General features: G+C 65.7%; 91 protein-coding genes, 4 tRNA genes, 4 rRNA genes, 1 pseudogene and 1 riboswitch (2 of these 101 running past the window's edge). Of the genes and pseudogenes, 48 read left to right on the top strand and 52 right to left on the bottom strand.

Annotated features, from left to right (window positions below; all coding sequences use genetic code 11):
• The 7 genes from CV_RS07950 to CV_RS07915 all read right to left on the bottom strand — a co-directional run.
• Nucleotides 1-2,439: the beginning of a PAS domain S-box protein gene (locus CV_RS07950; protein ID WP_080508952.1), read on the bottom strand. 2,778 nt of this gene lie to the left of the window's left edge; 2,439 of the gene's 5,217 nt are visible here — the first part of the coding sequence; the start codon lies at nt 2,437-2,439; its stop codon lies beyond the left edge, outside the window.
• 103 nt (nt 2,440-2,542) lie between these two features.
• On the bottom strand, nt 2,543-4,993 hold the full coding sequence (locus CV_RS07940; protein ID WP_011135172.1) for a GGDEF/EAL domain-containing response regulator: 2,451 nt from the start codon (nt 4,991-4,993) through the stop codon (nt 2,543-2,545).
• Nucleotides 4,994-5,272: 279 nt separating this feature from the next.
• Nucleotides 5,273-5,671: a hypothetical protein gene (locus CV_RS07935; protein WP_043595821.1), complete on the bottom strand. Its 399-nt coding sequence runs from the start codon at nt 5,669-5,671 to the stop codon at nt 5,273-5,275.
• Nucleotides 5,672-5,814: 143 nt separating this feature from the next.
• Nucleotides 5,815-7,326 (bottom strand): tyrosinase family protein, encoded by a 1,512-nt coding sequence (locus tag CV_RS07930; protein WP_011135170.1) that lies wholly within the window; start codon nt 7,324-7,326, stop codon nt 5,815-5,817.
• A gap of 360 nt (nt 7,327-7,686) precedes the next feature.
• Nucleotides 7,687-7,777: transfer RNA gene (locus tag CV_RS07925), tRNA-Ser, on the bottom strand.
• Nucleotides 7,778-7,830: 53 nt separating this feature from the next.
• A tRNA-Ser gene (locus tag CV_RS07920) sits at nt 7,831-7,921 on the bottom strand.
• Nucleotides 7,922-7,980: 59 nt separating this feature from the next.
• Nucleotides 7,981-9,108: a GNAT family N-acetyltransferase gene (locus tag CV_RS07915; RefSeq protein WP_011135169.1), complete on the bottom strand. Its 1,128-nt coding sequence runs from the start codon at nt 9,106-9,108 to the stop codon at nt 7,981-7,983.
• Between the two features lie 68 nt (nt 9,109-9,176).
• Between CV_RS07915 and CV_RS07910 the strand changes: the two genes are divergently transcribed.
• The 3 genes from CV_RS07910 to lolA all read left to right on the top strand — a co-directional run bounded on the left by CV_RS07910 (nt 9,177) and on the right by lolA (nt 12,753).
• Nucleotides 9,177-10,769: an NAD+ synthase gene (locus CV_RS07910; RefSeq protein ID WP_011135168.1), complete on the top strand. Its 1,593-nt coding sequence runs from the start codon at nt 9,177-9,179 to the stop codon at nt 10,767-10,769.
• Between the two features lie 110 nt (nt 10,770-10,879).
• Complete coding sequence (locus CV_RS07905) at nt 10,880-12,031, top strand: hypothetical protein (protein ID WP_011135167.1); 1,152 nt, start codon at nt 10,880-10,882, stop codon at nt 12,029-12,031.
• 101 nt (nt 12,032-12,132) lie between these two features.
• Nucleotides 12,133-12,753 (top strand): outer membrane lipoprotein chaperone LolA, encoded by a 621-nt coding sequence (lolA, locus tag CV_RS07900; RefSeq protein ID WP_011135166.1) that lies wholly within the window; start codon nt 12,133-12,135, stop codon nt 12,751-12,753.
• Between the two features lie 52 nt (nt 12,754-12,805).
• Here the strand turns inward: lolA and CV_RS07895 are convergent, their stop codons facing one another.
• From CV_RS07895 to hrcA, 6 genes are all read right to left on the bottom strand, one after another.
• On the bottom strand, nt 12,806-13,606 hold the full coding sequence (locus CV_RS07895; protein ID WP_011135165.1) for a class I SAM-dependent methyltransferase: 801 nt from the start codon (nt 13,604-13,606) through the stop codon (nt 12,806-12,808).
• Nucleotides 13,607-13,875: 269 nt separating this feature from the next.
• Nucleotides 13,876-14,472, bottom strand: coding sequence for a recombination mediator RecR (gene recR, locus CV_RS07890; RefSeq protein ID WP_011135164.1), 597 nt, complete (start codon nt 14,470-14,472; stop codon nt 13,876-13,878).
• A 127-nt stretch (nt 14,473-14,599) separates the two neighbouring features.
• Nucleotides 14,600-14,938 (bottom strand): YbaB/EbfC family nucleoid-associated protein, encoded by a 339-nt coding sequence (locus CV_RS07885; protein WP_043595814.1) that lies wholly within the window; start codon nt 14,936-14,938, stop codon nt 14,600-14,602.
• A 5-nt stretch (nt 14,939-14,943) separates the two neighbouring features.
• Nucleotides 14,944-16,863 carry a DNA polymerase III subunit gamma/tau gene (gene dnaX, locus CV_RS07880; RefSeq protein ID WP_011135162.1) on the bottom strand — a complete coding sequence of 640 codons (1,920 nt, stop codon included), beginning with the start codon at nt 16,861-16,863 and terminating at the stop codon, nt 14,944-14,946.
• Between the two features lie 96 nt (nt 16,864-16,959).
• A complete protein-coding gene (gene mltB / locus CV_RS07875) occupies nt 16,960-18,000 on the bottom strand; it encodes a lytic murein transglycosylase B (RefSeq protein WP_011135161.1) in 1,041 nt (346 codons plus the stop codon).
• A gap of 31 nt (nt 18,001-18,031) precedes the next feature.
• Nucleotides 18,032-19,054, bottom strand: coding sequence for a heat-inducible transcriptional repressor HrcA (gene hrcA / locus CV_RS07870; RefSeq protein ID WP_043595811.1), 1,023 nt, complete (start codon nt 19,052-19,054; stop codon nt 18,032-18,034).
• 156 nt (nt 19,055-19,210) lie between these two features.
• Here hrcA and recA point away from each other — a divergent pair, with 156 nt between their 5' ends.
• From recA to CV_RS07840, 6 genes are all read left to right on the top strand, one after another.
• Nucleotides 19,211-20,263, top strand: coding sequence for a recombinase RecA (recA, locus tag CV_RS07865; protein WP_011135159.1), 1,053 nt, complete (start codon nt 19,211-19,213; stop codon nt 20,261-20,263).
• Nucleotides 20,263-20,721, top strand: coding sequence for a recombination regulator RecX (gene recX, locus CV_RS07860; protein ID WP_011135158.1), 459 nt, complete (start codon nt 20,263-20,265; stop codon nt 20,719-20,721). The genes recA and recX overlap by 1 nt, the downstream gene beginning before the upstream one ends.
• A 3-nt stretch (nt 20,722-20,724) precedes the next feature.
• Nucleotides 20,725-21,183, top strand: a complete 459-nt coding sequence (locus CV_RS07855; protein WP_011135157.1) for an SRPBCC domain-containing protein — start codon at nt 20,725-20,727, stop codon at nt 21,181-21,183.
• A gap of 64 nt (nt 21,184-21,247) precedes the next feature.
• On the top strand, nt 21,248-23,881 hold the full coding sequence (gene alaS, locus CV_RS07850; RefSeq protein ID WP_011135156.1) for an alanine--tRNA ligase: 2,634 nt from the start codon (nt 21,248-21,250) through the stop codon (nt 23,879-23,881).
• Nucleotides 23,882-23,995: 114 nt separating this feature from the next.
• On the top strand, nt 23,996-24,478 hold the full coding sequence (locus tag CV_RS07845) for a GNAT family N-acetyltransferase (RefSeq protein WP_011135155.1): 483 nt from the start codon (nt 23,996-23,998) through the stop codon (nt 24,476-24,478).
• 213 nt (nt 24,479-24,691) lie between these two features.
• Complete coding sequence (locus CV_RS07840; RefSeq protein WP_043595809.1) at nt 24,692-25,441, top strand: substrate-binding periplasmic protein; 750 nt, start codon at nt 24,692-24,694, stop codon at nt 25,439-25,441.
• A gap of 154 nt (nt 25,442-25,595) precedes the next feature.
• On the opposite strand, the gene CV_RS07835 is transcribed toward CV_RS07840, so the two are convergent.
• Nucleotides 25,596-26,363 carry a sulfite exporter TauE/SafE family protein gene (locus CV_RS07835; RefSeq protein ID WP_011135153.1) on the bottom strand — a complete coding sequence of 256 codons (768 nt, stop codon included), beginning with the start codon at nt 26,361-26,363 and terminating at the stop codon, nt 25,596-25,598.
• A 349-nt stretch (nt 26,364-26,712) separates the two neighbouring features.
• On the opposite strand from CV_RS07835, the gene CV_RS07830 reads away from it, so the two are divergent.
• The 11 genes from CV_RS07830 to CV_RS22110 all read left to right on the top strand — a co-directional run bounded on the left by CV_RS07830 (nt 26,713) and on the right by CV_RS22110 (nt 39,263).
• Nucleotides 26,713-26,901 (top strand): hypothetical protein, encoded by a 189-nt coding sequence (locus CV_RS07830; RefSeq protein WP_011135152.1) that lies wholly within the window; start codon nt 26,713-26,715, stop codon nt 26,899-26,901.
• 422 nt (nt 26,902-27,323) lie between these two features.
• Nucleotides 27,324-27,413 carry a K(+)-transporting ATPase subunit F gene (gene kdpF / locus CV_RS22820; RefSeq protein WP_021476355.1) on the top strand — a complete coding sequence of 30 codons (90 nt, stop codon included), beginning with the start codon at nt 27,324-27,326 and terminating at the stop codon, nt 27,411-27,413.
• Between the two features lie 2 nt (nt 27,414-27,415).
• Entirely contained in the window at nt 27,416-29,224 is a 1,809-nt protein-coding gene (gene kdpA / locus CV_RS07825; protein ID WP_011135151.1) for a potassium-transporting ATPase subunit KdpA, read from the top strand.
• Nucleotides 29,225-29,338: 114 nt separating this feature from the next.
• Nucleotides 29,339-31,366: a potassium-transporting ATPase subunit KdpB gene (kdpB, locus tag CV_RS07820; protein WP_230632134.1), complete on the top strand. Its 2,028-nt coding sequence runs from the start codon at nt 29,339-29,341 to the stop codon at nt 31,364-31,366.
• Nucleotides 31,367-31,435: 69 nt separating this feature from the next.
• Nucleotides 31,436-32,014: a potassium-transporting ATPase subunit KdpC gene (gene kdpC / locus CV_RS07815; RefSeq protein ID WP_043595807.1), complete on the top strand. Its 579-nt coding sequence runs from the start codon at nt 31,436-31,438 to the stop codon at nt 32,012-32,014.
• A 6-nt stretch (nt 32,015-32,020) separates the two neighbouring features.
• On the top strand, nt 32,021-34,708 hold the full coding sequence (locus tag CV_RS07810) for a DUF4118 domain-containing protein (RefSeq protein WP_011135148.1): 2,688 nt from the start codon (nt 32,021-32,023) through the stop codon (nt 34,706-34,708).
• 20 nt (nt 34,709-34,728) lie between these two features.
• Nucleotides 34,729-35,463 (top strand): two-component system response regulator KdpE, encoded by a 735-nt coding sequence (kdpE, locus tag CV_RS07805; protein WP_011135147.1) that lies wholly within the window; start codon nt 34,729-34,731, stop codon nt 35,461-35,463.
• A 280-nt stretch (nt 35,464-35,743) separates the two neighbouring features.
• On the top strand, nt 35,744-36,043 hold the full coding sequence (locus tag CV_RS07800) for a hypothetical protein (protein ID WP_011135146.1): 300 nt from the start codon (nt 35,744-35,746) through the stop codon (nt 36,041-36,043).
• Between the two features lie 148 nt (nt 36,044-36,191).
• On the top strand, nt 36,192-37,589 hold the full coding sequence (locus CV_RS07795) for an MATE family efflux transporter (RefSeq protein ID WP_011135145.1): 1,398 nt from the start codon (nt 36,192-36,194) through the stop codon (nt 37,587-37,589).
• Entirely contained in the window at nt 37,586-38,611 is a 1,026-nt protein-coding gene (murB, locus tag CV_RS07790) for a UDP-N-acetylmuramate dehydrogenase (RefSeq protein ID WP_011135144.1), read from the top strand. The genes CV_RS07795 and murB overlap by 4 nt, the downstream gene beginning before the upstream one ends.
• Before the next feature lie 43 nt (nt 38,612-38,654).
• On the top strand, nt 38,655-39,263 hold the full coding sequence (locus CV_RS22110; RefSeq protein WP_011135143.1) for an HAD family hydrolase: 609 nt from the start codon (nt 38,655-38,657) through the stop codon (nt 39,261-39,263).
• On the opposite strand, the gene CV_RS07780 is transcribed toward CV_RS22110, so the two are convergent.
• Entirely contained in the window at nt 39,258-39,644 is a 387-nt protein-coding gene (locus CV_RS07780) for an MAPEG family protein (RefSeq protein ID WP_011135142.1), read from the bottom strand. The two genes, CV_RS22110 and CV_RS07780, sit on opposite strands and share 6 nt — an antisense overlap.
• A 66-nt stretch (nt 39,645-39,710) precedes the next feature.
• The gene (locus tag CV_RS07775) at nt 39,711-40,385 is read right to left on the bottom strand and encodes an energy-coupling factor ABC transporter permease (protein ID WP_043595804.1); all 675 of its coding nucleotides are present in this window, start codon (nt 40,383-40,385) and stop codon (nt 39,711-39,713) included.
• A gap of 128 nt (nt 40,386-40,513) precedes the next feature.
• Between CV_RS07775 and nadC the strand changes: the two genes are divergently transcribed.
• Nucleotides 40,514-41,353, top strand: coding sequence for a carboxylating nicotinate-nucleotide diphosphorylase (gene nadC / locus CV_RS07770; RefSeq protein ID WP_011135140.1), 840 nt, complete (start codon nt 40,514-40,516; stop codon nt 41,351-41,353).
• An 82-nt stretch (nt 41,354-41,435) separates the two neighbouring features.
• Nucleotides 41,436-43,307, top strand: a complete 1,872-nt coding sequence (locus CV_RS22105; RefSeq protein ID WP_158303305.1) for a sensor domain-containing diguanylate cyclase — start codon at nt 41,436-41,438, stop codon at nt 43,305-43,307.
• Nucleotides 43,308-43,428: 121 nt separating this feature from the next.
• On the opposite strand, the gene CV_RS07760 is transcribed toward CV_RS22105, so the two are convergent.
• The 3 genes from CV_RS07760 to trxA all read right to left on the bottom strand — a co-directional run bounded on the left by CV_RS07760 (nt 43,429) and on the right by trxA (nt 45,861).
• Entirely contained in the window at nt 43,429-44,040 is a 612-nt protein-coding gene (locus tag CV_RS07760) for a CoA pyrophosphatase (protein WP_011135138.1), read from the bottom strand.
• A 112-nt stretch (nt 44,041-44,152) separates the two neighbouring features.
• Nucleotides 44,153-45,409, bottom strand: coding sequence for a transcription termination factor Rho (gene rho, locus CV_RS07755; protein WP_011135137.1), 1,257 nt, complete (start codon nt 45,407-45,409; stop codon nt 44,153-44,155).
• A 125-nt stretch (nt 45,410-45,534) separates the two neighbouring features.
• Nucleotides 45,535-45,861: a thioredoxin TrxA gene (gene trxA, locus CV_RS07750; protein WP_011135136.1), complete on the bottom strand. Its 327-nt coding sequence runs from the start codon at nt 45,859-45,861 to the stop codon at nt 45,535-45,537.
• A 201-nt stretch (nt 45,862-46,062) separates the two neighbouring features.
• On the opposite strand from trxA, the gene fabI reads away from it, so the two are divergent.
• A complete protein-coding gene (fabI, locus tag CV_RS07745; protein ID WP_011135135.1) occupies nt 46,063-46,851 on the top strand; it encodes an enoyl-ACP reductase FabI in 789 nt (262 codons plus the stop codon).
• A gap of 54 nt (nt 46,852-46,905) precedes the next feature.
• Here fabI and CV_RS07740 read toward each other — a convergent pair whose 3' ends face one another.
• The 4 genes from CV_RS07740 to CV_RS07725 form a co-directional block, all read right to left on the bottom strand.
• Nucleotides 46,906-48,624, bottom strand: coding sequence for a diguanylate cyclase domain-containing protein (locus CV_RS07740; protein WP_043595801.1), 1,719 nt, complete (start codon nt 48,622-48,624; stop codon nt 46,906-46,908).
• A gap of 240 nt (nt 48,625-48,864) precedes the next feature.
• The gene (locus tag CV_RS07735; protein ID WP_052278787.1) at nt 48,865-51,255 is read right to left on the bottom strand and encodes a response regulator; all 2,391 of its coding nucleotides are present in this window, start codon (nt 51,253-51,255) and stop codon (nt 48,865-48,867) included.
• Nucleotides 51,252-52,949 carry a chemotaxis protein CheB gene (locus CV_RS22100; protein WP_147296182.1) on the bottom strand — a complete coding sequence of 566 codons (1,698 nt, stop codon included), beginning with the start codon at nt 52,947-52,949 and terminating at the stop codon, nt 51,252-51,254. The genes CV_RS07735 and CV_RS22100 overlap by 4 nt, the downstream gene beginning before the upstream one ends.
• Nucleotides 52,946-56,605 (bottom strand): response regulator, encoded by a 3,660-nt coding sequence (locus CV_RS07725; protein ID WP_147296181.1) that lies wholly within the window; start codon nt 56,603-56,605, stop codon nt 52,946-52,948. The genes CV_RS22100 and CV_RS07725 overlap by 4 nt, the downstream gene beginning before the upstream one ends.
• A gap of 116 nt (nt 56,606-56,721) precedes the next feature.
• On the opposite strand from CV_RS07725, the gene CV_RS07720 reads away from it, so the two are divergent.
• Complete coding sequence (locus CV_RS07720) at nt 56,722-58,860, top strand: putative bifunctional diguanylate cyclase/phosphodiesterase (RefSeq protein ID WP_011135130.1); 2,139 nt, start codon at nt 56,722-56,724, stop codon at nt 58,858-58,860.
• Nucleotides 58,861-58,923: 63 nt separating this feature from the next.
• Entirely contained in the window at nt 58,924-59,673 is a 750-nt protein-coding gene (locus tag CV_RS07715) for a 3'(2'),5'-bisphosphate nucleotidase CysQ (RefSeq protein WP_011135129.1), read from the top strand.
• Between the two features lie 96 nt (nt 59,674-59,769).
• Here the strand turns inward: CV_RS07715 and CV_RS07710 are convergent, their stop codons facing one another.
• Nucleotides 59,770-61,242, bottom strand: a complete 1,473-nt coding sequence (locus CV_RS07710; protein ID WP_011135128.1) for a cobyric acid synthase — start codon at nt 61,240-61,242, stop codon at nt 59,770-59,772.
• Nucleotides 61,243-61,375: 133 nt separating this feature from the next.
• On the opposite strand from CV_RS07710, the gene cbiB reads away from it, so the two are divergent.
• The 21 genes and pseudogenes from cbiB (at nt 61,376) to bluB (ending at nt 86,094) form a co-directional block, all read left to right on the top strand.
• Entirely contained in the window at nt 61,376-62,314 is a 939-nt protein-coding gene (cbiB, locus tag CV_RS07705; RefSeq protein ID WP_011135127.1) for an adenosylcobinamide-phosphate synthase CbiB, read from the top strand.
• Nucleotides 62,307-63,293 carry a threonine-phosphate decarboxylase CobD gene (gene cobD, locus CV_RS07700; RefSeq protein ID WP_011135126.1) on the top strand — a complete coding sequence of 329 codons (987 nt, stop codon included), beginning with the start codon at nt 62,307-62,309 and terminating at the stop codon, nt 63,291-63,293. Before cbiB ends, cobD begins: the two co-directional genes overlap by 8 nt.
• A gap of 42 nt (nt 63,294-63,335) precedes the next feature.
• Nucleotides 63,336-63,521: riboswitch (cobalamin riboswitch) on the top strand.
• 107 nt (nt 63,522-63,628) lie between these two features.
• Nucleotides 63,629-64,675: a HoxN/HupN/NixA family nickel/cobalt transporter gene (locus tag CV_RS07695; RefSeq protein WP_043595795.1), complete on the top strand. Its 1,047-nt coding sequence runs from the start codon at nt 63,629-63,631 to the stop codon at nt 64,673-64,675.
• Nucleotides 64,672-65,001, top strand: coding sequence for a (2Fe-2S) ferredoxin domain-containing protein (locus CV_RS07690; protein WP_011135124.1), 330 nt, complete (start codon nt 64,672-64,674; stop codon nt 64,999-65,001). The genes CV_RS07695 and CV_RS07690 overlap by 4 nt, the downstream gene beginning before the upstream one ends.
• Nucleotides 64,998-69,098 (top strand): cobaltochelatase subunit CobN, encoded by a 4,101-nt coding sequence (locus CV_RS07685; RefSeq protein WP_011135123.1) that lies wholly within the window; start codon nt 64,998-65,000, stop codon nt 69,096-69,098. The genes CV_RS07690 and CV_RS07685 overlap by 4 nt, the downstream gene beginning before the upstream one ends.
• Nucleotides 69,095-71,002: a putative cobaltochelatase gene (locus CV_RS07680; protein ID WP_011135122.1), complete on the top strand. Its 1,908-nt coding sequence runs from the start codon at nt 69,095-69,097 to the stop codon at nt 71,000-71,002. Before CV_RS07685 ends, CV_RS07680 begins: the two co-directional genes overlap by 4 nt.
• A gap of 1 nt (nt 71,003) precedes the next feature.
• Nucleotides 71,004-71,840 (top strand): uroporphyrinogen-III C-methyltransferase, encoded by an 837-nt coding sequence (gene cobA, locus CV_RS07675; protein ID WP_011135121.1) that lies wholly within the window; start codon nt 71,004-71,006, stop codon nt 71,838-71,840.
• Between the two features lie 81 nt (nt 71,841-71,921).
• Complete coding sequence (locus CV_RS07670) at nt 71,922-72,623, top strand: cobalt-precorrin-7 (C(5))-methyltransferase (protein WP_011135120.1); 702 nt, start codon at nt 71,922-71,924, stop codon at nt 72,621-72,623.
• Nucleotides 72,620-74,185, top strand: a complete 1,566-nt coding sequence (locus tag CV_RS07665; RefSeq protein ID WP_011135119.1) for a precorrin-8X methylmutase — start codon at nt 72,620-72,622, stop codon at nt 74,183-74,185. Before CV_RS07670 ends, CV_RS07665 begins: the two co-directional genes overlap by 4 nt.
• Nucleotides 74,182-75,315 carry a cobalt-precorrin-5B (C(1))-methyltransferase CbiD gene (gene cbiD, locus CV_RS07660; RefSeq protein WP_011135118.1) on the top strand — a complete coding sequence of 378 codons (1,134 nt, stop codon included), beginning with the start codon at nt 74,182-74,184 and terminating at the stop codon, nt 75,313-75,315. The genes CV_RS07665 and cbiD overlap by 4 nt, the downstream gene beginning before the upstream one ends.
• Nucleotides 75,312-76,040: a precorrin-2 C(20)-methyltransferase gene (gene cobI, locus CV_RS07655; RefSeq protein ID WP_011135117.1), complete on the top strand. Its 729-nt coding sequence runs from the start codon at nt 75,312-75,314 to the stop codon at nt 76,038-76,040. The genes cbiD and cobI overlap by 4 nt, the downstream gene beginning before the upstream one ends.
• A complete protein-coding gene (gene cobM / locus CV_RS07650) occupies nt 76,037-76,840 on the top strand; it encodes a precorrin-4 C(11)-methyltransferase (RefSeq protein ID WP_011135116.1) in 804 nt (267 codons plus the stop codon). The genes cobI and cobM overlap by 4 nt, the downstream gene beginning before the upstream one ends.
• A complete protein-coding gene (locus tag CV_RS07645; protein ID WP_011135115.1) occupies nt 76,837-77,589 on the top strand; it encodes a cobalamin biosynthesis protein in 753 nt (250 codons plus the stop codon). The genes cobM and CV_RS07645 overlap by 4 nt, the downstream gene beginning before the upstream one ends.
• Nucleotides 77,590-78,103: 514 nt before the next feature.
• Nucleotides 78,104-79,648, top strand: a complete 1,545-nt coding sequence (gene cobJ, locus CV_RS07640) for a precorrin-3B C(17)-methyltransferase (RefSeq protein ID WP_011135114.1) — start codon at nt 78,104-78,106, stop codon at nt 79,646-79,648.
• A complete protein-coding gene (locus CV_RS07635) occupies nt 79,645-80,751 on the top strand; it encodes a CobW family GTP-binding protein (RefSeq protein WP_011135113.1) in 1,107 nt (368 codons plus the stop codon). Before cobJ ends, CV_RS07635 begins: the two co-directional genes overlap by 4 nt.
• A gap of 3 nt (nt 80,752-80,754) precedes the next feature.
• Nucleotides 80,755-81,288, top strand: a pseudogene (locus tag CV_RS07630) (ABC transporter ATP-binding protein); the annotation flags it as partial.
• A gap of 254 nt (nt 81,289-81,542) precedes the next feature.
• On the top strand, nt 81,543-82,511 hold the full coding sequence (locus CV_RS07625; RefSeq protein ID WP_217870818.1) for an ABC transporter substrate-binding protein: 969 nt from the start codon (nt 81,543-81,545) through the stop codon (nt 82,509-82,511).
• Nucleotides 82,508-83,530 carry a FecCD family ABC transporter permease gene (locus CV_RS07620; protein ID WP_217870821.1) on the top strand — a complete coding sequence of 341 codons (1,023 nt, stop codon included), beginning with the start codon at nt 82,508-82,510 and terminating at the stop codon, nt 83,528-83,530. The genes CV_RS07625 and CV_RS07620 overlap by 4 nt, the downstream gene beginning before the upstream one ends.
• A 31-nt stretch (nt 83,531-83,561) precedes the next feature.
• Nucleotides 83,562-84,164: a cob(I)yrinic acid a,c-diamide adenosyltransferase gene (gene cobO / locus CV_RS07615; RefSeq protein WP_011135109.1), complete on the top strand. Its 603-nt coding sequence runs from the start codon at nt 83,562-83,564 to the stop codon at nt 84,162-84,164.
• Nucleotides 84,164-85,456: a cobyrinate a,c-diamide synthase gene (locus tag CV_RS07610; protein WP_011135108.1), complete on the top strand. Its 1,293-nt coding sequence runs from the start codon at nt 84,164-84,166 to the stop codon at nt 85,454-85,456. Before cobO ends, CV_RS07610 begins: the two co-directional genes overlap by 1 nt.
• Nucleotides 85,453-86,094, top strand: a complete 642-nt coding sequence (bluB, locus tag CV_RS07605; protein ID WP_011135107.1) for a 5,6-dimethylbenzimidazole synthase — start codon at nt 85,453-85,455, stop codon at nt 86,092-86,094. The genes CV_RS07610 and bluB overlap by 4 nt, the downstream gene beginning before the upstream one ends.
• A 7-nt stretch (nt 86,095-86,101) precedes the next feature.
• Here the strand turns inward: bluB and CV_RS07600 are convergent, their stop codons facing one another.
• The 16 genes from CV_RS07600 to putA form a co-directional block, all read right to left on the bottom strand.
• Nucleotides 86,102-86,524 (bottom strand): VOC family protein, encoded by a 423-nt coding sequence (locus CV_RS07600; RefSeq protein ID WP_011135106.1) that lies wholly within the window; start codon nt 86,522-86,524, stop codon nt 86,102-86,104.
• A gap of 12 nt (nt 86,525-86,536) precedes the next feature.
• Complete coding sequence (locus tag CV_RS07595) at nt 86,537-87,319, bottom strand: enoyl-CoA hydratase/isomerase family protein (protein ID WP_011135105.1); 783 nt, start codon at nt 87,317-87,319, stop codon at nt 86,537-86,539.
• A 111-nt stretch (nt 87,320-87,430) separates the two neighbouring features.
• Nucleotides 87,431-87,808: a hypothetical protein gene (locus tag CV_RS07590; protein ID WP_043595790.1), complete on the bottom strand. Its 378-nt coding sequence runs from the start codon at nt 87,806-87,808 to the stop codon at nt 87,431-87,433.
• A 94-nt stretch (nt 87,809-87,902) separates the two neighbouring features.
• Nucleotides 87,903-88,256 (bottom strand): DUF4180 domain-containing protein, encoded by a 354-nt coding sequence (locus CV_RS07585; protein ID WP_011135103.1) that lies wholly within the window; start codon nt 88,254-88,256, stop codon nt 87,903-87,905.
• An 18-nt stretch (nt 88,257-88,274) separates the two neighbouring features.
• Nucleotides 88,275-88,703, bottom strand: a complete 429-nt coding sequence (locus tag CV_RS07580) for a hypothetical protein (protein ID WP_043595789.1) — start codon at nt 88,701-88,703, stop codon at nt 88,275-88,277.
• Between the two features lie 289 nt (nt 88,704-88,992).
• The gene (locus tag CV_RS07575) at nt 88,993-89,322 is read right to left on the bottom strand and encodes a DUF1289 domain-containing protein (protein WP_099427778.1); all 330 of its coding nucleotides are present in this window, start codon (nt 89,320-89,322) and stop codon (nt 88,993-88,995) included.
• A 116-nt stretch (nt 89,323-89,438) separates the two neighbouring features.
• Nucleotides 89,439-89,852, bottom strand: a complete 414-nt coding sequence (locus CV_RS07570) for a DUF3995 domain-containing protein (RefSeq protein WP_011135100.1) — start codon at nt 89,850-89,852, stop codon at nt 89,439-89,441.
• A 12-nt stretch (nt 89,853-89,864) separates the two neighbouring features.
• Entirely contained in the window at nt 89,865-90,203 is a 339-nt protein-coding gene (gene fdxA, locus CV_RS07565; protein ID WP_011135099.1) for a ferredoxin FdxA, read from the bottom strand.
• A 42-nt stretch (nt 90,204-90,245) separates the two neighbouring features.
• Entirely contained in the window at nt 90,246-90,992 is a 747-nt protein-coding gene (gene fabG, locus CV_RS07560) for a 3-oxoacyl-ACP reductase FabG (RefSeq protein ID WP_011135098.1), read from the bottom strand.
• Nucleotides 90,993-91,016: 24 nt separating this feature from the next.
• Nucleotides 91,017-92,552 (bottom strand): phytoene desaturase family protein, encoded by a 1,536-nt coding sequence (locus tag CV_RS07555; RefSeq protein ID WP_011135097.1) that lies wholly within the window; start codon nt 92,550-92,552, stop codon nt 91,017-91,019.
• A complete protein-coding gene (locus CV_RS07550) occupies nt 92,549-93,451 on the bottom strand; it encodes a diiron oxygenase (RefSeq protein WP_011135096.1) in 903 nt (300 codons plus the stop codon). Before CV_RS07550 ends, CV_RS07555 begins: the two co-directional genes overlap by 4 nt.
• 13 nt (nt 93,452-93,464) lie before the next feature.
• A complete protein-coding gene (locus CV_RS07545; RefSeq protein ID WP_011135095.1) occupies nt 93,465-93,734 on the bottom strand; it encodes an acyl carrier protein in 270 nt (89 codons plus the stop codon).
• 28 nt (nt 93,735-93,762) lie between these two features.
• Nucleotides 93,763-94,560, bottom strand: a complete 798-nt coding sequence (locus tag CV_RS22095) for a MaoC family dehydratase (protein ID WP_011135094.1) — start codon at nt 94,558-94,560, stop codon at nt 93,763-93,765.
• Complete coding sequence (locus CV_RS07535; RefSeq protein ID WP_011135093.1) at nt 94,560-95,810, bottom strand: beta-ketoacyl-[acyl-carrier-protein] synthase family protein; 1,251 nt, start codon at nt 95,808-95,810, stop codon at nt 94,560-94,562. Before CV_RS07535 ends, CV_RS22095 begins: the two co-directional genes overlap by 1 nt.
• Before the next feature lie 490 nt (nt 95,811-96,300).
• Complete coding sequence (locus tag CV_RS07530; protein ID WP_011135091.1) at nt 96,301-97,524, bottom strand: branched-chain amino acid ABC transporter substrate-binding protein; 1,224 nt, start codon at nt 97,522-97,524, stop codon at nt 96,301-96,303.
• A 131-nt stretch (nt 97,525-97,655) separates the two neighbouring features.
• Nucleotides 97,656-101,249 (bottom strand): trifunctional transcriptional regulator/proline dehydrogenase/L-glutamate gamma-semialdehyde dehydrogenase, encoded by a 3,594-nt coding sequence (putA, locus tag CV_RS07525; RefSeq protein ID WP_011135090.1) that lies wholly within the window; start codon nt 101,247-101,249, stop codon nt 97,656-97,658.
• 67 nt (nt 101,250-101,316) lie between these two features.
• On the opposite strand from putA, the gene CV_RS23450 reads away from it, so the two are divergent.
• Nucleotides 101,317-101,514, top strand: coding sequence for a hypothetical protein (locus CV_RS23450; protein WP_147296180.1), 198 nt, complete (start codon nt 101,317-101,319; stop codon nt 101,512-101,514).
• A gap of 154 nt (nt 101,515-101,668) precedes the next feature.
• Here CV_RS23450 and rrf (CV_RS07520) read toward each other — a convergent pair.
• From rrf (CV_RS07520) to CV_RS07465, 12 genes are all read right to left on the bottom strand, one after another.
• Nucleotides 101,669-101,783, bottom strand: a 5S ribosomal RNA gene (gene rrf / locus CV_RS07520).
• A gap of 89 nt (nt 101,784-101,872) precedes the next feature.
• Nucleotides 101,873-101,987, bottom strand: a 5S ribosomal RNA gene (rrf, locus tag CV_RS07515).
• Nucleotides 101,988-102,111: 124 nt separating this feature from the next.
• Nucleotides 102,112-105,000, bottom strand: a 23S ribosomal RNA gene (locus tag CV_RS07510).
• 253 nt (nt 105,001-105,253) lie between these two features.
• Nucleotides 105,254-105,329, bottom strand: a tRNA-Ala gene (locus CV_RS07505).
• Nucleotides 105,330-105,415: 86 nt separating this feature from the next.
• Nucleotides 105,416-105,492: transfer RNA gene (locus CV_RS07500), tRNA-Ile, on the bottom strand.
• A gap of 182 nt (nt 105,493-105,674) precedes the next feature.
• Nucleotides 105,675-107,210 (bottom strand): 16S ribosomal RNA (locus CV_RS07495).
• Together the 16S, 23S and 5S rRNA genes with 2 tRNA genes alongside form the textbook arrangement of a ribosomal RNA operon.
• Nucleotides 107,211-107,649: 439 nt before the next feature.
• Nucleotides 107,650-109,962: a Tex family protein gene (locus CV_RS07490; protein WP_011135089.1), complete on the bottom strand. Its 2,313-nt coding sequence runs from the start codon at nt 109,960-109,962 to the stop codon at nt 107,650-107,652.
• Nucleotides 109,963-110,021: 59 nt separating this feature from the next.
• Nucleotides 110,022-110,378: an STAS/SEC14 domain-containing protein gene (locus tag CV_RS07485; protein ID WP_011135088.1), complete on the bottom strand. Its 357-nt coding sequence runs from the start codon at nt 110,376-110,378 to the stop codon at nt 110,022-110,024.
• A 48-nt stretch (nt 110,379-110,426) separates the two neighbouring features.
• Nucleotides 110,427-111,275 (bottom strand): DMT family transporter, encoded by an 849-nt coding sequence (locus CV_RS07480; protein ID WP_011135087.1) that lies wholly within the window; start codon nt 111,273-111,275, stop codon nt 110,427-110,429.
• Between the two features lie 21 nt (nt 111,276-111,296).
• A complete protein-coding gene (locus CV_RS07475) occupies nt 111,297-112,148 on the bottom strand; it encodes a DMT family transporter (protein ID WP_043595786.1) in 852 nt (283 codons plus the stop codon).
• Nucleotides 112,133-112,657, bottom strand: coding sequence for a hypothetical protein (locus CV_RS07470; RefSeq protein ID WP_011135085.1), 525 nt, complete (start codon nt 112,655-112,657; stop codon nt 112,133-112,135). Before CV_RS07470 ends, CV_RS07475 begins: the two co-directional genes overlap by 16 nt.
• Nucleotides 112,658-112,733: 76 nt before the next feature.
• Nucleotides 112,734-113,843, bottom strand: a complete 1,110-nt coding sequence (locus CV_RS07465) for an aromatic ring-hydroxylating oxygenase subunit alpha (RefSeq protein ID WP_043595784.1) — start codon at nt 113,841-113,843, stop codon at nt 112,734-112,736.
• A gap of 621 nt (nt 113,844-114,464) precedes the next feature.
• Between CV_RS07465 and CV_RS07460 the strand changes: the two genes are divergently transcribed.
• A protein-coding gene (locus CV_RS07460; protein ID WP_011135083.1) for an acetate kinase crosses the window boundary here: on the top strand, nt 114,465-115,343 show its 5' portion. It continues 315 nt past the right edge of the window; 879 of the gene's 1,194 nt are visible here — the first part of the coding sequence; it begins with the start codon at nt 114,465-114,467; the stop codon falls past the right edge of the window.

The following is a 115,343-nucleotide window of genomic DNA, read 5'->3' as shown; positions in this document are numbered from 1 at the left end:
GCGCAACCCCTCCACCTGGCGCTCATAACGCTGGCTCAAGGCCTCGCCATGCTCGCGCAACTCCTCCGGCAGATGGAAATGGGTCAGCATCGCCCGCCCCACCATCTCGTTCTCGCTGTAGCCGAGCATGCGCTGCGCGCCGCTGTTGAACAGCGAAACCACGCCATGGACGTCGGCGGCGATGATGGCCACTTCCGACGCCGCGCGCAGCACATTGCTCAACATGCCATGCACGCGGGCGAGCTCGGCGTCGGCCAACTTCCGCTCAGTGATGTCGATGCGCAGCGCGATATAGCGCTCGATGCGGCCGCTGTCCCCGGCATGGGGCACGATCACGGTGTCGAACCAACGCTGCCTGCCCTCCCGGGTCTGGTTGCAGACCTCGCCGCGCCACACGCGGCCCGAGGCTATGGTGCGCCACAGCGACTGCCAGAACATCGCCGGATGGACGCCAGCGCTCAATTTGCGGTGATCCCAGCCCAGCAATTCCTTGCGCTCGTAGCCGTGAACCTGGCAGAACAGATCGTTGGCCTCCAGTATCCGTCCGTCGGTATCGGTGGCGGTGTACAGCAGCTGCTGGTTGATAGTGTCCAGCAGCAACTCGCGCTCCTTCAGCGCCGAAGTCAGCCGGCTGCGGCTCTCCACTTGCTCGGAAATGTCCTGGACGATGGCGTAGAAGCCCCGGACCTCGTCGTTGACGAGGTCGGGCAGATACGTCGTCAGCGAATGGCGCACCACGCCGTCCTGTCCGCAAATCTGCCGCTCGAAAACCTGAGGTTCGCCGCCAAGCACCGCCTCGATATGCGGCAGGTTGGCCTGGTAGAGCGGCTCTCCCAGCAAATCGCGCATCCGCATGCCCGGCAAGGCCCCTGGATCGATGCCGAACCAGGTACGGTACGCGTGATTGGCCACGCGATTGATCTGGTCGCAATCCCAATAGCCGATGATGAACGGCACGGCGTCCAGCACCGTCTGCAGCGTGCGCCAGGCCTGATCCAGTTCCGCCGTGCGGTCGGCCACCCTTTGCTCGAGATTTTCGCTCAGCACCTGCAGTTCGGCCTTGATCCGCTTCTGCTCGCTGAGGTCCCTCAGCACCTTGGACGCGCCCACCACCCGCCCGGCCTCGTCCAGCACCGGCGAGATCGATACCGACACGATCAGCAAGCTCCCGTCCTTGCGCATGCGTACCGTTTCGAAGTGCTCTATGCGCTCGCCGCGGGCGATCCGGCGCAGGATGTCCACCTCCTCTCCGCGCCTGTCCTCCGGCACGATCAGCTTCGCCAGCGGCTGCCCCACAGCCTCGTCGGCCCGATAGCCGAACAGCCGCTCCGCGCTGAGATTCCAGCTGGTGACCACGCCGTCCAGGGTCTTGCTGATGATGGCGTCCACCGAGCCCTCGACGATGGCCGCCAGCCGGCTCTGCGCCGCCAGCAGCTCTCGCCGCCGCTGGCGATTGCGCCCCACCACCAGCGCCAGCAGAGCGGACAGGACGCTCGCCGCCAAGCCTGACGACGCCACCAGCGCGGCGCTTGGCAGCTTCAGGCTGTCGGCGAAGGCCGGTCCGGCGCGCAAGGACAGCCTCCAGTCCCGGCCGAACAGCGGCTGCAGCTCCGAGGCCGCGGCGATGGGCTGGGCCGGATTCGACCCGCCCTGAAAGAAAACCGCCTTCCTGCCGTCCGTCACGTCGGCCAATTCCACGGCGACGCCCGGGAGGTCGGCCATCAGCCCCGCCATCGCATCCTGCGCCCGGATGGGCGCGAAAACCCAGCCGAAGCCCGCCCGCAGCCTGCCCTCCTCGCTGGCCGGCGTCGCGCCGCCGGCGTACACCGGCAACAACAGCAGAAAGGCTTGCGCCTTGTCTTCCGGATGCGGCATCAGGGCGATGGGTTCGCTCAGCCGGGCTTGCCCGCTGCGCAGCGCGGCCTCTGCCGCCGCCCGCCTGCTGGGCTCGGACGCGATATCGACTCCGATGACGAAACGATTGCCCGGTTCCGGCTCGAAATAGACGATGACCGCGCGCTCGCCCTCATGCGGACGCAGCTGGCGAATGGAGAAGCCAGGCTCGCCATCCCGGCGCTCCTGTCGCACGAATTCCGCCACCCGCTGCGGCGGCACCCTGCGCGCATAGCCGAATCCAAGCAAGCCGGGGAATTCGACCGCAGCGTTCAAGCTCTGGGTATAGACCCGGAAACGCTGGCGGTTGATGCCGTGCTCGCCGTTGCTGGCGATCGCGCCCCGCGCGCCGCCCAAGCCATTTTGGTAGCGCCGGATGCGGGCGGCCACCTCCACGCCCAGTTGCCGCGCCTCGCGCCGCAGCTCGGCATCGACGCGTTCGCGGTTGTCGCGAGAGACTTTCCAGCCCAGCGACAGGCTCAGGACGGCGCCCAGCAGCAGAACCAGCAGCGCGGTGGCCGACGCGGGCAATAGCGGTTTTTTCATCCAGGCGGACGAATCGCAATGTTCACTCAAGGCATGCCCCCAGCTTCATCGTCAAAACGCGACCGGACCGGTCTGGCCGGTCCGGATCTCGGGAAGAACGCCGTCAGGCGAAACGCCTGTCGATTTCGGCGGCCGGCTCCGGCCTGCCGTAGAGGAAACCCTGCATGATGCGGCAACCCAGCCGGAGCAGCTCCCGGGCCTGCTCCTCGCGCTCCACGCCCTCCGCCACCAGGCGCAGGCCCATGCCCTGCGCCATGCTGGCGATGGCCGCGACGATGGCGGCGCTGTGCCTATCGTCAAGCATGTCGTGAATGAAGCTCTGGTCTATCTTCAGCACATCCAGCGGAAACAGCTTCAAATAGGACAGGCTGGAATAGCCGGTGCCGAAATCGTCGATGGCGATGGAGACGCCCAGGCTCTTCAGCTCCGCCAGCACGCTCATGGTCCGCTCGACGTCCTGCGCCAGCACGCCTTCGGTGATTTCCAGCTCCAACAGCTCGGTCGGCAGGCCGGTTTCCTTCAATACCCGCCTCACCGCATCGCAGAAGTCGGACTCCATCACCTGCACCGCCGACACGTTGACCGCTATCCTCAGCCGCCGGCCGGCATCCAGCCAGCGCTTGCCGTCCAGGCAGGCCTGCCGCAGCACGAACAGCCCCAGCGGCACGATCAGCCCGGTTTCCTCCGCCAGCGGGATGAAATGCGACGGCGACACGATTTCATCCTTGTCGTTGCGCCAGCGCAGCAGCGCCTCCAGGCCGACCACGCCGCCGCCGCCCGCGTCCACCTTGGGCTGGTAGTAAACCAGGAAACCGCCCTGTTCCGCGCCCATGCGGATATGCCGCTCCAGCGCCTGCCGCGTCAGCAGCGCCTCCTCGATTTCGGACGAGAAGAAACGGTAGCGGTTGCGGCCTTCCTGCTTCGCGCGGTACATCGCAGCGTCGGCGTGCCGGTACAGCTCTTCCTGGTTCTTGCTGTCGTCCGGGTAAATCCCGACGCCTATGCTGCCGGACAGATCGTAGCGGTTGCCATCCAGCAGATAGGGCTCGGAAATGGCTTTCAGCATCTTGTCGGCCATCGCGCCGGCCTGCTCAATGCCGCCCAGCCCAGGCACCAGGATGATGAATTCGTCGCCGCCCTGCCGGCTGACGGTGTCGCAGGGGCGGAGCGCGGCCTGCAGCCGGCGCGCCACCCGCTGCAGCAGCTGGTCGCCGACCGAATGTCCCATCGAGTCGTTGATCACCTTGAAATGGTCTATGTCCAGGATGTACAGCCCCAGCCGGTCGCCGCTATGGGCGGCCTGCTGCAGCGCCTGCTGCGTGCGGTCCTGCAGCAGCATCCGGTTGGGCAGATTGGTCAGCGCGTCGTGGTGGGCCAGGTGGGTCATTTTCACCGCCATGGCCCTGGCCTCGCTAACGTCGTGGAACACGATGATGGCGCCGGTCAGCTTGCCGGCGTGGTCCAGGATGGGCGAGGCCGAATCCTCCAGCTCCAGCAACTGGCCGTCCCTGCGCTGCAGCGCGCAGTTCATCGCCATGCCGACCGACCGCTGCTCCGACAGCACCAGCCGGATCGGGTTGAACATCGCGTGGCCCTGGGAGCTCTCCCTGAGCGGCATGATTTTTTCCACCGGCTCGCCCAATGCCTCCCTGGATTGCCAGCCGGTCATGTCCTCGGCGATCGGATTCAGGAAGGTGATGTTGCCGTTGGCGTCGGTGGCGATCACCGCGTCGCCGATCGAATTCAGCGTGATGCGGATCCGCTCCTTCTCGTCGCGCAGCGCCTGCTCGGCCCGCTTGCGCTCGGTGACGTCGGTGATCAGCATCAGGAAGCCGGGCTGCCCTTCCTCGTCAGGACGGAACACTAGCGACACCTGGCCATACAGCAGTCCACCCTCGCGCCGAACGAAGCCCAGATCGAACGACGGGCAGTTGCCGCGCATCACGTCCTTCAGGTGCTCCTCGATCGCGGCATAGTTGGTTTCGCCCAGCACCTTGCGCACGTGCATGCCGCGCATGGTGGCGGCGGAGACGCCGAACCAGTGTCCGGCGATGTCGTTGCAGAACTGGCAGCACAGCCCGCCGCTCCAATGCGCGACGAAGGCCGGCAGATGCTGCAGCACGTCGGCAAGGTCCTTCTTGGCCAAGGCCAATTGCCTGGTCTTCAGCTGCAAGGCGAGATGGGTCTGGATCCGGGCGCGCGCCACCGGCACGTTCAGCGGCTTGTGCAGAAAGTCGACGCCGCCCATGTTCAGCGCCTGCAGCTCGTGTTCGCGCTGATCGTGGGAGGTGACGAAGATCACCGGGATGTCGCGCAGCCGGGGAGACGCCTTGATCGCCTTGCACACCTCGTAGCCGTCCATGCCCGGCATTTCGATGTCGAGCAGGATCACATCCGGCGCGTTTTTCTGGGCGATCTCCAGCGCCGCCTTGCCGCTGGTGGCGAAGCGCACCTCTCCCAGGCCCCTTACCGCCTCTCTAATCACGTGGATATTACTTGCCACATCGTCGACGATCAGGATGCTCGCCTGCTCGCGTCGCAAGTCGTTGAACATCGGGCTTCCTTGTGACGACGGCAGCAAGATGCGAGCGTCGGCGCCCCCGCATCCGGCATGCCGGCTTGCTGGTCAAATTTGCCGCTGTATTCCATCCATTGTAGTTATGCAATGAGGCTAAGGTTAGGAGAAAGTCCAGCGCGCGCCGGTACTTTCGGCAGCCGGCATGCGCAAAGCCTTGCCTCGCGCCCGGGCGAAGCCGCGGTACGCACTATTACGGAAGAGGACTCGCCCGGGTTGAAAAGGAAACCAAGCCGCGCCGCGCGCATGGCCGACAGATCACTCGCGCCATATCTCCACGCTGCCGATGGCCGCCTTGCCCGCGCTCCCCGCCCCGCCCTCTGGCTGCAGCAACAGCACGACGGCGCATGGCCTTTGCCGGGTCATCAGAAGCCTGGGCGCCAGTTCGAAACTGGCGTCCCGCCGGACCTCGGGTCCGATGCCGTAGAAATTGATCTCGCCGACCCGCTCCCCAGCCGCGCGGGCGCCTCGGCCAATCAGCAGCACGCGATAGCCGGGATGCGCTCCGCTGTCCGCCCGCAAGCCCCTGAGGTACAGGGTGACGCGCGCGCTTTTCCCATCGCAAGCCCGCGCATCCAGCGGGATCGCGATGCGCACGGGATCCGCGCCGAGCTCCACGCCGCGTCCGCCCCCATCGTACTTTCCCAGCAAACGCATACCGGCCGCGTCTCCCTGCGATGGTCCGGACAAGACGAGCGCAAGCGCGGCGCAAGCGGAACGCATTCTCGGCCCCATTCGCCACGCCCTCCCCGGCGGCCAGCGGCGGCGCGGTCCGGCCAAACCGCCCGCGCCGCGCGATGTCACGGCGCCACCAGCGCTATCTTGTCTATCGTGGGCATCGCCTCATCGTTGCCGGAGGGCTCCGAGGGCACCAGCGTGACCTTGGGCTCGCCCCCGCCGTTTTTCTGCAGCCAGGCGCGCGTCTCCGCCCGCAGCAGGAAGCTGAACGCCTTTTTGTCCGGATGGTTGCCTGCATCCTCGCCGTCATGCTGATGGGTGCCGGCGGCGCTGAAGAAGTTGATCTGCCCCACGAAGCCCGGTCCCTGCGTATCGGCGGCCGGCGCGTCGCCGGCATGGACATAGACATTGTAAACGCCGTTGACGGCGCCATGGGCGGACAGGCCTTCGAAGCGCAGGAACAGGTTGGACTGTTTGCCGAGCCTGCCCAGGCGGCTCGACAGCATCTCGACCCGCGGCGCCGACGCGGCTGTCGACTTCGCGTCGCCCAGATCGACGGTGACCGGCGCGTTACCCAACCTCACCACGCCCGCGGCTTCGCTCGCGAAGCTCTCCAGCTTCAAGGCCAGCGGCGCCTTGAGCGGCGCCAGCTTGAGCGGGAACGGCAGGCTGCCCGGCGGCCGCGAGACATAGCTGGAATAGGCATCCCTGGGAAGCGACAGGAAGTTCTTGACCGTCGCGACCACCGCGGTGCCGGTCGGCGACGCGAAGACGAACTGCTGGTTGAGGAAGGGCGCATCGGCAGGGTTCTTGCCGCCGGCCAGGTTCCAGCTGGCCCAGATCCGGTCGATATTGCAATGGTGGATCCAGAAGATGGGATCGTTCGCCGCCCACGGCACCTGGGCCATGCCCTGGCTGTTGCCGACGTCGACGTGCAGCGCGCCATGCGGATTCATGTCGGTGTTGGCGCAGAACCCCGCGTCGCCGGCCGAGCCGGAATACAGATTGGACTTCATGCAGTCCAGGGTCAGCTTGCTTCTCCCCTCGGTGACGTTCTTGCCGGCATTGGTGCCTGGCCAGCGGGTCTCGCGGTACAACGGCCCCCAGACCGGGTCGCCGGGACGCCGGAACTCGATCGGCAGCACCTGCTGGCTGGGGTCGGTATAGTCCCAGTACGGCAGCGTGAAATCATGCCTGCCCGACACCTGGCGGATGATGTCTTCGAAATAGGTGATGAACATCCGGTGCCAGGGCAGGAAGAAATCCTCGCGCTGCCCCGAACTGTGGGCCTGACAGGTATTCCACATCTTTTCGGCCAAAGTGCGGTTGGCCGACGGCGAAGGGTAGACCCGGTTCAGTTCCTGCTGCTTGGTCCGGTCGCCCCGCACGAAATGGGTGTACCACTGGAATATCCAGTTCAGCGGATTGCCTTCCGGATATTGGGCGGGATCCATCATTTTCCTGACCGCGCCGGCGTAGATCTCCAGCATCGCCTTGCCTTGCGGGCTGGCGACATTGTAGCGGGTGCCCCGGCTCAGGCGCAGCAACCGGGCCAGCGAGGGTTCGGACAGGGCGAGGCTGCCGAAGACGATGGCCCCGCCCTTCAGCAATTGACGACGATTCAAATCGGACATGTTTCCTCCCGGATGCGGATCATGGTGATGAATCCGTTCCCGCGCGCTTGGCCGTGTTGCCGCTTGGCCGCGGCGGAATGGTGGATGCGATTGCTAAAGATGTCGCCAGGCGAAATGAAGGCCGCGGCGGATATGCCGGTCGTATTTATTCAACATGGCACTATCCTGATTAGATTCTTCCGCATCGGTCCGCAATCCGGAGCAACACTTACAACAGCTCCAAGCATTGCCTGCCAAACCGGGTAAAACCGCCTGACACGTCGCAATATCGGAAAAACAGAAAGTCGAGGCGGAAAATAGGACGCCGGTTTTCTTGCGGCGGAGAAGCGAAAAGCCCCGACGGATCGGGGCTTTTCAATTTGGCGGAGAGGGGGGGATTCGAACCCCCGTTAGGCTATTAACCTAAACACGCTTTCCAGGCGTGCGACTTAAACCACTCATCCACCTCTCCGGAGGTGTCTTGCTGGATTGTCGAAACCGCCAGGGCGATTCCGTAATGAATTCTGGCGGAGAGGGGGGGATTCGAACCCCCGTCAGGCTATTAACCTGAACACGCTTTCCAGGCGTGCGACTTAAACCACTCATCCACCTCTCCAGAACCCTGGATCGAGACGCCGGGCGTTTCGTTCACAGAGGCTGCGCAGTATATAAGCCCTATTCTTCGCGCGCAAGTGTTTTATAAGCCGAATGGGAAAATAACTGATCGACATAATCAGCCACGCCATCTCGCTCCCGCCGCAGCCAATCCGCGATGGCGGAACGGAACCTGGGATCCGCGATATAGTGGGCGGAAACCGTGCGCGCCGGCTCGAAACCGCGGGCCTGCTTGTGCTCGCCCTGGGCCCCGCCTTCGAAGACGCTCAGCCCTCGGCTGATCGCATACTCCAGCCCCTGGTAATAGCACAGCTCGAAGTGCAGGCAAGGCACCTCTTCCAGCGCGCCCCAATAGCGGCCATACAACGCGTCGCCATCCCGGATGCACAGGCTGGCGGCGATATCCCGCCCCTCCCGGCTGGCGACGAACATCAGGCAATGCCCGGACAGGCGCTCGCCTATCCGCCGGAAGAAATCCAGGTTCAGATAGGGCGATGAATGGCGCTCCAGATAGGTTTGCCGATAACAACGGAAAAACAGCTGCCAATCGGCGTCCAGGATCGCGCCGCCCTCCAGCGCCCGCACCGCCACGCCCGCCTCCGCCACCTTGCGCCGCTCCTGGCGTATTTTCTTGCGCTTGTCGCGGCTCAGCGCGGCGAGGAAATCATCGAAATCGGCATAGGCCTGGTTGCGCCAGTGGAACTGCACGCCTTCGCGCAGCAACCAGCCGGCCTCCTCCAATCGCGCAGCCTCTTCCGCCGTGGGAAACAGCACGTGGGCGGACGACAGGCCGTTATCGTCCACCAGCTGCCGCAAACCGGCGATCAGACGCGCTTGCGCGTCCGCGCCGCCCAGCAGCCGGCGGCCGGTCACCGGCGTGAACGGCGACGCCACCACCAGCTTCGGGTAGTAATCCAGTCCGGCGCGGGCATAGGCCTCGGCCCAGGACCAGTCGAACACGTACTCGCCGCGGTTGTGCCGCTTCAGATAGGCCGGCGCCAATCCGGCCGCCTGCCCGTCGCGCTCCAGCGCCAGCGGCAGGGGCAGCCAGCCGGTGGCGCCGCCGACGCAGCCGGTCTCCTCCAGCGCCGCCAGCCATTCGCGGCCGACGAACACGCCCGCCCCGCCTGCCGCCGGCCACGCCGCTTGCGCGATGGCGGCCACGCCGTCATACAGTTGCAGCTGCAATGCTTTTCCTTTCCGAGAGCCTGTTCAGGTAAAATTGAACGATCAAGAATCATCGGTGCCCTCTCAAGATGCGTATCGCTCTCGCCCAGTTCAACCCCGTGGTCGGCGACATCGTCGGCAATGCCCAAAAAATCGTCGACCTCGCCAACGCGGCCCTGGCCCAGGGCGCGGACATCCTGCTGACGCCGGAGCTGGCGCTGACCGGCTACAGTCCGGAAGACCTGCTGCTGCGCGACAGCTTCTACCGCGAAGTGGCGCGCGGCCTGGACATCATCGAGCAGCTGGACGGCATCACCGTCATCGTCGGCCATCCGGCCAGGATAGGCAACGAGCGCTTCAACGCCGCCACCGTGCTGCGCGACGGCAACCGGCTGGGCCAGTATCACAAGATGCTGCTGCCCAATTATGAAGTGTTCGACGAATGCCGCTACTTCACGCCGGGCGCCGCGCCGCTGGTGTTCGAGCAGAACGGCGTCAAGGTGGGCGTGCTGATCTGCGAGGACGCCTGGCAGCTGGAGCCGGCGGCCGAAGCCGCCGACGCCGGCGCCGAGCTGCTGCTGAGCCTGAACGCCTCGCCGTTCCACCGCGACAAGATCGAGACCCGCCACCAAGTGATGCGCTACCGCGTGGAGGAGACCGGCCTGCCGCTGGCCTACGCCAACCTCGTCGGCGGCCAGGACGAACTGGTGTTCGACGGCGGCTCTTTCGCCTTGGACAAGGCCGGCAACGTGGCGGCACAGGCGGCGGCCTACGACGACGAGCTGCTGCTGGTGGATTTCGCCTACGGCGACTTCCAGCCCGGCCGGCAAGCCGCGCTGCCCGGAGCGCAGGAAAGCGTCTACCGCGCGCTGGTGGTCGGCGTGCGCGACTACATAGGCAAGAACGGCTTCCCCGGCGCGCTCTTGGGCCTGTCCGGCGGGATAGACTCGGCGCTGACGCTGGCTGTGGCGGTGGACGCGCTGGGCGCCGACAAGGTGCACGCCGTGATGATGCCGTCGCGCTACACCGCCGACATTTCGGTGACCGACAGCCGCGACATGATCGGCCGCCTGGGCGTCAAGTACGACGAGATCGAGATCTGGCCGATGTACGAAAGCTTCATGGCCGCGCTGGCCCCGTCGTTCGCCGGCCTGGAGATGGACACCACCGAGGAGAACCTGCAGGCGCGCATCCGCGGCACGCTCTTGATGGCGCTGTCCAACAAGAGCGGCAAGCTGGTGCTGACCACCGGCAACAAATCCGAGATGACCACCGGCTACTGCACGCTGTACGGCGACATGGCCGGCGGCTTCGCGGTGCTGAAGGACGTGGCCAAGACCCTGGTGTTCGAGCTCTGCCGCTGGCGCAACACCGTGTCCGACATCATTCCGGAGCGCATCATCACCCGGCCGCCATCGGCCGAGCTGCGGCCAGACCAGAAGGATCAGGACAGCCTGCCGCCTTACGAGGTGCTGGATGCCATCATGGCGCGTTACGTCGAGGACAACCAGTCGGCCGCCGACATCATCGCCGCGGGCTTTGCCGAAGCCGACGTCAACCGCGTGGTGCGGCTGCTGAAAATCAACGAATACAAGCGCCGCCAGGCGCCGGTGGGCCCGCGCGTCACCCAGCGCGGCTTCGGCAAGGACTGGCGCTACCCGATCACCAACAAGTTCAGCTGAGCCCTGCCCGGGCGGCCGCCGGCCGTCCCGCGGGGACAAGCCAAAGCCATGGCCATCCCGGCTGCGATATAATCCCGGCATACCCAGACGATCGGCCAAGATCGCGCACCATGGACATTCACAGGACCTTGAAACCGATGATCCGCATGAAACTGGCGGCCGCTGCCGCCCTCTCCTCCCTCGCCCTGCTCACCGGCTGCGCCACCCCGCTGGCAGGCAAGGCGCCCGACGAAGCCGCCCGCAAGGTGATGCTGCAGAACTGGAAAAACGCCAGCTACAACTTCGACGCCCAGATCGGCTTCGACAAGCTGGTCTTCACCGATGGCGACTCCAAGCTGTCCCAGCCCGATATCGCCGACACCATAGACCAGGTCGGCCGCTCGGTCCGCGTCAATGTCAGCGGCGCGGTCGACGCGCCCGGCGGCCGGATGGAAGCCATCCCCGAGCTGCGCTTCGAGCGCCGCAACCTGCTGGCCAGCATTAAGATGCCGCTGCAGTTCCACGCCCAGGACATGTCGCTATTGCTGGACCCGTCCGCCGTAGACCTGTTCCTGCCCTCGCTGCGCAAACAGTCTGGCAAATTCATCCGCGCCAGGCTGCCGGCCGACATGGCCGCCAGGATTCCGCTGAAGGAAATGTACCAGGCGATGCCCAAGATCATCGACGACGCGTACGCGCAGGTGGACAAGCAGGCCTTCAGCCTCCAGCCGCTGGACGCCTATGCCGGCGAAGTCGGCGCGCATTACAAGCTGCGCATGGAGCTGAGCCGCCAGCAGGAGCAGAAGCTGACCCTGCAGATGCTGGACGGCCTGGCCAAGGTGGCGCGCGAGCAGGCCAAGCAGCCTGACGACAAATCCGGCGCCGAGGCGATGATCCGCCTGGTGCAGGGCCTGATCAAGCTCGAGCCGACCAGCGGCGAAAAGAGCCGCACGGTCAGCGACCTCTACGCCAGCCGCGGCGGCGATCTGCTGGCCCTGCGCCAGAAGATCCACATCGAAGCGCCCGAGTTCAGCGGCGACGCCTACGTCAACGTGCGCTACAGCCACTACGGCAAGCCGCAGTTCGTCTACCAGCTCAGCGAAAGCGACATCGTCGATTTCGACAAGCTGGAACTGCCCGACTGGCTGAAGGACACCGACAAGCTGCTGCCCGGCGATCACGCCGAAGCTCCGGCGCCTGCCGCGGCCGCGGAACCGCAGGCGCAGCCGTCCCAGCCCCAGGCCAAGACCAAGAAAAAGCGCAAGACCCGCCGCGCGCAATAATCGCCAACACATTCGCCGGCCCGGCGATGAACCGGGCCGGCGCCGTTCCGGTCCTATCCTTTTTCATTCCGGTCCGCACCGCCCGCAAGGACATTGACGCCATGAAACCGCTTTTCCCCATGCTGACCGCCGCCGCCATCGCCGCTGGCCTGGCCGCCCCGGCTCAAGCCTCCGCCGTCGCCCAGCTCAAGGCCTTCGTGTCCGGCAGCAAGACCCTGTCGGCAGATTTCAACCAGACCGTGACCAACAAGGGCAAGCGCGAAGAGGCCAGCGGCCGGCTGGAGATCGCCCGCCCGGGGAAATTCCGCTGGGAATACACCAAACCCTACGCCCAACTGATCGTCGGCGACGGCAAGACGCTGTGGATCTACGACCAGGACCTCGCCCAGGTAACCCGCAAGGCCCAGGGCGCCGCGCTGGGCTCCAGCCCGGCCGCGCTGCTGGCCGGCAACAATGAAATCGAGCGCAGCTACAAGCTGAACGAGGCCGGCAAGCAGGGCGACCTGGAATGGCTGGCCGCCAGCCCGAAAAAGCAGGACAACACCTTCAGCGCCATCCGCATGGGCTTCAAGAACAATGTGCTGGTGGAAATGCAGCTGACCGACAGCTTCGGCAACGACACCCGCATCGTGTTCAGCCAGCAGCGGCAGAACGCCGCGCTGCCGCCCGCCCGCTTCGCCTTCGCTCCGCCCAAGGGCGTGGACGTGGTCAGCGGCGACTGATCTTGTTTTTCGCTTGAAGAAGCCCGCCGCAAACGGCGGGCTTTTTTGCGCCTCAGGCCGGTTTGAGCGCCCAGGTGGCGATGAAGGCGGGCAGATAGCGGTCGATCAGGAAACGCGGCCGCGGCTGCCAGTCTTCATGAAAACCGGCGATCAGGAAGCCGGCCGCCGCCTGCCCGCCGATCAGCTCGGTCAGGCTGTGGCCGAACACCAGCGCCTCGCCCCTCTCCCGCTTGGCCTCCAGCTCGGCCTCGGACAGGTGCGCGGGATCGGCGTACGGTATGGAAAAGCGCGGCCGGATCAGGCCTTGCTCCATCAGCGCCGGATCGCGGTCGGCGACGAACGCCGCCGGATTGTAGAAACTGGCCAGCAGCCGGCCGCCGGGGCGCAGCGCGCGGAAGCACTCGCGCCATACCGGCGCCACGTCCGGCACGTACAGGTTGGAGATGGGGTGGAACACGCAGTCGAAACTCGCGTCGGCGAAGCGCGACAGGTCGCGCATATCGCCCTGCTCCAATCTCAATTCCAGGCCTTCGCGCTCGGCCACTACGCGGTCGCGCGCCAGTTGTTCCGCCGACGCGTCCAGCACCGTCACCCGCGCGCCGGCGGCGGCGAGCAGCGGCGCCTGCTGGCCGCCGCCACTGGCCAGGCACAGGATATCCAGCCCGCGCGCGTCGTCGAGCCAGCCTGCCGGCAACGGCTTCGGCGTCAGTCTGGCCAGCACGCGGCCCTGCCGGGCCTCGGCGATCTCTGCGGCATCCACCGGCCGCGACCACTCGCAGTCGGCGCGCGCCTGACGGTCCCAGGCGGCCTGGTTGTAATGGAAAACATCGTGTTGTTGTACGGCATCGGGCATCTTGTCCTCCGTTGAGGGAAGGGAACAGCAATGCCGACGCGCGCTGCGCGCAAACCGTCCATGCCAGGCTCACGCGGCACGGGAAGACGGTTGGGAACGGATTGTCGAAAACAAGCAATGCGCACGCTCGCACGCGCCGGACGGCGGAACGAATCGGGGATGCGGGGGCATCCGGGCATCACTTGTTCATTTCGACAGGGCTCCTGAGGATGAAATCGGGGTAGGAAGGACCGATTCTAGCGAAGCGGCCATGACAAGACAATGCCGGACTACACGCCGCGGCGCTCGTACACCGCCTGCGCCAGCGTGCCCAGGTCGACGTATTCCAGCTCGCCGCCCACCGGCATGCCGCGCGCGATGCGCGTCACCGTCAGGCCGCGCTCCTTGAACAACTCGCTGAGCATGTGGGACGTCACCTCGCCCTCGGCGGTGAAGTTGGTGGCGATCACGATCTCGCTCACCTGCCCGTCCAGCGCCCGCGCCAACAGCTTGTCCAGGTGCAGGTCCTTGGGCCCGATGTTGTCCAGCGGCGAAATCCGCCCCATCAGCACGAAATACAGGCCGTCGAAGCACTTGGCCTGCTCCAGCATCATCAGGTCGGCCGGCATTTCGACGATGCACAGCTGGTCCCGGCGGCGCGTCTCGTCGGCGCAGATGGCGCACAGCTCCGCCTCGCTGAAGGTGTTGCAGCGCTGGCAATGCGTGAGCTGGGTCAATGCCCGATCCAGCGCGCGCGCCAGCTTGTCGGCGCCCTGCTTGTCGCGCTGCAGCAGGTGGAAAGCCATCCGCTGCGCGGTTTTCGGCCCCACGCCCGGCAACACTTTCAACGCGGAGATCAACTGCTCCAGCGCGGGAGGATTCTTCATCGACACGGCATCAACCTGCAGGCAAAACGGCGTCCCGGGACGCGGATGGGAAACTCGGCGCAGCGCCGCGGCATGGGATGCGGGCCGCTGTCGCGCCGAAGAAAAGGCCCGTCGCCGGGCCCTGGGATCAGAACGGGAACTTCATCCCGGCCGGCAGGTTCAGGCCGTTGGTGAAGCCGGACATCCGCTCCTGGGTGGTGGCCTCGACCTTGCGCACCGCGTCGTTGAAGGCGGCGGCGATCAGGTCCTCCAGCATTTCCTTGTCTTCCTTGGCGTCTTCCAGCACGCTGTCGTCGATGGCGACGCGCTTGACGTCGTGGGAGCAGGTCATGGTGACCTTGACCATGCCGGCGCCGGACTGGCCTTCCACTTCCACCTTGGCCAGCTCTTCCTGGGCCTTCTTCATGTTTTCCTGCATTTGCTGGGCCTGTTTCATCAGGCCGGCGATACCAGCTTTACCGAACATCGCGGTCACTCCTGTACGGGTTGAATGGTCTCGATGAGCAGCGTGGCGCCGAATTCGCGTACCATCTGCTGCACCACCGGATCGTTTTGCATGCACTCGCGGGCGACGGCCAGCTGCTCCTGGCGCAGCCTGGCATCGGTCATCGCCGGGGTTTCCATCCCCAGCTCCTCCACCGTCACCGCGAGGTCCACCGGATGGCCGAAGCGTTCGGCCAGCGCGGCTTTGAGTTTTTCCTGGTAGTCGCGTCCGCTCATGTGGCGGAAGCTCTCCGGCACGGCCAGTTCCAGGCGGTCCTGGCTCCAGCGCTTCAGCACGGCGTTGTGCGCCAGCATCCGCGCCGCGCCGAGCTTGGCGCCCAGGTCGGCGACCAGCCGCTGCCAGTCGCCGTCGAAGCTATAGCTGGACGGCTCGTCCTCCAGCGGCGGTTGCTGCATGTAGGCCGGCATCGCGTCGTCGTCGGACCAGGGCGCTTCGACGATCTCTTCCTCGTCGCGCTCGTCCTCGTCATCCTGCGCAGCCGGCTCGGACACCGGCGCGGCCAGCGCCGGAGCCGGCTGCGGGCTCGGCGCGGGCTTTGACGGTTCCGACACAGCCGAAACCACGGCGGACGGCAGTGGCGCGGGCTCGGGTTCCGGCTCGGCGGCCGGGGACGGTTCCGCCGCGCGGGGCTTGCCTTGCGCTTGCGCGCCGAGGCCCGCGGCCTGCAACGCGCGCGCGGCCGGCGACATGCCCCGCTCCGCCGGCACCGAGACGCTGGCGACGGCGGCCGCCGATGCGGCCACGGGCCGCGGCTGGACCGCCGCGGCCGGGCGCGCGGGCGCGGCGGTCTGCGCCGGCGCGTTGGCCGGATGGAAGGCCAGCATGCGCAGCAGGGTCATATTGAAGCCGGCGTGTTCATCCGGCGCCAAGGCCAGGTCCTTGCGGCCGTGGATGGCGATCTGGTAGTACAGCTGCACGTCCTGCGGCGCGATGGCGTCGGCCAGCGCGAACAGCGTGTCGCGCTCGGGCTCGTCGGCCGCCAGCGCCGCCGGCACCGTCTGCGCCAATGCCAGCTGCTGCAGCAGCACCGCCAGTTCGGACAGCGCGGAATCGAAGCTGACGCCGCGCTCGGCCAGCCTGTCGGCCTCGGCCATCAGCGCCGGGCCGTCGGACGCGGCCAGCGCCTGCAGCAGGGTGAACAGGTAGCGGCGGTCCACCGCGCCCAGCATCGCGCGCACGCCGTCTTCCTTGACCTCGCCCAGGCCGTAGGCGATGGCTTGGTCCAGCAGCGACTGCGCGTCGCGCATCGAGCCGGACGCCGCGCGGCCCAGCAAGGCCAGCGCCGGCGCCTCGTAATGGATGCCTTCGATGTCCAGCATGTGGGCCAGGTGGCTGGACACCTGCTGCGGCGTCATGTTGCGCAAGGAAAACTGCAGGCAGCGGGACAGCACCGTCACCGGAACCTTCTGCGGATCGGTGGTGGCCAGGATGAACTTGACGTGGCCGGGCGGCTCTTCCAGCGTCTTCAGCATCGCGTTGAACGCGCTCTTCGACAGCATGTGCACTTCGTCGATGATGTAGACCTTGAAGCGGCCCATCGTAGGCGCGTACTGGGCGTTTTCCAGCACTTCGCGGATGTTGTCGATGCCGGTGTTGGACGCGGCGTCGATCTCCAAGAGGTCGACGAAGCGGCCGCTGTCGATCTGGCGGCAGGCCTGGCATTCGCCGCAGGGCTCGGCCGTGGTGCCGGTCTCGCAGTTCAGGCTTTTGGCCAGAATGCGGGCGATGGTGGTCTTGCCGACGCCCCGGGTGCCGGTCAGCAGGTAGGCGTGGTGAAGCCGCTGCTCTTTCAGGGCGTTGGAGAGGGCGCGCACCACGTGCTCCTGGCCGACCAGGTCGGCGAAGCGTTTGGGGCGCCACTTGCGGGCAAGGACTTGATAGCTCATGGGGGCGGATTTTAACGGGAATTGCCGCGCAAGGCGACAGGTTTCACCGGCGCGGCCGCGCGGGCGGCGCCGGTGGCCGGTTGCGCGGGCCCGGCCTTACTGCGCGACGGACGCCGGGTCCGGCCGCTGCGCCAGCGTCGCGTAGTAGCGCGCGCGCAGCTGATCGGCGATTTCCTGCACCGCCTTGGCGTACAGCGTGCTGCGGTTGTAGCGGGTGATCGCGTAGAAGTTGTTCAGGCCCAGCCAGTATTCGGTGACGCCGGGCGCGGTCTCCAGCGAGAACAGCACCGCCGGCACGTCGTCGGCCAGCTGCGCCTGCGGCGCCACGCCCAGCTTGCGCAGCTCGCCCACCGTGTAGTGCAAGTTGAATTTGTCGGCCAGCAGCTTGTCGACCTGGGCGCCTGGCGCCACGCTGGCCGGCGCCACCACGTCGTCGCCGTGCCGCCAGCCGTGCAGCTGGAAATAATGGGCGACGCTGCCGATGGCGTCATGCGGGTTGTTCCAGATGTCGCGGTGGCCGCTGCCGTCAAAGTCCACCGCCCACTTGCGGTAGCTGGACGGCATGAACTGCGGCAGGCCCATCGCGCCGGCGTAGGACCCCTTCAGCGTCAGCGGGTCCTTGCCCTCCTCCTTCGCCAGCAGCAGGAACTGGGTCAGTTCGCCGCGGAAGTACGCGGCGCGGCGCGGGTAGTCGAAGCCGATGGTGGACAAGGAATCCACCAGGCGGAAGCTGCCGGTGTTGCGGCCGTAATGGGTTTCCACGCCCAGAATGGCGACGATCACCTCCGGCGCCACGCCGTACTGGCGCTCGGCGCGGGACAGCGCGTCGGCGTTGGCCTGCCAGAACGCGGTTCCGTCCGCGATCAGCTTGTCGTTGACGGTGGACGCGCGGAACTGGTACCACGGCCGCGAGGTGGACGGCTTGTCCAGGATGCGGATGATGTTGGGCTTCAGCTCGACATTGGCGAACACCGCCTCCAGTTCGGGGCGATTGAACTGGCCGCTCGCCACCTGCTCGTCGATGTAGCGCTGCACATCGGGGCGAGACAGGAAGGCGGCGTCAGCCTGGGCTGGCGGGGCGGTGAGGGCCGCGCCGGCCAGGGCGGCGGCGATGGCCAGTTTCAACATCGATTTCATGATTCTGCTTTCTTTTGGGTATGGCTCGGATTCATTCACGGAAGGACAGCGCGTTGCTGACCAGGCGGGCGGTGATGTCGACGATGGGGATCACCCGCTCGTAGGCCATGCGCGTGGGGCCGACCACGCCGAGCGTGCCGACCACTTGGCCGTTGATGCAGTAGGGCGCGGTCACCACCGAGCATTCGTCCAGCGTCATGACTCCAGACTCCTCGCCGATGAAAATGTTCACGCCCTGCGCCTCCCTGCCCTGCGCCAGCAGCTTCAAGAGCTCGGTCTTGCGCTCGAACACGCCGAACAGCTCCCGCAGCCGCGACAGGTCGTCGGACAGGTCGTGCACCTGCAGCAGGCGCGAGCCGCCGCTGACCACCACGTCCTCGCTGCGCTTGGCCAGCGTCTGCTGGCCAAGCTTCACCGCGGCGGCCATCAGCTCGGCGATGTCTCCCTGCAGCTGCTTGAGCTCGCTCTCCACCCGCTGCGCGACGGCGCTCAGCCCTTGGCCGGCGTAATGCTGGTTGATGAAATTGCCGGCCTCGATCAACTCGCTCGGCGTGTAATCGCGCTCCGTCACCAGCAAATGGTTCTGCACGTCGCCGTCCAGCGTCACCAGTATCATCAGCACCCGCCGTTCGGACAGGCGCAGAAATTCGATCTGGCGGAAAGCGACGTCGCTGCGCTGCGGCGTCAGCACCACGCCGGCGAAACTGGTCAGCTCGGAGAGCAGCGACGACGCCGCCTGCACGATGCGCTGCGGGCTGTCCGGCTGCAGATTGGCCTCCAGTTCGTGGCGCGACAGCTCGTCCAGCGGCCGTATCGTCAGCAGCCGGTCGACGAACAACCGGTAGCCGCGCGCAGTGGGCACCCGGCCCGCCGAGGTGTGCGGCGAGGCGATCAGGCCCATGTTTTCCAGATCGGCCAGCACGTTGCGCACCGTGGCCGACGACAGCTCCACGCCGGGCAGCAGCGACAGGGTCTTGGAGGCGACCGGCTGACCGTCGGCGATGTACCGTTCGATCAGCGCCTTCAGCAAATGTTGGGCGCGTTCGTTCATCATGTCCCCATTGTACACATCCTGCACCGCGCCAAAAGGGGCCGTGGCGCGGCTTTACGACCATGGCACGAAAACCGCGGCCCCAAGCTGCTGTTGGCCCAGCTTTTTTCTGCGATAATCGCCCCCATCATTGGTCCGACTACCCCATTTGGAGACAGCATGGCTTCCGAAGACAAGAGCAAGGCGCTGGCCGCTGCCCTGGCCCAGATTGAAAAGCAATTTGGCAAGGGCTCGATCATGCGCATGAGCGACAACCAGATCACCGAAAACCTGCAAGTGATCTCCACCGGCTCGCTGACCCTGGACCTGGCGCTGGGCGTCGGCGGCCTGCCGCGCGGCCGCGTGGTCGAAATCTACGGCCCGGAGTCGTCGGGTAAAACCACCTTGTGTCTGCAGGCCGTGGCCGAGGCGCAAAAACTGGGCGGCACCTGCGCCTACATCGACGCCGAAAACGCGCTGGACCCGGTTTACGCGCAGAAGCTGGGCGTCAACGTCGAAGACCTGCTGATCTCGCAGCCGGACACCGGCGAGCAGGCGCTGGAAATCTGCGACATGCTGGTTCGCTCCAGCGGCGTGGACGTGATCGTGGTCGACTCCGTCGCCGCGCTGGTGCCCAAGGCTGAAATCGAGGGCGAGATGGGCGACAGCCACGTCGGCCTGCAGGCCCGCCTGATGAGCCAGGCGCTGCGCAAGCTGACCGGCAACATCAAGCGCACCAACACCCTGGTGATCTTCATCAACCAGATCCGCATGAAGATCGGCGTGATGTTCGGCAACCCGGAAACCACCACCGGCGGCAACGCGCTGAAGTTCTACGCCTCCGTGCGCCTGGACATCCGCCGCACCGGCGGCATCAAGAAGGGCGACGAAGTGATCGGCAACGACACTCGCGTCAAAGTGGTGAAGAACAAGGTGTCCCCGCCGTTCCGCCAGGCCGATTTCGAAATCCTGTACGGCGAGGGCATCTCGCGCCAGGGCGAAATCATCGAGCTGGGCGTCAAGCACGGCTTCATCGACAAGTCCGGCGCCTGGTACGCGTACAACGGCCAGAAGATCGGCCAGGGCAAGGACAACACCCGCGAATGGCTGAAAGCCAACCCGGCCATCGCCGACGAGATCGAGCGCAAGATCCGCGAAGCGGTGGGCGTGAAGATCGAAATCAACGAAAACCAGGGCGACGAAGAGTTCGCCGACGACGCCTTCGACGCCTGATGGCGGCGGAAGGCAAAAGCCTGAAGGCGCGGGCCGCCGAACTGCTGTCCCGCCGGGAATACACCCGGCAGGAACTGGTTCGGCGGCTCGCGCCTTTTGCCGACAGCGAGGACGAGCTCAACGCGGCGCTGGACGAGCTGGCCGCCTCGAACTGGCAGTCGGACGACCGCTTCGCCCGCCAGTTCGCCAGCAGCAAGGGAACAAAGTTCGGCAGCCGCCGCCTGGCGCAGGAAATGCGCCAGCGCGGCGTGGACAGCGACACCATACGCGAGGCGCTGTCCGGCCAGGACGACCTCGCCAGCGCGCGCGAGCAGTGGCGCAAGAAATTCGGCCGCCTGCCGGCCGACGCCGCGGAGAAAGCCAGGCAGTACCGTTTCCTGGCGCAGCGCGGCTTTCCGGCCGACGTGATCCGCCAGGTGCTGGCGGGCGGCGCGGACGACGACTTCTACGAGGACTGAGCCATGGCCACGCGCAGCATCGCCACCCAGATCGACATCGCCGCCAGCCCGGAGCGGGTGTGGCGGGTGCTGACAGACTGGCGGCGCTACCCGGAGTGGAACCCGTTCATCGTCGGCCTGCACGGCCGCCACGAAGCGGGCGCGCGGCTGGTGGCCACCCTCCGCCCGCCCGGCGGCCGCCACCTGACCTTCCGGCCGCGGCTGACGGCGTTCGATGCCGGCGCGCTGCTGGCCTGGCGCGGCGAACTGCTCGTTTCCGGCCTGCTGGACGGCGAGCACCGCTTCCGGCTGGAAGCGCTGGATGACGGCGGCACCCGCCTGCATCACGGCGAAGATTTCTCGGGCATTCTGCTGCCGCTGATCGGCGGCGGGCGGCTGGAACGCGTCCGCCAAGGCTTCCTGCAAATGAACCAGGCCTTGAAGCAGCGCTGCGAAGCGCTTGCCAGCCAGGCCCCGGCTTGACACAATCGATGGATTCGTCCTGGCACGGCGCCCGGACCAGATTTTGAAAATTGACCGAAAAATCATGAAAACCTCTGAAATTCGCAAGAAATTCCTGGATTTCTTCGCCTCCAAAGGCCACCAGGTAGTTCCCTCCAGCAGCCTGATCCCCGGCAACGACCCGACGCTGATGTTCACCGTCGCCGGCATGGTGCAATTCAAGGACGTGTTCCTGGGCTTCGAGAAGCGCGACTACACCCGCGCCACCACCAGCCAGAAATGCCTGCGCGCGGGCGGCAAGCACAACGACCTGGAAAACGTCGGCTACACCGCGCGCCACCATACCTTCTTCGAAATGCTGGGCAACTTCAGCTTCGGCGACTACTTCAAGCGCGACGCCATCACCTTCGCCTGGGAATTCCTCACCGGCGAGCAATGGCTGGCGCTGCCGAAGGACAAGCTGATGGTGACGGTGTACGCCACCGACGATGAAGCCTACGACATCTGGCACCAGACCGTCGGCCTGCCGGCCGACAAGATCGTCCGCATCGGCGACAACAAGGGCGCGCCGTACGCGTCCGACAACTTCTGGACCATGGGCGACACCGGCCCTTGCGGCCCGTGCACCGAGATCTTCTTCGACCACGGCCCGTCCGTCGCCGGCGGCCCTCCGGGCAGCCCGGACGAAGACGGCGACCGCTTCATGGAGATCTGGAACAACGTCTTCATGCAGTTCAACCGCGACGAAGCCGGCACGCTGCACCCGCTGCCCAAGCCATCCGTCGACACCGGCATGGGCCTGGAGCGCCTGTCCACCGTGCTGCAGCACGTGAAGTCCAACTACGAAACCGACGCGCTGGCCTGTCTGGTGCGCGCAGCCGCCCGCGAAACCGGCGTCGAATACAGCCAGGACGTGCCGTCGCTGAAAGTGATCGCCGACCACATCCGCGCCTGCTCCTTCATGGTCGCCGACGGCATTCTGCCGTCCAACGAGGGCCGCGGCTACGTGCTGCGCCGCATCGCCCGCCGCGCGATCCGCCACGGCTACAAGCTGGGCCAGAAGGGCCTGTTCTTCCACAAGATCGTCGCCGACCTGGTCGCCGAGATGGGCGAAGCCTATCCGGAGCTGCGCGAGAAGCAGGCCCATATCGAGGACGCGCTGCGCGCCGAGGAAATCAAGTTCGCCGAAACGCTGGAAATCGGCATGGGCCTGGTGGACTCCGCGCTGGAAGGCGGCAAGACGGCGCTGGACGGCGACACCATCTTCAAGCTGTACGACACCTTCGGCTTCCCGGTGGACCTGACCGCCGACATCTGCCGCGAGCGCGGCATCCACGCCGACCTGGAAGGCTTCGAGCGCGCGATGGAGGCCCAGCGCGAGCGCGGCCGCGCCGGCTCCAACTTCAAGATGAGCGGCAAGATCGCCTACGACGGCGAAGACACCCGTTTCCACGGCTACGACAAGTCCAGCGTCGAGGCCAAAGTGCTGGCGCTGTACAAGGGCACCGATCCGGTCGACAGCCTGTCCGCCGGCGACGAAGGCATCGTGGTGCTGGATGGCACCGCCTTCTACGCCGAGGGCGGCGGCCAGGTGGGCGACGTCGGCGAAATCTCCGCCGCCGGCGGCATCGCCGCGCTGTTCGACGTGGCCGACACCCAGAAGATTCAGGGCGCGGCCTTCGGCCACAAGGGCAAGCTCGCCCGCGGCGCGCTGAAAGTGGGCGACGCCGTCACCGCCACCATCGACCTGCACCAGCGCCAGGCCAGCGCCCGCAACCACTCGGCCACCCACCTGCTGCACGCGGCATTGCGCCATGTGCTGGGCGGCCACGTGGTGCAGAAGGGTTCGCTGGTGAACCCGGAACGCACCCGCTTCGACTTCGCCCACGGCGAAGCCGTCACCGCCGCGCAGATCGCCGAGCTGGAGCGCGTGGTCAACCACGTGATCGCCGCCAACTACGAGGTCAAGGCCGAGCTGATGAGCATGGAAGCGGCGCAGAAGTCCGGCGCGATGATGCTGTTCGGCGAAAAATACGGCGACGAGGTCCGCGTGCTGACCATGGGCGACTTCTCCGCCGAACTGTGCGGCGGCACCCACGTCAAGCGCACCGGCGACATCGGCCTGTTCAAGATCGTCGCCGAAGGCGGCGTGGCCGCCGGCGTGCGCCGCATCGAAGCGGTCACCGGCGAAGGCGCGCTGGCCTACATCCAGGCCCAGGACGCGCTGATCAAGGAAGCCGCCGCCGCGCTGAAAGCGCAGACCAGCGACGAAGTGCTGGCCAAGATCGCCGCGCTGCAGGACAGCGCCAAGGCGCTGGAGAAGGAGCTGGCCAAGCTGAAGGGACAACTGGCCTCTTCCGCCGGCGACAGCCTGGCCGACGCCGCCGCCGACATCAACGGCGTCAAGGTGCTGGCCGCCGAGCTGCCGGGCGCCGACAACACCGCGCTGCGCGAGACGCTGGACAAGCTGAAGGACAAGCTGGGCTCCGCGGCCATCGTGCTGGCCGCCAAGGGCGACGGCAAAGTGGCGCTGGTGGCCGGCGTCACCGCCGACCTGACCGGCAAGCTGAAAGCCGGCGAACTGGTCAACTTCGTCGCCCAGCAAGTAGGCGGCAAGGGCGGCGGCCGCCCCGACATGGCCCAGGCCGGCGGCACCCAGCCGGAAAACCTGGACGCCGCGCTGAACGGCGTGCAAGCCTGGGTGGCCGGCAAGCTGTAAACCGTCCCCTCGTGTTGCGCAGAACAAACGGCCGCATGGATTCCATGTGGCCGTTTTTCATATCTTCATAATTTTTCATTACACTCGACGGCGGCCCATCCTCAGGAGCACGCCATGAGCGACACCGCATTTCGCCTCGCCGGCTGGGACGACCTCCCCGCCATCCGCCTGTTGCTGCAACAGGCCTTCGGCCCGCTGCAAACGATGCTGCCCAGCCGCCCCACCGCGCTGGACGAAACCGTCGCCAGCCTGACCGGCCACCTGGCCAGCGGCAGCCAGATCTTCGTCGCCGAACGGCAAGGACAGCCGGTGGCCTGCCTGCTGGTGCTGCCGCCCGACGACGGCTGCGCCGAAGTCAAGCGCGTCTGCACCCATCCGGACTGGCAAGGCTACGGCCTCGGATCGGCGTTGATGAGCCACGCGGAACATCAGCTCAGCCGCCAGGGCGTGCGGAAACTGAAGCTGTCCACCCGGCGGCGCCTGCCCGACAACCTGCGCTTCTACCAGCGGCTGGGTTACAGCCAGAGCGCGATCCAGCCCTATCCGGCCGGCGTCGACGATGAGCGCATCGAGCTGAGCAAGACGCTGGCCGCATGAGCAGGCTGTAATACAACAGATAATCCAAACCAACAGAATCTGTAAGTTTGTTTCAAGTCAAAGCAAGCAGAATCAAGAATTACTAATATAACGATGCTTCTTATGGCTTCTCCTTTGTTGTTTGCTTCGATGCCCCGGTTCCACCGGGGCTCTTTTTTTATCCGCCGCGCTTATAGTGGGAAAAGAAAGCATGCCAACGCACCGGTGAAACCCATGCGCGCCCGCCTCATTGCCCTGCTGCTCGCACTCGCCTCCCCCATCATCCGCGCCGAAGCGCCGCCTCCCGACCTGCTGGCGCTGACCGAAACCCTTCCCCCGCTCAGCTACGAGGAGGACGGCGCCCGCAAAGGCTTCGCCAATGAATTGCTGCAGATGATGTTGCACGACAGCGGCTTGCGCGCGGCGGTGGAAATCAAACCCTGGAGCCGGGCGCTGCGCGAAGCCCAGCAAACGCCCAACACCCTGCTCTACCTGACGGTCAGGACGCCGGAGCGGGAGGCGTGGTTCAAATGGGTGGGCCCAGCGCTGCCGCTGCCCATCGAGCTGTTTCGGCTGAGCGGCCCCAACGCCGTCCCCTTCTTTGCGCTGGAAGACCTCAGCCGGGCCAGGGTGGCGGTGGCGCGGGACACGCCGGGACAGAAGATGCTGGAAGACCTGGGCTTGTCCGACAGGGACGCGCTGGTGCTAACCAACGACGAAGCCCAATCCGCCAAGCTGCTGTACGCGCGCCGGGTGCAGTTCAGCGTCGGCGTCGCCCTGTTCCAACGCTACGCGGCGCGCAAGCAGGGACTGGATCCCGAACGGCTGGAATCGGTGCGCGTGCTGGACGACCATACCCGGTTCTACTTCGCGTTGCAGAAGGACAGCAAGCCGGAATACGCCGCCCGGCTGCAGGCGGCGCTGGACAGAATCAAGCAGGATGGCCGCTATGCCGCGCTGCTGAAACGCTACAACCATCCATAGGGAACAAAGCGGCAAAGAAAGCGCGGCGCCGCCCCTCTCCAAACGCCAGCGCCGCTGGCAAAGCCCCTAGCCAAGGCGCGCCGACGCAGACAGCGCAATCTCACCGCCAGAAGGCGCGGGGCGGAGTCCGGGCTTTTGTCAGCGGCGCGAAAAGCTAAAGCACCAGCTTGCCGCCAACCAAGGCCAGCATCACCGCCAGCGCCGGCCGCAGCCAGTGGTCGGACAGACGGCCGGCCAGGCGGCTGCCCAGCCAGATGCCCGGCAGCGAGCCGCTGAGCAGCTTCAGCAGCAACATCCAGTCGAGATGGCCCATGCCGGCGTGGCCCAGGCCCGCCACCAGCGTCAGCGGCACCGCGTGGGCGATCTCGGTGCCGACCAGCCGGGAAGTCGGCAAGGTCGGGTACAACATGAACAGGGCCAGCGTGCCCAGGGCGCCGGCGCCGATGGAGCTCAGCGTCACCAATACGCCCAGCATCACGCCGACCAGCGCCGTCGGCCACCAGCGACCGTCTGCGCCCAGCTTCGCCGCATGATGGCCGCCGACTTTCAGCAGCCAGGGCTTGAACAGGATGGCGAAAGCCGTCAGCAGCAGCGCCAGTCCCAGCACGAAACGGAACAGTGCGTCCATCACCTGGGCCGGCACATGCAGCCAGGACAGCAGGCCCAGCGTCAGCAGCGCCGCGGGCACGCTGCCCAACGACAAATGCCAGGTAATGCGCCAGTCTATGTGGCGCTGCCGATGGTGGACCACCACGCCGCCGGCCTTGGTCACCGCGGCATACAGCAGGTCGGTGCCGACTGCGGTTGCCGGCGAAATGCCGAACCACAGCAGAATGGGCGTCATCAGCGAGCCGCCGCCCACGCCGGTCAAGCCGACGATGAAACCGACGGCCAACCCCGCCACCGTATATCCCAAATCCATGGGAACCCCCATTCATGCTGCAAGATGTCCTTGATGCTACGCGCTTTGCTTATAACAATTTAGACCTATTAGCTACAACAATATGAGTATTAAACCTAAAACCATGCTTGCATGCAGGCTTCATCGCATCGTCAAGCCCATGTAACAAGACCCGACTATGTTTTGATATGAACAAAACGACAAGGAACGCCACAACCCCTTCCCGATTTACACCCAAGTGCTTTACAAACCTGACAAATCGCGTCAACTTGATACCGTCAGGGCGCAGCCTGACCGCTTGCGACACCCAACAGCACGCCAGCCGCCAGGCCCCCTGAGAAGCCCACGTTTCGAGATCGAAAGGTGCAGGATGATTTCTCGTATCCCCCTGAGCGTTCGCAGAAAACAAGCCCGTGACCAGCATGAAAGCTTTCTCTACGCGGTAGCCAAGCCGCAGCTGAGCGATGAGGAGCGATCTCGCCAGCAGAAAGTCCGCCAGCGCGCGCACGACCGCGACGATGCCCGCTTCCTGGCCGACCGCTGCGACGATTTGTTCTGATCGCCACCTCCCCTTCGCCAGGGGCCTCGCGGGCCCCGCGACAGCCTATCTCTCGCCCAAGGCTGACTCCTCTTTGTTTTTTCTTTACATCCCCTCTCCCGCCCGAACGACCCGTTGATGACCAACAGGCAAGGCGACCAAACTTGCCAAGGCCTTGGCGTTTAACCTAAAGAAAATTCAAAAAAATCGCCAAACCTGTAATTAATCGATCAAAAAATTACCGATAAAGATAATTTTTATATTTTCTTTATGCCTGCCCGCGCGCTTTTATCAGGTTTTTGACGCCGGTTTGATTACCTTCCACATCGCACATTACGCATGGAGATTTTCGTTATGGATCTGCTCTACCTGGGCCTGGTCGCGCTGTTCGGCGCGCTGACCTGGCTCCTGATCGCAGCCTGCGACCGCTTGGGAGGCAAGCAATGACCGCCTGGTACCTGATCAGCGCCCTGCTGGCGCTGGGACTGTTCGTCTATCTGATCTACGCATTGGTCAAACCGGAGAATTTCTAATCATGAGCACACCCGCCATGCTGCAACTAGGGCTGTTCTTGGTTGTGCTGATCGCGCTGGCCTGGCCGCTGGGCGCCTACATGACGCGCGTCATGCAGGGGGAGAACATCGGCCCGGCGCGCTGGTGCGCGCCGCTGGAACGCGGCTTTTACCGCCTCGCCGGCATCAAGCAGGAGGAGGAGATGGGCTGGCGCGGCTACGCGGTGGCGCTGATCCTGTTCAACGTGCTGGGCGTGGCCGCCGTCTACGCGCTGCAACGGCTGCAAGGCATGCTGCCGTTCAATCCGCAGGCGATGGCCGCGGTATCGCCCGACTCCTCGTTCAACACCGCCATTTCCTTCGTCACCAATACCAACTGGCAAGGCTATGGCGGCGAAACCACGATGAGCTACCTGACCCAGATGCTGGGTCTGACGGTGCAGAACTTCGTGTCCGCCGCCACCGGCGCCGCGGTGGTGATCGCGCTGATCCGCGGCTTCGCCCGCCACAGCAGTGCCAAGATCGGCAATTTCTGGGTCGACGTCACCCGGATGACGCTGTACGTGCTGCTGCCGCTGGCTGTGGTATTCGCGCTGGTTTTCACCCAGCAGGGCGCCATCCAGAACCTGTCCGCCTACCAGGACGTCCATACCGTCGAAACCGTCAAATACCAGCAGCCCAAGCAGGACGCCAAGGGCAACCCGGTGCTGGGCAAGGACGGCAAACCCGTCATGGAGGACAAGACCAGCCAGACGCAAACCCTGCCCATGGGCCCGGTGGCCTCGCAGGAAGCAATCAAGATGCTGGGCACCAACGGCGGCGGCTTCTTCAACGCCAACTCCGCCCACCCGTTTGAGAACCCGACCCCGCTGGCCAACTTCCTGCAGGACATCGCGATCTTCCTGATCCCGGCCGCGCTGTGCTTCTTGTTCGGCCGCATGGTCGGCGACCGCCGCCAAGGCTGGGCCATCCTCGCCGCGATGACCATCATGTTCGCCACCGCGGTGGTGGTGGAAACCCGCGCCGAGCAGGCCGGCGTGCCGCAATACAGCTCGCTGGGCATAGACCAGCGCGCCAGCCAGCTGCAATCCGGCGGCAATATGGAAGGCAAGGAAGCCCGCTTCGGCATCATCGACACCTCGCTGTTCGTCGCCGTGACCACCTCCGCCTCCTGCGGCGCGGTCAACGCGATGCACGACTCGCTGACGCCGATCGGCGGCCTGGTGCCGATGTTCCTGATGCAGTTGGGCGAAGTGGTGTTCGGCGGCGTCGGCTCCGGCCTGTACGGCATGCTGATCTTCGCCATCCTGGCGGTGTTCATCGCCGGCCTGATGGTGGGTCGCACGCCGGAATACCTGGGCAAGAAGATCGAAACCTACGAGATGAAGATGACCGCGATCACCATCCTGGTGACGCCGACCCTGGTGCTGGCGCTGACCGCGATCGCCGTCAGCCTGGCCGCCGGCAAGGCCGGCATCGCCAATCCGGCCGCGCACGGCTTCAGCGAGATCCTGTACGCGTTCACCTCGGCCGCCAACAACAACGGCAGCGCCTTCGCCGGCCTGTCCGCCAACACGCCGTTCTACAACATCATGACCGGCCTCGCGATGTTCTTCGGCCGCTTCTTCATGATCGTGCCCATCCTGGCCATCGCCGGCTCGCTGGCCGCCAAGAAGCGCCTGGCCGTCACCGGCGGCACCCTGCCCACCCACGGCCCGCTGTTCGTGACGCTGCTGATCGGCACCGTGCTGCTGGTGGGCGCCCTCAACTATGTTCCGGCCCTGGCGCTGGGGCCGGTGGTCGAGCACCTGCAAATGCTCGCCGCCCGCTAAGCCCGTCAGTCAAGGAAATTCGATATGAACGACAACAATCATTCCAAACCGCTGGCGGCGGCCCCCGACGCCGGCCACAAGAGCGCGAGCAAGTCGCTGCTCGATCCGGCGCTGATGAAGCCCGCCATCGTCGACTCGTTCAGGAAGCTGTCGCCGCGCACCCAGTGGCGCAATCCGGTGATGTTCGTGGTGTACGCAGGCAGCATCCTGACCACCGCGCTGTGGATCCAGTCGCTGGGCGGCCACGGAGAGGCCCCGTCCGGCTTCATCCTGGCCGTGGCGCTGTGGCTGTGGTTCACCGTGCTGTTCGCCAACTTCGCCGAGGCGCTGGCCGAGGGCCGCAGCAAGGCCCAGGCCGCCAGCCTGCGCTCCGCCAAGAAGAACGTGGTGGCCAAGAAGCTGGCCGGCGGCAATCACGGCGCCGCCAAGAGCATCGTCGACGGCGCCACCTTGCGCAAAGGGGACTTCGTGCTGGTGGAGGCCGGCGACGTGATCCCGGTGGACGGCGACGTGGTGGAAGGCGTGGCCTCGGTCGACGAATCCGCGATCACCGGCGAATCCGCGCCGGTGATCCGCGAGTCCGGCGGCGACTTCTCCTCCGTCACCGGCGGCACCCGCGTGCTGTCCGACTGGATCGTGGTCAAGATCACCGCCAACCCGGGCGAAACCTTCCTCGACCGCATGATCGCGATGGTGGAAGGCGCCAAGCGCCAGAAGACGCCGAACGAGATCGCGCTGACCATCCTCTTGGTGGCGCTGACCATCGTGTTCCTGATCGTCACCGTGACCCTGCTGCCGTTTTCGCTGTTCAGCGTGGACGCGGCCAAAGCCGGCACGCCGATCAGCATCACCACCCTGGTGGCGCTGCTGGTCTGCCTGATTCCGACCACCATCGGCGGCCTCTTGTCCGCCATCGGCGTGGCCGGCATGAGCCGGATGATGGGCGCCAACGTGATCGCCACCTCCGGCCGCGCGGTGGAAGCCGCCGGAGACGTCGACGTGCTGCTGCTGGACAAGACCGGCACCATCACGCTGGGCAACCGCCAGGCATCGGCTTTCATCCCGGCCCCGGGCGTATCGGAGAAAGACCTGGCCGACGCCGCCCAGCTGGCGTCCTTGGCCGACGAAACGCCGGAAGGCCGCAGCGTGGTGGTGCTGGCCAAGCAGAAATTCAACCTGCGCGAACGCCAGCTGGCCAGCCACGAGGCCGTGTTCATCCCGTTCACCGCGCAGACCCGGATGTCCGGCATCGACTACGACGGCCGCCAGATCCGCAAGGGCGCCATCGACGCCATCCGCCGCCACATCGCGGAACAAGGCGGCCAGTTCCCGGACGCGCTGGCGAAAAGCGCCGAGGACGTGGCGCGCCGCGGCTCCACCCCGCTGCTGGTGGCCGAAGGCGACCGCGCGCTGGGCGTGATCGAGCTGAAGGACATCGTCAAGGGCGGCATCAAGGAACGTTTCGCCGAGCTGCGCCAGATGGGCATCAAGACGGTGATGATCACCGGCGACAACCCGCTCACCGCCGCCGCCATCGCCGCCGAGGCCGGCGTGGACGACTACCTGGCCGAAGCCACGCCGGAAGCCAAGCTCAAGCTGATCCGCAGCCACCAGGCCGAAGGCAAGCTGGTGGCGATGACCGGCGACGGCACCAACGACGCGCCGGCGCTGGCCCAGGCCGACGTGGCGGTGGCGATGAACACCGGCACCCAGGCGGCCAAGGAAGCCGGCAATATGGTGGATCTAGACTCCAATCCCACCAAGCTGATCGAGATCGTCGAAATCGGCAAGCAGATGCTGATGACGCGGGGCTCGCTGACCACCTTCTCCATCGCCAACGATGTGGCCAAGTACTTCGCCATCATCCCGGCGGCGTTCGCCAGCACCTATCCGCAGCTGAACGCGCTGAACGTGATGGGCCTGAACAGCCCGGCCTCGGCCATCATGTCGGCGGTGATCTTCAACGCCGTCATCATCGTGGCGCTGATTCCGCTGGCGCTGAAAGGCGTGAAATACCATGCCAGAAGCGCGGCCGAGCTGCTGCGCGGCAACCTGCTGGTCTACGGCCTGGGCGGCCTGTTGGTGCCCTTCGCCGGCATCAAGCTGATCGACATGCTGCTGGGCGCGATGGGCCTGGTGTAAGCGGCGGGCCAGGCCTCCGGAACGACGGTGGCCTGGCGGCGCGGCGTCAAAAGATTGGAAAGGATTATCATGAAAGTCATTCGTCCCCTGCTGGTGGTATTCGGCGGCCTGTCGCTGATCACCGGCCTCGCCTACCCGCTCGTCACCACCGGCATCGCCCAGGCGGCGTTCCCGGCCCAGGCCAACGGCAGCCTGATCGAGAAAGACGGCAAGGTGGTGGGCTCGCGCCTGATCGGCCAGAATTTCGCCGGCGAGCAATACTTCTGGGGCCGCCCGTCGGCCACCAGCCCGATGCCGTACAACGCCGGCAACTCCGGCGGCTCCAACCTGGGTCCGACCAATCCGGCGCAGCTGGCCGCGGTGAAAGGCAATGTGGAAGCCATCCGCAAGGCGCACCCGACCCAGACCGGCCCGGTGCCGGTGGACTTGGTGACCGCGTCCGCCAGCGGCCTGGACCCGGAAATCTCGGTGGCCTCCGCCTATTACCAGGTTGACCGCGTCGCGGCCGCGCGTAAACTGCCGGCAGACGCGGTGCGCAAGCTGGTCGACGGCCGCATCGTCGGCGAAACCTTCGGCCTCTTGGGCGAGCCGCGCGTCAACGTGCTGGAGCTGAACCTGGCGCTGGACGAACTCTCGAAGAAAGCCTAAACCCGCATGACCGATCAGCGCCCCGACCCGGATGCCCTGCTGGACGAACTGAAACGCGAAGCGCTGGAAGCGCAGCGCGGACGCCTGAAGATATTCTTCGGCGCCTGCGCCGGCGTCGGCAAGACCTACGCCATGCTGGCCGCAGCGCGCGTCAAGCGCCAGGAAGGCGTGCGGGTGCTGGTCGGCGTGGTGGAAACCCACGGCCGCAAGGAAACCGCCGAGCAGCTGGAGGGGCTGGACATCCTGCCCCTCAGCCGCATCGAGTACAAGGGCCGCGCCTTGTCGGAATTCGACATCGACGCGGCGCTGGCCGCCAAACCCCAGCTGATCCTGATCGACGAGTTCGCCCACTCCAACGCCCCCGGCTCGCGCCATCCCAAGCGCTGGCAGGACGTGGAGGAGCTGCTGGCCGCCGGCATCGACGTATACACGACGCTGAACGTGCAGCATTTGGAGAGCCTTAACGATGTGGTCGGCCAGATCACCGGCATCATCGTCAGGGAAACGCTGCCGGACCATGTGTTCGACATGGCCGATGAAGTCTCGCTGGTGGACCTGCCGCCGGACGAGCTGCTGTCCCGCCTCGCAGCCGGCAAGGTCTACCTGCCGCACCAGGCCGAGCGCGCGGTCAAGAACTTTTTCCGCAAGGGCAATCTGCTGGCGCTGCGCGAACTGGCGCTCAGGCGCACCGCCGACCGGGTCGACGCCCAGATGCGCGCCTACCGCGCCGACCAGTCGATCAAGCCGGTGTGGCACGCGCGCGAGCGGCTGCTGGTCTGCGTCGGCCCAGGCCCAGGCACCGAGAAGCTGGTGCGCAGCGCCAAGCGCCTGGCCGCCAACCTGGACGCCGATTGGATCGCCGTCTACGTGGAAACGCCGCGCTTGCAGCGGCTGCCCGAAGAGCAGCGCGCGCGGATTCTGAAAGGGCTGAAGCTGGCGCAGGAGCTGGGCGCGGAAACCACGGTGCTGGGCGGCAGCTCGCTGGCCGCCACCCTGCTCGCCTACGCCCGCACCCGCAACGTGTCCAAGCTGGTGGTCGGCAAGTCCAACCGCGGCTGGGCCGCGCGCCTGTGGGAAGGCTCGCTGGTCGGCGAACTCAGCCGCCTGTCCGGCGACGTCGATGTCTACGTGGTCGCGCACGAACTGGAAGAAGAAGCCGACCAGCGGGGCAAGCGCGTGCCCAGCCTGCTGTTCAGCGATAGCGAGTCCGGCCACGCCGCCCGCGGCTACCTGGCCGCCGCCGCCATCTGCTTCGCCACCACCGAGCTCAACCACCTGCTGGTGCCCTACTTCGCGCTGTCCAACGTGATCATGGTGCACCTGCTGGCGGTGGTGCTGATCGCCACCCGCTACGGCCGCGGGCCGGGCGTGCTGGCATCCTTCCTGTCGGTCGCGGCCTTCGACTTTTTCTTCGTGCCGCCGCAGCTGTCGTTCGCGGTATCCGACACCCAGTACCTGCTCACCTTCGGCGTGATGCTGGTGGTGGCGCTGATCATCAGCCAGCTGACCGCCCGCTTCCGCTTCGAGGCCACCATCGCCACCTACCGCGAGCGCCGCACCCGCGCGCTGTACGACCTGGGCCGCGAGCTGGCCAGCGCGCTGACCGCGTCGCAGATCATCGAAACCGCGGTCGGCCGGCTGGAGCCGCTGTTCCGCGCCAAGGTGATGCTGTTCATCCCCAATAGCGAGGACCGGCTGCGCGCCGCCACCGAAACCGGCAACGACGCCGACGCCGGGGTCGCGCAGTGGGTGTTCGACAACCAGCAGCCCGCCGGCCTCGGCACCAATACGCTGCCGTCCAACGCCGCGCTTTACGTGCCGCTGAAGGCCCCGATGCGCGTGCGCGGCGTGATCGCGCTGCTGCCGGAGGACGCGGTTCACCCTTTCCTGCCGGAACAGCAGCGGCTGCTGGAGACCTGCGCCGCGCAGATCGCGCTGGCGCTGGAGCGAGTGCATTACGTGGAGGTGGCGCAGGACGCCATCGTGGCGATGGAGTCAGAGCGTCTCCGCAACAGCGTGCTGTCGGTGGTGTCGCACGACCTGCGCACGCCGCTGACCACCATGCTGGGCCTGGCCAATATGCTGAACGCCCCCACCCTGCCGCCCGGCCGGCAAAGCGAGATCGCCCAGTCCATACAGGACGAGGCGATACGGATGACCAAGCTGGTGACCAACCTGCTGGACATGGCCAAGCTGCAGTCGGGCGTCAAGCTGAACAAGGAATGGCAGCTGCTGGACGAAGTGGTTGGCAGCGCGGTGCGCGCCTGCGAGCACAGCCTGCGCCATCACAAGCTGGAGCTCAAGCTCAGCCGCGATCTGCCGGTGCTGGAATACGACGCGGTGCTGATAGAGCGGGTGCTGGTCAACCTGCTGGAAAACGCCGGCAAATACACGCCGGCCGGCTCCCGCATCGAACTGGCCGCCCGGCACGATGGCGACAAGGTGCGCATCACCGTCACCGACGACGGCCCCGGCCTGCCCGCCAGCATGGAGCACAGGGCCTTCGACAAGTTCACGCGCGGCGCGCCGGAATCGACCACGCCCGGCGTCGGGCTGGGCCTGGCCATCTGCCGCGCCATCATCGAAAACCATGGCGGAACGATAGAAGCCGGCAACGCGCAGCCGCACGGCGCCCGCTTCTCCTTCACGCTGCCGGCCGGCTCTCCGCCCGAGCTGCCGCCGGAAGACGCCTGAAACCACAAGAGCGACAAGACATGAACGACGCCCCCATTTCCGTAGTGATCATCGAGGACGAGAAGCCGATCCGCCGCTTCCTGTCCGCCGCGCTGGAAGAGGAAAAACTCACCGTCTACGAAGCGGAAACCGGCAAGCAGGGACAGATCGAGGTGGCCACCCGCAAGCCCGATCTGGTCATCCTGGACCTGGGGCTTCCGGACATGAACGGCATAGACGTGATCAAGAGCCTGCGCGAATGGACCGACATCCCCATCCTGGTGCTGTCGGCGCGCACTCAGGAGACCGAAAAGGTAGCGGCGCTGGACGCCGGCGCCGACGACTACCTGACCAAGCCCTTCGGCGTGGCCGAATGCCTGGCGCGGATCCGGGTGCTGCTGCGCCGGCGCATCCACGGCAGCGCCGCGCCGCAGCAAACCTTCCAGTTCGGCGACATCCGCGTCGACCTGGTCAACCGCCTGGTGCACAAGGGCGACGCGCCGGTGCATCTGACGCCGATCGAATACCGGCTGCTGTCCACGCTGATCCGCAACGCCGGCAAGGTGATCACCCACCGCGAACTGCTGCTCGCGGTCTGGGGCCCGTCCTTCTCCGAACACAACCAGTACCTGCGCGTCTACATGGGCCATTTGCGGCAGAAGCTGGAAGACAACCCCGCGATGCCGCGCCACATCGTCACCGAAACCGGCGTCGGCTACCGACTGATCGAAAACGCGCCGGAACAGCCGGCCCGCGATGCCGCGGCCCAGGGTTGACAGCCCGCTGCCATCGGCATAGTCTAATGTTCATGCGCCGATTTGACACAGCTTGCGGGCGCTCGATAAATGCCAGCTAAAGCGTATCCGGATCAACCCGCTTGCGCTTAATGGCCAGCGGGTTTTTTCATGCTGGCCGGCATGCTCTCCCGCAAGCGGTTCCGGATCGGTTCAGGCGCCGAGTTAATGACAACTTGCAGGGCGCCGAAAAATCCTGCTAAAGCGTCGCCGGCCGTCCGGGCCCGGCACGCGCAGCGCGACCGAACCTGGGAGAGCCAAAATGTACGACTGCCTGCAAGACAGCTATACCGATTTCTCTTTTGCGATTTTTGATGCCGTGGGAAGACCTCGCCCCCTGTGTGGCAGCCTGAGCGCCACACCGCTGCCGTCCGGCGACGACAGCGCCCTGCACGACCTTGCCGCCTTCGCCCGCGACCAGGGCTATGACATAGACCGATGCGAACAGCAACTGACCGTCCGCGACATCAGCCTGGCCGACGCGCTGGCGATCAACACCCGCTTCGGCGGCGCGCTGATCATCAGCTGCGATTTGCGCCGTGACCCGCCGGTGCGCTTCTGATCGCCGCGGCCGCAGCCTGCTCCAGGCCGCGGCAAGCCTGCGGCCCGGAATGAGAATCCGACGGCGAAAGCTGGCCGGTCCACATGCAGACAGTATTCCGGCCGGACCGCTATAATGGACAGTTTCTGCCCCGAATCCGCAGGACCGCATGCTGTTTGAACTCAATCGCGCCTCGCGCGCCGAAATCCTGGCCGAGGCGCGCCAGATCGCCGGCCTGGCGCTGCCCATGATGGTCGCCCAGATCGCCCAGGTGGCCACCAGCTTCGTCGACACCGTGATGGCCGGCCGCGTCGGCACCGACGACCTCGCCGCGGTGTCGCTCGGCGCCAGCGTGTTCATCACCGTTTACGTGACGCTGATGGGCGTGGTCGCCGCGCTCAACCCCATCCTGTCCCACCACCTGGGCTCGCGCGACCGTCGCGCCTTCAGCCGCGACGCGGCCCAGGGCCTGTGGTTCGGCCTGATGCTCGGCGCGCTGGGCGCCGGCTTGATGCTGCTGCTGGAGGCGCCGCTGCGCCATTGGCTGCACCTGCCGCCCGACGTCACCGACAAGGTGATGCTGTTCATCACCGGCGCGGCCATCGGCATGCCGGCGGCGATGGCGCATCGCGCGCTGCACGCCTACGCGTCCAGCCTGGGCCATCCCAAGGCCATCATGGTGGTCAGCCTGCTGGCGCTGGCGCTGAACATCCCGCTCAACTACATCCTGATCCACGGCCTGTTCGGCATGCCCAGAATGGGCGGCGCCGGCTGCGGCTGGGCCACCGGCATCGTGTTCTGGTTCAACTGCCTGGCGCTGCTAACCTATGTCAGCTGGCATCGCCATTTCCGCGACAGCCGCATCCTGGCGGGGCTGGCCGCGCCCGACTGGCGCCGTTTCCTCGCCTTCCTGAAGCTGGGCGTGCCCATCGGCCTGTCCTTCTTCGTCGAAGTCAGCCTGTTCTCCTTCATCGCGCTGCTGATCGCCGAGCTGGGCACGGTGGTCGTGGCCACGCACCAGTCGGTGCTGAATTTCTCCAGCCTGATCTACATGCTGCCGCAAAGCGTGGCCACCGCGCTGTCGGTGCGCGTCGGCCACCATGCCGGCGCCGGCGACTACCGGGCCGCCCGCTTCATCTCGGGCGTCGGCATGCTGATGGGCCTGGCGATGGCCGGCGGCGCGATGGCGCTGGTGCTGCTGCTGCGCGAACCCATCATGTGGATGTACAGCGCCGATCCCCGGGTGATCGCGATGGGCACCACGCTGCTGCTGTTCGCCGCCGTCTACCAGCTGACCGACGCCGCCCAGACCATCGCCTCCGGCGCGCTGCGCGGCTACAAGCTGACCGCCGTGCCGATGCTGATCCACATCACCTCGTTCTGGGTGGCGGGGCTGGGGCTGGGCATGCTGCTGGGGCTGACCGACTGGATCGTGCCCCGGATGGGCATCTACGGCTTCTGGACCGCGCTGGTGATCAGCCTGACCGTGGCCGGCCTGCTTCTGACTTACTATCTGGCCCGCGCCAGCCGCAAGCGGCTGCACCGCGACCAAGGAATCCTGCTATGACCCTGCAGTTTCGCGCGGACGTCGATCTGCGCCCCTACAACACCTTCGGCATGGCCGTGCGCGCCGCGCATTTCTGCCAGCTGGACGATGCCGCCGACCTGCCGGCCCTGCTCGCGCATCCGCTGTATCGGCAAGGCCCGGTGCTGTGGCTGGGCGGCGGCAGCAACCTGCTGCTGACCCGCGATTACCCCGGCCTGGTGGTCAAGGTGGCGCTGGCCGGCATCCGCCTGCTGCGCGAGGACGGCGACGACATGATCGTCGAGGCCGCGGCCGGCGAAAACTGGCACGGTTTCGTCCAGCACGCGCTGGCCCAGGGTTGGTACGGCCTGGAAAACCTCAGCCTGATCCCCGGCACTGTCGGGGCGAGCCCGGTGCAGAACATCGGCGCCTACGGCGTCGAGGTCAAGGACCGCCTGCTGGAGGTGGTGTGCGCGCAGCTGGACCGGAACGGCGAGGCCGCGACGCTGTCGAACGCCGAGTGCCGCTTCGGCTACCGCGACAGCGTGTTCAAGCACGAGGCGGCCGGCCGTCTGCTGGTGACAGCGGTCCGCTTTCGGCTGTCGCGCCGCGCGGAGCTTCGCACCGGCTACGGCGACATCCAGCAGCAGCTGCAAGCCGACGGCGTGGATCGGCCGACGCCGCTGGACGTGAGCCGCGCCGTGGTCGCCATCCGCCAGAGCAAGCTGCCCGATCCCGCCGTGCTGGGCAACGCCGGCAGCTTCTTCAAGAATCCGGTCGTCCCCGCGGAACAGGCCGCCGCGCTGCTGGAACGCCATCCGCAGCTGCCGCGCTACCCCGCCGCCGACGGCAAGGTCAAGCTGGCCGCCGGCTGGCTGATAGACCAATGCGGACTCAAGGGTTACCGCGACGGCGACGCCGGCGTGCACGACAGACAGGCGCTGGTGCTGGTCAACCACGGCCGCGCCACCGGCGAACAGATGCGCGCGCTGGCGCGCAAGGTGCAGCAGACCGTGAAAGAGAAATTCGGCGTGGAGCTGGAACCGGAACCGCTGATCCTGTAAGCGCCCCAGCCCGCCCCCGCAACGCAATGTCTTTGGAGAGCAAATGAGCAAGAAACCGGAAGTCCTGGTATTCGATCTGGGCGGCGTATTGGTGGACTGGAACGGCATCGACCCGCTGGTGCGGCTGTCCGGCGGCAGGCTGGAGCGCGAACAGGCGCGCCTGTTCTGGATCGACAGCCCCTGGGTGGCCAAGCTGGACCTGGGCGAATGCGAGCCGCGGGAATTCGCCGCCGCGATGAGCGACACGCTGCAGCTGGGCGTGGACGCCGACGCGATGCTCCAGCAACTGTCCGACTGGCTGGCCGGCGCCTATCCCGGAGCAGGCGAGCTGCTGGCCGAGCTGTCCCGCGCCTTCCCGCTCGCCGCGCTCAGCAACAACAACGCGCTGCATTGGGACAAGATAGACCGCGAATTCGGCCTGTTGCCGCACTTCCGGCACGCGTTCGCCTCCCACCTGCTGCATCTGCGCAAGCCGGACGCCGCCATCTACCGGCACGTCCAGCAGACTCTGGGCGTCGCGCCGGAAGCCATCGCCTTCTTCGACGACAACATCGAATGCGTGGAAGCCGCGCGCGAACAAGGCTGGCAGGCCTTCCACACCGCCGGCCTGCCCCAGGTCCGCGCCGCGCTGCAGGCGCAGGGCTGGCTATAAGGCGATCACGCCGCCGGCGCGCAGGAACAGGTACAGCACCGCCAGCAGGCCGACCAGCCAGGCCAGCGAGCGCAGCGCCGCCTTGTCCGCCACGTACAGCAAGCCATGCGCGACGCGCGCCAGCGCGAACACGCCGGCGGCGGCGTTCATCTCGGCCACCGGCACCTTCATCCACCAGGCGGCCGCCACAGCCGCCAGATAGGTGGGCAAGGCCTCCCAGGCGTTCTGCTGCGCCCAGTTGGCGCGCTGGCGATAGCCGTCCAGCCTGGCGGCCCACTCCCGCGGGCGATGGTTGTCGTAACGCGCGCCGGCCTTGGCCGCGCCGGCCCAGATCAGCGGCAACAGCGCCGCCAGCAACAGACTCCACAAAACGAAGGGCATCGCCTCCTCCTTTATCAGACCGATGAAACCATCGCCATTCCGCATGGCCGGGCGCGCCGACGGCGCTCAACTCGGCCCCGGCTTGCCGCCGAGATAGCGCCCGTCGTCGAAAGTCGATACCCAGCGGGGCTTGTACACGGTGAGCACCGCCAACAGCAGGCCGGTGGTGAACGCCTCCGACCACGACAGCAGAAAATAGTAGGGCAAGGCCTCTCCCAGCAAGCCGTCCCAGGGATAGGCGCCGGCAGCGCCCAGCGCCAGCACGCCGCACAGGGCCGCCGCCAGCAGGCTGGCCCCGCCGGCCAGAAAGCCGTTGACGAAGACATAGATGAAGAAATGGGCGGGCAAGCGCCGCCGCGCCAGTTCCAGCATGCCGGCCGTCACAGCCACCGCCGGCAGCGGCGTCAACAGCCAGTTCAATCCCAGCGCCGACCAGTCCGCGTGCCCGGCCGCCGCCAGCGCCAGCTGCGCCACAGCCAGCGCCAGCAAGGCCAGCCATGGCCCCATCATCAGCGTCAGCAGCGCCGCGCCCAGCAGATGGAAGGATAGTCCGGGCTGCAGCCCGCCGCGCAGCAGCCACAGCGCCAGATCCAGCACGCAGGCGCCCATCCAGGCGTTCAGCGCCGCCGGATCGAGCGCGCGCCATCGCACGCGAAGCGCCGCCAAGGCCAGCAAGGCCGCCGCCAGCGCGCATCCCAGCCACAGCGCCCAGCCGGGGAACAACGATGCGGATAAATCCATGACATTGAAATTGCGATCCCAGGGGGCTCCAGCATAGCAGATGACATCCCATCCCTCGCATTTTCGGCGCAGACCGCGCGCCAACTTCACCGCCTGCCGTTACAATACGTTTTTGGATGGAGACCCGTATGCCCCTGCCTGCCCCCCACCTGATCGCCCAGCAAGTCGCCCTGGCCCTGGCCGAAGACATCGGCCCCTGCGACCGCACCGCCCAACTGATAGCCGCCGACAAGGCGGGCTCCGCCCGCGTGATCGCGCGCGAAGACGCCGTGATCTGCGGCCAGGCCTGGTTCGATGAGTGCTTCCGCCAGGTGGACGCGCGCTGCCGGGTGGAATGGCTGGCCGCGGAAGGCGAGAAAGTGGCCGCGGGCCGCGAACTGTGCCGGATCAGCGGTCCGGCCCGCGCGCTGCTCACCGCCGAGCGCAGCGCGCTCAACTTCCTGCAGCTCTTATCGGGCGTGGCCAGCGAAACCCGCCGCTACGTCGACGCGGTCGCCGGTCACCGCGCCCGCATCCTGGACACCCGCAAAACCCTGCCCGGCCTGCGCCTGGCGCAGAAATACGCGGTCACCGCCGGCGGCGGCGACAACCAGCGCATCGGCCTGTTCGACGGCATCCTGATCAAGGAAAACCACATCATGGCGGCCGGCGGCGTCGCCCAGGCGATGGAGCAGGCGCTGGCCGACTTGCCGCCGGGCGTCACGCTGCAGATCGAGGTGGAAAACCTAGCGCAGCTGGAGGAAGCGCTGAACCACGGCGCCCGGCTGGTGCTGCTGGACAATATGTCGCTGGACGACATGCGCCGCGCGGTGGAAATCTGCGCCGGCCGCGCCGAGCTGGAAGCCTCCGGCGGCGTCGATCTGGACAGCGTGCGCGCCATCGCCGCCACCGGCGTGGACCGCATCTCCGTAGGCAAGCTGACCAAGGATGTTCGCGCGCTGGATCTGTCCATGCGCTTCACCCTGTAACTTGCTACGCAGCCGCGGAGAGAGCTGTCATACTGAAGGCATGCCTACTATAAGAAAAGCATAGCCCTCACCATCCATGGACATGACTCCGCGCAGATTCGGCTCCCGTTCCGCCCGCCATGCCAAGTGGGGCGCCGCGCTATTGCTGCTGGTCACCCTGGCCCTGCTGGCGGTGGACCTGTCCACCAGCTACCGCCAGCTGGAAACCGAGGCCGGCCGCCAGGCCAGCGGCCTCAGCCAGCTGCTGGCGGAAAGACTGAGCTCGGGCATACACGAGGCCGGACTGATCCTGCAGAGCAGCAACCAGATTCCGGAAGTCCAGCGCCTGCTGCGCTACGGTTCCCTGGATACCGACGCGCGCCAGAACCTGGCGCAGAAGCTGCAGCAGCAACTGCAGCTGGCGCCCTACCTCAGCCGCATCGAAATCGTGGACACCGCCTGCCAGACCGTGTTCAGCAGCAAGCGCGATGGCGCCCCCCATCCGCATCACAACGAATTCTGCCGCTGGCTGCACCGGGTCGATCCCAAGGAAAGCAACTACACCACGGTGATACACAGCCCCACCGAGGGCGGCATCGTGCTGGCCAACAAGCTGTACGACAGCGAGGGCAACCTGATCGGCATGGCTACCGGCCTGATCAAGCACAACTTCATCCAGGACGAGGTCAGCCGGCTGACGGTGGGCGAGCACGGCGAGATCCTGGTACTGGACCAGCGCCAGCTGACGGTGACGCGCTGGCCTCAATCCAGCCGCAACGATCCGCAAAGCTACCGGTCGCTGCAGCCGCGCGAAATCCTGTCCCACGACCCGGGGCAGATGCTTTTCGACGCGCCGTCAAGCTTCGACGGCGGCGAGCGGCTGTACAGCATGCGCCAGACCGGCAGCTACCCGTTCCAGGTCGCCGTCGGCTTGTCGCGGCGCGACTTCACCCGCTATGTCCGGGACAAGGCCTGGCTCGCCATCCCCGGCTGGCTGTTCGTCGCGGCGCTGACCCTGCTGGCGCTGCGCAAACACCTGTCCAACCTGCGCCAGCACCAGCAGCTGCTGCAAGGCAACGAGCGCATACGCGACAGCGAAGAACAGGCCAGGCTAATCCTGGACACCGCGCCGCTGGCGCTGCTGCTGGTCAACCCCCAGACCGCCCGCATCCGCCACGCCAACTCGCTGGCGCGGGAAATGCTGGGCCTGCCGCCGCGCGATCCGGAACAGGCCGCCGGCAGCGAGCTGAACCTGCCGCTGAAGCTGCAGCCGGTGGAGCAATGGCTGAGCGAAGGCGAAGAGGTGCTGCAACAGGAAGTGGAGCTGGAGCTGGAGGACAAGAGCAGGCTGTGGGCGATCGTGTCGCTGCGCCGGCTAGGGCACGACAGCCAGCCGTCGGCGCTGATCGCGCTGTACGACATCTCCGGCCGCAAGCTGCTGGAACAGCAACTGCACGAAAGCAACCAGCAGCTGGCCGAAATGGCGGTCACCGACCCGCTGACCCGGCTATACAACCGCCGCCACGCCGACATGGTGCTGCGCGACGAAATCAGCCGCTGCGAGCGCTACGGCCAGACCATGGCCATCGCGGTGTTCGACATCGACCATTTCAAGCGCTTCAACGACCAATACGGCCACCAGGCCGGCGACGACGTGCTGGTGGCGGTCGCCAACGCGCTGCGCGACACCACCCGCAATACCGACATCAACGCGCGCATCGGCGGCGAGGAGTTCATGGTGATCTTCCCCTACACGCGGCTGCGCGATGCCCACAAGGTGATGAGCCGGCTGCAGATGGCGCTGACCCACACCACCTTCCCCTTCGTCGAACAGCGCATCACCTTCAGCGGCGGCGTCACCGACTGGCGGCCGGGAGACAGCCCGGCGCTGATGATGTCCCGCGCCGACAAGCTGTTGTACGACGCCAAGCAGGCGGGCCGCAACGTGGTGCTGTCGGATCAGGAAGAAGCGTGAGAGGACAGGTTAGCCGCCCCAGGCGCCAGGCCGCGCGGCGGCATCCCAGCCAAGCCTCCCCGCCATCGCCTTGCCGCGGCTTTGCGCCGATGCGCGACGTCGCCCCTGGCGACGCCAGGCGCTAGACGGACGCGCCGCCCAGCGCGTCCGCCAGCATCCACATCATCGCCGCGGTCGCACCCCAGATCGTGTGTCGGTCCCATTGCAGCGACAGGTACTGTCCGGCCACCCCGTCGCGCACGTAGTCATGGCGGCTGTAAGCCTGCCTGTCCAGCAGCAGGGGCAGCGGCACTTCGAACACCTCGGCCACCTCGTCCGGCGCCGGCGCCAGCGCCAGCGGCGGATTCAGCAAGCCCACCACCGGCGTCACCACGTAGCCGGTCACCGTCACGTAGTCCGGCAGATTGCCCAGCACCCATACCGACGATTCGGGCAAGCCGGTTTCCTCGCGCGCCTCGCGCAGCGCCGCCGCCTGGGCGGAAGCGTCGCCGCTCTCCAGCTTGCCGCCGGGAAAGCTGACCTGGCCGGGATGGCTGGACAGGTGCTCGGTGCGGCGGGTGAACAGCACGGTGGCCCCGTCCGCATGCCATACCAGCGGGACCAGCACCGCGGCCGGCTTCAAGCCCGGCGACGCCGCCCGGTAAGGCAGATCGGCCACCCTGCCGGTGAAATCATAGGACTGCAGCCGCCCGGCGATCAGCGCGGCGGCCTTGTCTGCCTCCATAGACCACATAATCGTTATCCTTTTGCCTCCCGGCATCCGCTCTTCCCGGCGGACCTCCCTCCAATGTACCAAAAAAAATGCCAGACCGGCATGGTCTGGCATCTTGGCGGGCGGTTGCCGCTCAGCGGCGCATCGAGTCGAAGAAAGCCTGGTTCGACTTGGTGGCCTTGATCTTGTCCTGCAGGAATTCCATCGCCTCCAGGTCGTCCATCGGGTACAGCAGCTTGCGCAGCACCCAGATGCGCTGCAACTGGTCCTGGGGAACCAGCAGCTCCTCGCGGCGGGTGCCGGAACGGTTGATGTTCAGCGCCGGGAAGATGCGCTTCTCGGCCATGCGGCGGTCCAGGTGGATTTCGCTGTTGCCGGTGCCCTTGAATTCTTCATAGATCACATCGTCCATGCGGCTGCCGGTGTCGATCAGCGCGGTGGCGACGATAGTCAGGCTGCCGCCCTCTTCCACATTGCGCGCGGCGCCGAAGAAACGCTTCGGACGCTGCAGCGCGTTGGCGTCCACGCCGCCGGTCAGCACCTTGCCGGACGCCGGCACCACGGTGTTGTAGGCGCGGGCCAGGCGAGTGATGGAATCCAGCAGGATCACCACGTCCTTCTTGTGCTCGACCAGACGCTTGGCCTTCTCGATCACCATCTCGGCCACTTGCACGTGGCGGGTGGCCGGCTCGTCGAAGGTGGAGGACACCACTTCGCCGCGCACCGAGCGTTGCATTTCCGTCACTTCTTCCGGACGCTCGTCGATCAGCAGCACGATCAGCACCGCCTCCGGGTGGTTGGCGGTGATCGCGTGGGCGATGTGCTGCAGCATCACGGTCTTGCCGGACTTCGGCGGAGCGACCAGCAGCGCGCGCTGGCCCTTGCCGATCGGCGAGATCAGATCGATGATGCGGCCGGTGATGTTTTCCTCGGCGCGGATCTCGCGCTCCAGCTTGAACTGCTCGGTCGGGAACAGCGGCGTCAGGTTCTCGAACAGGATCTTGTGCTTGGAGTTTTCCGGCGCCTCGCCGTTGACCTTGTCCACCTTCACCAGCGCGAAGTAGCGCTCGCCGTCCTTCGGCGTGCGGATCTCGCCCTCGATCGAATCGCCGGTATGCAGGTTGAAGCGGCGGATCTGCGACGGGCTGACGTAGATGTCGTCGGGACCGGCCAGATAGGAGGTATCCGGACTGCGCAGGAAACCGAAGCCGTCCGGCAACACTTCCAGCGTACCCTCGCCGAAAATGCTCTCGCCTTTCTTGGCCTGGTTCTTCAAAAGCGCAAAGATCAGGTCCTGCTTGCGCAACCGGTTGGCGCCGTCGATCTCGTTGGAAATGGCCATTTCAACGAGTTCGGATACGTGGAGATGTTTGAGATCAGATAAGTGCATAGCGGTCGTGAGGTCGACTCGGTAGTATTCGGGCGGAACGCCGTCGAGGGTGTGGAAGCGTAAGAAAACGGGCGGCTTGCTATATGCCACCCGTCATGAAAGATTGTGCGTGGAGGATAGACGCTTTACAGTTGGCTGTCAATGAAGGCGGTCAGCTGGCTCTTGGACAGCGCGCCCACCTTGGTGGCGGCGACCTGGCCGTCCTTGAACAGCATCAGGGTTGGAATGCCGCGGATGCCGAACTTGGGCGGAGTCTGCTCGTTCTGGTCGATGTTCAGCTTGGCGATTTTCAGCTTGCCGTCGTATTCCTTGGCCACTTCGTCCAGGATCGGGGCGATCATCTTGCACGGGCCGCACCATTCGGCCCAGTAATCGACCAATACCGGGCGGTCGGCCTTCAGGACTTCGTTTTCGAAAGAATCGTCGGTTACGTGCAGGATCAGATCGCTCATGGCTTCCTCGTCGAGATTTAGTGTGCTTAATTCGGGATGGTAGCAAGCGATGGAGCGGGCGGCAACCTGCGGCACGAAGTTCCGTTCCCCCTCCGCCCAAGGGGTTATCCTTGCTGAAACGGGCAGTTAGCGCAGACGACGCTGCTGCAAATCGCCGGCATTCGGTATAATGACCGGCTGTTTACATGAGAAGGACACCAAATGGGCTTTCTGCAAGGCAAGAAAATCCTGATCACCGGCATGATCTCCAATCGCTCCATCGCCTACGGCATCGCTCAGGCCTGTCATCGCGAAGGCGCCGAGCTGGCCTTCACTTACGTGGTGGACAAGCTGGAGGAACGCGTCCGTGAAATGGCGGCCGACTTCGGCTCCCAGCTGGTCTACCGCTGCGACGTGCAGAACGACGACGAGATCAACCAGCTGTTCGTCGACCTCGCCAAGGAATGGGACGGTCTGGACGGCCTGGTGCACTCGATCGGCTTCGCCCCGCGCGAAGCGCTGGAAGGCGACTTCCTGGATTCTCTGAGCCGCGAAGCGTTCCAGATCGCCCACGACGTGTCGTCCTACAGCTTCCCGGCGCTGGCCAAGGCCGCGCGCCCGATGATGCAGGGCCGCAAGGCCGCGCTGCTGACCCTGTCCTACCTGGGCGCGGTCCGCGCGATCCCGAACTACAACGTGATGGGCCTGGCCAAGGCCAGCCTGGAGGCGTCGGTGCGCTTCATGGCCGCCAGCCTGGGCAAGGAAGGCATCCGCGTCAACGGCATCTCCGCCGGTCCGATCAAGACCCTGGCCGCCTCCGGCATCTCCGGCTTCTCCAAGCTGCTGAACATGGCGTCCAGCCAGGCTTGCCTGCGCCGCAACGTGACCACCGAGGAAGTCGGCAACGCCGCCGCCTTCATGCTGTCGGACCTGTCGTCCGGCATCACCGGCGAGATCACCTACGTCGACGCCGGCTACAGCGTCAACGCGCTGAACGTGCCGGAAGAATAAGCGCTTTCGCGCGACCCAAGGCAGACGGCGCGGTTTTCCCGCGCCGTTTTTCATTCACGCGCCGCAATCGGCGCCGGCCAGCGTCCGCAAACCGCCGCCGTCGTGCAGCCACACCTGGCCGCCGCCCTCCGACTTGGCCCGGTACATCGCCCGGTCCGCCAGCTGGATCAGCCGTTCGGCGTCTTCTGCCGACTCCGGATAGACCGCCGCCCCCAGGCTCGCCGACACCCGCAGCCAGCGTCCGCCGCCCCAGCGCTCGGCGCGCGCAGCCTCCCGCAGCTCCCGCAAACGCGCGGCCAGGACCGCATCGTCGGCGACGCCGGGCAGCAATACCGCGAACTCGTCGCCGCCCCAGCGCGCGGCCAGTTCGCCGGGACGGCAGCCCGCCTGCAGCCGCCGCGCCACTTCCCGCAGCACTTGGTCTCCCGCCTCGTGGCCCAGCAGATCGTTCACCTGCTTGAAGCCGTTCAGGTCCAGGAAGAGGATCGCCAACCGCCCGCCGGCCGGCTCGTTCTGCAGATGCCAGCGCAGCCGCTCGCCGAACAGGGCGCGGTTGGCGAGACCGGTCAGGCCATCGAAAAAGGCCAGCGCGTGCAGTCTGCGCTCGGACTCCTTCATGCCGCTGATATCGCTGACCACCCACACGGACAACAGCCTGCCGTCCTCGTCCCGCAGCCTGGTCGCGGAAGCCAGCACCGGCAGCGGCGCCGCGCCGCGCCGCGCGAGCAACAGTTCGCCCTGCCAGGCGCCGGACGCGTCCAGCAACTCGCGCAAGGCTTCCCGCTCCAGCCGCGCTTCCACCCCCGGGGCCATGAACAGGCCGCTCAATTGGGACGGGTCCGCCATGGTCAGTCCGCCCATCCTCGCCAGCGCCGGATTGACGTACAGCCAGTCCAATCCTTCGTCAGCGATGGCGATGCCTTCCGAGCAATGCTCGACGGCCAACTGGGACAGCTGCAGTTGCCGCTTCAGTTGCTTGTGCTCGGTCATGTCTATCACCGTGCCCCATAGATGGTCGACCTGCCCGGAAGCCTGCCGCTGGATGTGGTTGCGCTCCAGCAACTCCCTGACCTGTCCGTCCGGCCTGACGATGCGGTACTCGACGTCGAACGGTCGATCGCCCAGGACATGCCGATCCAGCTCCCGCCTCACCCTGGCGCGGTCGTCCGGATGCACGCGCTGGAAATACGCGTCTTCGGTGGCGTCGAAGGTGGCGGAATCGGTGCCGAAAATATCATGGACCGCCTGGCTCCACTCCAGTCTGCCGCTCTCCATGTGCAGCACCCAGGAACCGATGCCGGCATCGCTCTCGGCGGTATGGAGCAGCTTCTCCGCCAGATAGTATTTCGGCTGGTCCGGATACAATTCCTGGGGCCGCCTCAAAGACAGCAGCACCGCCCTATCCTCGGACAATGCCCGGGCGGTGATCAGCCATTCGCACGCCTCTCCGTCGACCCCTCTCCAGACGTGCAAGCCCAGGCTGCCGCAGGCCTGGCTGCCTTCGGCGGCGAACAAGGCTTTCCAGGCTGGCGTGGCGAGGGGGTCGCCCGCGGGCAGCCATTGGCTCAGCGGCGAGTTTGTCAGATGGCTCGCGTCTCCCCCCGCCAACTCGGCCGCCCGCTGGTTCGCGCACAGGATGCGGCCGGTCTTGCCCACCACCAGCACCGCGTCCGGATACTGCTCAAACCAACGCAGGTAGCGCCCGCGACGACGCGCCTCCCACCCCGCCCAAGCGGCGGCGGCGCAGGCGCCGAACAGGCCAATCGCAAACAAGGCAGGCAATTCCCAAGCTCCCCGCAAAAACGGAAAGTGTAACGGATAGGAATAATCTTATATTCGTCAAAATGACAAATTAAAATTTATGTTTAATATGAGGCAATCATTTAAAAGAATAAACATGGCGCTTTTCCACCCCCTTCAAGCCGCGCCGCCGCACATCCCATGCGGGACAGGAGAACGAGTACGGCCGCCCTGCCGCGCCAGGCCTGTTGCAACTTCGCCCACCCGCCACCGTCAGGCCAGGCCGCTGCCCTCGTCCACCGCCTTCAGCGCCGCCATCGAACAGCCGAAAGCCTGATCCAGCTCCGGCAACAGGTTCGCGGCGCCGGCCAGATCCTCGCCCTTGCCCAGCCGCTCCAGCTCCATGCACAGCGAAGCCAAGGGCTGCGCGCCCACGCTGCCGGCGCAGTTTTTCAGCGCATGGGCCGCGCGGAACAGCGCCGGGCCGTCGACGGCGTCGATGGCCTCGCGAATGCCGGCCAACAGCATCGGTCCCTCGCTCATCCACGCCGCCAGCATGCGCGGCAGCAGATCCTGCTGAATGGCGCGGATCGCGTCCAGCGCCCCGGCGTCCACCCATTCTCCGTCGTCTCGCGCCGCGATTCCGGCCGGCTCCGCGCTCGCTTCCGCCTCCTCCCCCGGCGACAGCCAGCGCGACAGCACCGCTCCCAGTTCATTCTGCGTGAAGGGTTTGGACAGGTAATCGTCCATGCCGGCCTGCAGGCAGCGCTCCCGCTCGCCCAGTCCCGCATTGGCGGTCAGCGCGACGATGGTCAGGCGCGCGCCGCCGGGCCGCTCGCGCGCCCGGATCGCGCCGGTGGCCTGCCAGCCGTCCATCACTGGCATTTCGCAATCCATCAGCGCCAGGTCGAAGCCCCCGGCCTCGCACAAGCGCAGCGCTTCCTCGCCATTGCGCGCCAGTTCCACCTCGCACCCCAGGTTTCTCAACATCGCTGTCGCCAGCTCCTGGTTGACCAGGTTGTCCTCCACCAACAGCACCCGGCCTGAGAGCCTCGGCTGGTCGTGTCCGTCCGGCGCAGGCTCCACCTTGGCGGCGGCGGAGCCCAGTTGCAGAAGCGCGTTGTACAGATCAGACCGGCGGATCGGCTTGGTCAGCACCTGCCGCGCCAGCCGCGAGGCGCCGGTCAGCTTCTGAAAATCGTCGGCGGCGGAGCTGAGAATGATGGCGGGCGGCGCGGCTTCGCCCAGGCGTTCCCTCGCCTCGCCCAGGAACATCAGGCCATCCATCTCCGGCATCATCATGTCGGAGATGATCAGATCCACTTCGTTTCCCGCCGTCAGCCAGTCCAGCGCCTCCCGCGGCCGGTGAAAGGCGGCGACGCGGCAATGCCAGGACGCCAGCTGCTGTTCCAGTATCTCCAGATTGGTGACATTGTCGTCCAGCACCAGCACCCTCATGCGCGCCACATCCTCCGCAGGCGGGCACAGCTGGCTGTCCGACGCGCGCGGCAGCGTCAGCGTGAAGTGGAATTCCGAACCTGAGCCGGGTTCGCTTTCCAGTTCGATCCGCCCGCCCATCATGCCGACCAGCCGCTGCGAAATCACCAGGCCCAGGCCGGTGCCGCCAAAGCGCCGAGTGGTCGAACTGTCCGCTTGGGAGAATGGCTTGAACAGCCTTTTCTGCTGATCGGGCGCGATGCCGATGCCGGTATCCTTGACGCTGATCCGGCAGGTCACGCCGGCGTCCGACTCGCCCGCCCGGTCGACCTTCGCCAAAACATGGCCGGACTCGGTGAATTTGATCGCGTTGCCCACCAGGTTGGTCAATACCTGGCCCAGGCGCTTGCCGTCGCCCACCACCTCCACCGGCATCAGCGGCAGCGCGCACATCAGCTCCAGCCCTTTGCCGTAGGCCACCGGCGCCAGGCGCTCGACGATTTCCTCGACCAGCAGATTGAGGCAAAACGGCTGCCGGTCCAGCTCGAACTTGCCGGCTTCTATCTTGGAGAAGTCCAGGATGTCGCTGATGATGGCCAGCAAATCCTCGCCGGAACGATGGACCACGCTAACGTAATGGCGCTGCCGATCGTCCAGCCGGGTTCTTTGCAGCAGGTCGGTCATGCCGATCACGCCGTTGAGCGGCGTGCGGATTTCGTGGCTCATCACCGCTAGAAACTCGCTCTTGGCCCGGTTGGCGGCCTCGGCGGCGTCGCGCGCCTCGGTCAGCTGGACATTGGCCTGCTGCAGCGCCTGGCTGCGCGCTTCCAGCGCCGTCTCGCGCTCGTGCAGCTTCTGGTAAAGCCGGACGCGGTTGAGCAGCAGGTTGTCGTCCAGCGGCTTCATCAGGTAATCCACCGCGCCCAGGCCGTAGCCGCGGCCGATGAATTCGTCGGCCTTGAAGATGGCGGTGACGAAAACGATGGGAATCCCGCGCGTGCGCTCGGTCATCTGCAGATGGCCGGCGGTCTCGAAGCCGTCCATGCCCGGCATCTGCACGTCGAGCAGGATCAGGTTGACCTCCCGCTCCAGCGTGATCAGCAGGGCTTCCTCGCCCGACCCGGCCTCCAGCACCTCGCAGTCGTCCAGCCGGCTCAGCAGGGCCTGCAGGGTGACGCGGTTGTTGATGTTGTCGTCCACTACCAGGATGACGAATTTCCGGCTCATGATCCGACGCTCCGGCCAAGGCGGTAAATGTGGCTGCCGCTGCGGTAGAGCTCGAACCCGGCCTCCAGCGCCGCCCGATGCAAGCCGTCCTGCGGCCCCAGCACCAGGAAACCCTCGGCGTGCAGCGACTGCGCGAAACGCCGCAGCACCTGCCGCTGCAGCTCGCCGTCGAAATAGATCAGCACGTTGCGGCAGACGATGAGCTGGAACTCGTTGAAGATGCCTTCGTCGGTCAGCGAGTGGCGATAGAACAGGATGCGCTGGCGCAAATGGTCGTCCACCCGCAGAAAACGCCCGTTGCGGGACAGGTAGGCGTCGAACAGCCGCGTGCCGCCGCCCGCCAGGTAGTTGGCGCGGTTTTCCTCCAGCGCCTGGGCGGGAAACAGCGCGCTGCTGCCTTGCGCCAGCGAATAAGGATTGAAGTCGGTGGCGAACAGATGGCTGCGGTCCAGCAGGCCCAGCTCGTCCAGCACGATGGCCAGCGAATACGCCTCCTCTCCGCTGGAGCAGCCGGCGGACCACAGCTTGATCAGCGGAAAACTGGACAGATAGGGCAGGATCTCGTCCCGCAGCAGCTTCAACTGCTCCGGGTGGCGGAAAAAACTGGTCACCCCCACCGGCAGTTCGACGCACAGCCGCTCGAACAGCCCGACATCGGTCAGCACCGCGCGTTGGAAATCGGCGAAGCGCCCCAGGTTGAACTGGCCCATCAGGTTGTGGATGCGGCGTTTCAGACTGTCCCGCTGGTAATTGCGGAAATCGTAGCCGTAGTGGCAGACCAGCGCGGACAGGAAGCGCTCCAGCAGTTCTCCGTCCGGCTGGGCGTCCGGCCCGGCGGCCGCCGCCGCCGCGACGCTGGCGATGGCGGACAGCTTCATCACATAGTCGTAATGCCCGGCCTTGCGCGCGGCGTCCGGCATCACTCGCGCCGGCGCGCATTCTCCGCCATCCTGGACGATCACGCAGGCGCCGGCGGCGCGCAGCGCGGCGCAGCCGTCCGCGCCATCCTGGCCGAAACCGCACAGCAGCGCCGCCAGCGTTTCCGCGCCGTACTCGCCGGCCAGCGACTCGAACAGCACATCGATGGACGGCCGCGCGAACTGTATCTGGCGGTCGCGCGTCAGGTAGACGTAACCGTGCCCCACCCGCATGTGGTGGCCGGGCGGCGCCACATAGATCGTTCCCGGCCGCACAGGCGCCATATTCTGCGGCATCTCCACCGCGTAGTCCGTCCTCGACTTCAGCAACTGATCAAGCAGGTTGATCTGGCTTTCCTGCACGTGCTGGGCGACGAACACCGCCATGTCGGACAGCGGCAGGCATTCGATGATGCGCAGGATGCAGTCCAGGCTCTGCGCAGAGCCGGCCAGCGCCAGCGCGCGCGGCCACGGTCTGGCCTCGGAAGGCGGCTGGCTCGACACCAGCCTGGCCGGCAGGTTCAGCCGCATCAGGCCGTGCGCCAGCAAGGCGTGGTAGGCGTGGATCTTCAGCTTGCCGCCCCGGTCCAGGCGGTCGGCGATCGCGCACAACAGCTCCGCGCCCAACAGATCGGCGTCGTAAAAGCTCAGGTCCAGCGCCTGCTCCGCCGGTCCTTGCAGCAACTCCAGCATGGCGGCGCGGTCCTCCGGCGCGTCCAGCCTCCCCAGTATCGCGACCCGGCACTGCCCGGATCGCCGCTGAACGGCGACGCTCACCGGCCCCGGCCCTCGCACCAATGCGCGACCCTGGCCACCAGCAGATCGTAGTCGACCGGCTTGGACAGGTAGTCGTCGGCGCCGGTGGCCAGGATTTTCTCGCGCTCGGCCGGCAAGGCCTTGGCCGTGATCGCCACCACCGGGATATCCTTCCAGGCCGGGTTGGCCCGGATGGCGGCGATGGCCTGGTAGCCGTCCATTTCCGGCATCATGATGTCCATCAACACCAGGTCCACGCTTTGATGCTGCAGGAACTCCAGCGCGCGCCGGCCGTTGACCGCGCTGTTGAGCTTGGCGCCGTGCCGCTCCAGCGCGGCGGTGATCACGAACAGATTGCGGGGATCGTCGTCCACCACCAGCACGCGCCGGCCATCCAGCAGCTTGCTCCCGGACGCCGCCGCCGGCGCCTTGCGTTCGGCCCGCTGCCTGGGCACGTCCCGCAGAAAGCGCTCCACGTTTTCCAGCAGCCGCTGCCCCGCCTGCGGCGTCTTGACGATCACGCAGTCGGAATAGGCGCGCAGCGCCGCCTCGTCCTCCTCGCCCGGCTTGCCGCTGGCGTAGAACACCAGCGATATCTCGGGATCGACCCCGCGCAAGGCCTCGGCGACGGCCACGCTGTCCGCGATCGCCGCCTTGCCCAAGTCCAGCACCGCCAGCTGGCAGCGGTGCCGCTCCAGCAGCGCCTGCCAGTCCGTGTCGGGCGCCGCCGCCACGATATCGCCGCCGATGCCGCCCACCAGCTTGGCCACTTCGTCGCGGCCTATGCCGCCGCGCTCGACCACCACGATGCCGCCGCCCCGGCCGCCCACCGCCTTGACCAGCTCGGCCTCCGCCGCCGCCAGCAGCTGGTCGCTGGCGGGCTTGCGCAGGAAGCCGATGGCGCCCTGATGCAGCAAGGCCTCGTCGCGATCGCGCGCCGACACGATGTAGACGGGGATGTCCGCCAGCGCCGGCCGGGTCTTGATTTCGTGCAGCACCTGGGCGCCGTCCATGTCGGGCAGGCCCAGGTCCAGCAGGATGCCGGCCGGCCCGTGCGCGGCGGCCAGGGCCAGGCCTTCGCCCCCGCTTTGCGCCAGCAGCGTCTTGTAGCCCAGCCGCCGGTTCATCGCCACCAGCATCCGCCCCAGCGCCGGGTCGTCGTCTATCAGCAGGATGGCCCTGTCCCCCGGCTGCAGCGCGTTCCTGTCGTCTTCCACCTCCAACGCGGCATGTTCGACGGCCCTCTCCTCCGCCTTGCCGCGCTCAGGCAGCCAGACGATGAACTCGCTGCCCTCGCCCGGCGCGCTTTCCAGCTCGATGGTGCCGCCCAGCATCTGAGCGAAGCGCAGGCTGATGGTGAGGCCCAGGCCGGTGCCGCCGAACTCGCGCGAGGTGGAGCCGTCCGCTTGCTGGAAGGCCTCGAAGATCACGCTCTTCTTTTCGGCCGGAATGCCGATGCCGCTGTCGCGCACGCTGATGCGCACCGGCAGCGGCAAATCGGGATGACGGCTCATGGAGAGGGTGACGCCGCCGCTGCGGGTGAACTTGATCGCGTTGGTCAACAGATTGCGCAGAATCTGCGACAGCTTGTCCGGATCGGACACGAAGTCCGACTGCAAGCGGTCGTCGACGACGAACTCCAGGCCCTTGTCGCGCGCCAGATGCTCGAACATGCCCTGCAGCTCCGCGCACAGCTCCCGGCTGTTCAAGGTGGCCAGATGCACGTCCATCCGGCCGGCCTCCACCTTGGACAGGTCCAGCACGTCGTTGATCAGCCGCAGCAGGTCTTCGCCCGAGCGGTGTATCACCTGCGCCCACTTCAGCGCCTCGTCCTTCACCGCGCCGTCGTCGTTGTTCACCATCATCTTGGACAGCAGGATGATGGAGTTCAGCGGGGTGCGCAGCTCGTGCGACATATTGGCCAGGAATTCCGACTTGTACTTGCTGGCCTGGTCCAGCTGCCTGGCCTTGGCCTCCTGCTCCAGCCGCGACTCCTCCAGCTCGCGGTTCTGTTGCTCCAGCTGCTGCTGCGACTCCTCCATCTGCGCGTTCGCCTGCTGCAATTCCTCAGTCTGCTGCCGCAATTGCTGCTGCGCCTCCTCCATCTGCGCATTGCTCTGCTGCAGCTCCTCGGACTGCTGCTGCAGCTGTTGCTGCTGCTCCTCCATCCGCGCGTTGCTCTCGCGCAGCTGCTCGCTCTGCTGCCGCATCTCCTTTTCCGACTCTTCGCTGGCCGCGAGCAGCTTGCGGATGTGGACGCGCTGCTCGGCGACGAACAGGAAGGAGGCCAGCATGCCGCCGACGTTGGCCAGGAACTCCAGCTTGCGCTCGTCGAAATGATCGAAGCTGGACAGCTCGATCACGCCGACCAGTTCCTTCTCGTGCAGCAGCGGGTAGGTATAGGTGTAGCGCGGCAGCGCCAGCATGGTGCCGGTGACGATGGGCGCGGCGTCGTCGCCGCTCACCTCCAGGATGATGGGCTTGCGCTCCCGCGCCACCTGCCCCACCGCGCCCTCGCCCAGCGCGAAACTGGCGCCCAGGTTATTGCGCTCGGTGTACATGTAGCTGCCGATCAGATCCAGCCGCTGCTCGGCGTCCCGGTACAGGTAGAACACGCCGCGGCCGGCATCCAGGTAGCGGCCGATCAGACCGATGGCGGCGTCGGCCAGCTGTTCGGTGGTGAGGTCCCCGGTCAGCGCCGCGGAAACCTGGCCGTAGCCGTCCTTCAGCCAGTTGCGCCTGTCGTCCTCGTCTCGGGCGGCGCGCAGCATCCGTATCATCTCGTTGATGGCGATGCCGAGCCGGTCCTTGTCCGACGCCAGCCGGATCTCCTGGCTCAGATCGCCCTTGCCGATCGCGTAGGCCCGGTTGGCCAGCTGCTCAAGCGACTCGATCAGGCTCTTGATCCTGGCCATCAGGCTGCTGTCGTCGCCGGCGCGCACGCGGATATCGCTGGACAGGTCGCCCTCGGCCAGCCGCGCCGCGATTTCCGCCGCCTCCGACGGCTCCCCGCCCAGCTGGCCGAGAATGGAACGGCTGGTCCAGTAGCCTATCGCCGCGATGGCCACCAGCATCAGGCCGCAAATCACCAACGTCAGCGCGATGGCGTTGCGCTTGGTGACGACCGCCTCGTCCGAGAATTTCTTCGCGATCACGATGTTGTAATCGATGTGCTTGTCTATGGTCTCCAGCATCTGGTCGGAAATCGGATCCAGCGTCAGCAGCATCTGGTGCGCGCGGGCAGCGCCCTGCCCGGCGCTGGCCTGCAGCACCTGCTCCAATCCAGCCTGGTAGCGCTGCCAGACCGGCTTTTCCGTATCCAGCCACGCCTTGTCCGTTTCGTCGGCGAAGCAGCTGCCGCCGGCGCAGCCATTGGTCTCGTAGGCGCGGATCGCATTGCTCACCGCCTCCCGCGCCGCCAGCACCTTGTTTTCCACTTTCAGGCGCTCGGCCTTGTCCGCGTCGTAATCGAGCCGCCCCGCCTGGGTGCTGCACTCCTGGAACGCGCGCCGAAGATCCCCCAGCACCTTCAGGCTGGGCACCGCGTTGACGTTGCCGAAGTTGGCGCCGTCGTACACCCTCTCCATCAGGTACTGCTCCAGAGCGGTCAACAACGCCAGGCCCAGCAGCGCGGCCAGCACCAGCAAGGCCATGTTCTTGCCGACAGTAAGCTTCACTCCGCTCTCCCGCTCGCCTCTATGCCGAAGTTGAAGTGTAGACAATCCGCAATACTACTAATGGATTTGAAAACGGCTAGACTGGATGAAGCGGAATTACTCCCGGGAGAAACGGAATGCCGGTGCCAGGTGACATTCTGGTCGTCGACGACACCATGACCGCGCTGATGATGCTGGTGGCCCTGCTGTCTACGCAAGGCTATCAGGTCAGCTCCGCCCAGAGCGGGGCCGAGGCGCTGGATCTGGCCTTGAAGCATCCGCCGGACCTCATCCTGCTGGACTTCAGCATGCCCGGGATGGACGGGCTGGCCGTGTGCCGCGAGCTCAAGCTGAACCCGCGCACCCGCGACATCCCCATCCTGTTCCTCAGTTCGGTCAGCGACTCCCAGACCAAGGTCGACGGCTTCGCCGCCGGCGCCGTGGATTTCATCATCAAGCCCTTCGAGCGCAGCGAGCTGCTGGCCCGGGTCAACACCCACCTCGACCTGGCGCGGCTGAAGAAACGGCTGAGCAAGCTGGTGGAAGAGAAAACGGAGTCGCTGCGGCTGAGCGAACAGCGCTTCCGCGCGCTGATCGAGCAGGCGCCGGAAGCCATCATGGTGTACAACATGGACACCGGCCGCTTCGTCGACGCCAACCGGCAAGCGGAAAAACTCACCGGCCGCTCGCTGCAGACCCTGGTCGGCATCAGCCCCGCCGCGCTGTACGCGCCCGAGCAGCCCGACGGCCTGCCGGTGGCGGAAAGCGTCAGCATGCATTCCGAGCAGGCGCAAAAGGGCGACATCCCGCCGTTCGAGCGCATCGTGCAGCGCCCCGACGGCAGCGCCATTCCCTGCGAGGTGCGGCTGAGCAAGCTGCCCAGCGAAACCGGCAACCTGCTGCGCGTCAGCTATATCGACATCTCCTCCCGCGTGGCGGCCCAGGAAAAGATCAATCGCCTGGCCTATTTCGACACGCTGACCGGCCTGCACAACCAGAGCGGCCTGCTCGAACAACTCAGCGCGCTGTACTCGCTATCCTGGCAACAGCCGGGTTTCGCCGTGCTGCTGATAGAGCTGGGCGACTTCAAATTCATCAACGACGTCTACGGCAACCGCATCGGCGACCTGCTGCTGTGCCATGTCGCGCAGCGGCTGCAGCAGGCGATCGGCCCCCATGGACACGCCGCGCGGCTGGGCGGCGTCGAGTTCGCCGCGCTGCTGACCGGCGTGGCCGGCGCAGCCGAAGCCGAAGCCATCGCCTGCCGCATGCTGGATGCGGTCAGCGAGCCGTTCCCGGTAGACGAAATGATGCTCAGCGTCACCGCCAGCATCGGCATCAGCCTGGGTCCGGAACACGGCGCAGACGGCCGCGAGCTGATGGCGCGGGCCGACATGGCGCTGTACCGGGCCAAGGAGAAGAGCGCCCGCCGCGTCCAGGTTTACGAAGAAGAGCTGGGACAGCAGATGCGCGAGCGCGTCGAGCTGGAAAAGTCGCTGCGCCACGCGATCGACCACGGCGAACTGGTGTTGCACTACCAGCCGCAGATCGAGCTCTCCACCCGCCGGGTGGTGGGCGTGGAGGCGCTGGTGCGCTGGCAGCACCCGCAAAAGGGCATGATCCCGCCGATGCGCTTCATTCCCATCGCCGAGCAATCCGGCCTGATCCTGCCGCTGGGACGCTGGGTGCTGCGGGAGGCGTGCCGCCAGCTGAAGGTCTGGCAGGACAAGGGACGGGACGACCTGCGGATGGCGGTGAACCTCAGCGTCGCCCAGTTCACCGACCACGAGCTGCCCGACTTCGTCGCCGACGTGCTGAAAGAAACCGGCGTCTCGCCGCGTCACCTGGAACTGGAAATCACCGAATCCTGCACCATGCTGTCGCCGCAGCAGTCGATCGGGATGATGGAGCGCTTCCGCGCGATGGGCATACACAGCTCGATAGACGATTTCGGCACCGGCCACTCCGCGCTGGCCTACCTGACCCGCTTCCCGGTGGACACGCTGAAGATAGACCAGTCCTTCATCCGCAACATCAGCAATGATGAAAAAGGCACGGCGCTGTGCGACACCATCGCCTACCTCGCCCACCGCATGGGGCTGCAGGTGGTGGCAGAAGGCGTCGAGACCCAGCAGCAGCTGACCTTTCTGAGCAGCATCCACGTCGACGTGGTGCAGGGCTACCTGCTATGCAAGCCGTTGCCGGCCGTCGAGGCGGAAGCCTTCATCCTGCAGCAGACCGGGGCCAGCCCGCAGCCCGGCGTGGAATACTTCTGACGCCGGCATTGCCGCGCGCGCCGATACCGTGTATCACTCCGGCATCGACGCCAGGAGCCCCCCATGCCGGACGACCATCAGCTCGCCGCCCACATCGCGGCAGCCGCCGCCCAACGATTGCTCGACCTACGCCGCCGCCATCCGGAAGGCGGCAAGGCGCTGGGCGCGCGCGGCGACGCCGAAGCCAACGCCCTGATTCTGGATATGCTGCGCGCGGCGCGGCCGGATGACGGCCTGCTGTCCGAGGAATCCATGCCGGATCCCGCCCGCCTGGGCCAGCGTCGGGTGTGGATCGTCGACCCGCTGGACGGCACCCGCGAATATTGCGAGCCAGGCCGCGACGACTGGGCGGTGCACGTCGCGCTGGCGCTGGACGGCGCGCCCGCCGCCGCCGCCGTGGCGCTGCCCGCGCGCGGCGAGTTGTTCTCCACGCCCGACCCCCGGCTTGCCGCCGCGCCGCCAGGCCGGCTGAAAATCCTGGTCAGCCGCAGCCGCGCGCCGGCGCTGGCCGAACGCGTCGCCGCCCGGCTGGACGCCGAGCTGGTCCCGATGGGATCGGCCGGCGCCAAGGCGATGTCGGCGCTGCGCGGCGAAGCCCACGCCTATCTGCACGCCGGGGGCATGAACGAATGGGACACCTGCGCGCCGGTGGGCGTGGCGCTGGCCGCCGGCCTCTACGCGTCGCGGATAGACGGCTCGCCCTGCGCGTTCAACCAGGCGGACGTGAAGATGCCGGACCTGCTGATCTGCCGGCCGGAACTGGCGGAGACGCTGCTGGCGGCGATAACGGCGGAGCGGATGCCGGGCGATTGAACACCGCTGGGCCAAGCTTGCGCCGCGCCCGGTCCACGACGCGCCGGCGCAGGCGGCGCAAGTCGTGCGACCGGCAGGCGCAGCGCAGGGGTTTGCTCAGCGGGTCTCGGGCAGCCAGCGCCGGATCGGCTCCAGATCCAGATGCCGCTCCAGCATGTCCGCCAGCTTGTCGATATTGGCCTCGCGCAGCGCCGGGTAGTCCAGCGCCTCCGGCTCCTTCAGCCCTGCCCAGCGCAGGATGGCCTGGCAGGCGGCCGGTTCGTCGAACACGCCGTGCAGATAAGTGGCGAAGATCTGGTCGTCTTCCGAGCGCGCGCCGTCGGCCGAGCCATCATCGAATCTCACCGCGGGCCTGGCCAAGGCCGGCCCTTGGCTGACCCCCATGTGGATTTCGTAGCCGGCAGCCTCGGCGTCGCCCAATGTCAGCCGGCCGCGCATCCGCGTCAGCCGCTTCTCCGGCGCCAGCGTGGTTTCCATGTCCAGCCAGCCCAGGCCGTCGCCGCTGCCCGGCTCGCCTTCCAGCCCGTCCGGATCATGCAGCTTCTTGCCCAGCATCTGCAGGCCGCCGCAGATGCCCAGCACCTTGCCGCCGTAGCGCAGGTGGCGGCGCAGCGCCTCGTCCCAGCCCTGCGCCCGCAGCCAGGCCAGGTCCGCCAGCACGTTCTTGCTGCCGGGCAAAACGATCAGGTCGGCCGGCGGGATGGCTTGGCCGGCGCGCACTAAGGTGAATTCCACCTGCGGGTGCAGGCGCAACGGATCGAAATCGGTGTGGTTGCTGACGCGCGGCGCGGCCGGCGCCGCCACCCGCAGCTTGTCGCCGCCGCCCACAGCGCCGCCCGGCTTGTCCAGGCCCATGCTGTCCTCGGCCTCCAGGTGCAGGTCGTACAGATAGGGCAGCACGCCCAGCACCGGCTTGCCGGTGTGCCGCTCCAGCCAGTCGACGCCGGTCTTGAGCAAGGACGGATCGCCGCGGAAGCGGTTGATCACCAGGCCGACCACGCGGGCGCGCTCGGATTCCGACAGCAGCGCCAGCGTGCCCGCCAGGTGGGCGAACACGCCGCCGCGCTCGATGTCGGCCACCAGGATCACCGGGCAGTCCACCGCCTCGGCGAAGCCCATATTGGCGATGTCGCCGTCGCGCAGATTGATCTCGGCCGGACTGCCGGCGCCTTCGGCGACGATGCACTGGTATTGCGCCGCCAGCCTGGCGTGCGACGCCAGCACCGCCTTCATCGCGACCGGCTTGTAGCCGTGGTAGCCGCGCGCCTCCATATTGCCGATGGCGCGGCCCTGGATGATCACCTGCGAGCCGGTGTGGCTGTTGGGCTTGAGCAATACCGGGTTCATGTCGGTGTGCGGCTCCACGCCGCAGGCCTGCGCCTGCACCGCCTGCGAGCGGCCGATCTCGCCGCCGTCCGCCGTCACCGCGCTGTTCAGCGCCATGTTCTGCGGCTTGAACGGCGCCACTTTCACGCCGCGCCGGGCCAGCAGCCGGCACAGGCCGGTGGCCAGCGCGCTCTTGCCGGCGTCGGACGTGGCGCCCTGGATCATGATGGTTTTGGCGCTCATGGCGATCTCCCTGCGCATGGATGGCTGACAACGCTTAGAATGGCGGCTTGATTCATTCCGGCCGCCCAAAGCGCGACAGACTTGCGCATTGGATAATTCCCGGCGGCGGCCGGCCATTATATAGGGCTGTTCGTTGAATTCCGCACTGTTTCTGCCGATCGCGCTGCTGCTGGACCGCTTGCTGGGCGAACCGCCGCGCTGGCACCCGCTGGTCGGCTTCGGCCGGCTGGTCAAGGCCGTGGAGCGCGCGGCCTACCCGGCCGCGCCCGGCGCGGAGCCTGTCTGGCGCATGCGGCTGCGCGGCGCGGCGGCCATCGCGCTGTTATTGGCGCCCTTCACGCTGGCCGCCTGGGCGCTGGCGAGGCTGCCGCTGCTGGAGATTATCGTTCCGGTCGCCCTGCTCTACCTGGCGGTCGGCGCTCGCAGCCTGGCCCAGCACGCCGAGGTGGTGCGCAAGGCCTTGGCCGAAGGCGACCTTCAACTTGCCCGCGAGCGGGTGGGCTGGATCGTCAGCCGCGACACCCGCGAACTGGACGAAGCCGGCGTCGCCCGCGCGACGATTGAGTCGGTGCTGGAAAACGGCAGCGACGCCGTCTTCGCCGCGCTGTTCTGGTTCCTGGTCCTGGGCGCGCCCGGCGCGGTGCTGTACCGGCTGGCCAACACGCTGGACGCGATGTGGGGCTACAAGAACGAGCGCTACCTGCATTTCGGCTGGGCCGCCGCCCGCTTCGACGACATGCTGAATTATCTCCCGGCGCGTCTGACCGCCCTCACCTATCTGCTGCTGGGCCATGCCGCCAAGGGCTGGCGCTGCTGGCGAACCCAGGCCCCGACCTGGTACAGCCCCAACGCCGGCCCGGTGATGGCCGCCGGCGCCGGCGCGCTGGGCGTCAGCCTGGGCGGCGGCGCGCGCTATCACGGCCAGTGGAAGGAACGTCCGCCGCTTGGCTGCGGCCCCACGCCCACGCATGAAGACATCGGCCGCGCGGTGCGGCTGGTCAACCGCGGCATGTGGCTGTGGGCGGCGTTGTCGCTGGCGGCCGCCATCTTGATCGGAGCGATCCATGCTTGAACACGGAGGCGGCCTGCTGCGCGCGGCCGCGGAATACGGCATACCCGTCGGCGACTGGCTGGACCTGTCCACCGGCGTCAATCCCAACGGCTGGCCGGTGCCGCCGCTGCCGGCGGACAGCTGGCTGCGGCTGCCGCAAAACCATGACGGGCTGGAAGCGGCGGCGGCGGAGTATTACGGCAGCGACAAACTGCTGGCCGTGGCCGGCTCGCAGCCGGCGATCCAGTTGCTGCCGCGGCTGCGCGCGCCCTGCCGCGTCGGCATGCTGGCGCTGTGCTACGCCGAGCACCCGCACCACTGGCAGAAGCGCGGGCACCAGCTGTTCAGGCTGTCGCCGGAAGAACTGGCCGCCGGCATAGACCAGCTGGACGTGGTGTTGCTGTGCAACCCCAACAACCCCACCGGCGACCGCTTCGACCCGGCGTTGCTGGAAAACTGGCGGCAGAGGCTGGCCGCGCGCGGCGGCTGGCTGGTGGTGGATGAGGCGTTTCTGGACGCCGCGCCGCAAGACAGCATGCTGCCGCACGCCGGCAAGCCGGGATTGATCGTGTTGCGCTCGGTCGGCAAGTTCTTCGGCCTGGCCGGCGCGCGCGCCGGCTTCGTGTTCGGTTGGCCGGAACTGCTGCGGGCGCTGGCCGAGGAGCTGGGGCCGTGGACGGTGGCCGGCCCGGCGCGCGAGGCGGTGAAGCTGGCGCTGCGCGATGCCCCATGGCAACAGGCGATGAAAACCAAGCTGCAGCGCGATAGCTCCAGGCTGCAACGCTGCCTGGAGCGGCACGGCCTGCCGCCCGCCGGCGGCTGCGAGCTGTTTCAGTGGGTGCCGGACGAAAACAGCCTGGCCGCGCACCGCTACCTGGCCGGCCGCGGCATCCTGACCCGCCATTTCGAAGCCATCCCCAGCCTGCGCTTCGGCCTGCCCAGGACCGACGCCGACTGGGTTCGGCTGGAGCAGGCGCTGACCGATTGGCGTCGCTTGTAATCGGAACCATTTCGGTTCACAGCCCCAAGCTTGTCGCGTATCATTCTTGCCATTCTTGACGGTGCCCCAAAAGGGTGAAACGGGAACGCGGTGGAATGCCGCGGCTGCCCCCGCAACTGTAAGCGCAGAGTCCACGCCTGACGCCACTGGCCCTTAGCAAGGTCGGGAAGGCGGCGCCCGGACGGCGACGCGCGAGCCAGGAGACCGGCCGTCAAACGTGTCGACGCAAGCAGAAGCCGGGCGGGGTGTACCGGGGGATACGCACATGCGCCGTCCATGGATACGCGGCGGTCTGTGCCCTCGCTTGCGCGACGAGTATCGTCTCCGAGGGCACCATGCATCCATCCACCGCGCCGTCCGTCGGCCGCCGACTGGCGCGCCACGCTCCCATACTCGCCGGGCTGATCCTGGCCAACCTGCTGGCCTGGGCCTGGGCGTTCGCCGCCTTCGCCGACTATCCGGCCCAGCTCGCCACCGCCTTGCTCGCCTACCTGTTCGGCCTGCGCCACGCGGTGGACGCCGACCACATCGCCGCCATAGACAACACCGTGCGCAAGATGATGCAGGAGAAGCGCCAGCCGTCCGCGGTGGGCCTGTTCTTCTCGCTCGGCCACTCGGCGGTGGTGGTGTTCGCCGTCGCCGTCATCGTCATGGCCGCCTCCGCGCTGCAGAGCCGCATCGACGGCTTCCGCGAAATCGGCGGCACCATCAGCGTCAGCGTATCGGCCTTTTTCCTGCTGGCGCTGGCCATGATCAACCTGTCCTCGCTGCGCGCGGTATGGTCCGCCTTTCGCCGCGCCCGCGCCGGCGAGCCCATCTGCGACGAACAGCTGGACCTGCTGCTGAACAACCAGGGCCTGCTGGCGCGCCTGCTGCGGCCGCTGTTCAAGATGGTGACCAAGAGCTGGCACATGCTGCCGATCGGCTTTTTGTTCGGCCTGGGCTTCGACACCGCCACCGAGATCGGCCTGTTCGCCATCGCCACCACGCAAAGCGCGCACGGCGTGGCGCTGTGGCACATCATGGTGTTCCCGGTGCTGTTCGCCGCCGGCATGGCGCTGGTGGACACGCTGGACAGCCTGCTGATGGTTGAGGTGTACGGCTGGGCCTTCGTCAAGCCGGTGCGCAAGCTGTGGTACAACCTGACCATCACCTTCGTCTCCGTCGTCGTCGCGGTGGGCATAGGCGGGCTGGAAGCGCTGGGCTTGCTGGTGAACAAGATGCGGCTGTCCGGCGGCGCATGGGATCTGGTGGCGGAACTGAACGAAAACCTGGCCCACTTCGGCTACTTCGTGGTCGGCGTGTTCCTGCTCACTTGGCTCGCCTCCGCCGCCATCTACAAATGGAAGCGTTTCGATCAATTGGCCCCGGAGATTCAATGAGAACGCACGACAAACACGTGCTGATGTGCACCGGCCCGCGCTGCACGCCGGGCGGCGAGGGCTCGGAAGCGATGTTCCTGCACCTGGGACGCGCCATAGACGCCTGCGACGGCCTGCGCGCCAAGCGCACCCGCAGCCACTGCTTCGCCGTGTGCAAGGAGGGCCCGGTGATGGTGGTGTACCCGGACGGCGTCTGGTACCGCAAGGTGAACGAAACCGATATCGAGCGCATCGTCTGCCAGCATCTGAAGGGCGGCGTTCCGGTTGAAGAGCTGGTGTTCCATAAAACCGGCATCGGCGACATTGAAACGGAACCGCAGCCATGAATGCCGAAATCGCACTATTGAGCCATGCCGGCACCGACCTCGCCGCGCTGTCGCGCGCGCGCTGGCCGGAAGACTTCCCCGCCGTCGCCGGCATTTCGCTGCAAGGCATAGCCGACGAGGCCGCGATGCAGGCGCTGCTGGACGGCCAGCTGGCCCACGCCCGCGCCATCGTGCTGCGCGTGCTGGGCCGCGCCGACGCCATCCCAGGCCTGGAGCGGCTGCTGGCCCATGCCCGCCGCTTGCAGGCCGCGGTCATCGTGGTCAGCGGCACCGGCGAGCCGGACCCGGAGCTGCAGGCCTTGTGCAGCGCGCCGGTATCGCTGCAGCAGGACGTCCACGCCTATCTGCAGGCCGGCGGCAGCGCCAACCTGGGCGAGCTGATGCGCTGCCTGGCCGACAGGCTGCTGCTGACCGGTTTCGGCTACCAGCCGCCGCGGCCGTTGCCGGAGCACGGGATCTACCACCCGGCGCTGGCCGCGCCCTGCTCGCTGGACGACTGGCTTGCAATCCGCAACCCGGACTGGCCTAGCGTCGGCCTGTGTTTCTACCGCGCCCACTGGCTGTCCGGCAACACCCGCTTCATCGACCTGCTGGTGGACTGCCTGGCCGAGCGCGGCGTCAATGCGCTGCCGGTGTTCACCTCGTCCTTGCGGACCATAGACCAGGGAGGTTTGCCGGCGGCGCTGGCGCTGCTGGCCGACCCGCGCGCCCAGGTGTCCCTGCTGATCAACACCACCTCGTTCGCGATGGGCGACATCAACAATGACGGCCCTACCCAGCCCGGCTGGGCGGTGGAGGCGTCGGACCGGCTGGACCTGCCGGTGCTGCAGGCGATCACCAGCAGCATGACCCGCGAGCAATGGGAAGCGTCCGACCGCGGCTTCAATCCGCTGGACACCGCGATGAACGTGGCGCTGCCGGAGTTCGACGGCCGCATCATCGGCGTGCCGCTGAGCTTCAAGCAACCGGCAGAGGCCGGCCAGGCCGAGCAATACGCGCCGCTGCCGGACCGCGCCCGCCGCCTGGCCGGCATCGCCGCCAGGCTGGCGCGGCTGCGTCATGTGCCCAATACCGACAAGCGCATCGCCTTCATCTTCACCAACTCCAACAGCAAGGCTTCTCAAATCGGCAACGCGGTGGGCCTGGATTCCCCCGCGTCTCTATACGCTATGCTGCGCGGCATGCAGACGCGCGGCTACCAAATGGCCGAGCTGCCGCCGGACAGCGACGCGCTGATGCACGAGCTGATAGACCGCGGCGCTTACGATCAGGACTACCTGAGCGCCGAACAGATGAAAAACGCCGCCGCCCGCGTGCCGGCCCAGCGCTACCAAGCCTGGTTCGACGAGTTGCCGGACAGCTTGCGCGACAAGATGCTGCAACGCTGGGGCCAGCCGCCGGGCGGCGCCTATGTCGACGGCGACGATCTGGTGTTCTCCGGCCTGGATTACGGCAACGTTTTCGTCGCGCTGCAGCCGCCACGCGGCTACGGCATGGACCCGGACGCCATCTATCACACGCCGGACCTGCCGCCCACCCACCACTACTACGCGCTGTACCGCTGGCTGCGCGACGACTGGCAGGCCGACGCCATCGTCCACGTCGGCAAACACGGCACGCTGGAGTGGCTGCCGGGCAAGGGCGTGGGCCTGTCGCAGCACTGCTTCCCGGACGCGCTGCTGGGCGACATGCCGCTGTTTTACCCCTTCATCGTCAACGATCCGGGCGAAGGCTCGCAGGCCAAGCGCCGCGGCCACGCGGTGATCATCGACCACCTGACGCCGGCGATGACCACCGCCGACAGCTACGGCCCGCTGGCGCAGCTGACCCAGCTGGTGGACGAGTACTACCAGGTGGAGCTGTTGGACCCGAACAAGCTGCCGCTGCTGCAGCAGCAGATCTGGGACCTGATCAAGGAAGCCAAGCTCGACACCGACCTGGCGGCGATGCTGAAGCACGACCACGATCACGGGCATGAGCACGATCACGACCATGGCCACGATCATCCGCATGGCGGCCATCAGCGCGCGCCCGCCGCCGTCCACGGCAAGTACCGGCCGCAGGCAGCCAAGCCGGCGGCCGCGATGAAGCCGGCGACGGCCGCTGCGGCGAAATACCGCCCGGCCAAGGCCGCGCACGGCCACGACCATGGTCGCCATCATCACCATCATGGCGACCACGGCCATCACCATGACCACCATCACGATCATCACGGCCACGACCACCACGACCATGACCACGACTGGGACGACACGCTGAACGAAGACGGCGTGCCGCTGAGCCTGGCCAAGATGGACGGCGTCGACGTCGCCCACCTGATCGAAGACATAGACGGCTATCTGTGCGAGCTGGGCGCGGCGCAGATCCGCGACGGCCTGCACGTGCTGGGCAACGCGCCGCAGGGCGAGGCGCTGGTCGACATGCTGCTGGGGCTGACCCGGCTGCCCAATCTGGCCATACCCGGCCTGCCGGCCAGCGTCGCGGCGGCCTGCGGCGGCGATTGGGTCCTATGGCAGCAAGACCAGGGCAAGCGCCTTTCCGAGACGCCAGCCGTCTTGCAGGCATTGGCCGGCCAGCCGCTGGTCACCCGCGCCGACGCGCACGACGCGGTAATGAAACTATCGCGCGCGCTGATCGCCGAGCTGGCCGCGCGCGGCTACCACGCCGCAGCCATCCCGGCCGCTGTCGAAAACATCCTGCTCGGCGTCGAGCCGAACGCCGATCTGGAACGGGTGCTGAACTTCATCTGCGCCGAGCTGTGCCTCAAGCTCGCCCGCACCGCCGAGGAGATAGACAACCTGCTGCGCGGCCTGGAAGGCGGCTACGTGCCGGCCGGCCCCAGCGGCGCGCCGACGCGCGGCATGGCCCACATCCTGCCCACCGGCCGCAATTTCTATTCGGTGGACCCGCGCAGCCTGCCGTCCCACGCCGCCTGGCGCATAGGCGACGGCCTGGCGCGCGAGATGCTGGCGCGCCATCTGAAGGAAACCGGCCAGTATCCGGAATCGGTGGCCATCAGCGTGTGGGGCACCAGCGCGATGCGCACCCATGGCGACGACATCGCCGAAATCCTGTCTCTGCTCGGCGTCAAGCCGCGCTGGCAGCAGGAAAGCCGCCGCGTGCAGGGCTTGGAAGTGATCCCGCTATCCGAGCTGGGCCGACCGCGCATCGACGTCACCGTGCGCATCAGCGGTTTCTTCCGCGACGCCTTCCCGCACCTGATTTCGCTGGTGGACGAGGCGGTGCACACCGTGGCGCGGCTGGACGAGCCGGTGGAGCAGAACTTCCTGCGCAAGCACTACCTGGCCGACCTGAAGAACGAGCTGCTGGGCGCGCTGCCCGACGCCGACGCGCAATCGCTGTACCGCGTGTTCGGGGCCAAGCCAGGCAGCTACGGCGCCGGCATCCTGCCGCTGATCAACGAGCAGAACTGGCGGAACGACGCCGACTTCGCCACCGCCTACGTCAACTGGGGCGGCTACGCCTACGGCCGCGAGGCCAACGGCGCCGACGCCCGCGACGCCTTGCGCCACCGGCTGGCCGGCGTGGAAGTGGCGCTGCACAACCAGGACAACCGCGAGCACGACATCTTCGACAGCGACGACTACCTGCAGTACCACGGCGGGATGATCGCGACGATACGCAGCCTCAGCGGCCGCCAGCCGCGCGCCTTCTTCGGCGACAGCCATAATCCGGAAGCGCCGGCAGTGCGCGGGCTGAAGGAGGAAGTGCTGCGCGTGTTCCGCTCGCGGGTGGCCAACCCCAAGTGGATCGCCGGTATCCAGAAGCACGGCTACAAGGGCGCGCTGGAGCTGACCGCCACCGTCGATTATCTGTTTGGCTATGACGCCACCGCCCAGGTGGTGGACGACTGGGTGTACGAGCAGCTGGCGCAAAGCTACGCGCTGGACCCGGCGATGCAGCAGTTCTTCGCCGACAGCAACCCGTGGGCGCTGAACGCCATCACCGACCGCCTGCTGGAAGCCGCGCAGCGCCAGCTGTGGGCGGAGCCGGACCCAGCCACGCTGGCCGCCCTGCAACAGCTGCATCTGGATAGCGAAGCGCTGCTGGAAGCGCGCGGAGAGAACAAAGCATGAGTCCGATCTACCCCTTCGCCGCCATCGTCGGCCAAGAGCAATTGAAACAGGCGCTGCTGATCTGCGCGGTGGACCCCACCGTCGGCGGCGTGCTGGTGCGCGGCGACAAGGGCAGCGCCAAGAGCACCGCCGCGCGCGGCCTGGCCGCCGTGCTGCCGCCTATCCGCCGCGCCGCCGGCTGCGGCTACAACTGCGAGCCGGACCACCCGCTGCCGCTATGCCCGGTATGCTCCGGCGGCGCGCGCGAGCTGCATGACGGCCCGGTGCCCTTCATCAACCTGCCACTGGGCGCCACCGAAGACCGGGTGCTGGGCAGCCTGGACTTCGAAAAGGCGCTGCAAGGCGGCAAGCAGGCGTTCAAGCCCGGCCTGTTGGCCGGAGCCCACCGCGGCATGCTGTATATCGACGAAGTGAACCTGCTGGCCGACCACCTGGTGGACGTGCTGCTGGACGCCGCCGCGATGGGCGTCAACACCGTCGAGCGCGAGGGGCTGGCGGTCAGCCACCCGGCGCGGGTGACGCTGCTCGGCACCATGAACCAGGAAGAAGGCGATCTGCGGCCGCAGTTGCTGGACCGCTTCGGCCTGATGGTGGACGTGGCCGCGCCGCGCGAGCCTGGCTTGCGCGCCGAAGTGGTGCGGCGCCGCCTGGCCTTCGAGGCCGACCCGGCCGGCTTCGCCGCCCAGTGGCAAACCGACAGCGAGGCGCTGCGCGAAAACATCGCCGCCGCGCGCGCGCTGCTGCCGCACACCCGGCTCAGCGACCAATTATTTCACTTCGTCAGCGAGCTGTGCTGTGAATTCGAAGTCAGCAGCCTGCGCGCCGACATCGTGCTGAACAAGGCCGCACGCGCGCTGGCCGCGCTGGACGGCCGCATTGACGCCTCTGCCGAAGACATCCGCGACGCCGCCCGGCTGGTGCTGCCGCACCGCCGCCGCCGCAAGCCTTTCGAGCAGAGCGGGCTGGACCAGGACAAGCTGGAGCGGATGACGCGGCAGGCGTCCACGCCGCCTCCGCTGCCGCAGGACCAGGGCGAGGCCACGCAGCCGCCGCCGGACGCCGACGGCGAGCAGGAGCCGAAGCCTACCGGCCATGGTTCGGAGCAGATCTTCGCCGCCGCGCCGGCCGGCGACATCGCCCGCATCCGCGTCCAGGCGCCGTCGACTGGCGACGCGGCCGGCCGCCGCAGCGACGGCGCCAGCCGCCAGCGCGGACATTACGTGCGCGCCGAGGCCAATCCGCAGCCGGCCCAGCTGGCGGTGGACGCCACGCTGCGCCACGCGATCTTGCGCGATCCGGACCACTTCGCCGTCACCCGCGCCGACCTGCACGACAAGGTCCGCGTCGCCAAGCAGGGCAACCTGATCCTGCTGGTGGTGGACGCGTCGGGATCGATGGCCGCGCGCCAGCGGATGGAGCAGGTCAAGGGCACGGTGCTGAGCCTCTTGGAAGACGCCTACCGCCGCCGCGACCAGGTGGCGCTGATCGCCTTCCGCGGCCAAAAGGCCGAGCTGTTGCTGCCGCCGTGCAACCGCGTCGAACAAGCCGAAGCCGCGCTGCGCGAGCTGCCCACCGGCGGCCGCACGCCGCTGGCGCACGCGCTGGCGCTGGCCGCCGACACGCTGTCCCGCCAGCTCGGCGGCCCGGCGCCGCTCTTGGTCATCCTCAGCGACGGCCGCGCCAATGTGGCGCTGGACGGCGACGGCGACCCGTGGCGGCAGGCGCTGGACCTGGCCGGCCAGCTGGCCGGCGCGCCGGCGCTGGTGCTGGACACCGAACAGGACTTCGTCCGCCTGGGCCGCGCCCGCGAGCTGGCCGAGGCCCTGGGCGCGGAATACCTGGCTTGCGACGCCCTCACCGGCGAGCAGCTGACATTGACGATTCAACAAAGACTGGGCCGCTGAAATGACGGGCAAGGTTTACCTGATAGGCGCCGGCCCCGGCGACCTGGACATGCTGACGCTGAAGGCCGCGCGCTGCCTGCAGCTGGCCGACGTGGCGCTGGTGGACGATCTGGTCCATCCGGACATTCGCGCCATGCTGCGGCCGGACGCCGAAATCGTGCCGGTCGGCAAGCGCGGCGGCTGCCCGTCGGCGTCGCAAGCCGCCATCGAACAGCGGATGGTCGACGAAGCCCACGCCGGCAAAACGGTGGCGCGCCTCAAGGGCGGCGATCCCTTCGTCTTCGGCCGCGGCGGCGAGGAAATGCTGACGCTGCAAGCGGCCGGCGTCGAGGTGGAGATCGTCAACGGCCTTAGCGCCGGCCTGGCGGTGCCGGCCACGCTGGGCATTCCGTTGACCCACCGCAGCTTCGTCCACGGCGTGACCTTCGTCTCCGGCCATCCGCATCAGGACGGCGACGAGCCCAACTGGCAGGCGCTGGCGCAAAGCGGCATGACGCTGGTGATCTATATGGGCGTCAAACGGCTGCCGCTGATCCGCGCCGAGCTGCTGCGCCACGGCCTGAAAGCCGACACCCCGGCGGCGGCGATAGAAAACGGCACGCTGCCGCAGCAGCGCCAGGTGCTGAGCACCCTGGACGCTTTGGAACAAGACATGGGCGCGGCCGGCATCCACAGCCCGGCGCTGATCGTCATCGGACCGACGGTGGCGCTGGCGTCCTGTAGCCCCTCAGCACTCGAGCGCAGCGAGGCTCCCTTGCAGGGCAAGGGCGGCATGCGTGCGAGCCTTGAGGCTCGCTCAGCGGAAGGATGGGAGCGGATCAAGATGGCTGCCGACTGAACTCGCACAATGAAGAGGCCCGGCTTTGCCGGGTCCTGTAGAACAGAATCGAATGACTACATTGCAGCCAAAGGAATACGCATGATCATCTGCATAGGCGCCGGCCCCGGCGACATCGGCTACCTGCCGCAGCGCTCGGCCCAACTGATACGCGAGGCCGACGTGGTGGCCGGCTTCAACGCGGTGGTGGACGTGGTCCGCCCGCTGATCCCGGACAGCGCCGAAGTGATACAGATGGGCTACCGCGACCAGGTGGCCCAGCTGGACATCGTCGCCGAGCGCCACCATGCCGGCAAGAAGTGCGTGGTGGTGTTCATGGGCGACATCCACTTCAGCGGCTTCCAGTACCTGGAGCGGGTGGAGCGCGCCTGCGGCCACCCGGTGGAGACGATACCGGGCATCTCCTCGGCGCAGATACTGGCCTCGCGCGGCAAGGTGTGCTTCGACGAGACCAGCTTCATCACCTTCCACCGCCGCGGCGACCTGACCCCGTTCAAGCGCCACCTGGTGCACGTGCTGCAGGACGGCCGCAACGCCATCGTGATCCCCTGCCCGTGGGACGAGGCGCGCTCCTTCATGCCCTGGCATATCGCCGCCTACCTGCTGGAAAACGGCATCCCGGCCGGCCAGCCGGTGGAAGTGTGGGAAAACCTGACCCGCAACGAGGCGGAATGGCGCGGCACGCTGGCCGAGTGCGCCGAGCAGCGCTTCTCCGACATGAGCATCATGCTGATCCGCACGCTCGCGCCGATGGACAGCCAGATCGAGCCGACCCACAAATGAGCCAGCCAGACTACGCCATCGTGCTGGCCGGCCACGGCAGCCGCGACCCGGACGGGGTCAACGAGTTCATGCAGCTGGTGGACGCGCTGAAGGCGCGCGCCGGCGAGCGCCCCGTCGCCCACGGTTTTCTGGAGTTCGCCCGCCCGACCATAGACGAGGCGGTGCAGCAGGTGATCGCCGCCGGCGCCAAGACCGTGGTGATGGTGCCCGGCGTGCTGTTGGCCGCCACCCACGCCAAGAACGACATGCCCAGCGAGCTGTTGGCGCTGCAGCAGGCGCATCCCGGCGTGACGTTCCACTTCGGCGCGGCGCTGGACCTGCATCCGCGGCTGCTGGCGCTGTGCCGCCAGCGCATCGTCGAGGCCGAGGCCGCGTCGCCGCAGACCATCTCGCGCAACGACGCCTGTCTGGTGGTGGTGGGCCGCGGCACCTCGGACCCGGACGCCAATTCCGAAATCTCCAAGCTCGCGCGCATGCTGGAGGAAGGCCTGGGCTTCGCCGCGTCCTTCGTCTGCTACTCCGGCACCGCCAAGCCGCTGGTGGCGGACGGCCTGCGCGCCGCCGCCATGCTGGGCTACCGCCGCATCGTGGTGCTGCCCTACTTCCTGTTCGACGGCGTGCTGGTCAAGCGCATCTACGGCGCGGCGGCGGACCTGGCGGCGCGCCATCCGGAAATCGAGGTGCTCAGCGCCGGCTACCTGGGCCCGGATGCCCAAGTGGCCGAGGTGTTCCTGGAGAGGGCGCGGGAAGGCGTGGAAGGCCGCGCCGCGATGAACTGCGCGCTGTGCAAGTACCGGGTGCAGATCGTCGGCTTCGAGCAGCAGGTGGGCGAGCCGCAGCGCGGCCACCACGGCAAGGTGCGCGGCCTGCTGGAGCGCGAGCCTGCCGCCAATCAGCCGCCGGCCTGGAAACGCTACACCCCGCATCCTATCGAGGCGGAAAGCATGCGCATCATAGACGAAGGCCGCGACTGGTCAGCCTTCCCGGCCGAGCAGCGCACCGCGCTGATGCGGCTGGTGCACACCACCGGCGACTTCAACAGCGTCGACGACCTGTTCTTCTCGCCCGGCGCCTGCGAAACCGGCATGCGGGCGCTGCTGCGCTGCCGCCGCGTGGTCACCGACGTCACCATGGTGGAAACCGGGCTGAAACGCGAAGTGCTGCGCCAGCTGGAAGTGGAAACCTGGTGCGGCGTGCACGACGAGGAAACCCGGCTGCTGGCCGAGGCCAGCGGCCTCACCCGCTCCGCCGCCGGCATCCGCCGCGCCTGGCAGAAATTCGGCAACGACTGCGTGGTGGCGATAGGCGACGCGCCGACGGCGATCCGCGAGGTGGTGCGCTTGGTGCGCGAGCACGGCTGGCGGCCGCAGCTGGTGGTGGGCCTGCCGGTGGGCTTCGTCGGCACCCGCGAATGCAAGGAAGAGCTGCGCGCGCTGCTGCAAGTGCCGCGCATCACCAACCGCGGCACCCGCGGCGGCTCGCCGTGGGCGGCCACCGTGGTCAACGCGCTGATGATAGACGCGATCGAACACGTCCATCAGCAGCAACAACGGGAAGAATGAACCCGGTGCGCCAGCCTTACGACCTCGCCGCCCCCGCCCCCAACGGCATGCGCCGCGGCCGCACCACCGGCAGCTGCGCCACCGCCGCCGTCAAGGCGGCGCTGATGCTGTTGCTGGACGGCGTGGACGCCGACGAGGTCTTCATCAGCCTGCCGGACCCGGATTTCTATCTGGCGGTGCCGGTAGAAAGCGTGGCCTGGCTGGACGAAAACACCGTCCGCGCCGAGGTGCTGAAGTACGCCGGCGACGACCCGGACAACACCGACGGCGCGACGATCTTCGCCGAGGTAAAGCTCAACAGCAGCGGCGCGCTGCGCTTCCTGGCCGCGCCCGGCGTCGGCATGGTCACCCAGCCCGGCCTGCGCATCCCGCCCGGCGAGCCGGCGATCAACCCGGTGCCGCGGCAGATGATGCGGATGGCGGTGGACGAAGTACTGGCCGGCCGGCCCGACCCCGGCATCGACCTGGCGATAGGCTGCGTCGACGGCGACAAGATCGCCAAACGCACCTTCAACCCGATGCTGGGCATCGTCGGCGGCATCTCGATCCTCGGCACCAGCGGCATCGTCGAGCCGATGTCGCAGGCGGCGTGGATCGCGTCGATCGAAGTCTATGTGCGGGTGGCACTGGGCGAGCTGCCGCCGGCCATCGCCTTCACCCCCGGCAAGATAGGCCGCGGCTACGCGGCCGACACGCTGGGGCTAGAGAAAAAACAGGTCGTCCAGATCGCCAACTTCGTCGGCGACTCGCTGGACTTCGCCGAGTCGGTGCTGATCGAACAGGGCCGCATCCTCGACACGCTGTGGGTGCTGGGCCACCCCGGCAAGATCGCCAAGCTGCTGGACGGCGTCTGGGACACCCACTCCGGCAAGAGCGGCATGGCGATGGACGCCGTCGCCGGCGTCGCCGCCGACCTGGGCTATCCGTCTGAATTGGTGGCGCAAATCAAACAAGCGAATACCGTGGAGAACGTAGTGCAAATTATGAACAGCCAGCCGGACACGCGCGGCTACTGGATGGAGATAGAACGCCGCACCGCCGCGCGGATGGCCACCAAGGTGCCCAGCGTGCGGCAGGTGGCGGTGCGGCTGTTCAGCATGGACGGCACCCCGCTGGGAGAGGCCGCATGAAGCTGGGACGATTGATAGGCATAGGCGTCGGCCCCGGCCCGGCCGGCTTGATTCCGGTGGCGGCGCTGGCCGCGCTACACGAGGCCGACATCGTCTACCTGCCGCGCGCTACCTCCAGCGACACGTCGGTCGCCCGACTATGCCTGGCCGGGCTGGAGCTGGACGAAAGCCGCTTCCGCGAGATCGAGTTTGAAATGAATCCGGACCGCGGCGCGCTGTCGCGCCATTACGGCGCGCTGGCCGAGCGGCTGGCCGCCGAATTGAAAACCGGCCGCAACGTCGCCTACCTGACCATAGGCGACTCGATGACTTATTCGACTTACGGCTACCTGCTGGCGGCGCTGCGCGAAATGCTGCCAGAACTAGAGACGCAGACCTTCCCCGGCGTCACCAGCTTCGCCGCCACCGCGTCGGCGCTGTCCTGGCCGCTGGGCGAAGGCAAGGAACGCATGCTGATCCTACCCTGCCCCGACGATATGGCCGAGCTGAGGGCGGATATCGAAAGCCACGACATCGTGGTGCTGATGAAGATAGGCAAGCGGCTGCCCGAGGTGCTGGCGCTGCTGAACCAGATGGGCATCGCCCAGCTGTGCGCCTTCGCCCGCCGCATCGGCCTGCCCGGCGAAGTGCTGTGCGCCGACGTCTCGCAATTGGACGCCGACGCCAGCGGCTACCTCGCCACCATGCTGATCCGCAAGACAGCCAGAGAAAGACGCCACTCATGAAAGTGTATTTCATCGGCGCCGGCCCCGGCGCCGCCGACCTGATCACGCTGCGCGGCAGCCGCCTGCTAGGCGCCGCCCCGATGGTGCTGTACGCCGGCTCGCTGGTGCCGACCGAGATGCTCAGCCACTGCCGCCCGGACGCGGAAATCCACGACACCGCCGAGCTGAACCTGGACCAGCAGGAAGCGCTGTACCGCCGCGCCCAGGCCGAGGGCAAAGACGTGGCGCGGCTGCACTCCGGCGACCCGGCGATCTACGGCGCCACCAATGAGCAGATGCGCCGGCTGGAAGCGCTGGGCATAGACTACGAAGTGGTCCCCGGCGTGTCCTCGTTCACCGCCGCCGCCGCCGCGTTGGGCAGCGAACTGACCCGGCCCGAAGTGTCGCAGTCCATCATCCTGACCCGCACCAGCGGCCGCGCCAGCGCGGTGCCGGAGACGGAATCCATCGCCAGCTTCGCCACCCACCGCGCGACGATGTGCATCTTCCTGTCCGGCCAGCGGCTGAAGCAGACCGTCGCCGACCTGTCGCTGCACTACCCGCCGGATACCCCGGTGGCGCTGGTGCGCCGCGCCAGCTGGCCGGACCAATCGGTCCACCGCAGCACGCTGGGCAGGATGCTGGACGAGGTGAAGCAGAAGGACTGGCTGCTGACCACGCTGCTCTTGGTCGGCGAGGCGCTGTCGCGCGAAGGCGGCGTCGAATCCAGCCTGTACGCGGCCGGCTTCACCCACATCTTCCGCGACGGCGACGAGCGCAAGACCAAGCGGGCCAGCCTGCAGAAAGAAAGCCAGGCATGAGCCGCGCCGTGTGGCTGGTGCGCGCCGAGGCGCTGCCCTTGGGCCGGAAGCTGGCGGCGGCGCTGGACGCCCAGCTGTACCAGCCGTGGCTGCAGCCCGACGCCAGCGGCCGCGAGCAATTCCGCGCCGCCTTCCACCTTCACAGCCATTGGATATTGATCATGGCCAGCGGCATCGCCGTCCGCTACCTGGACGGCCTGCCGCAAAGCAAGTACAGCGACCCGGCGGTGGTGGTGATGGACGAAGCCGCCCGCTTCGCCATCCCGCTGTTGTCCGGCCACGAAGGCGGCGCCAATGCGCTGGCCTACGAAGCGGCACGGCTGACCGGCGCGGTGCCGGCCATCACCACCGCCACCGAGGCGGTCAAGCCGCTGACCTTAGGCATAGGCTGCCGCCGCGGCAAAAGCGCCGAAGCCATCGAACAAGCGGTGCGGCAAGCGCTGGCCGGCCGGCCGCTGTCCGATGTGCGCGAAGCGGCGACGATAGACCTGAAAGCCGACGAAGCCGGCCTGCTGGAATTCTGCCGCCGCCACGCGCTGCCGCTCAGGGTGATCGCCCGCGAAGACGTCGCCGCCCGCGGCTGGACCGGCGCGCCGTCGGACTGGGTGCGGCAGAACGTCGGCGTCGACGGCGTGTGCGAGCCGTGCGCGTTGATCGCCAGCCCCAGAGGACGGCTGATCGTGCCCAAGACCGCGGTGGATGGGGTGACGGTGGCGGTGGTGGAGGACAGGGTGGAATGGCTCGCATGAACATGACGATGGCCACCGATGCCACGATGGAGCCCATACAAGAAGGTAAAACATTGACGACGCGCCCCCACTCCCCTTTGTCGCGCGCCGGCAACAATCAGGCTGGCAAGGTTTTAAGCCGTCGCCTGTCTGAGTCCCGCGACGCTAGCGCGGGACGAGTTCGACGGCGCCTTGCCAGCCTGATTTTTGCCGGGAATTCGCGCGACGTAGGGGCGGCCTGGGGGTTGCAAGGGGGGCTGGCCGCGCAGCCCCCCTTGCCCCCGGCGGTGGAACCGCCCCTAAACATCTCCTGCGCAGCAGGCACAAAAGAGCATCCTTCCGATGTTCTTGCCACAACTTACCCCTCTATTCCGTCCTCTGGACGGGCAAGGGGGCTGCGCGGCCAGTTCCCTACCGCTGAGCGAATCAAAGATTCGCACGCAGACAACCCCAGGCAGCCCCTGTTGCCCGAGAAACCATCTGCAAACCAATACCCGACATTGCATAGCCATCATCCATGAATACGAATGAACCCATGACCGGCAAACTCTACCTCGTCTCGGTCGGCCCCGGCCGCGCCGAACTGATCCCCGACCTCGCCCGCCAGGCGCTGGCGGCGAGCGACGTGATCGTCTCCTACGACCTCTACCTGACCTGGGTGCAGCCGTGGATCGTCGGCAAAGACATCCGCACCCTGCCGCTGACCCAGGAGCGCGAGCGCGCGCAGCTGGCGCTGGAGGAGGCCCGCGCCGGCAAGACCGTTGCCCTGCTGTCCAGCGGCGACATCGGCGTCTACGCGATGGCCACGCTGGCCTACGAAGACATGCGCGAGGACGATGTGTTCGACGTGCAGCTGATCCCCGGCATCACCTCGGCCAATTCCTGCGCGTCGCTGCTCGGCGCGCCGCTGTCGCACGATTTCGCCACGCTGAGCCTGTCCGACCTGCTGTGCCCGTGGGAGTGGATAGAAACCCGCGCCCGCCACATCGCCCAGGCCGACCTGGCGGTGGTGTTCTACAACGTGCAGAGCCGCCAACGCCAGGAAGGCGTGTACCGCATCCTGGACATCATGCTGGAGCACAAGAAGCCGGAAACGCTGTGCGGCATCGTCCGCAACGCCTACCGCGAAGACCAGGCGGTGGAGATCGTCACGCTGGCCGAGCTGCGGACCCGCCGCTTCGACATGCTGACCAGCATCGTCATCGGCAACCGCTTCACCCGCCGCAAGCGCGAGTGGATGTTCACCCCGCGCGGCTACTTCAACTGGTCCAACACCAGCGACACGGTGAAGGCCGACGCGCTGCCCGCCGGCGCGGCCTGGGTGTTTTCCGGCACCAGCGACGGCAACGCGCTGTCGCGCGCCATCGCCGAAACCGGCCGTCCGGTGGTGGTGAGCAGCGCCAGCGACTACGGCAACGAGCAGGCGCGGCAGGCCGTGCCCGGCGTCGCCACCGTCAGCGGCCGGCTGGGCGTGGAGCGCCGCCGCGAGCTGCTGTCCGGCAGCCGGGCCAGCGCCATCGTCGACGCCACCCACCCTTACGCCAGCGAGATGTCGCAACAGCTGATGGCGCTGGCCGAGGAACTGGCCCTGCCCTATCTGCGCTACGAACGGCCAGCCAGCGGCAGCGAACATCCGGTCATCCATTGCGCCGACGCGGACGCGGCCGCCAGGCTGGCGATGGCTCGCGGCCAGCGCATCTTCCTCGCCACCGGCAGCAAGGAGCTGCACCGCTTCCTCGCCGCCGACGCCGAGCAGAAACAGCAATGGTTCGTCCGCCTGGCGCCGGACCCGCAGCATTTGCAGCGGGCGCTGGACTTAGGTCTTCCGCGCGCGCGCATCTGCGCGATGCAGGGTCCGTTCTCGCAGGCCGCCAACGAGGCGCTGTGGCGCGACTGGGGCATAGACTGCGTGATCAGCAAGGACGGCGGCGAGGCCGGCGGCTTCGACGCCAAGGCCGCGGCCGCGGCGGCGCTGGGCATTCCCTTCATCGTCATCGACCGCCCGCAACTGGATTATCCGCAGGCCTTCGGCGACTTCGCCTCGCTGCTGGCGGCCTTGCCCAAGGGAGAACAAGCATGAGCGCGCCGCGCCTTCCCGTCACCGTGTTGACCGGTTTCCTCGGCGCCGGCAAGACCACGCTGCTGTCCAAGCTGCTGGAGAACAACAAGCAGCGGCGGCTGGCGATACTGGTAAACGAGTTCGGCGAGGTGTCGATAGACGGCGGCCTGCTGCGCGACGGCGAGAACCAGGGCGTCGAGATCCACGACCTGGCCAACGGCCTGGTCGCCTACGACGACGACGCCGACTTCCTGCCCACCATGCTGGCGCTGTGGCAGCGCCGCCAGCAGATCGACCACGTGCTGATCGAAACCTCCGGCCTCGCGCTGCCCAGCGCGGTGATGGCCCAGCTGCAAAGCGAGGCGCTGGCGCCCTATTTCGTGCTGGACGCGACGCTGGCGGTGGTCGACACCCCGCTGCTGCTGGCCGGGCACTTCGCGCCGGCCGGAGACGGCGGCAAGACCGACGCGGTGGCGGCGCTGTTCGACCAGCAACTGGGCCACGCCGACATCGTGGTGCTGAACAAGATAGACGCGCTGTCCGCCGACCAGCTGCTGGCGGCGGAGGAAGCCGTGCGCAAGCAAGCGCCGTCGATCCGCTTCATCGAGCTGGCCTATGAGGCCAAGCTGGACACCCGGCTGACGCTGGGCCTGCATCTGCACGAGGCCTCGCCGGCCGCGCACCGCCATTACGGCCCGGTGGCCAGCATGCCAGGGCTGGCGATGCGGCCGCTGGCCAACCAAACGCTGTTGGACGGCCACAGCCACGGCGGCCAGGCGGCGCACAGCCACGGCCTGGCCACCCACAAGCATTTCCACGAGCAGGACCCGGGCTGGCAATCGTTCATGATCCGCAGCAAGGAGCCGCAGTGCGCCGACAAGCTGGCCGCCGCGCTGCAGGCCATCGCCCGCGAGGAGCCGCTGCTGCGCATCAAGGGCTTCGCCGCCTGCGCCGACAGTCCTGGCCGGCTGCTGGCCCAGGGCGTGCGCAGCCGTATCGAGCTGAGCCGCGACGACACGCTGGCCGCGCCGCGCCAGGCGCAGCTGGTCTTCATCGGCTACCACCCCAGCCGCCCGCGCGTGGTGGCCTTGCTGCGCGACATCACCGGCGCGCACTGGAGTTAGCCGGTGAGCGCATTGGAACTCTGCGGCCTGGACTGGTCGCCCGACGCCGCGACCGCGCCTGAGGCCAGGCTGCTGCGCGACATCGCGCTGACTGTCCGGCCCGGCGAGTTCGTCGGCGTCATCGGCCCCAACGGCAGCGGCAAGACCAGCACGCTGCGCTGCGCCTTCCGCTTCAACAAGCCGCTGGCCGGCGAGGCCAGGCTGGACGGCGCCGACATCTGGGGCCAATCCGCCGCCTCCTTCGCCCGCCGCGTGGCCGTCGTGCTGCAGGAATTCCCGGAGGACTTCGGCCTGACCGTGCGCGAGGTGGCCGATATGGGCCGCATCCCGCACCAATCGCTGCTGCGCGGCGGCAGCGCCGCCGACCACGCCATCGTCGATGACGCGCTGGCCCAGGTCGGCCTGGCGGCGCAGCAGCATCAGCCCTTCGCCACCCTGTCAGGCGGCGAAAAGCAGCGCGCGCTGCTGGCGCGGGCGCTGGCGCAGCGGCCGGAGCTGCTGATTCTGGACGAGCCGACCAACCATCTGGACCTGCGCCACCAATTGTCGCTGCTGCGCCTGGTGCGCCGGCTGGGCATCGCCGCCGTCGCCACCCTGCACGACCTCAACCTGGCCGCCGCCTTCTGCCACCGCCTGTACGCGCTGAAGACCGGCCGCGTCGTCGCCAGCGGCGCGCCGGAAACGGTGCTGACGCCGGCGCTGCTGGCCGAGGTGTTCGGCGTGCGCGCGCTGGTGGACCGCCACCCGCAAGCCGGCCACCCCCGCATCACCCTGCTGGAAGAAGAAAACGCATGAAAATGAATCCGCCTTTGCTCATCGCCTGCGGCCTGGCCGCGCTGCTGGCCGCCCAGGCCCACGCCACCCGCTACCCGCTCACCGTCGACAGCTGCAACCGCAAGGTCACCTTCCTGCGCGCGCCGCAGCGCGCGGTCAGCCACGACATCAACCTGACCGAGATGATGGTGGCGCTGGGCCTGCAAGGCCGCATGGCGGGCTACACCGGCATCAGCGCCTGGAACAAGCTGAACGCGCCGCTGAAGCAGGCGCTGGGCCCGCTGCCGGAACTGGCCGGCGATTACCCGTCTTCGGAAGCGCTGCTGGCCAGCCGCGCCGATTTCTTCTTCGCCGGCTGGAACTACGGCCTGCGCGTCGGCGGCCCGGTGACGCCGGCCTCGCTGGCGCCTCTGGGCATCCAGGTCTACGAACTCAGCGAATCCTGCGCCCACGTGATGAAGCGCCCGGCCGCCAGCCTGGACGACGTCTACCGCGACATCGGCAACCTCGGCCGCATCTTCGACGTCGAGCCGCGCGCGCAAAAAGTGGTGGCCGACATGCGCGCCAAGGTCGACGGCGTCGCCGCCCGCGTGGCGAAACGCAAGGCCACGCCGTCGGTCTTCGTCTACGACAGCGGCGAGGACCGCCCCTTCAGCGCCGGCCGGCTGGCGATGCCAGACGCGCTGATCCGCGCCGCCGGCGGCCGCAACATCCTCGCCGACGTCAACGCCAGCTGGACCCGCGTCGACTGGGAAACCGTGGTGGCGCGCAATCCGCAGGCCATCGTGATCATCGACTACGGCAAGGTCACCGCGCAGCAGAAGATCGCCTTCCTGCAGAAACACCCGGCGCTGAACAAGATGGCCGCGGTGCGCGACAAGCGCTTCATCGTGCTGCCGTATGACAGCGCGACGCCCGGCATCGCCAATGCCGACGCGATCGGCGCGCTGGCGCGCGGCCTGCACCCGGAGGCCTTCTCCAAGTGATCCGCGCCGCCGCCAACCGCCTGACGGCCTGGCCGCTGCAGGGCCTCTTGCTGGCCCTGCTGGCGCTGTCGCTGCCGCTGGCCTCCGGCCTGGGCGCCGCGCCGGTGGCCTTCTCCGTCAGCTCCAACGTGCTGCTGCACCAGCTGGGCCTGCCGGTGGAGCCGGCTTGGCAGCCGGGCCAGGACCTGATCATCTGGCAGCTGCGGCTGCCGCGCGTGCTGCTGGGCGGCACGGTCGGCGCCGGCCTGGCGCTGGTCGGCGCGGCGCTGCAGGCCACCACCCGCAACCAGCTGGCCGACCCGCACCTGCTGGGCGTCAGCTCCGGCGCCACGCTGGGCGCGGTGACGGTGCTGCTGTTCAGCGGCAATGTGCTGGGCGGCGCCACGCTGCCGCTGGCCGCCTTCACCGGCGCCTTGCTGGCCACGTTGCTGGTCACCGGCATCGCCGTGCGCCAGCGCCGGCTGCAGGCCGAACGGCTGCTGCTGGCCGGCGTGGCCGTGTCTTTCCTGCTGATGGCGCTGGCCAATCTGATGCTCTACCTGGGCGACCACCGCTCGGCCTCGGCGGTGCTGTTCTGGATGCTGGGCGGCCTGGGCCAGGCGCGCTGGGAGCTGCTGCCGGCGCCGCTGGCCGCGCTGTGCCTGGGCCTCGTCGCGCTGCTGGCGGTGGCGCGCCCGCTGAACGCGCTGATGGCCGGCGAGCAGACCGCGGTCACGCTGGGCATACGCGTGACCCGGCTGCGGCTGGCGGTGTTCGCCGCCTCCTCGCTGCTGACCGGCACCATGGTGGCGGTCAGCGGCGCGATCGGCTTCGTCGGCCTGATGATTCCGCACATCGCCCGCCGCTGCGTCGGCGCCGACCACCGCCGCCTGCTGCCGGCCTGCGCGCTGTTGGGTGCGCTGTTCCTGATCTGGGTGGACGCCGCCGCGCGCACGCTGATCGCGCCGGAAGACATCCCGGTCGGCGTCGGCACCGCCGCCGTCGGCGGCGCCTTCTTCATCTGGCTGCTGCGCCGCTGACGGCGCGCGCCCCACACGCAAGGACGACACAATGAAAACCGATCCGGCCTCCCACCAGCGCATGACCGAGAAACGCAAGGCGGGCTTCGAGAAGAAAAAGGCCGCCGCCACCGGCGAGAAGGGCCTGCTCATCGTCAACACCGGCACCGGCAAGGGCAAGAGCAGCGCCGCCTTCGGCATGGGCCTGCGCGCCGTCGGCCACGGCATGCGCCTGGGCGTAGTGCAGTTCATCAAGGGCGCGCTGCACACCGCCGAGCGCGATCTGCTGGGCGGCTTCGACAACTGCGATTTTTACACCATGGGCGAAGGCTATACCTGGAACACCCAGGACCGCGAGGCCGACATCGCCACCGCGCGCAAGGGCTGGGAGCAGGCGCTGGCGATGCTGGCAAGCGACGATTACGAGATGGTGATCCTGGACGAGCTGAACGTGGTGCTGAAATACGAATACCTGCCGCTGGACGAGGTGCTGGCAGCCTTCGCCGCCCGCCCGGCGATGCAGCACGTGGTGGTCACCGGCCGCCACGCGCCGGAGGCCTTGCTGGAGGCCGCCGACCTGGTCACCGAGATGCGGCTGGTCAAGCACCCTTACCGCGAGCAAGGCATCAAGGCGCAGCGCGGGGTGGAGTTCTGATGAAGCCCCTGCGCTGCCCGGCGCTGTTCCTGACCGCGCCCGCCTCCCACCAGGGCAAGACCACGGTGACCGCGGCGCTGGCCCGCCATCATCGCAATCAGGGCCGCCGGGTGCGGGTATTCAAGACCGGGCCGGACTTCCTCGATCCCTACATTCTGGAACGGGCCAGCGGCCATACCGTCTACGGCCTGGATCTGTGGATGAACGGCGAGGACGACTGCCGCGCGCGGCTGCGCCAGGCCGCGGCCGACGCTGATTTGATCCTGGTGGAAGGTAGCATGGGCCTGTTCGACGGCACGCCCAGCAGCGCCGACCTGGCCGCCTTGCTCGGTATCCCCCTGGCGGCGGTGATCGACGCCGCCGGCATGGCGCAGACCTTCGCTGCCGTCGCCCACGGCCTGGCCGGCTTCCGCCCCGGCTTGGCCTTCCACGGCTTCGTCGCCAACCATGTTGCCAGCGCGCGCCACGCCGAGATGCTGGCCGAGCGGCTGCCCGCCCATCTGCCGCTGCTGGCGGCGCTGCGCCGCGACGAGGCGGCGCGGCTGCCGGAACGCCACCTGGGCCTGGTGCAGGCGCAGGAGATCGCCGACCTCGACGCCCGTCTCGACCGCGCGGCGGCGCAGATCGCCGCCACCGCCTTGGCCGAATTGCCGCCGCCTGTGGCGTTTCCCGTCGTGAAGCAGGTCGAATGGCCGCAACTGCTGGCCGGCCAACGCATCGCCATCGCCCGCGACGCCGCCTTCGCCTTCGTCTACCCGGCCAATCTGGAAACGCTGGTCCAACTGGGCGCGGAACTGGCCTTCTTCTCGCCGCTGGCCGACGCGGCGCTGCCCGATTGCGATGCGGTCTACCTGCCCGGCGGCTACCCGGAACTGCATCTGGGCGCGCTGTCCGCCAACACGGCGCTGAAAGCGGCGCTGCATGCGCACATTGAGGCCGGCAAGCCGCTGTACGCCGAGTGCGGCGGCATGCTCTACCTGCTGGACAGGCTGAGCAACCGCGACGGCGACAGCGCGGCGATGCTGGGGCTACTGCCCGGCCAGGCGGTCCTTCAAGACAGGCTGTGCGGGCTGGGTCTGCAGCAAATGGACTTTCCCGGCGGCGCGCTGCGCGGCCATACCTTCCACTACACCCGGCTGGAAACGGCGCTGGAGCCGATTGCCCGCGCCGCGCGCGCCAGCGGCGCGGGAACCGGCGAGGCCCTGTATCGCCGCGGCAGCCTGCTGGCCAGCTATTTCCACGCCTATTTCCCTTCGAACCCGATCGCCGCAGCAAGGTTGTTCCTGAAATGAGCCGTTACCCACAATCCGACATCGACGCCGTCTACCGCGCCATCCGCGAACGCCGCGACATGCGCCACTTCAAGCCGGACCCGGTCGATCCCGACACCCTGCAGCGGCTGCTGGCCGCCGCCCACTGCGCGCCCAGCGTCGGCTTCATGCAGCCATGGCGCTTCATCCGCATCCGCGACATGGACTTGCGCCATCGCCTGCACGCGCTGGTGGAGGAAGAGCGCGTCCAGACCGCCCGTGCGCTGGGCGAGCGCGAAGAAGAATTCATGAAGCTGAAGGTGGAAGGGCTGCGGGAGTGCGGCGAGGTGCTGGTGGCGGCGCTGATGGACGGCCGCGAGCGCCACGTGTTCGGCCGCCGCACCTTGCCGGAAATGGACCTGGCCTCAGTGGCCTGCGCGATCCAGAACATGTGGCTGGCCGCCCGCGCCGAGGGACTGGGCCTGGGATGGGTGTCGATCTTCGATCCGGACAAGCTCGCCGCCTTGCTGGCCATGCCGGATGGCGCTCGGTCGGTGGCGATACTGTGCATCGGCCATGTAGAGGCCTTCTACCCGCGGCCGATGCTGGAAGAACAGAACTGGGCGCGGCGGCAGAACCTGGACGATCTGGTTTACCAGGACCGCTGGCCGGAAGCCTGAGCGACGATCACGCCGGCACGCACCACTGCGGATTCCACGCCACCTCCCACAAATGGCCGTCCGGGTCCTGGAAATAGCCGGCATAGCCGCCCCAGAACGTATCCTGGGCCGGCTTGACGATGGCGGCGCCGGCCTGCTCGGCCTGGTGCATCGCCGCGTCCACCTCCGCGCGGGAAGCGACGTTGTGGCCTATCGTCAGCTCGGTGGCGCTGGCCGGCTGCTGCGGCAGCCCGGCGTCGCGCGCCAGGCTGGCGCGCGGAAACAGCGCCAGCCTCAAGCCCCCCTCCAGCTCGAAAAAGGCGACGGCGCCGTGCTCGAACTCGGCGCCGACGATGCCCTCGCTCGGCAGTCCCAATCCGTCGCGATAGAACGCCAGCGCGCGTTCCAGATCGTCGACGCCCAGCGTCAGCAAGGTGATGCGCGGTTTCATCGCCGCCTCCTTTCATCTCCCCTTGAACTTGGGCGCCCGCTTGTCCAGGAAGGCGCGGGTACCGATGCGGAAATCCTCGCTTTGCGCCGCCAGGCCGAAGTAATCGGCGCCGAGCCGGGCCGACTCGTCCTCGGACAAAGACAGGCCGCGATGCATGGCTTCCCAGCTCAGCCTCACCGCCAGCGGCGACTGGGCCAGGACCTCGCTCAACAGCGCCTCGGACTCGGCGATCAAATCGTCGGCGGGCACAACCCGATTGACCAGACCCAGCCGGCAGGCCTCGTCGGCGTCGATCAGCCTGCCGGTCAGCAGCATCTCCGCCGCCCTGCCCTTGCCGATCAATCTGGGCAGCCGGGTGGTGCCGCCGAAACCGGCCACCGCGCCTATCTTCACTTCCGGATGGCCGAAACGGGCGTGCGAGGCCGCCACCCGCAGCGTGCAGGCCTCGGCGATCTCCAGGCCGCCCCCCAACGCGTCGCCGTTCAACGCGGCCAGAACCGGCTTGCCCAGCGCCTCGATCCGGCCGGTGACCGCCACCGCCAGCCTGGCCAGTTCGCGCACCTCGGCCGCCGGCGCCCGGTTCAGGTAACGGATGTCGGCTCCAGCGGAAAACACCCGGCCATGGCCGGTGATCAGCACCGCCCTCACCGCGTCGTTGGCCGCCGCCCACTCCAGCGCGGCCAGCAGTTGCCGCAGCAGCTGGCGGTTCATCGCATTCAGGCAATCCGGCCGATGCAACTCCAGCCGCGCGATGCCGTCCTCCGCCTTGCTCCTCACCACATCCCGTTCCAGCATCCCGCCTCCGTGCCCGCCGCGCCGTCGGTACGCGGCATCAGATTGTGAGATTCGGCCGAACGCGTTCGCATCGGGCAAGCGCGCCCTCCGCGTCACGCAAACCGGCCATCGTCAGAAATTGCCCGCGTCCCGCACCCAGCCTATCGACAGCACATAGCGGCTGCCGCCTTCCACCCGCGTCACGCTGTGCTCGCACAGATCCGGCCGAAACAGCTTGATCCGCCGACTGGAAAACAGCGGCGCGGCACAGACGAATTCGCCGCCGGCCTGCGGCGACTTGAGGATCAGGTTGAGCCGATAATGGCGGCCCTTCCCCACCGGGTCCACATGAGGCGGAATCGCCGAGCCATGCGGATAACGGATCAGGTAGCAATCGAACGGCAAGGGCCAGCGCGCGGTCAGCAGCAGCATCTTGTCGTAGCCGCTGCCCTGGCGGCCGCTGCGCCAGCGCCAGGCATGGCGGTAAAAATCGGAGAAAACGGAAGACATGGCCAAACGCGGCGGGCGGCCTGGGACGCCCGCCATCCTCAGGACAGATAAAAGCCCAGACTAGCATGACAAAGGCGTGGTTGGCGATGACCGCTCAACACGTCGCCAACCAGTCCATCGCCTTATCCCGCTCCAGAAACAAGCGGGTATAATGGCCGCGTTTCGCCTCGCGCAGGAATTCGCCGAAACGCTGGCCGTAACCGCGCTGCGCGTCGATCACCACCGCGGTTTGCAGCCGGTAATTCTGCAGCTTCTGCAGGAACTCGCCGGCGAAACGGCTGCTCAGCTGGAAGAAGGCTTCCGGCAGCGCTTCGCGCGGAATCAGCAGCCGCGCGCACTCTTCGCCGATGCAGGCGGAAATCAGCTCAGCAGCCTGGGACGCGTCGCTCAATTCGCCGCGCCACTCCAGTACGCGATGCTTGCCTGAAAGCAATATTTGATAAGTCATTTGCTTTCCCAAATCCGCTCAGCCGGAACGCCGCGCCCGCGACGCCGCGATCACGACGGAAGAAGTCGAGCCGACGATCGCGCCGGCGAAGATCTTGGCGATGTCGAGGAAACCAACCACCAGTTCGGAGCTCTTGCCCCCTCCCGGAATCGGATCCAGCAGCGGGAACAGCAGTCCAAAGGCTGCAAAGGCAAGGCATAGCGCGGCGCAGACGCAGGTAAACGGCGGAAATAGCTCGAAAAATCCCGGCCGCGACGTTTTTCTGCCATGGAGCGTCTCATCCATGGCCAACCCCAGACTGTCGATGTCGACCGGCTCTCCGCTTTCACCCGCAATCTCTTCTGCCCGCCGAGCAATCTGGCGCCGAAGCGCCTCCATTCTCTCATCCAGCGTCTTTTCCAGATTGGCGGGAAAGGCCTGGCCTGCTCTGGCCGCGGTTTCGCCCATGAGGGTGCCTCCAACAGGGTTCAGGACAACCGCGGCGGCATGCCCGGCGCGGCCGGCAACACTCATATGACATTAAGCCGGCATGAGAGGGGTTGGCAAGTCCGCGGCGAGAAAGCCGCGAAGCCAAGCCCGCGAAGAGCTTGGAACAGGCGACGCGCAGCCATGGCAAGAGGATGCAAGGCTGGGTAAGAGAATTGCGGCTTCTGAAACCGAACTGACGTTCGCTCCGATAACGCTCGCGCAAGACGCGAGGCACGCATCGCGGGATGCGGACCCGGGTTGTCTCCGCTTATCGCAGCCGTTGCTGCAGACACACCGGGCACAGGCAGTCGCTATCGGCCTCGCTTGGCGACAGCTCTAACGGCAGATCGGCGCACCAGCAACCGCCGGCCTCCCCGCCCGCGCCGCAGGCGAAGCCGCTGCCGCATTGCGGACAGGTCTTGGCTTGCACCGGCAATGGCAACGCCAACAACCGTCGCCAGACCTGCTGTTTCTGTTCCTCGCCGTAGCGGGACCAGCCCGCGATTTCATCCAGCGTGCGGCGGCAGCCGACGCAGACCTGCCCGCTGTCGTCCAGCCTGCAAACGCCAATGCAAGGCGAAGGTAGGATTTTTGCCATATTGTTACCGTCGGCTTTGTTCATATCCGCATGCTATCTCTTCCCAAAATGGCTGTCGAAGCCGGATATGAAAAGCATGGACGGCCGCCTGCCCGTCCATGCCCAGCCTTCAGCGGTTACCACGCAAGATAGAACAACCCTGCCGCCAGCATCAGGCACAGCGGGGAATAGAAACGCGTGTCGTTGCGGGCGAAGCGGCTGCCCTTGACCCGCTTGAAAAGACCGACGTAGCGGAACTCGCCGACGCCTCGCAGCAACATGCCTGCGCTCAACGCCAACAGCCCCCACTTCAGCAGGCGCGCCGACCAGCTTGTTTCCGGGAAGAACCGCCCCCCATGCAAAACAACCGCGGCCGCAGCCAAGGCAAGCAGCAAGGCGATGACGGCAGTCCCGATCGCCGATGGCTGGAACAGTTTCCGGCCATCCACCTCAGGAATGGCGGAGGACAAGCCGACCTGCCCCCCCAGCGCCCAATAGAAATGCATTGCGCTAATCAGTGCAAAAACCAGACACAGCGTCAAACTCAGCATGCTTTGGCTCCATCAGACGGTTTCGGAGTAATCCTCCAGATATTGCAGCTTGTCCGGCCTTCCCCTCCAGGCCTCGGCTTCCGGCAAAGCCGGCTTGCTCTTGGTGATATTGGGCCAACGCTGCGCCAATTCTGCATTGAGGGCGATCATGCCGTGCTCGTGGGACGGCACGGCCTTGTCTTCCCGAATGGCGTCGATCGGGCATTCCGGCACGCACAGGCCGCAGTCGATGCAATCATCGGGATTGATGGCGAGCATGTTTGGCCCTTCGTGAAAGCTGTCAGTCGGACACACATCCACGCAATCCGAATGCTTACAGCCTATGCAGTCGCTTAAAACAACATAAGTCATGATGCTCTCCTGTCGGCGCGGCTCTTCCGCGTCGTATCCACCTCAGCTGCTGAGTCCGCCATCTATCACGATGGTTTGTCCGGTGATGTAAGCCGCGGCATCGGACAATAAGTACTTCGCCAGGCCGGCCACCTCTCCCACGGTGCCCAAACGGCGCAATGGAATACTCTTCTCCAGCTGTTGCCGCGCCTTCTCTGGAATATCGTCCGCCATATCCGTGTCGATCAGCCCCGGCGCGATCGCATTGACCCGGATTTTGAAACGGGCGGTCTCCAGCGCCAAGGTGCGGGCCAGCCCCGCCATGGCCGCCTTGGTCGCCGCGTAGTTGGCTTGGCCCATATTGCCCTTGATCGCGGTGACGGAGGACATCAACAGCACCGCACCCCGTTTTTCGCCGCACATGGCCGGCAGGAACGCCTGCGTGACATGGAACACCGCGTCCAGATTCGTGGATATCACGTCGCGCCATGACTCCAGCGACATGGACATCATGAGGCCATCCCGGGTCACGCCGGCGTTGTTGATGACGGCGTACGGCGCGCCGAAGCGCTCCAGGCACTGCGTCGCCAAGCGCTTCGCGGCTTCCGGGTCGCTGCCGTCGCACTGGACCGCATAAGCCTCTCCGCCCATTCTCAGGACCGACTCCTCCACTGCACGCGCCTGCTCCGCATTGTTCTTGTAGGTGAAAACCACCCGGTAGTCCTTCGCCAGCTCCAACACCAGGCCCCTGCCTATGCCTCGGCTGCCGCCGGTCACCAACACCCATGGTTGCATGATTTCGTCTTGCATTGCCGCTCCTTCAATTGATGTCGTTCAAACGCTCGCCGCGGCGGGGACCGCCGAGCTGGCCTTGAACATGGAATACCCCATTGCGGCCTCGTAGCCCGATCCCGCCACCCAGGCGCTTAGGAAGCTGACACCAGCCACAGGAAAACGGTGGTTGATCAGCGCCGGCGAGGCATCCGGCGCCACCAGAGCGCCATAGCCGGACCCCGCGGTATTGTTGGTGTATCGCTGGTAGGTATGCGGGCTGGACAGTTCCGCGTAAACGATACGGTCCGACAAATCCGGAAAGTGCCTGCCCACGCGCTCCAGCAGCGCTTGCTGGCCGCGCTTTTTCTTGGCTCTGTATTCGGGCGTTTTCCGCCGCGGCCAATGACGCGGATCATCCAGCGCATTGACGATGACCACCTTGCCGCCGCTCGCGTCCAGCGCGTGATAGTTGGTGATTTCCAGAGACGAGCGCCGCCAATAGGCCTCCTCGGCCAACGCCTCGCTCATGGGATCGGCGCGCGAGCGCTCGCGCGCGCGCCACGCGGCGTCCGGATCATCGGCCAACAGCATGGTTTCCGCGTGTGGCAGCCCCAGTTGGGCAGGGTCCTCGTCCAGCACCAAATAAAGCGTGCTGGTGGCATTGGCTGGCCGTATCCGGGATACGAGCTGCCGAGGGGCATCCAACTCCGGCATGGGTTCGAACAGCTGCTCCAGCGCATAGACCGGCGAAGCGTTGACCAAAACCTCCCGCGCCAGAAACTCGCCCCGGTCGGTTGCCACGCCGGTCGCGCGCATGGCGCTCTTGTCGACCAGAATGCGCTCGACGTTGACGTTCAGCACGACTTCGCCGCCCCGCGCCCGAATTTGCTCCACCAGCAAATTGGACAACCGCTGCGAACCGCCGTCCATGTAGGCGCTGCGCATGTACAGATTGGCGTAGACCACATGCAGGAAGTACAGATAACTGCACTGCTCCGGAAATGAACCGACATAGATCGACGGCAGCGCCAACAGCTCGCACAGTTGCGGATCGTCGAACATCCGCCGCAATGCATCCCGCACCGTGATGTTCTTCAGATGCTTGCGGGCATACCGCATCGCGGCGAAATCCGGCTCGTATCGTCCCTGCAGCATCTCAAACTGCAGATAGCCGTTTTTCCCATGCACCGCGATGTCGTCGAAAAACCGCAGCAGGCCCTCGCGCTGGCCGGGGAATGCCTGGAGCAAGCCATCCAAGGCCTGCTCCGGCGATTCCGACACTTCCAGCCATAGCGGCCCGGCCGCCTGGAACAATACCGGCGAAAAATGCAGATTGATCCGCTCCTCCAGCCCCAGCGCGCGAAACACCTGCCTCAGGTTCCCTTGCTCGCCCATGCCGGACAGCTTGTGCAAGCTGCAATCGAAGCGCGCGCCTTGCTTGGGGCGCACGAACTCGCTGGAGTACCCCCCCGGCACCGTATGCTGCTCAAGCAGCAAAACCCGCAAACCCGGGCGCTGCGCGGTCAGGGCCGCCGCATAAGTCAGCGCAGCGATGCCAGAGCCGACGCAAACGATGTCCCAGACCGCCTCGCTCATACAATCCCCAGTTCTGCGAACCACTGATCCAGCTCTGCGAAGCGCTCGCTGTTCAGACGCTGGTTGTTGGCCGACCCTCTTACCAGCGCGATCGCTTCTTCATCGCCCGGCTGTATCGGGAAGACAAAGGAGGTGTGCTTGGCGATTTCGCTGTTGAAAGTCATCTCCGCCTTGAAATGGCGCAGCAGCTGGCCGATTTGCGCTCGCATCGCCGCCAGCTCCGCCTCGGGAGCGGTCTCGAAGAAATGCTCGACAATGCGCTTGCCGAATGCGATGTGGCGCACCTCCTCGATATGATGCTCATGGAACATCATCTTGGTCAGCGGCTCGACTTCCGCCGACTGAGTCAGATACATCGCGCTCAGCTCCGCGGCCCACTCGATCATCAGCGTCCACAGGATGCCGATCACCGGGTTCATCATCGGCAGCTTCTCCACAAAGCTGCCGTAGGCGCCGCCAGGCGGCTGGAACAGCTCCAGTCCCGCCATCTTCATGTAACGCCGGAACATCAGGGTATGCGTGATCTCCTCCCGGGAGAAAATCATCAGGTACTCATACACCTCGGGCGACAGGTCGAAGCGGAAACGGTTGATATAGCCGACATACAGCGGCGGCAGCGTCTGCTCCAGCCAGATGAACATCGACACATCGCGGGCGGTTTCCTTCCACAGGGTTTCATGGCGCTGCTCCGGAGTCATGGCATCCCAATAAGGCGTGCCGTAGATCCAGCTGCCGGTTTCCATTTTCGGCGGCAGGCTCAGGTTGATGCCGTTCTCCCATGGCAACACGCTTTCCAGCTCCATGGTTTTGCGGTGCGAAGCGCGGATCAGCGTTTGCACCTTGCGTCGGCTCTCGTCGGACAGACCCAGCGGGTCGCGCGCAACAGTGGACGTTTCCATGCGTTTTCTCCGATCAGGCTTCGGCTGTGTTCTTCTGGGCGGACTCTGCGGCGATATAACCGACCAGTTGCCCCATGTCCGCGATCTTGCCGGAGGCGAACAAATCGGACACCAGATCGACGCCGTAGCGCTTCTTCACCGACACTTGAACTTCTACGAAATCGAGGCTGTCCAGTTCGAGCGCCTCAAAGCTGGAGGAGAGCTGCACTTGATCCTCCTCGATCTCCTTCATGTCCAGGATCAGGGCTTTCAGTTCGTCAAAGATTTGGTTTTCGTTCAACATGATGCTTCCTTTATCGAAGGGACAAGACTCAAGACTTGAAGCGAACCAGCAGGCCCACTTCCGATTGCATGACCGGACGGCCATCCAGCCGCACGGTAAATTGGCTCAGGCCGGACAAGGTGTCCTTGCTGTTGGGCACGGTCACCGGCGCGTGCAGCTCGCAGCGAATTTCCCCCGGATCCTTCAACTGGCTCAGCGGCATGCGGAACAGCTCCGGCTCGACCATCACCGTATGAGCCGTCTGCACCGTCAGGGCGGCGTCCATCAACTCATGCTGGCTTGCGATGCCGCTCATCTTCGCCAGATCGCGGACGATGGAAAACGGCACTTCGCTGGACAGGAATTGGGAAAAAGTCAACGCGTCCACCAACAGCCAGGCGCGGTCGAAATCCGGAAAGGCCTCCGCAAACACCGCTCTTTTCTCGCGGAACAGCTGGCGGTCTATCGAAAAACTGGCCGGTTGCTCCGGCGACTCCGCCGGCACGGAGCGATATACGCTGCCGGCCATCACCTCGGAGGCGTCATGCGTCGCGCGCAGGGAGAAGCGGCTGCGCTGTTTGCCCGGCTGAATTTCCAACGCATGCGGCAATTGGCGAAGCACGGGCGAGCGGAACATAGCCTTGACCGATACCCAGTCTCTGCCGGTATCGGCCGGCAACACCGTGCTCAGCCGCTGCTTGATATGCAGCAGCGGCAGCATGCCGTGCACGATGATGTCGTTGGCGCCGGTTTCCCTCGCCCGCTCCACTTCAAAATGGATGGGGTTGTAGTCTCCGGACAGCTTCGCCCAATCCGCGATCGCCTTGTTGTCGAAACTGAGCAGCATCAACGCGCCCTTTCTATCACCAGCGCCGCGTTTGCGCCGCCGAAGCCGAAGCTGAGGTTGAGAGTGGTGTCCACCGCTTGGCCATGCAGGTGCCCGTTCGGCAGATAGTTGAGGTCGCACTCGGGATCGGATTCCAGCAGATTAGCGGTGCCAGGCAGGATGCCGGTCGCGATGGCCTTCAAGCAGATGATGGATTCGAAACTGCCCGCAGCGGAGATCAGGTGGCCGCTGTACGACTTGGTGCTGGACACCGGGACACGCTTCGCATGCGCCCCCAAAGCGGCCTTGATGGCGTTGGATTCGTTCAAGTCATTCAACGGCGTCGACGTGCCGTGAGCATTGATGTAGTCGATGTCCTCCGGCCGCTTGCCGGCCTGCTTGAGCGCGAATTCGATCGACTTGACGCGGGCCAGCATGTCCTCGGCCGGGGCGGTGAAATCGCGGGCGTCGGAAAAGCTGCCATAACCCTTGATCTCGCCCAGTATGGTGGCGCCGCGGTGCTGAGCATGCTCCAACTCCTCCAGACACAACACCGCCGCGCCCTCGGCGAGCACGAAACCGGACCGGCGGCGGTCAAACGGGCAGCAGGCCCTCTCCGCTTCCTCCTGCTCCTTGCTCAAAGCATTGAGCACGTCGATGTTCCAGATATTGGTTTCATTGCGCAGCGTCTCGGAACCGCCAGCCAGCATCATGCTGGCGCGCCCTTGCCGAATCGCCTCATACGCGTCGCCTATCGCGATGGTGCCCGTGGCGCAAGCCGCGATCACCGTATTCTGGTAGCCGCGCAGATTCCACATCAGCGTGCAAGCTCCGGTGGCGATGCTAGGCATGGAAATCAGGCTGCCCAAAGGACTGCCGAATCCGGTATCGCGATAAGCGTCGCGGATGTCGTACGCTTCATCGAGCCCCCCCCACCCCGTGCCGATGATGACGCCGCATTCATGCGCCGGATAATGTTCCGCAATAGCCTCCGGGCTACCGAAAGCCATATCGATCGCTTCCCGGGCCGCCACAACCGCATTTTTGGCGAATGCCGGCAAGGCGCGGGAAATGGCCTTGGGGATGCCTCGATAGCGCGCTTTATTCTCATCCAAAAATGAAAAGAACTTGGCCTTGATTTGCTGGTTTTCCAACTCGAATTTTCGATAACCCAGCTTGCCATTCATGATGGCTTCCCACGCCTCGGCAGAGTTCTCCCCCAGAGAGGTCAAAGAACCATATCCGGTTACTACCACTCTACGATTTGCCATGACACTTCCTTATTGCAGATCAGAATTAATTAATTAAAAAATCACAAATCACAAGCCGGCAAGAGGCAAAAAGATCCCCTGCGAAGTTAATCGCATCAAATAAAGTAATAAAACCATGAAATAAAAAACAGGAAGGCTAAAACAGCCGATGCGGAAACGCTTAACGAAACCACAGACTGTCAAAATCAAAACAAGCTTAATAAAAGTTCGCGAAACTGGACGCAATCTGTTTGTCCAGAATCAAAAACATGGCATGTGGAAATTACAATACCTCAGAAATATTGTAAATATATTTCCAACCGGCACGTTCGAGAAAAAGATAATTAGATTGACACCGTTGCAAAAAACCAATCCCCAATAAAACAATACTCCAAAATAATATACTCAATGAAATATTACTTATTAGACTGATATTTGCTTTATCTTTTATCAGCGACAAAAACAAAAACGGCGCGGAGATCCGCGCCGTTTCCTACATACGAAAACCGTCTTACTTGGCCGCCGAAGCATCCTTGCCCGGGGCGCCGCCGCCAACGGTTTCCATCACGGTCCACTGGCCGTTCTGGACCTTGTAGACGGTGATGCCGCCGTCCTTCAGGTCGCCCTTGTCGTCGTAGGTCCAGTTGCTGGAAGTCACGCCCTGGTGGGTGATCTTGGCCAGCACCGGCAGATAGGCCTTGGGATCTGCCGAATTGGCCTGCTCCATCGCCTGGATCAGCGTGCGGGTGGCGTCGTAGCCGTACGGCGAATAAGTCGCCACGTCGGCCTTGAAGCGGGCCTTGTAGCGGGTTTCGTAATCCTTGCCGCCCGGCATCTGCTCCAGCGGCAGGCCGGCCAGCGAGGCGATGGTGCCGTCGGCTTCCTTGCCAGCCAGCTGCAGGAAGGTCGGGGTCTTGGTCATTTCGCCGGAGATCAACGGAGCCTTGAGGCCCAGGCGCTTCATCTGCTTGACCATCGGAGCGGACTGCGCGTCGGCGCCGCCGTAGAACACCACGTCCGGGTTCGCGCCCTTGATGGAGGTCAGGATGGCGGTGAAGTCGGTGGCCTTGTCATTGGTGAACTCGCGCTTCACCACGTCGCCGCCGGCGGCGCGCGCAGCCTTCTCGAACTCGTCCGCCAGGCCCTGGCCGTAAGCGGTGCGGTCGTCGACGATGACGATCTTCTTCGCGTGCAGCTTCTCCACCGCGAACTTGCCCATCACGCTGCCCTGCTGGGTGTCGGAGGTCATCGAGCGGAAGGTGTTCTTGAAGCCTTGCGCGGTGAACACCGGCGAGGTGGCCATCGCGATCATCGGAATGCCGGCGTCGGAGTAGATCTTGGAGGCCGGGATGGCGGTGCCGGAGTTGAAGTGGCCGATGATGCCGGCGACTTTCTCGTCGACGAACTTCTGCGCCAGCTGGGTGGCGGTCTTGGGGTCGGCCTGGTCGTCCTGGGCGTCCAGCACGAAGGTGACCGGCTTGCCGGCGATGGTCGGCTTCGCGGCGTTGGCGTCTTCGATCGCCAGGGTCACGCCATTCTTGTATTCCTCGCCGTAGTGCGACTGCGGACCGGTCAGCGGGGCGGCGAAACCGATCTTGATTTCGCTGCCGCCGCTAGCCTGGGCCGGAGCGGATGCGGCGCCGGCCGGAGCGGCTTCTTCCTTCTTGCCGCAGGCGGACAGGGCGACGGCGGCGGCGACCGCCAGGGTCAGGGTGGACAGCTTGGATACTTGCATCTCTTCGTTCCTCTTCTTGTTGCTTCAACTTCGCGCTTCTACATAACCGGCTTGTGCCGGATCCCAGTCTTGCTCTTAAAGTAAAAACTCTGGCCGCATTATTCCAATGCGGCCAGAGGCTGGCAAGTTGATCATTCGGTCATGCTCATCAGGCTGGCGTTTCCGCCGGCCGCCGTGGTATTGACGCTAAGCGCGCGCTCGACCACCAGCCGATGCACATTGTAGCCATTTTCGCCGCGCAGGATCAGCGGAACCAGCGCGCCGTCGCGGGCGGCCAGCTCGCGCCGTGCCTCCTCGGCCTTGGCGCCGGCGTACAACACCGCATCGACATCCGCTTCCAGCACGTCGGCAGCCAGCGACACATGGCCGTTCAAGGCGGACGCGAACTTGCGTCCCAGCTCGTTATCGGCCAGCACCGCGCGGTTGCCGGCGGCGAAGGCCGCGGCCAGCTGTTCGGCCAGCGCCTGCGCGTCGTCGGCGACGCAGCCTATGCGGCCGCGGCCGGCGAAGGACAGCAAGTTGTTTTCTCCGGTCGGCCCCGGCAACGCCACGCTATGCGTCAGCGGGCTTTCCTTGCGCGCGGCGGCGATCGCGCCGTCCAGCGCCAGGCTCTGCGCCTTGGCCGCGGCCGCCAGCGCGTCCAGCGCGGACAAATCGGCCGCCGCCGGCACGGCGGCCAGCTTCGGCTGCCAGGCGGCACGGGTCAGGCGGTACAGGTAGTACGGACCGCCTGCCTTGGGACCGGTGCCGGACTTGCCCTCGCCGCCGAAGGGCTGCACCCCGACCACCGCGCCGACGATGTTGCGGTTGACGTAGATATTGCCCACTTTGATCTTGCCGCAGATGTCGGCGATGGTTTCGTCGATGCGGCTGTGGATGCCGTGGGTCAGGCCATAGCCGGTGGCGTTGATCTCGGCCACCACCTTGTCCAGATCCGACGCGGCATAGCGCAGCACGTGCAGCACCGGGCCGAACACTTCGCGCTTGAGCTCCGACAGATTGTCGATCTCGAACAGCGTCGGCGCGACGAAAGTGCCCTGCTCGCACGCCGCGGACAGCTTGGTCTGGTGCATCGCGCGGGCGGAGTTCTTCATCCTGGCGATGTGGGCGAGCAGGCCGGCCTGGGCCTCGGCGTCGATCACCGGACCGACGTCGGTGGTCAGCTTGGCCGGATTGCCGATGGTCAGCTCATCCATCGCCCCCTTGATCATCGCGATCACCTTGTCGGCGATGTCGTTCTGCAGGTACAGCACCCGCAGCGCCGAGCAACGCTGGCCGGCGGAATCGAAGGCAGAGCTCAGCACATCGGTGACCACCTGTTCCGGCAGCGCCGAGCTGTCGACGATCATCGCGTTCATGCCGCCGGTTTCCGCCACCAGCACCGGATCGTCTTGGCGTTTTGCCAGCGTGCGGTTGATGATCTGCGCCACCTCGGTGGAACCGGTGAAGATCACGCCCTGGATGCGCGCGTCGCCGGTCAGCGCGGCGCCGACCACCTCGCCGCGGCCCGGCAGGAACTGCAGCGCCGCGCGCGGGATGCCCGCCTCGTGCAGCAGGCGCACCGCGTAGGCGGCGATCAGGCTGGTCTGCTCGGCCGGCTTGGCCAGTACAGTATTGCCGGCGGCCAAAGACGCGACGACTTCGCCGATGAAAATGGCCAGCGGGAAGTTCCACGGGCTGATGCACACCACAGGACCCAGCGGCCGGTGGCTGGCGTTGTCGAACTCAGACACGATCTGCGCGGCGTAGTAGCGGCAGAAATCCACCGCCTCGCGCACTTCGGCGATGGCGTTGTTCAGCGTCTTGCCCGCCTCGCGCACCGCCAGGCCCATCAGCGCCGGCATGTGCGCCTCCATCAGGTCGGCCATGCGGCGGATGCTGGCCGCGCGCTCGGCTACCGGCGTCGCGGCCCAGGCGGCGGCGATGCCGGCCGATAGGGCCAGCGCGCGCTCGACGTCGGCGGCGCTGGCCTCTATCACCTTGCCCACCACATCGCTGTGGTCGGCCGGATTGCGCACTTCCTGCAGCTCGCCGTCGGTGACATCGCCATCTCCCAGCATGGGGAAGGCGGCCCAACGCTGCTGCTCGGACGCCTGCAGGCCCAGCTGCAACGTGGCCAGCACGTGCTCGCTGGACAGGTCCAGGCCTTTGGAATTGCGGCGGCCTTCGCCGTACAGCGCCTCAGGCAGCGGAATCTTGCTGTGCGGCATGCCGGAAAAGCCGGCGGCCTCGGCCACCGGATCGGTCACCAGTTCGTCGATGGACACGTTTTCGTCGACGATGCGGTTGACGAAGGAGGAGTTGGCGCCGTTTTCCAGCAGGCGGCGCACCAGGTAGGCTAGCAGCGTCTCATGCGAGCCGACCGGCGCGTAGATGCGGCAAGCCTTGCCCAGCTTGTCCTTGCCCACTACCTGGTCGTACAGGGTCTCGCCCATGCCGTGCAGGCACTGGAACTCGTAATCCTTGCCGGCGGCCAGGTTGTAAATCGCCGACAGGCTGTAGGCGTTGTGCGTGGCGAACTGCGGGTAGATCGCGTCCTGGGCGGCCAGCAGCTTCTTGGCGCAGGCAAGGTAGGACACATCGGTGTACACCTTGCGCGTATACACCGGATAGCCAGGCAGGCCGTCCACCTGGGCGCGCTTGATCTCGGCGTCCCAGTAGGCGCCCTTCACCAGCCGCACCATGAAGCGGTGGCCGGTGCGGCGCGCCAGGTCGATCAGGAAATCGATCACGAAGGGACAGCGCTTCTGGTAGGCCTGCACCACGATGCCGATGCCTTCGAAGCCGTTCAGGTCCGCATCGTTGGCCAGCGCTTCGACCAGGTCCATCGAGATCTCCAGGCGGTCGGCCTCCTCGGCGTCGATGTTCAGGCCGATATTGTATTGCTTGGCCAACAGGAACAGCGCCTTCAGTCGAGGCAGCAGCTCGGTCATCATGCGTTCATGCTTCAGGCGGGCATAGCGCGGGTGGATCGCGGACAGCTTCACCGAGATGCCGGGGCCGTCATAGATGCCGCGGCCGTTCGACTCCTTGCCGATCGCATGGATGGCGGTGACGTAGTCCTTCAGGTAGCGTTGGGCGTCGGCTTCGGTCATCGCCGCTTCGCCCAGCATGTCGTAGCTGAAGCGGTAACCGCGCGCTTCGCGTTCGCGGCCGTTGGCCAGCGCTTCCTCGATCGTCTCGCCGGTGACGAACTGCTTGCCCAGCATGCGCATCGCCATGTCGACGCCCTTGCGGATCAGCGGCTCGCCGCCTTTGGCGATCAGGCGCGTCATCGCCGCCGACAGGCCGTTGGCGCTATGAGAGGAAACCAGCTTGCCGGTCACCAGCAGGCCCCAAGCGGCCGCGTTGACGAACAGCGACGAACTGTTGCCCAAATGGGCCTTCCAGTCGCCGCGGGAAATCTTGTCGCGGATCAGCTTGTCGGCCGTCTCGCGGTCGGGGATGCGCAGCAGCGCCTCCGCCAGACACATCAGGGCGATCCCTTCGCTGCTGTCCAACGAGAACTCGTGCATCAGCGCGTCCACGCCGCTGGAACGGGTGCGCTCGCGGCGCACCTCGGTCACCAGCCGACGGGCAAGGTCTTGCACTGATGCGACTTGCTCGGGACTCATCGCCGCCTGAGGCAACAAAGCCTGCACGCACTCGCGTTCATCGCGCCGGTAAGCGGCGGTGATCGCATCGCGCAGAGCGGACTGCTGATGAGCAAAGGATTCGAATTGCATGGGTTTCTCCGATATTGTTTGCAGCCCCGGCCTCGCGTCCGGGTAAGCTGCCTATTGTATACAAGAGATGGCTATTCTGTTCGACAATATAAAATATTCTTTAGCACTTAAACGCTATCAAAATCAAACCACTCAAGGCTTTCAACCCGGATCTCCAAACCAGATTTCCCACCCGAAAGTCATGTCCGAAGGCGCGCTCTGCGATTCTGCCCGCATCGATTGTTTATCCCCGATCCTCAGCGGACTGCCGCCGTGCCATATTTGATAGCAATCGCATACTGTCTGCATTCAAGGAATCAGCTTAGTACACCGCGCTGGCAAACGACACAACACTGTCGCAAACAATTCATCAAACCATCACGAGGAAGCTGGAAACGCAAAAAGCCCCAGGCTTAGACCTGGGGCTTTGCAATAGGGAGATCTGGCGATGTCCTACTTTCACATGGCGAATGCCACACTATCATCGGCGCTAAGATGTTTCACGGTCCTGTTCGGAATGGGAAGGCGTGGGGCCATCTCGCTATGGTCGCCAGAAAAAACATGAACGCGGTCGCGTAATTCTGTTTTCGCTACTATTAGGAAGCGAAATGCCGAGCCATTAGGCTCGGCATTTTCAATGGGGCGTCTGGCGGTGTCCTACTTTCACATGGCGAATGCCACACTATCATCGGCGCTAAGGCGTTTCACGGTCCTGTTCGGGATGGGAAGGCGTGGGACCACCTCGCTATGGCCACCAGACATAAACTGGTCAAACTCAAGAAGCCTGAACCAGAGATCCTCTCTGATTCTGAATATTCGGTATCTGATCGTGTCGCACACACGCTATCTTCGCGCCTTGGATTCTCCAAGCCACTCAAATGATAGGATCAAGCCTCACGAGCAATTAGTATCGGTTAGCTTCACGCCTCACAGCGCTTCCACACCCGACCTATCAACGTCCTGGTCTCGAACGACTCTTCAGGGAGGTCAAGCCTCCAGGGAAGTCTCATCTTCAGGCAAGTTTCCCGCTTAGATGCTTTCAGCGGTTATCTCTTCCGCACTTAGCTACCCGGCAATGCGACTGGCGTCACAACCGGTACACCAGAGGTGCGTCCACTCCGGTCCTCTCGTACTAGGAGCAGCCCCCGTCAAACTTCCAACGCCCACTGCAGATAGGGACCAAACTGTCTCACGACGTTTTGAACCCAGCTCACGTACCACTTTAAATGGCGAACAGCCATACCCTTGGGACCGGCTACAGCCCCAGGATGTGATGAGCCGACATCGAGGTGCCAAACACCGCCGTCGATGTGAACTCTTGGGCGGTATCAGCCTGTTATCCCCGGAGTACCTTTTATCCGTTGAGCGATGGCCCTTCCATTCAGAACCACCGGATCACTATGTCCTGCTTTCGCACCTGCTCGACTTGTCGGTCTCGCAGTTAAGCTACCTTTTGCCATTGCACTATCAGCACGATTTCCGACCGTACCTAGGTAACCTTCGAACTCCTCCGTTACACTTTGGGAGGAGACCGCCCCAGTCAAACTGCCTACCATGCACTGTCCCCAATCCGGATCACGGACCAAGGTTAGAACCTCAAACACACCAGGGTGGTATTTCAAGGACGGCTCCACCAGAACTAGCGTCCTGGCTTCAAAGCCTCCCACCTATCCTACACAAGTCTGTTCAAAGTCCAATGCAAAGCTACAGTAAAGGTTCACGGGGTCTTTCCGTCTAGCAGCGGGGAGATTGCATCTTCACAAACACTTCAACTTCGCTGAGTCTCAGGAGGAGACAGTGTGGCCATCGTTACGCCATTCGTGCGGGTCGGAACTTACCCGACAAGGAATTTCGCTACCTTAGGACCGTTATAGTTACGGCCGCCGTTTACCGGGGCTTCGATCAAGAGCTTGCACCCCATCACTTAACCTTCCGGCACCGGGCAGGCGTCACACCGTATACGTCCACTTTCGTGTTGGCACAGTGCTGTGTTTTTGTTAAACAGTCGCAGCCACCGATTCTCTGCGACCTCTCAAAGCTTCGAACGCGAAGTCCTACACTCTAAGAGGCATACCTTCTCCCGAAGTTACGGTATCAATTTGCCGAGTTCCTTCTCCTGAGTTCTCTCAAGCGCCTTAGAATTCTCATCCTGCCCACCTGTGTCGGTTTGCGGTACGGTTCTTGTGTAGCTGAAGCTTAGTGGCTTTTCCTGGAAGCGTGGTATCAGTCACTTCAGGTCCGTAGACCCTCGTCATCACGTCTCGGCGTTAAAGAAGGGCGGATTTGCCTACCCCTCACGCCTACCGGCTTAAACAGACTATTCCAACAGTCTGATGACCTAACCTTCTCCGTCCCCACATCGCACTACACAAAAGTACGGGAATTTTAACCCGTTTCCCATCGACTACGCTTTTCAGCCTCGCCTTAGGGGCCGACTCACCCTACGCCGATGAACGTTGCGTAGGAAACCTTGGGCTTTCGGCGAGCGGGCTTTTCACCCGCTTTATCGCTACTCATGTCAGCATTCGCACTTCTGATATCTCCAGCATCCCTTACGAGACACCTTCACAGACCTACAGAACGCTCCCCTACCACGGACACTTACGTGCCCATCCGCAGCTTCGGTTATCAGTTTGAGCCCCGTTACATCTTCCGCGCAGGACGACTCGACCAGTGAGCTATTACGCTTTCTTTAAATGATGGCTGCTTCTAAGCCAACATCCTGGCTGTCTAGGCCTTCCCACTTCGTTTACCACTTAACTGATCATTTGGGACCTTAGCTGGCGGTCTGGGTTGTTTCCCTCTTGACGATGGACGTTAGCACCCACCGTCTGTCTCCCATGCTCGCACTTTCCGGTATTCAGAGTTTGCCATGGTTTGGTAAATCGCAATGACCCCCTAGCCATAACAGTGCTTTACCCCCGGAAGTGATACATGAGGCACTACCTAAATAGTTTTCGGGGAGAACCAGCTATCTCCGAGTTTGTTTAGCCTTTCACCCCTATCCACAGCTCATCCCCTAGTTTTGCAACACTAGTGGGTTCGGACCTCCAGTGCGTGTTACCGCACCTTCATCCTGGCCATGGATAGATCACTCGGTTTCGGGTCTACGCCCAGCAACTAAGACGCCCTATTCGGACTCGGTTTCCCTACGCCTCCCCTATTCGGTTAAGCTTGCTACTGAACGTAAGTCGCTGACCCATTATACAAAAGGTACGCAGTCACGGAACAAGTCCGCTCCCACTGTTTGTATGCATCCGGTTTCAGGTTCTATTTCACTCCCCTCCCGGGGTTCTTTTCGCCTTTCCCTCACGGTACTGGTTCACTATCGGTCGATCACGAGTATTTAGCCTTGGAGGATGGTCCCCCCATCTTCAGACAGGATTTCGCGTGTCCCGCCCTACTTCTCGTACGCCTAGTCCTTGGAATGTGTTTTCGTGTACGGGGCTATCACCCACTATGGCGGTCCTTTCCATAACCTTCCACTAACACAATCCATAACACGTACAGGCTGTTCCGCGTTCGCTCGCCACTACTTACGGAATCTCGGTTGATTTCTGTTCCTCGAGTTACTTAGATGTTTCAGTTCACTCGGTTCGCCTCCACTGACCTATGTATTCAGTCAGGGATCTCCTTGCGGAGGGGTTTCCCCATTCGGACATCGCGGGATCAAAGCTCTATTGCCAGCTCCCCCGCGCTTTTCGCAGGCTTACACGTCCTTCATCGCCTGTGATCGCCAAGGCATCCACCAGATGCACTTAGTCGCTTGACCCTATCATTTCAGTAACCTAAATCACCAAAACGACGGAGCGTGTTTGTGCGACGACTGCACCGCCCCTTTTGATATGGCGACGCAGCCTTAGATACAATCAAATACCCAAGATGACGATTTGTCCGCGTAAAGAGTTAACTCTACGCTTTCATCTCGCCGTCTTATATATTCGGCTTCTTCAGTTTGTTAAAGATCGGGCGTTTTACAACGCAAACAAAATCAAACTTCTCAATTCGATTTTGTTTGCGGCGTATGGTGGAGGATGACGGGATCGAACCGACGACCCCCTGCTTGCAAAGCAGGTGCTCTCCCAACTGAGCTAATCCCCCTCTTTTTGGGTGATGCTGCGTTGCTCAGTCGCTCATGTGCATGAGCACACTTCGCTTCTTCGCGCCTTGCCTGACCCAAAAAATACTGGTGGGTCTGGTAGGACTCGAACCTACGACCCCTGCGTTATCAACACAGTGCTCTAACCAGCTGAGCTACAAACCCAGTAGTCGTTTGATACCACATCCTTTTCGATCAAAATCAAGCAGATCCAGGCGAAAGCTGACGACGTGTACATCGAGTACACGAGGAGGCTTTCAACGCAGAGCTGCGCAGATTTTCATCGAAAATGCCCTTAACTTGAATAACCGATAGGCTGTAAGTACTTGGCAATCGCCAGTCTCTAGAAAGGAGGTGATCCAGCCGCAGGTTCCCCTACGGCTACCTTGTTACGACTTCACCCCAGTCATGAATCCCACCGTGGTAAGCGGCCTCCTTGCGGTTAGCCTACCCACTTCTGGTGAAACTCACTCCCATGGTGTGACGGGCGGTGTGTACAAGACCCGGGAACGTATTCACCGCAGCATGCTGATCTGCGATTACTAGCGATTCCGACTTCACGCACTCGAGTTGCAGAGTGCGATCCGGACTACGATCGGTTTTCTGAGATTAGCTCCACCTCGCGGCTTGGCAACCCTCTGTACCGACCATTGTATGACGTGTGAAGCCCTGCTCATAAGGGCCATGAGGACTTGACGTCATCCCCACCTTCCTCCGGTTTGTCACCGGCAGTCTCATTAGAGTGCCCAACTGAATGATGGCAACTAATGACAAGGGTTGCGCTCGTTGCGGGACTTAACCCAACATCTCACGACACGAGCTGACGACAGCCATGCAGCACCTGTGTTACGGCTCCCTTTCGGGCACCAAGCCATCTCTGGCAAGTTCCGTACATGTCAAGAGCAGGTAAGGTTTTTCGCGTTGCATCGAATTAATCCACATCATCCACCGCTTGTGCGGGTCCCCGTCAATTCCTTTGAGTTTTAACCTTGCGGCCGTACTCCCCAGGCGGTCAACTTCACGCGTTAGCTACGCTACCAAGGATTCAAACCCCCAACAGCTAGTTGACATCGTTTAGGGCGTGGACTACCAGGGTATCTAATCCTGTTTGCTCCCCACGCTTTCGTGCATGAGCGTCAGTGTCATCCCAGGGGGCTGCCTTCGCCATCGGTATTCCTCCACATCTCTACGCATTTCACTGCTACACGTGGAATTCTACCCCCCTCTGACGCACTCTAGCTGTGCAGTCTCCAATGCCGTTCCCAGGTTAAGCCCGGGGCTTTCACATCAGACTTGCACAACCGCCTGCGCACGCTTTACGCCCAGTAATTCCGATTAACGCTCGCACCCTACGTATTACCGCGGCTGCTGGCACGTAGTTAGCCGGTGCTTATTCTTCAGGTACTGTCATCCCCGCCGGGTATTAACCAGCGGGATTTCCTCCCTGACAAAAGTCCTTTACAACCCGAAGGCCTTCTTCAGACACGCGGCATGGCTGGATCAGGGTTGCCCCCATTGTCCAAAATTCCCCACTGCTGCCTCCCGTAGGAGTCTGGGCCGTGTCTCAGTCCCAGTGTGGCGGATCATCCTCTCAGACCCGCTACTGATCGTCGCCTTGGTGAGCTCTTACCTCACCAACTAGCTAATCAGACGTCGGCTGCTCGTATAACGCGAGGTCTTTCGATCCCCCGCTTTCCCCCTCAGGGCGTATGCGGTATTAATCCGGCTTTCGCCGAGCTATCCCCCATTACACGGTACATTCCGACGCATTACTCACCCGTTCGCCACTCGTCAGCGGTGCAAGCACCCTGTTACCGTTCGACTTGCATGTGTAAAGCATGCCGCCAGCGTTCAATCTGAGCCAGGATCAAACTCTTCAGTTCAATCTCTTAGCAATTTCTGGCACGCAAGTTCAAAGAAATAACTGGTATTTCCTATCTCTTGCAGTGCAAGTATTCGGCTTTCGCCAAGCACTTACACCTATCGGTTATTCGTTCTGTTAAAGAGCAGTGCCGGTCGCTGCGTCGTCATCACCGGAACCGTTTCGTTTCCGCTGTTTCGTTCGCTGCGTCAGCTGAGGAGGCGAACTATACGCCCCGCCCCCGGACCCGTCAACACCTTTTGCGAGAAAAATCAGGAAAAATCCGCCCCGGACTGCCAAACCCAAGCCAAGCCACTGATTCGCCACAGGATATGAGGAAGGGGTATTTGCAAGGCGGCTCCGCAAAGCGCAACCTGCCCGCCTCACCCCCGCGCCAACGGCAGAAAACAAACAGGCCGGCGTCGCCGCCGGCCTGTTCCAGACACCTCTATACAGTCACATCATCCCTTGCGCAGCTTGGCGAAGGCTGCGGCCATCGCCGTATCGCCCTGCGGCGCGGCAGACTGGCCGCGCGGCTGCCGCGGGCGGTTGTCGGAGCGGCTGTCGCCGCGGCCGCCGCGACTGTTGCCGGAACCGACCTCGTCGTCCAGCCGCATGGTCAGCGCGATGCGCTTGCGCGCCACGTCCACTTCCAGCACTTTGACCTTGACCACGTCGCCGGCCTTGACCACCTTGCGCGGATCATCGATGAACTTGTTGGACAGCGCCGAAATGTGGACCAGGCCGTCCTGGTGCACGCCGATGTCGACGAAGGCGCCGAAGTTGGCCACATTGGTGACCACGCCTTCCAGCACCATGCCCGGCTGCAGGTGCTTGATGTCCTCGACACCGTCCTGGAAGGTGGCGGTCTTGAACTCCGGACGCGGATCACGGCCCGGCTTGTCCAGTTCTTTCAGGATGTCCATCACCGTCGGCAGGCCGAAGCGCTCGTCGGTGTAGTCGGCGGCGCGCACCGATTTCAGGAATGCGGAGTCCCCAATCAGCGATTTCACGTCGCGGCCGGCCTTGGCCACGATCTTTTCCACCACCGGATAGGCTTCCGGGTGCACCGACGACGCGTCCAGCGGATTGTCGCCGCCGGCGATGCGCAGGAAGCCGGCCGCCTGCTCAAAGGTCTTGTCGCCCAGACGCGGCACTTTCAGCAGCTCCTTGCGAGTGCGGAACGCGCCGTTCTGGTCGCGGTAGGACACGATATTGGACGCCAGCGTCGCGTTGAGGCCGGAGATGCGGGTCAGCAGCGGCACCGAGGCGGTGTTGACGTCGACGCCCACCGCGTTCACGCAGTCCTCCACCACGCCATCCAGCGCGCGCGCCAGCTGGCTCTGGTTGACGTCGTGCTGGTATTGGCCGACGCCGATGGACTTGGGGTCGATCTTCACCAGTTCGGCCAGCGGGTCCTGCAGGCGGCGGGCGATCGACACCGCGCCGCGCAGGCTCACGTCCATATCCGGGAATTCCTTGGCCGCCAGCTCGGATGCCGAATACACCGAAGCGCCGGCTTCGGACACCACGATCTTGGTCATGGAGAGTTGCGGGAAGGCCTTGATCAGGTCCTGCGCCAGCTTGTCGGTCTCGCGGCTGGCGGTGCCGTTGCCGATGGCGATCAGGTCAACCTTGTGGCGCGCGCACAGCGCGCCGAGGATGGCGATGGACTTGTCCCATTCGCGGCGCGGCTCGTGCGGATAGATGGTGGCGGTGTCCAACACCTTGCCGGTATCGTCGACCACTGCCACCTTGCAGCCGGTGCGCAGGCCCGGGTCCAGGCCCAGGGTGGCGCGGCGGCCGGCCGGGGCGGCCAGCAGCAAGTCGTGCAGATTGGCGGCGAACACCTTGATTGCCTCGCCGTCGGCGGCATCTTTCAGCCGCGACACCAGCTCGAGCTCCAGCGACAGGAATATCTTGGCGCGCCAGCACAGGCGCACGCCGTCCAGCAGCCACTTGTCGGCGGCGCGGCCGGCATCCTTGATGCCGAAGCGGGCGGCGATCAGCATTTCATAGGCTGAGCGCTCGGTGATCGGCGTTTCATCCGGCTGGTATTTCAACGCAACGCTCAGCACGCCCTCGTTGCGGCCTCGCAAGAGCGCCAGCGCGCGGTGCGAGGGAATCGCCTTGATGTGCTCGCGATGATCGAAGTAGTCGGAGAACTTGGCGCCCTCGTTTTCCTTGCCGGCCACCACGGCGGCGGCCAGTTCGCCCTCGTTCCAAAGCTTTTCGCGCAGTTGGCCCAACAGTTCGGCGTCTTCCGCGAAGCGCTCGATCAGGATGGCGCGCGCGCCGTCCAGCGCCGCCTTGGCGTCGGCGACGCCGGCTTCGGCATTGATATAGGTTTCGGCCAGCACGTTCGGGTCTTGCGACGGATCGGCCAGCAGGCTGTCGGCCAGCGGCTCCAGGCCGGCTTCGCGGGCGATCTGCGCCTTGGTGCGGCGCTTGGGTTTGTAAGGGAGGTAAAGATCTTCCAGCGTGGTCTTGTTGTCGCTGGCGTAGAGAGCCGCTTCCAGTTCGGGGGTGAGCTTGCCTTGCTCGGCGATGCTCTTGAGGATGCTGTCGCGGCGATCATCCATCTCGCGCAGATAGACCAGGCGCTCTGCCAGCGTGCGCAACTGGGTGTCGTCCAGGCCGCCGGTGACTTCCTTGCGGTAACGGGCGATGAAGGGAACGGTGGCGCCGCCGTCGATCAGTTCGATGGTGGCCGCCACCTGGGATTCGCGGACGGCAAGCTCAGCCGCCAGGCGGCTGGAAAGGCTTTTCAGCATCGGTTTTTATTCTTTCGCGTCGAACAAAAAACGCTACTGTACCGCCATCCGCCGCAAAATCAAGCCGCGACGGGGCGTGCCAGCCAGGCCTGGGCTTCTTCTATCATGTCGAAATACTGGACATGGGTGTGGGACAGCAAGCCCGCGATGTGGGTGGCCAGGCGTATCCATACGTCGCCGACGACGATGGCCACGCGGCCCAGCTTCTCCTCATGCGCGCGCATGAACTTGACCTCCTCCATCGCCATGTCCAGCGTGAAGTCCTTCAGCTCGGTCAGGTCCAGCAGCATGTCCGGCTTGTCGCGCTCGTCCAGGCGCTTGAGCAGCGCCTGCTCCAGCAGCTGGAAGTCGGCCAGCGTGAACTCGTTGAACAAAGCCACATCCAGGCCGTAATCCTGCTCGCGGATGGAAATCATCAGCTTCTCCCTTCTTTGTTTGGATTGTTTACCGCTGTCCTTATTATTCTAGCGCCGGCCCGCCAGCATGCCGCTGACAATGATCAAGCCCATCGCCAGCAGCGAATCCGCCGTCAGCGCGTCGCCCCACACCAGCGCGCCCAGCAGGCAGGAAAACACCACGGTCAGGTAAGACAGGTTGGCCGCGGTCAGCTTGCGCCCCACCTTGTAGGCGCGGGTCATCGCCAGCTGCGCCAGCGTGGCGGTGGCGCCGACGCCCAGCAGCAGGCCGACATTGTCCAGCGTCACCGGATGCCAGCGCTCCAGGCTCATCAGCAGCAGGCCGCCGACGGTGGAAATCAGCGCGAAATAGAACACCACCCGCCATTCCGCCTCGCCCTGCCGGCCCAGTTCCCGCACATGCAGATAAGACCAGCCGGCCAGGAAGCCGGACGCCAGGCCCAGCAGGCCTGCGAACCAGACATCGCCGGACAGCGTCGGCTTCAGCAGCAGCACCACGCCGGCGAAACCCAGCGCAAGCCCGGCCAGCGCCTGAGCCGGCAAGCGCTCGCGCAACAAGACAACCGAGAGCAAAGCCAGGAACATCGGCGAGGTATACGTCAGCGTGGACGCCGTCGCCAGGGGCAGGTGGGCGATGGCGTAGAACGACATCAGCAGCGAGCTGTAGCCGATCACGCCGCGCTGCAGGTGATAGCGCAGCAGCGGAGTGGCGAAGCGCTCCCGCCGCCACAGCGCGGCGCCGCCCAGCGTCAGCACCCCGATCAGGGTGCGCCAGAACACCAGCTCCGTCGACGAGAAATGCTTGGCGCCCAGCTTGACGAACAAGCCCATCAAGGCGAACAGCACCGCCGCCACCACCATCCAGCCCGAACCGAGCCGCCACTGCCTGTACCGCATCAAACCGCCTTTTCCTGAATATCAAGCCCGCGCCGCCAGCATGCCGGCAGACACGATCAACCCCATCGCCAGCAAGCTGGCGACGCTTAAAACATCATCCCATAACGCCACGCCCAGCAGCGCGGAGAACACCACGGTCAGGTAGGCGAAACTGGCCACCAGATACCGTCGCCCCTCCTTGTAGGCGCGCGTCATCGCCAACTGCCCCAGCATGCCGAACACGCCCACGCCCAGCAGCGGCCAGACATTGGCCGGCGTGACGGCGGAAAAGCCCGGCCCCAGCAGCAGCCAGACCAAACCGATCACGCTGGACAGGCAAAAAAACCAGAATACAACCCGCCAGGGCTGCTCGCCCATCTGCCCCAGCTCCCGCACCTGGAACACCGCGAAACCGGCGCTGATTCCGGAAACCAGCCCGATCAGGCCCGGCAGCCACTGCTGCGGCGTGAAAGTGGGCCTTAGCAGCAAGACCACGCCGAAGAAACCCAGCGACAGCGCCAGCCAAACGCGCGGCCGCGGCCTGTCCTTCAGCTTGACGATGCACAGCGCCGAGAAAAACAGCGAGGAAGTGTAATTAAGCGTCACCGCGGTCGGCAGAGACAAGCGGGTCAGCGCGTAAAACAGCGCGGCCATCGACGCGTAGCCGACAAAGCCGCGATGGATGTGAGCGCGCCAATGCGGCGTGGCCGGCGAATGGCCGCGCAGCATCATCGGCAAGCCCAGCAAAACCGCGCCGATGCTGGTGCGCCAGAACAGCAGCTCCACCGAGTTGAAATCTGCCGCGCCCAGCTTGGCGCAGGCGCTCATCAGCGCGAAGCTGGCCGCGGCCAGTATCATCCAGCCGGCGCCGAGCCGGCTCAGCGCCGGGACCATTGCGCGGACAGGCAGATGGCTTCCATCTGGCGGCGGTAGGTCTTGAATTCGGACGCGTTGGCGGTGCAGCGCGCCTCCAGCAGCCGGTTCTTGTCCAGCAACTGGATCACGTGCAGATTATGGCGCACGATCCACAGCCGATTCGACACGAAGCGGCCGTCGCGGTACTCGGTGACCAGCCGGCCGGCTTTCTGGTTGACGCGGACGAAGTTGGCCGCCTCGCGATCGCCGTCCTCTTGGCGGAACGTCGCCGCCAATTTCGGCAGCGTATCGCTTCGCCCCGGCTTGCGCAGCCCGATCTGCACCGAAATCGCCGCGCGCTCGCGCTGATCCGCCTTGGGCGGGATCACCTTCAACACCCGCACGCGGTCGACGACGCTGGCGCGCACCTTCCAGCCTGGCGGCAAAGTAAAACGCACCTTGCTCACCGGATCGGTGTAATTGGCCGCCAGCGCCAGCGGACTGGCCAGCAGCGCGCCCAATACCAGCATGCGGAAAATAGCGGACATGATCTCGGCCGAAGATAAGGATAAAAAAAGGCGCGGAATGCCCGCGCCTCTGCATTATGGCATTTAACTTGCCTCTTCAGCCAGCCAATGCCGATCCCATCAGACGCCGATAGTACTCGTGGAAGTGCTGCATGCCTTCCTCGGTCGGGGACTGGTACGGCCCCACCTCGCTGACGCCGGCCATCCACAGCGCCTTGCGGCCCTCATGCATGCGGATGCAGATCTCGTCGTCTTCCTTCGCGGTTTCGAAGTAGGCGGCCTGCTCCGCCTCGATGAATTCCGGCTCGAACCACACCACGTCTTCCGGATAGTAGAACTCGGTGATCACGGTGCACTTTTCCGGGCCGCGCGGAATCACCACGCTGACCACCAGCACGTGGGGATACCACTCCACCATGATGTTGGGGTAGTAGGTCAGCCAGATGGCGCCGAATTCCGGCTGCTGTTCGGCGTAGCGGCGGCGCACTTCCTCGTGCCACTTGCCGTACACCTTGGAGCCGGCGCGCGCCAGGCGGTTCTTCACGCCCACCGTCTGCACGTGGTAGCTGTCGCCCCACTCCCATTTCAGGTCGCCGCAATCGACGAAATTGCCGAGACCGGGGTGGAAGGGATCGACGTGGTAGTCCTCCGAGTACACCTCGATGAAGGTCTTCCAGTTGAAGTCGTAGTCGGCGCTGTGCGTCGAGTGGAAGGCGTAGCCATCGAAGCTCATGTGCTTGGCCACGCCCAATGTGGCCAAGTCCGCCGCCACGTCGCGGCGCGCGTCGAACAGCAAGCCGTTCCAGCGGGTCAGCTCGGTCTGGCCCAGGTTCAGGCACGGCGTCTCGGGGAAGTGCGGCGCGCCCACCAGCTTGCCGCCGGCGTCGTAAGTCCAGCCATGCAGGTTGCAGACGATATGGTTGCCGTTGCCGCGCCCTTTATAGATGATGGCCTGGCGGTGGCGGCAGACGTTGGAGATCAGCTTGATCTCGCCGTCCACATTCTTGAGCATCTTGCCATGCCCCATCCATTCCAGCGTGTGATAGTCGCCGGCATTGGGCGCCATCAGCTCATGGCCGTAATACTGCGGGGCGTCTGCGAACAGCAGCGCCTGCTCCTTGGCATAGAACGCGGGATCGAAATAGGTATAGACGGGTAGCTGGGCTGCGGATGCTTGAAGCAGTTGAGCAGAAGCCAGATCAGACATTATTCCCACACCTCCGTGGAAGAAGATATAAGACCAGCCGAATCTCGCTCGGGACGAGTTTGCGGGACTATCAAAAACAATCAATCAAAACAAGGGGGAACCCTGTCTTACGAGGGCGGAATTATGCCCTCGCCCCACCCCCGGGGCAAGCGTTAATTCTTTGTGACAATTCTGTTCAGACGCGGACTTGTCTGCGGATATGCCCCCTTCGCCCGTCCGCGGCAAACAATCTGCATGGCGGTTAATTAAAATCAAAGACTTGCCACTTTTCGTGCGCCGCAACATTAGGAGTCGTTAATTTATAGTGATATACTAGCGTCGATTTCGTTGCCACATCGACTGTCTGATTTCCGCCCTGCTCGCACCGCCGCCTGCCCAGCGCAGGTGCCGACGAAGCTAAGGTCTTGATCTGGCGGTCCAGACCGAACGGCCCGGCAGTCGATGACGGCGCGACGACAGACTGGCCAAACCGGCCGCCATGCGCTACCACACGGTAAGGAAGTCCCGCCGGCAGGCCCCGCGCCCCGGACCGGATATCCGGCAGCAAATTGGCTGCAGGCGCATCGCAGTGGATTTTTTCACCGATTTAGTCCTTTTTTTTCAAATTACATGTTCAAAGCTATGAATTCCAGCATCCTCGTCATCAATTGCGGCAGTTCCTCCCTGAAATTCGCGCTGATCGACAGCGCCAGCCACGAGGCGGTCATGACCGGCCTGGCCGAGAAGCTGGGCCTGGCCGACGCCTGCATCACCTTCAAGCACAACGGCGACAAGCAAACCGCCCTGCTGTCCGCACCGGACCACGCCGCCGCCATGCACGCCATCATCGAGAAGCTGCAGCAGGTATCGCTGCTGGACAGCGTGAAGGCCATCGGCCACCGCGTGGTTCACGGCGGCGAACACTTCAAGCAATCCGCCCTGCTCGACGAAACCGCCATCAACGAGATCGAGCGCTGCATCAAGCTGGCCCCGCTGCACAACCCGGCGCACATCCTGGGCATCCGCACCGCGATCAAGGAGTTCCCGAGCCTGCCGCAAGTGGCCGTGTTCGACACCTCCTTCCACCAGACCATGCCGGAAAAGGCCTACCTGTACGCGGTGCCGATGAAGCTGTACCGCGAAAACAGCCTGCGCCGCTACGGCATGCACGGCACCAGCTACCGCTTCGTGGCTGAAGAGGCCGCCAAGATGCTGGGCAAGCCGGCCAATGAAACCAGCCTGGTGATCGCCCACCTGGGCAACGGCGCATCCATCTCCGCCATCCGCAACGGCAAGTGCGCCGACACCTCCATGGGCCTGACCCCGCTGGAAGGCCTGGTGATGGGCACCCGCTCCGGCGACATCGACCCCAGCGTGTTCGGCTACCTGGCCACCGAGCGCGGCATGGACATCCAGTCCATCACCAATATGCTGAACAAGGAATCGGGCCTCTTGGGCCTGTCCGAGCTGTCCAACGACTGCCGCGAACTGGAAGAAGCCGCCGCCAAGGGCCACGAAGGC

The sequence above is a fragment of the Chromobacterium violaceum ATCC 12472 genome (genome assembly GCF_000007705.1).
Classification (GTDB): domain Bacteria; phylum Pseudomonadota; class Gammaproteobacteria; order Burkholderiales; family Chromobacteriaceae; genus Chromobacterium; species Chromobacterium violaceum.
The sequence above is the reverse complement of the archived record's forward strand: the minus strand, read 5'-3'. Positions and strand labels throughout refer to the sequence as shown.

What these genes read in the sequence shown, in the direction of transcription:
- CV_RS07735 (WP_052278787.1), bottom strand. Translation starts at nt 51,255, where the DNA reads ATGAGCCGGAAATTCGTCATCCTGGTAGTGGACGACAACATCAACAAC.
- CV_RS07635 (WP_011135113.1), top strand. Translation starts at nt 79,645, where the DNA reads ATGAGCGCGCCGCGCCTTCCCGTCACCGTGTTGACCGGTTTCCTCGGC.
- CV_RS07780 (WP_011135142.1), bottom strand. Translation starts at nt 39,644, where the DNA reads ATGCCCTTCGTTTTGTGGAGTCTGTTGCTGGCGGCGCTGTTGCCGCTG.
- CV_RS07550 (WP_011135096.1), bottom strand. Translation starts at nt 93,451, where the DNA reads ATGGAAACGTCCACTGTTGCGCGCGACCCGCTGGGTCTGTCCGACGAG.
- CV_RS07885 (WP_043595814.1), bottom strand. Translation starts at nt 14,938, where the DNA reads ATGTTCGGTAAAGCTGGTATCGCCGGCCTGATGAAACAGGCCCAGCAA.
- cobO (WP_011135109.1), top strand. Translation starts at nt 83,562, where the DNA reads ATGAAAACCGATCCGGCCTCCCACCAGCGCATGACCGAGAAACGCAAG.
- CV_RS07485 (WP_011135088.1), bottom strand. Translation starts at nt 110,378, where the DNA reads ATGATTTCCATCCGCGAGCAGGATTACGGCCTGGATGTGGCTTTGTTC.
- CV_RS07940 (WP_011135172.1), bottom strand. Translation starts at nt 4,993, where the DNA reads ATGTTCAACGACTTGCGACGCGAGCAGGCGAGCATCCTGATCGTCGAC.
- CV_RS07595 (WP_011135105.1), bottom strand. Translation starts at nt 87,319, where the DNA reads ATGCTGGAACGGGATGTGGTGAGGAGCAAGGCGGAGGACGGCATCGCG.
- CV_RS07670 (WP_011135120.1), top strand. Translation starts at nt 71,922, where the DNA reads ATGATCATCTGCATAGGCGCCGGCCCCGGCGACATCGGCTACCTGCCG.
- cobD (WP_011135126.1), top strand. Translation starts at nt 62,307, where the DNA reads ATGCTTGAACACGGAGGCGGCCTGCTGCGCGCGGCCGCGGAATACGGC.
- cobM (WP_011135116.1), top strand. Translation starts at nt 76,037, where the DNA reads ATGAAAGTGTATTTCATCGGCGCCGGCCCCGGCGCCGCCGACCTGATC.
- CV_RS07905 (WP_011135167.1), top strand. Translation starts at nt 10,880, where the DNA reads ATGGACATTCACAGGACCTTGAAACCGATGATCCGCATGAAACTGGCG.
- alaS (WP_011135156.1), top strand. Translation starts at nt 21,248, where the DNA reads ATGAAAACCTCTGAAATTCGCAAGAAATTCCTGGATTTCTTCGCCTCC.
- cobI (WP_011135117.1), top strand. Translation starts at nt 75,312, where the DNA reads ATGAAGCTGGGACGATTGATAGGCATAGGCGTCGGCCCCGGCCCGGCC.
- CV_RS07800 (WP_011135146.1), top strand. Translation starts at nt 35,744, where the DNA reads ATGTACGACTGCCTGCAAGACAGCTATACCGATTTCTCTTTTGCGATT.
- CV_RS07695 (WP_043595795.1), top strand. Translation starts at nt 63,629, where the DNA reads ATGCATCCATCCACCGCGCCGTCCGTCGGCCGCCGACTGGCGCGCCAC.
- CV_RS07545 (WP_011135095.1), bottom strand. Translation starts at nt 93,734, where the DNA reads ATGTTGAACGAAAACCAAATCTTTGACGAACTGAAAGCCCTGATCCTG.
- CV_RS07535 (WP_011135093.1), bottom strand. Translation starts at nt 95,810, where the DNA reads ATGGCAAATCGTAGAGTGGTAGTAACCGGATATGGTTCTTTGACCTCT.
- CV_RS07855 (WP_011135157.1), top strand. Translation starts at nt 20,725, where the DNA reads ATGGCCACGCGCAGCATCGCCACCCAGATCGACATCGCCGCCAGCCCG.
- fdxA (WP_011135099.1), bottom strand. Translation starts at nt 90,203, where the DNA reads ATGACTTATGTTGTTTTAAGCGACTGCATAGGCTGTAAGCATTCGGAT.
- CV_RS07930 (WP_011135170.1), bottom strand. Translation starts at nt 7,326, where the DNA reads ATGTCCGATTTGAATCGTCGTCAATTGCTGAAGGGCGGGGCCATCGTC.
- cobJ (WP_011135114.1), top strand. Translation starts at nt 78,104, where the DNA reads ATGACCGGCAAACTCTACCTCGTCTCGGTCGGCCCCGGCCGCGCCGAA.
- CV_RS23450 (WP_147296180.1), top strand. Translation starts at nt 101,317, where the DNA reads ATGGCTATTCTGTTCGACAATATAAAATATTCTTTAGCACTTAAACGC.
- bluB (WP_011135107.1), top strand. Translation starts at nt 85,453, where the DNA reads ATGAGCCGTTACCCACAATCCGACATCGACGCCGTCTACCGCGCCATC.
- hrcA (WP_043595811.1), bottom strand. Translation starts at nt 19,054, where the DNA reads ATGATGAACGAACGCGCCCAACATTTGCTGAAGGCGCTGATCGAACGG.
- CV_RS07580 (WP_043595789.1), bottom strand. Translation starts at nt 88,703, where the DNA reads ATGGGCGAAACCGCGGCCAGAGCAGGCCAGGCCTTTCCCGCCAATCTG.
- recA (WP_011135159.1), top strand. Translation starts at nt 19,211, where the DNA reads ATGGCTTCCGAAGACAAGAGCAAGGCGCTGGCCGCTGCCCTGGCCCAG.
- CV_RS07810 (WP_011135148.1), top strand. Translation starts at nt 32,021, where the DNA reads ATGACCGATCAGCGCCCCGACCCGGATGCCCTGCTGGACGAACTGAAA.
- CV_RS07935 (WP_043595821.1), bottom strand. Translation starts at nt 5,671, where the DNA reads ATGCGTTTGCTGGGAAAGTACGATGGGGGCGGACGCGGCGTGGAGCTC.
- rho (WP_011135137.1), bottom strand. Translation starts at nt 45,409, where the DNA reads ATGCACTTATCTGATCTCAAACATCTCCACGTATCCGAACTCGTTGAA.
- CV_RS07600 (WP_011135106.1), bottom strand. Translation starts at nt 86,524, where the DNA reads ATGAAACCGCGCATCACCTTGCTGACGCTGGGCGTCGACGATCTGGAA.
- CV_RS07625 (WP_217870818.1), top strand. Translation starts at nt 81,543, where the DNA reads ATGAAAATGAATCCGCCTTTGCTCATCGCCTGCGGCCTGGCCGCGCTG.
- CV_RS07720 (WP_011135130.1), top strand. Translation starts at nt 56,722, where the DNA reads ATGCCGGTGCCAGGTGACATTCTGGTCGTCGACGACACCATGACCGCG.
- fabI (WP_011135135.1), top strand. Translation starts at nt 46,063, where the DNA reads ATGGGCTTTCTGCAAGGCAAGAAAATCCTGATCACCGGCATGATCTCC.
- CV_RS22095 (WP_011135094.1), bottom strand. Translation starts at nt 94,560, where the DNA reads ATGCTGCTCAGTTTCGACAACAAGGCGATCGCGGATTGGGCGAAGCTG.
- CV_RS07680 (WP_011135122.1), top strand. Translation starts at nt 69,095, where the DNA reads ATGAGTCCGATCTACCCCTTCGCCGCCATCGTCGGCCAAGAGCAATTG.
- CV_RS07475 (WP_043595786.1), bottom strand. Translation starts at nt 112,148, where the DNA reads ATGGTCCCGGCGCTGAGCCGGCTCGGCGCCGGCTGGATGATACTGGCC.
- CV_RS07530 (WP_011135091.1), bottom strand. Translation starts at nt 97,524, where the DNA reads ATGCAAGTATCCAAGCTGTCCACCCTGACCCTGGCGGTCGCCGCCGCC.
- CV_RS07585 (WP_011135103.1), bottom strand. Translation starts at nt 88,256, where the DNA reads ATGACTTATCAAATATTGCTTTCAGGCAAGCATCGCGTACTGGAGTGG.
- CV_RS07685 (WP_011135123.1), top strand. Translation starts at nt 64,998, where the DNA reads ATGAATGCCGAAATCGCACTATTGAGCCATGCCGGCACCGACCTCGCC.
- CV_RS22110 (WP_011135143.1), top strand. Translation starts at nt 38,655, where the DNA reads ATGAGCAAGAAACCGGAAGTCCTGGTATTCGATCTGGGCGGCGTATTG.
- CV_RS07590 (WP_043595790.1), bottom strand. Translation starts at nt 87,808, where the DNA reads ATGTCTTCCGTTTTCTCCGATTTTTACCGCCATGCCTGGCGCTGGCGC.
- CV_RS07480 (WP_011135087.1), bottom strand. Translation starts at nt 111,275, where the DNA reads ATGCGGTACAGGCAGTGGCGGCTCGGTTCGGGCTGGATGGTGGTGGCG.
- CV_RS07895 (WP_011135165.1), bottom strand. Translation starts at nt 13,606, where the DNA reads ATGCCCGATGCCGTACAACAACACGATGTTTTCCATTACAACCAGGCC.
- CV_RS07690 (WP_011135124.1), top strand. Translation starts at nt 64,672, where the DNA reads ATGAGAACGCACGACAAACACGTGCTGATGTGCACCGGCCCGCGCTGC.
- CV_RS07665 (WP_011135119.1), top strand. Translation starts at nt 72,620, where the DNA reads ATGAGCCAGCCAGACTACGCCATCGTGCTGGCCGGCCACGGCAGCCGC.
- recR (WP_011135164.1), bottom strand. Translation starts at nt 14,472, where the DNA reads ATGAAGAATCCTCCCGCGCTGGAGCAGTTGATCTCCGCGTTGAAAGTG.
- CV_RS07575 (WP_099427778.1), bottom strand. Translation starts at nt 89,322, where the DNA reads ATGGCAAAAATCCTACCTTCGCCTTGCATTGGCGTTTGCAGGCTGGAC.
- CV_RS07775 (WP_043595804.1), bottom strand. Translation starts at nt 40,385, where the DNA reads ATGGATTTATCCGCATCGTTGTTCCCCGGCTGGGCGCTGTGGCTGGGA.
- CV_RS07840 (WP_043595809.1), top strand. Translation starts at nt 24,692, where the DNA reads ATGCGCGCCCGCCTCATTGCCCTGCTGCTCGCACTCGCCTCCCCCATC.
- CV_RS07465 (WP_043595784.1), bottom strand. Translation starts at nt 113,843, where the DNA reads ATGTCTGATCTGGCTTCTGCTCAACTGCTTCAAGCATCCGCAGCCCAG.
- CV_RS07760 (WP_011135138.1), bottom strand. Translation starts at nt 44,040, where the DNA reads ATGTGGTCTATGGAGGCAGACAAGGCCGCCGCGCTGATCGCCGGGCGG.
- kdpA (WP_011135151.1), top strand. Translation starts at nt 27,416, where the DNA reads ATGAGCACACCCGCCATGCTGCAACTAGGGCTGTTCTTGGTTGTGCTG.
- CV_RS07910 (WP_011135168.1), top strand. Translation starts at nt 9,177, where the DNA reads ATGCGTATCGCTCTCGCCCAGTTCAACCCCGTGGTCGGCGACATCGTC.
- dnaX (WP_011135162.1), bottom strand. Translation starts at nt 16,863, where the DNA reads ATGAGCTATCAAGTCCTTGCCCGCAAGTGGCGCCCCAAACGCTTCGCC.
- CV_RS07795 (WP_011135145.1), top strand. Translation starts at nt 36,192, where the DNA reads ATGCTGTTTGAACTCAATCGCGCCTCGCGCGCCGAAATCCTGGCCGAG.
- CV_RS07610 (WP_011135108.1), top strand. Translation starts at nt 84,164, where the DNA reads ATGAAGCCCCTGCGCTGCCCGGCGCTGTTCCTGACCGCGCCCGCCTCC.
- kdpC (WP_043595807.1), top strand. Translation starts at nt 31,436, where the DNA reads ATGAAAGTCATTCGTCCCCTGCTGGTGGTATTCGGCGGCCTGTCGCTG.
- cobA (WP_011135121.1), top strand. Translation starts at nt 71,004, where the DNA reads ATGACGGGCAAGGTTTACCTGATAGGCGCCGGCCCCGGCGACCTGGAC.
- murB (WP_011135144.1), top strand. Translation starts at nt 37,586, where the DNA reads ATGACCCTGCAGTTTCGCGCGGACGTCGATCTGCGCCCCTACAACACC.
- nadC (WP_011135140.1), top strand. Translation starts at nt 40,514, where the DNA reads ATGCCCCTGCCTGCCCCCCACCTGATCGCCCAGCAAGTCGCCCTGGCC.
- CV_RS07490 (WP_011135089.1), bottom strand. Translation starts at nt 109,962, where the DNA reads ATGCTGAAAAGCCTTTCCAGCCGCCTGGCGGCTGAGCTTGCCGTCCGC.
- CV_RS07715 (WP_011135129.1), top strand. Translation starts at nt 58,924, where the DNA reads ATGCCGGACGACCATCAGCTCGCCGCCCACATCGCGGCAGCCGCCGCC.
- trxA (WP_011135136.1), bottom strand. Translation starts at nt 45,861, where the DNA reads ATGAGCGATCTGATCCTGCACGTAACCGACGATTCTTTCGAAAACGAA.
- recX (WP_011135158.1), top strand. Translation starts at nt 20,263, where the DNA reads ATGGCGGCGGAAGGCAAAAGCCTGAAGGCGCGGGCCGCCGAACTGCTG.
- CV_RS07470 (WP_011135085.1), bottom strand. Translation starts at nt 112,657, where the DNA reads ATGTCCGCTATTTTCCGCATGCTGGTATTGGGCGCGCTGCTGGCCAGT.
- CV_RS07845 (WP_011135155.1), top strand. Translation starts at nt 23,996, where the DNA reads ATGAGCGACACCGCATTTCGCCTCGCCGGCTGGGACGACCTCCCCGCC.
- CV_RS07830 (WP_011135152.1), top strand. Translation starts at nt 26,713, where the DNA reads ATGATTTCTCGTATCCCCCTGAGCGTTCGCAGAAAACAAGCCCGTGAC.
- mltB (WP_011135161.1), bottom strand. Translation starts at nt 18,000, where the DNA reads ATGAAATCGATGTTGAAACTGGCCATCGCCGCCGCCCTGGCCGGCGCG.
- cbiD (WP_011135118.1), top strand. Translation starts at nt 74,182, where the DNA reads ATGAACCCGGTGCGCCAGCCTTACGACCTCGCCGCCCCCGCCCCCAAC.
- fabG (WP_011135098.1), bottom strand. Translation starts at nt 90,992, where the DNA reads ATGCAAGACGAAATCATGCAACCATGGGTGTTGGTGACCGGCGGCAGC.
- CV_RS22105 (WP_158303305.1), top strand. Translation starts at nt 41,436, where the DNA reads ATGACTCCGCGCAGATTCGGCTCCCGTTCCGCCCGCCATGCCAAGTGG.
- putA (WP_011135090.1), bottom strand. Translation starts at nt 101,249, where the DNA reads ATGCAATTCGAATCCTTTGCTCATCAGCAGTCCGCTCTGCGCGATGCG.
- CV_RS07710 (WP_011135128.1), bottom strand. Translation starts at nt 61,242, where the DNA reads ATGAGCGCCAAAACCATCATGATCCAGGGCGCCACGTCCGACGCCGGC.
- kdpF (WP_021476355.1), top strand. Translation starts at nt 27,324, where the DNA reads ATGACCGCCTGGTACCTGATCAGCGCCCTGCTGGCGCTGGGACTGTTC.
- CV_RS07645 (WP_011135115.1), top strand. Translation starts at nt 76,837, where the DNA reads ATGAGCCGCGCCGTGTGGCTGGTGCGCGCCGAGGCGCTGCCCTTGGGC.
- CV_RS07570 (WP_011135100.1), bottom strand. Translation starts at nt 89,852, where the DNA reads ATGCTGAGTTTGACGCTGTGTCTGGTTTTTGCACTGATTAGCGCAATG.
- kdpB (WP_230632134.1), top strand. Translation starts at nt 29,339, where the DNA reads ATGAAGCCCGCCATCGTCGACTCGTTCAGGAAGCTGTCGCCGCGCACC.
- kdpE (WP_011135147.1), top strand. Translation starts at nt 34,729, where the DNA reads ATGAACGACGCCCCCATTTCCGTAGTGATCATCGAGGACGAGAAGCCG.
- CV_RS07835 (WP_011135153.1), bottom strand. Translation starts at nt 26,363, where the DNA reads ATGGATTTGGGATATACGGTGGCGGGGTTGGCCGTCGGTTTCATCGTC.
- lolA (WP_011135166.1), top strand. Translation starts at nt 12,133, where the DNA reads ATGAAACCGCTTTTCCCCATGCTGACCGCCGCCGCCATCGCCGCTGGC.
- CV_RS07555 (WP_011135097.1), bottom strand. Translation starts at nt 92,552, where the DNA reads ATGAGCGAGGCGGTCTGGGACATCGTTTGCGTCGGCTCTGGCATCGCT.